This is a genomic window from Pseudochrobactrum sp. Wa41.01b-1 (genome assembly GCF_019464455.1).
In the GTDB taxonomy this organism is placed as follows: Bacteria; Pseudomonadota; Alphaproteobacteria; order Rhizobiales; family Rhizobiaceae; genus Pseudochrobactrum; species Pseudochrobactrum saccharolyticum.
In genome coordinates this window covers 173,015-288,357 of the sequence record NZ_CP080493.1, presented here as the reverse complement: position 1 = coordinate 288,357, position 115,343 = coordinate 173,015, and the positions used below count along the sequence as shown (strand labels likewise).

General features: G+C 52.1%; 97 protein-coding genes (2 of these 97 running past the window's edge). 41 read left to right on the top strand and 56 right to left on the bottom strand.

Annotation, left to right across the window (positions count from 1 at the left end):
• The 8 genes from hfq to dusB all read right to left on the bottom strand — a co-directional run.
• Positions 1–46: the 5' end (the start) of an RNA chaperone Hfq gene (hfq, locus tag K1X45_RS01345; RefSeq protein WP_022712353.1), read on the bottom strand. Its footprint begins 191 nt before the window's first position; the window shows 46 of its 237 coding nt (coding positions 1–46); the start codon lies at positions 44–46; its stop codon lies off the left edge, out of view.
• A 362-nt stretch (positions 47–408) separates the two neighbouring features.
• Entirely contained in the window at positions 409–1,212 is an 804-nt protein-coding gene (locus K1X45_RS01340) for a capsular polysaccharide synthesis protein (protein WP_220159572.1), read from the bottom strand.
• Between the two features lie 29 nt (positions 1,213–1,241).
• Positions 1,242–2,618 carry a Trk system potassium transporter TrkA gene (gene trkA, locus K1X45_RS01335; RefSeq protein ID WP_075655375.1) on the bottom strand — a complete coding sequence of 459 codons (1,377 nt, stop codon included), beginning with the start codon at positions 2,616–2,618 and terminating at the stop codon, positions 1,242–1,244.
• A 2-nt stretch (positions 2,619–2,620) separates the two neighbouring features.
• Positions 2,621–3,982, bottom strand: a complete 1,362-nt coding sequence (locus K1X45_RS01330; RefSeq protein ID WP_220159571.1) for a sigma-54 dependent transcriptional regulator — start codon at positions 3,980–3,982, stop codon at positions 2,621–2,623.
• Between the two features lie 93 nt (positions 3,983–4,075).
• Complete coding sequence (locus tag K1X45_RS01325) at positions 4,076–6,328, bottom strand: PAS domain-containing sensor histidine kinase (RefSeq protein WP_116088042.1); 2,253 nt, start codon at positions 6,326–6,328, stop codon at positions 4,076–4,078.
• 188 nt (positions 6,329–6,516) lie between these two features.
• On the bottom strand, positions 6,517–7,926 hold the full coding sequence (gene ntrC, locus K1X45_RS01320) for a nitrogen regulation protein NR(I) (protein WP_370627130.1): 1,410 nt from the start codon (positions 7,924–7,926) through the stop codon (positions 6,517–6,519).
• A 108-nt stretch (positions 7,927–8,034) separates the two neighbouring features.
• Complete coding sequence (locus K1X45_RS01315) at positions 8,035–9,156, bottom strand: nitrogen regulation protein NR(II) (RefSeq protein ID WP_220159569.1); 1,122 nt, start codon at positions 9,154–9,156, stop codon at positions 8,035–8,037.
• A complete protein-coding gene (gene dusB / locus K1X45_RS01310; RefSeq protein ID WP_220160347.1) occupies positions 9,156–10,175 on the bottom strand; it encodes a tRNA dihydrouridine synthase DusB in 1,020 nt (339 codons plus the stop codon). Before dusB ends, K1X45_RS01315 begins: the two co-directional genes overlap by 1 nt.
• Positions 10,176–10,379: 204 nt before the next feature.
• Here dusB and K1X45_RS01305 point away from each other — a divergent pair, with 204 nt between their 5' ends.
• Complete coding sequence (locus K1X45_RS01305) at positions 10,380–11,582, top strand: bifunctional 2-C-methyl-D-erythritol 4-phosphate cytidylyltransferase/2-C-methyl-D-erythritol 2,4-cyclodiphosphate synthase (protein WP_220160346.1); 1,203 nt, start codon at positions 10,380–10,382, stop codon at positions 11,580–11,582.
• Between the two features lie 14 nt (positions 11,583–11,596).
• Positions 11,597–12,091, top strand: coding sequence for a CinA family protein (locus tag K1X45_RS01300; protein ID WP_220159568.1), 495 nt, complete (start codon positions 11,597–11,599; stop codon positions 12,089–12,091).
• 6 nt (positions 12,092–12,097) lie between these two features.
• Here the strand turns inward: K1X45_RS01300 and K1X45_RS01295 are convergent, their stop codons facing one another.
• The 11 genes from K1X45_RS01295 to K1X45_RS01245 form a co-directional block, all read right to left on the bottom strand.
• Positions 12,098–12,571, bottom strand: coding sequence for a type II toxin-antitoxin system RatA family toxin (locus K1X45_RS01295; RefSeq protein ID WP_116088047.1), 474 nt, complete (start codon positions 12,569–12,571; stop codon positions 12,098–12,100).
• 12 nt (positions 12,572–12,583) lie between these two features.
• Positions 12,584–13,552, bottom strand: a complete 969-nt coding sequence (gene lipA, locus K1X45_RS01290; protein WP_022712365.1) for a lipoyl synthase — start codon at positions 13,550–13,552, stop codon at positions 12,584–12,586.
• Positions 13,553–13,731: 179 nt separating this feature from the next.
• Positions 13,732–13,929 carry a hypothetical protein gene (locus K1X45_RS01285; RefSeq protein ID WP_028233977.1) on the bottom strand — a complete coding sequence of 66 codons (198 nt, stop codon included), beginning with the start codon at positions 13,927–13,929 and terminating at the stop codon, positions 13,732–13,734.
• A gap of 126 nt (positions 13,930–14,055) precedes the next feature.
• A complete protein-coding gene (lpdA, locus tag K1X45_RS01280) occupies positions 14,056–15,519 on the bottom strand; it encodes a dihydrolipoyl dehydrogenase (protein ID WP_116088229.1) in 1,464 nt (487 codons plus the stop codon).
• Between the two features lie 67 nt (positions 15,520–15,586).
• Positions 15,587–16,225, bottom strand: coding sequence for an SGNH/GDSL hydrolase family protein (locus K1X45_RS01275; protein ID WP_220159567.1), 639 nt, complete (start codon positions 16,223–16,225; stop codon positions 15,587–15,589).
• Positions 16,226–16,284: 59 nt separating this feature from the next.
• On the bottom strand, positions 16,285–17,634 hold the full coding sequence (locus K1X45_RS01270) for a pyruvate dehydrogenase complex dihydrolipoamide acetyltransferase (RefSeq protein WP_220159566.1): 1,350 nt from the start codon (positions 17,632–17,634) through the stop codon (positions 16,285–16,287).
• 14 nt (positions 17,635–17,648) lie between these two features.
• Positions 17,649–19,058 carry a pyruvate dehydrogenase complex E1 component subunit beta gene (locus tag K1X45_RS01265; RefSeq protein ID WP_022712370.1) on the bottom strand — a complete coding sequence of 470 codons (1,410 nt, stop codon included), beginning with the start codon at positions 19,056–19,058 and terminating at the stop codon, positions 17,649–17,651.
• A gap of 12 nt (positions 19,059–19,070) precedes the next feature.
• Positions 19,071–20,111 (bottom strand): pyruvate dehydrogenase (acetyl-transferring) E1 component subunit alpha, encoded by a 1,041-nt coding sequence (gene pdhA, locus K1X45_RS01260; RefSeq protein ID WP_022712371.1) that lies wholly within the window; start codon positions 20,109–20,111, stop codon positions 19,071–19,073.
• Positions 20,112–20,242: 131 nt separating this feature from the next.
• Positions 20,243–20,572, bottom strand: a complete 330-nt coding sequence (locus tag K1X45_RS01255; protein WP_022712372.1) for a septum formation initiator family protein — start codon at positions 20,570–20,572, stop codon at positions 20,243–20,245.
• A 215-nt stretch (positions 20,573–20,787) separates the two neighbouring features.
• Positions 20,788–22,065 carry a phosphopyruvate hydratase gene (gene eno / locus K1X45_RS01250; protein WP_122092151.1) on the bottom strand — a complete coding sequence of 426 codons (1,278 nt, stop codon included), beginning with the start codon at positions 22,063–22,065 and terminating at the stop codon, positions 20,788–20,790.
• Between the two features lie 295 nt (positions 22,066–22,360).
• Positions 22,361–24,439 (bottom strand): murein L,D-transpeptidase, encoded by a 2,079-nt coding sequence (locus K1X45_RS01245; RefSeq protein WP_255560472.1) that lies wholly within the window; start codon positions 24,437–24,439, stop codon positions 22,361–22,363.
• Positions 24,440–24,731: 292 nt separating this feature from the next.
• Between K1X45_RS01245 and K1X45_RS01240 the strand changes: the two genes are divergently transcribed.
• A complete protein-coding gene (locus K1X45_RS01240; RefSeq protein ID WP_075655406.1) occupies positions 24,732–26,351 on the top strand; it encodes a fumarate hydratase in 1,620 nt (539 codons plus the stop codon).
• 39 nt (positions 26,352–26,390) lie between these two features.
• On the opposite strand, the gene K1X45_RS01235 is transcribed toward K1X45_RS01240, so the two are convergent.
• Positions 26,391–26,759 (bottom strand): gamma-butyrobetaine hydroxylase-like domain-containing protein, encoded by a 369-nt coding sequence (locus K1X45_RS01235; RefSeq protein ID WP_028233980.1) that lies wholly within the window; start codon positions 26,757–26,759, stop codon positions 26,391–26,393.
• 157 nt (positions 26,760–26,916) lie between these two features.
• Between K1X45_RS01235 and moaA the strand changes: the two genes are divergently transcribed.
• The 8 genes from moaA to K1X45_RS01195 all read left to right on the top strand — a co-directional run bounded on the left by moaA (position 26,917) and on the right by K1X45_RS01195 (position 34,499).
• On the top strand, positions 26,917–27,954 hold the full coding sequence (gene moaA, locus K1X45_RS01230; RefSeq protein ID WP_370627053.1) for a GTP 3',8-cyclase MoaA: 1,038 nt from the start codon (positions 26,917–26,919) through the stop codon (positions 27,952–27,954).
• Positions 27,955–28,213: 259 nt separating this feature from the next.
• Positions 28,214–29,146, top strand: coding sequence for a DMT family transporter (locus K1X45_RS01225; protein WP_033316248.1), 933 nt, complete (start codon positions 28,214–28,216; stop codon positions 29,144–29,146).
• A 32-nt stretch (positions 29,147–29,178) separates the two neighbouring features.
• The gene (gene mobA, locus K1X45_RS01220) at positions 29,179–29,880 is read left to right on the top strand and encodes a molybdenum cofactor guanylyltransferase MobA (RefSeq protein ID WP_220159564.1); all 702 of its coding nucleotides are present in this window, start codon (positions 29,179–29,181) and stop codon (positions 29,878–29,880) included.
• Positions 29,877–30,386, top strand: a complete 510-nt coding sequence (gene mobB / locus K1X45_RS01215) for a molybdopterin-guanine dinucleotide biosynthesis protein B (RefSeq protein ID WP_220159563.1) — start codon at positions 29,877–29,879, stop codon at positions 30,384–30,386. The genes mobA and mobB overlap by 4 nt, the downstream gene beginning before the upstream one ends.
• A 323-nt stretch (positions 30,387–30,709) precedes the next feature.
• The gene (locus tag K1X45_RS01210; RefSeq protein WP_220159562.1) at positions 30,710–31,519 is read left to right on the top strand and encodes an ABC transporter substrate-binding protein; all 810 of its coding nucleotides are present in this window, start codon (positions 30,710–30,712) and stop codon (positions 31,517–31,519) included.
• A 488-nt stretch (positions 31,520–32,007) separates the two neighbouring features.
• Complete coding sequence (locus K1X45_RS01205; protein ID WP_213597667.1) at positions 32,008–32,832, top strand: transporter substrate-binding domain-containing protein; 825 nt, start codon at positions 32,008–32,010, stop codon at positions 32,830–32,832.
• Positions 32,833–32,934: 102 nt separating this feature from the next.
• Complete coding sequence (locus K1X45_RS01200) at positions 32,935–33,669, top strand: ABC transporter permease (protein WP_022712383.1); 735 nt, start codon at positions 32,935–32,937, stop codon at positions 33,667–33,669.
• A 14-nt stretch (positions 33,670–33,683) separates the two neighbouring features.
• Positions 33,684–34,499: an ABC transporter permease gene (locus K1X45_RS01195; RefSeq protein WP_245257358.1), complete on the top strand. Its 816-nt coding sequence runs from the start codon at positions 33,684–33,686 to the stop codon at positions 34,497–34,499.
• Between the two features lie 78 nt (positions 34,500–34,577).
• On the opposite strand, the gene lpxB is transcribed toward K1X45_RS01195, so the two are convergent.
• The 15 genes from lpxB to K1X45_RS01120 all read right to left on the bottom strand — a co-directional run bounded on the left by lpxB (position 34,578) and on the right by K1X45_RS01120 (position 51,587).
• On the bottom strand, positions 34,578–35,753 hold the full coding sequence (lpxB, locus tag K1X45_RS01190; RefSeq protein WP_220159561.1) for a lipid-A-disaccharide synthase: 1,176 nt from the start codon (positions 35,751–35,753) through the stop codon (positions 34,578–34,580).
• Between the two features lie 230 nt (positions 35,754–35,983).
• Positions 35,984–36,862, bottom strand: a complete 879-nt coding sequence (locus K1X45_RS01185) for an LpxI family protein (RefSeq protein WP_220159560.1) — start codon at positions 36,860–36,862, stop codon at positions 35,984–35,986.
• 1 nt (position 36,863) lies between these two features.
• Positions 36,864–37,694, bottom strand: a complete 831-nt coding sequence (gene lpxA / locus K1X45_RS01180; protein ID WP_116088060.1) for an acyl-ACP--UDP-N-acetylglucosamine O-acyltransferase — start codon at positions 37,692–37,694, stop codon at positions 36,864–36,866.
• Positions 37,695–37,790: 96 nt separating this feature from the next.
• Positions 37,791–38,252: a 3-hydroxyacyl-ACP dehydratase FabZ gene (fabZ, locus tag K1X45_RS01175; RefSeq protein ID WP_022712388.1), complete on the bottom strand. Its 462-nt coding sequence runs from the start codon at positions 38,250–38,252 to the stop codon at positions 37,791–37,793.
• Between the two features lies 1 nt (position 38,253).
• Positions 38,254–39,300: a UDP-3-O-(3-hydroxymyristoyl)glucosamine N-acyltransferase gene (lpxD, locus tag K1X45_RS01170; RefSeq protein WP_220160344.1), complete on the bottom strand. Its 1,047-nt coding sequence runs from the start codon at positions 39,298–39,300 to the stop codon at positions 38,254–38,256.
• A 67-nt stretch (positions 39,301–39,367) separates the two neighbouring features.
• Complete coding sequence (gene bamA, locus K1X45_RS01165; protein WP_220159559.1) at positions 39,368–41,710, bottom strand: outer membrane protein assembly factor BamA; 2,343 nt, start codon at positions 41,708–41,710, stop codon at positions 39,368–39,370.
• 260 nt (positions 41,711–41,970) lie between these two features.
• On the bottom strand, positions 41,971–43,110 hold the full coding sequence (gene rseP, locus K1X45_RS01160) for an RIP metalloprotease RseP (protein ID WP_116088062.1): 1,140 nt from the start codon (positions 43,108–43,110) through the stop codon (positions 41,971–41,973).
• 54 nt (positions 43,111–43,164) lie between these two features.
• A complete protein-coding gene (locus K1X45_RS01155; RefSeq protein WP_075655422.1) occupies positions 43,165–43,977 on the bottom strand; it encodes a phosphatidate cytidylyltransferase in 813 nt (270 codons plus the stop codon).
• Between the two features lie 167 nt (positions 43,978–44,144).
• Positions 44,145–44,909 (bottom strand): isoprenyl transferase, encoded by a 765-nt coding sequence (locus tag K1X45_RS01150; RefSeq protein WP_116088063.1) that lies wholly within the window; start codon positions 44,907–44,909, stop codon positions 44,145–44,147.
• 317 nt (positions 44,910–45,226) lie between these two features.
• A complete protein-coding gene (frr, locus tag K1X45_RS01145; protein ID WP_022712394.1) occupies positions 45,227–45,787 on the bottom strand; it encodes a ribosome recycling factor in 561 nt (186 codons plus the stop codon).
• A 199-nt stretch (positions 45,788–45,986) separates the two neighbouring features.
• Positions 45,987–46,709 (bottom strand): UMP kinase, encoded by a 723-nt coding sequence (gene pyrH, locus K1X45_RS01140; protein ID WP_022712395.1) that lies wholly within the window; start codon positions 46,707–46,709, stop codon positions 45,987–45,989.
• 417 nt (positions 46,710–47,126) lie between these two features.
• Positions 47,127–48,050 carry a translation elongation factor Ts gene (gene tsf / locus K1X45_RS01135; RefSeq protein WP_022712396.1) on the bottom strand — a complete coding sequence of 308 codons (924 nt, stop codon included), beginning with the start codon at positions 48,048–48,050 and terminating at the stop codon, positions 47,127–47,129.
• A gap of 356 nt (positions 48,051–48,406) precedes the next feature.
• Positions 48,407–49,174, bottom strand: a complete 768-nt coding sequence (gene rpsB / locus K1X45_RS01130) for a 30S ribosomal protein S2 (protein WP_028233986.1) — start codon at positions 49,172–49,174, stop codon at positions 48,407–48,409.
• 283 nt (positions 49,175–49,457) lie between these two features.
• Complete coding sequence (locus K1X45_RS01125) at positions 49,458–50,558, bottom strand: alkene reductase (protein ID WP_220159558.1); 1,101 nt, start codon at positions 50,556–50,558, stop codon at positions 49,458–49,460.
• A 186-nt stretch (positions 50,559–50,744) separates the two neighbouring features.
• Positions 50,745–51,587: a cell envelope integrity EipB family protein gene (locus K1X45_RS01120; RefSeq protein WP_022712399.1), complete on the bottom strand. Its 843-nt coding sequence runs from the start codon at positions 51,585–51,587 to the stop codon at positions 50,745–50,747.
• 305 nt (positions 51,588–51,892) lie between these two features.
• Here K1X45_RS01120 and K1X45_RS01115 point away from each other — a divergent pair, with 305 nt between their 5' ends.
• From K1X45_RS01115 to K1X45_RS01100, 4 genes are all read left to right on the top strand, one after another.
• Positions 51,893–52,360, top strand: a complete 468-nt coding sequence (locus tag K1X45_RS01115) for a RidA family protein (protein WP_220159557.1) — start codon at positions 51,893–51,895, stop codon at positions 52,358–52,360.
• A 2-nt stretch (positions 52,361–52,362) separates the two neighbouring features.
• Positions 52,363–53,103 carry a glycerophosphodiester phosphodiesterase gene (locus tag K1X45_RS01110; protein ID WP_220159556.1) on the top strand — a complete coding sequence of 247 codons (741 nt, stop codon included), beginning with the start codon at positions 52,363–52,365 and terminating at the stop codon, positions 53,101–53,103.
• Between the two features lie 82 nt (positions 53,104–53,185).
• Complete coding sequence (locus K1X45_RS01105) at positions 53,186–54,409, top strand: GNAT family N-acetyltransferase (protein ID WP_220159555.1); 1,224 nt, start codon at positions 53,186–53,188, stop codon at positions 54,407–54,409.
• Between the two features lie 10 nt (positions 54,410–54,419).
• Positions 54,420–54,842 carry an HIT family protein gene (locus K1X45_RS01100; RefSeq protein WP_220159554.1) on the top strand — a complete coding sequence of 141 codons (423 nt, stop codon included), beginning with the start codon at positions 54,420–54,422 and terminating at the stop codon, positions 54,840–54,842.
• Positions 54,843–54,872: 30 nt separating this feature from the next.
• On the opposite strand, the gene K1X45_RS01095 is transcribed toward K1X45_RS01100, so the two are convergent.
• A complete protein-coding gene (locus K1X45_RS01095; RefSeq protein ID WP_220159553.1) occupies positions 54,873–55,220 on the bottom strand; it encodes an AzlD domain-containing protein in 348 nt (115 codons plus the stop codon).
• Entirely contained in the window at positions 55,217–55,873 is a 657-nt protein-coding gene (locus K1X45_RS01090) for an AzlC family ABC transporter permease (protein WP_255561013.1), read from the bottom strand. The genes K1X45_RS01095 and K1X45_RS01090 overlap by 4 nt, the downstream gene beginning before the upstream one ends.
• Before the next feature lie 576 nt (positions 55,874–56,449).
• Between K1X45_RS01090 and K1X45_RS01085 the strand changes: the two genes are divergently transcribed.
• On the top strand, positions 56,450–57,943 hold the full coding sequence (locus K1X45_RS01085; RefSeq protein ID WP_220159551.1) for an acetyl-CoA hydrolase/transferase family protein: 1,494 nt from the start codon (positions 56,450–56,452) through the stop codon (positions 57,941–57,943).
• Between the two features lie 52 nt (positions 57,944–57,995).
• Here the strand turns inward: K1X45_RS01085 and clpA are convergent, their stop codons facing one another.
• Both clpA and clpS read right to left on the bottom strand, forming a co-directional pair.
• On the bottom strand, positions 57,996–60,455 hold the full coding sequence (clpA, locus tag K1X45_RS01080) for an ATP-dependent Clp protease ATP-binding subunit ClpA (RefSeq protein WP_220159550.1): 2,460 nt from the start codon (positions 60,453–60,455) through the stop codon (positions 57,996–57,998).
• A 6-nt stretch (positions 60,456–60,461) separates the two neighbouring features.
• Positions 60,462–60,812: an ATP-dependent Clp protease adapter ClpS gene (clpS, locus tag K1X45_RS01075; RefSeq protein ID WP_028233987.1), complete on the bottom strand. Its 351-nt coding sequence runs from the start codon at positions 60,810–60,812 to the stop codon at positions 60,462–60,464.
• A 757-nt stretch (positions 60,813–61,569) separates the two neighbouring features.
• On the opposite strand from clpS, the gene K1X45_RS01070 reads away from it, so the two are divergent.
• Both K1X45_RS01070 and K1X45_RS01065 read left to right on the top strand, forming a co-directional pair.
• Positions 61,570–63,159: an SPOR domain-containing protein gene (locus K1X45_RS01070; protein WP_370627052.1), complete on the top strand. Its 1,590-nt coding sequence runs from the start codon at positions 61,570–61,572 to the stop codon at positions 63,157–63,159.
• 119 nt (positions 63,160–63,278) lie between these two features.
• Complete coding sequence (locus K1X45_RS01065) at positions 63,279–63,566, top strand: hypothetical protein (protein WP_220159548.1); 288 nt, start codon at positions 63,279–63,281, stop codon at positions 63,564–63,566.
• Positions 63,567–63,579: 13 nt separating this feature from the next.
• Here the strand turns inward: K1X45_RS01065 and K1X45_RS01060 are convergent, their stop codons facing one another.
• The 3 genes from K1X45_RS01060 to rocF all read right to left on the bottom strand — a co-directional run bounded on the left by K1X45_RS01060 (position 63,580) and on the right by rocF (position 66,219).
• Positions 63,580–64,020 (bottom strand): DUF1489 family protein, encoded by a 441-nt coding sequence (locus K1X45_RS01060; RefSeq protein WP_075655438.1) that lies wholly within the window; start codon positions 64,018–64,020, stop codon positions 63,580–63,582.
• Between the two features lie 104 nt (positions 64,021–64,124).
• Positions 64,125–65,192: an ornithine cyclodeaminase gene (locus K1X45_RS01055; protein ID WP_220159547.1), complete on the bottom strand. Its 1,068-nt coding sequence runs from the start codon at positions 65,190–65,192 to the stop codon at positions 64,125–64,127.
• Between the two features lie 103 nt (positions 65,193–65,295).
• Positions 65,296–66,219, bottom strand: coding sequence for an arginase (gene rocF / locus K1X45_RS01050; RefSeq protein WP_220159546.1), 924 nt, complete (start codon positions 66,217–66,219; stop codon positions 65,296–65,298).
• Positions 66,220–66,391: 172 nt separating this feature from the next.
• Between rocF and K1X45_RS01045 the strand changes: the two genes are divergently transcribed.
• Together K1X45_RS01045 and K1X45_RS01040 are read left to right on the top strand one after the other, a co-directional pair.
• On the top strand, positions 66,392–66,829 hold the full coding sequence (locus tag K1X45_RS01045; protein WP_028233989.1) for an Lrp/AsnC family transcriptional regulator: 438 nt from the start codon (positions 66,392–66,394) through the stop codon (positions 66,827–66,829).
• 154 nt (positions 66,830–66,983) lie between these two features.
• Positions 66,984–69,305 (top strand): TonB-dependent hemoglobin/transferrin/lactoferrin family receptor, encoded by a 2,322-nt coding sequence (locus K1X45_RS01040; RefSeq protein ID WP_220159545.1) that lies wholly within the window; start codon positions 66,984–66,986, stop codon positions 69,303–69,305.
• Positions 69,306–69,388: 83 nt separating this feature from the next.
• Here the strand turns inward: K1X45_RS01040 and kdsA are convergent, their stop codons facing one another.
• The 5 genes from kdsA to tpiA form a co-directional block, all read right to left on the bottom strand.
• Complete coding sequence (gene kdsA / locus K1X45_RS01035; RefSeq protein ID WP_220159544.1) at positions 69,389–70,231, bottom strand: 3-deoxy-8-phosphooctulonate synthase; 843 nt, start codon at positions 70,229–70,231, stop codon at positions 69,389–69,391.
• Between the two features lie 176 nt (positions 70,232–70,407).
• Positions 70,408–72,036, bottom strand: a complete 1,629-nt coding sequence (locus tag K1X45_RS01030) for a CTP synthase (protein WP_220159543.1) — start codon at positions 72,034–72,036, stop codon at positions 70,408–70,410.
• Between the two features lie 359 nt (positions 72,037–72,395).
• The gene (locus tag K1X45_RS01025) at positions 72,396–73,046 is read right to left on the bottom strand and encodes a L,D-transpeptidase (RefSeq protein WP_022712420.1); all 651 of its coding nucleotides are present in this window, start codon (positions 73,044–73,046) and stop codon (positions 72,396–72,398) included.
• Between the two features lie 229 nt (positions 73,047–73,275).
• Positions 73,276–73,659, bottom strand: coding sequence for a preprotein translocase subunit SecG (gene secG, locus K1X45_RS01020; protein ID WP_220159542.1), 384 nt, complete (start codon positions 73,657–73,659; stop codon positions 73,276–73,278).
• Positions 73,660–73,771: 112 nt separating this feature from the next.
• Positions 73,772–74,536 (bottom strand): triose-phosphate isomerase, encoded by a 765-nt coding sequence (tpiA, locus tag K1X45_RS01015; protein WP_220159541.1) that lies wholly within the window; start codon positions 74,534–74,536, stop codon positions 73,772–73,774.
• 292 nt (positions 74,537–74,828) lie between these two features.
• Between tpiA and K1X45_RS01010 the strand changes: the two genes are divergently transcribed.
• The 6 genes from K1X45_RS01010 to lexA all read left to right on the top strand — a co-directional run bounded on the left by K1X45_RS01010 (position 74,829) and on the right by lexA (position 81,251).
• Positions 74,829–76,718, top strand: coding sequence for a SurA N-terminal domain-containing protein (locus tag K1X45_RS01010; RefSeq protein ID WP_220159540.1), 1,890 nt, complete (start codon positions 74,829–74,831; stop codon positions 76,716–76,718).
• 52 nt (positions 76,719–76,770) lie between these two features.
• Entirely contained in the window at positions 76,771–77,793 is a 1,023-nt protein-coding gene (gene trpD / locus K1X45_RS01005; RefSeq protein WP_220159539.1) for an anthranilate phosphoribosyltransferase, read from the top strand.
• Position 77,794: 1 nt separating this feature from the next.
• Positions 77,795–78,592, top strand: a complete 798-nt coding sequence (trpC, locus tag K1X45_RS01000; RefSeq protein WP_220159538.1) for an indole-3-glycerol phosphate synthase TrpC — start codon at positions 77,795–77,797, stop codon at positions 78,590–78,592.
• Positions 78,593–78,595: 3 nt separating this feature from the next.
• Complete coding sequence (moaC, locus tag K1X45_RS00995) at positions 78,596–79,072, top strand: cyclic pyranopterin monophosphate synthase MoaC (RefSeq protein ID WP_220159537.1); 477 nt, start codon at positions 78,596–78,598, stop codon at positions 79,070–79,072.
• Between the two features lie 32 nt (positions 79,073–79,104).
• On the top strand, positions 79,105–80,325 hold the full coding sequence (glp, locus tag K1X45_RS00990; RefSeq protein ID WP_220159536.1) for a gephyrin-like molybdotransferase Glp: 1,221 nt from the start codon (positions 79,105–79,107) through the stop codon (positions 80,323–80,325).
• A 203-nt stretch (positions 80,326–80,528) separates the two neighbouring features.
• Complete coding sequence (gene lexA, locus K1X45_RS00985; RefSeq protein WP_220159535.1) at positions 80,529–81,251, top strand: transcriptional repressor LexA; 723 nt, start codon at positions 80,529–80,531, stop codon at positions 81,249–81,251.
• 222 nt (positions 81,252–81,473) lie between these two features.
• Here the strand turns inward: lexA and K1X45_RS00980 are convergent, their stop codons facing one another.
• Positions 81,474–84,017 carry a ComEC/Rec2 family competence protein gene (locus K1X45_RS00980; RefSeq protein ID WP_220159534.1) on the bottom strand — a complete coding sequence of 848 codons (2,544 nt, stop codon included), beginning with the start codon at positions 84,015–84,017 and terminating at the stop codon, positions 81,474–81,476.
• Positions 84,018–84,274: 257 nt separating this feature from the next.
• Here K1X45_RS00980 and gltX point away from each other — a divergent pair, with 257 nt between their 5' ends.
• The 4 genes from gltX to msrQ all read left to right on the top strand — a co-directional run bounded on the left by gltX (position 84,275) and on the right by msrQ (position 89,235).
• On the top strand, positions 84,275–85,693 hold the full coding sequence (gltX, locus tag K1X45_RS00975; protein ID WP_151159276.1) for a glutamate--tRNA ligase: 1,419 nt from the start codon (positions 84,275–84,277) through the stop codon (positions 85,691–85,693).
• A 381-nt stretch (positions 85,694–86,074) separates the two neighbouring features.
• Positions 86,075–87,367 carry a citrate synthase gene (gltA, locus tag K1X45_RS00970; RefSeq protein WP_220159533.1) on the top strand — a complete coding sequence of 431 codons (1,293 nt, stop codon included), beginning with the start codon at positions 86,075–86,077 and terminating at the stop codon, positions 87,365–87,367.
• Between the two features lie 226 nt (positions 87,368–87,593).
• Complete coding sequence (gene msrP / locus K1X45_RS00965) at positions 87,594–88,547, top strand: protein-methionine-sulfoxide reductase catalytic subunit MsrP (RefSeq protein ID WP_220159532.1); 954 nt, start codon at positions 87,594–87,596, stop codon at positions 88,545–88,547.
• Between the two features lie 13 nt (positions 88,548–88,560).
• Positions 88,561–89,235 carry a protein-methionine-sulfoxide reductase heme-binding subunit MsrQ gene (msrQ, locus tag K1X45_RS00960; RefSeq protein WP_255560471.1) on the top strand — a complete coding sequence of 225 codons (675 nt, stop codon included), beginning with the start codon at positions 88,561–88,563 and terminating at the stop codon, positions 89,233–89,235.
• Between the two features lie 47 nt (positions 89,236–89,282).
• On the opposite strand, the gene K1X45_RS00955 is transcribed toward msrQ, so the two are convergent.
• Positions 89,283–90,707 (bottom strand): MFS transporter, encoded by a 1,425-nt coding sequence (locus K1X45_RS00955; RefSeq protein WP_220159531.1) that lies wholly within the window; start codon positions 90,705–90,707, stop codon positions 89,283–89,285.
• Between the two features lie 157 nt (positions 90,708–90,864).
• Between K1X45_RS00955 and K1X45_RS00950 the strand changes: the two genes are divergently transcribed.
• Positions 90,865–91,542: a metalloregulator ArsR/SmtB family transcription factor gene (locus K1X45_RS00950; RefSeq protein ID WP_255560470.1), complete on the top strand. Its 678-nt coding sequence runs from the start codon at positions 90,865–90,867 to the stop codon at positions 91,540–91,542.
• A gap of 55 nt (positions 91,543–91,597) precedes the next feature.
• Here the strand turns inward: K1X45_RS00950 and K1X45_RS00945 are convergent, their stop codons facing one another.
• Positions 91,598–93,193, bottom strand: coding sequence for an amidohydrolase (locus K1X45_RS00945; RefSeq protein ID WP_075655470.1), 1,596 nt, complete (start codon positions 93,191–93,193; stop codon positions 91,598–91,600).
• Positions 93,194–93,604: 411 nt separating this feature from the next.
• Here K1X45_RS00945 and hutH point away from each other — a divergent pair, with 411 nt between their 5' ends.
• The 5 genes from hutH to K1X45_RS00920 all read left to right on the top strand — a co-directional run bounded on the left by hutH (position 93,605) and on the right by K1X45_RS00920 (position 100,776).
• Positions 93,605–95,287 (top strand): histidine ammonia-lyase, encoded by a 1,683-nt coding sequence (gene hutH / locus K1X45_RS00940; RefSeq protein WP_220159530.1) that lies wholly within the window; start codon positions 93,605–93,607, stop codon positions 95,285–95,287.
• Positions 95,288–95,353: 66 nt separating this feature from the next.
• Positions 95,354–96,715: a dihydroorotase family protein gene (locus K1X45_RS00935; RefSeq protein WP_220159529.1), complete on the top strand. Its 1,362-nt coding sequence runs from the start codon at positions 95,354–95,356 to the stop codon at positions 96,713–96,715.
• Positions 96,715–98,004 (top strand): Zn-dependent hydrolase, encoded by a 1,290-nt coding sequence (locus K1X45_RS00930; RefSeq protein WP_220159528.1) that lies wholly within the window; start codon positions 96,715–96,717, stop codon positions 98,002–98,004. Before K1X45_RS00935 ends, K1X45_RS00930 begins: the two co-directional genes overlap by 1 nt.
• Positions 98,005–98,016: 12 nt before the next feature.
• Entirely contained in the window at positions 98,017–99,105 is a 1,089-nt protein-coding gene (locus tag K1X45_RS00925) for a DUF917 family protein (RefSeq protein WP_220159527.1), read from the top strand.
• 24 nt (positions 99,106–99,129) lie between these two features.
• Complete coding sequence (locus K1X45_RS00920) at positions 99,130–100,776, top strand: urocanate hydratase (RefSeq protein WP_220159526.1); 1,647 nt, start codon at positions 99,130–99,132, stop codon at positions 100,774–100,776.
• Between the two features lie 67 nt (positions 100,777–100,843).
• Here K1X45_RS00920 and K1X45_RS00915 read toward each other — a convergent pair whose 3' ends face one another.
• Positions 100,844–102,655: a LysR family transcriptional regulator gene (locus tag K1X45_RS00915; protein WP_220159525.1), complete on the bottom strand. Its 1,812-nt coding sequence runs from the start codon at positions 102,653–102,655 to the stop codon at positions 100,844–100,846.
• Positions 102,656–102,876: 221 nt separating this feature from the next.
• On the opposite strand from K1X45_RS00915, the gene K1X45_RS00910 reads away from it, so the two are divergent.
• Positions 102,877–104,190: an MFS transporter gene (locus K1X45_RS00910; protein ID WP_220159524.1), complete on the top strand. Its 1,314-nt coding sequence runs from the start codon at positions 102,877–102,879 to the stop codon at positions 104,188–104,190.
• Between the two features lie 311 nt (positions 104,191–104,501).
• On the top strand, positions 104,502–105,434 hold the full coding sequence (locus K1X45_RS00905) for a bile acid:sodium symporter family protein (RefSeq protein ID WP_075655482.1): 933 nt from the start codon (positions 104,502–104,504) through the stop codon (positions 105,432–105,434).
• Positions 105,435–105,493: 59 nt separating this feature from the next.
• Here K1X45_RS00905 and K1X45_RS00900 read toward each other — a convergent pair whose 3' ends face one another.
• A complete protein-coding gene (locus K1X45_RS00900; protein ID WP_220159523.1) occupies positions 105,494–106,969 on the bottom strand; it encodes an MFS transporter in 1,476 nt (491 codons plus the stop codon).
• Positions 106,970–107,095: 126 nt separating this feature from the next.
• Between K1X45_RS00900 and K1X45_RS00895 the strand changes: the two genes are divergently transcribed.
• Complete coding sequence (locus tag K1X45_RS00895; RefSeq protein ID WP_220159522.1) at positions 107,096–107,671, top strand: TetR/AcrR family transcriptional regulator; 576 nt, start codon at positions 107,096–107,098, stop codon at positions 107,669–107,671.
• Between the two features lie 6 nt (positions 107,672–107,677).
• On the opposite strand, the gene K1X45_RS00890 is transcribed toward K1X45_RS00895, so the two are convergent.
• Entirely contained in the window at positions 107,678–108,526 is an 849-nt protein-coding gene (locus K1X45_RS00890) for a hemin ABC transporter substrate-binding protein (RefSeq protein WP_255560469.1), read from the bottom strand.
• Positions 108,527–108,724: 198 nt separating this feature from the next.
• Here K1X45_RS00890 and K1X45_RS00885 point away from each other — a divergent pair, with 198 nt between their 5' ends.
• Positions 108,725–110,842 carry a TonB-dependent hemoglobin/transferrin/lactoferrin family receptor gene (locus tag K1X45_RS00885; RefSeq protein WP_220159520.1) on the top strand — a complete coding sequence of 706 codons (2,118 nt, stop codon included), beginning with the start codon at positions 108,725–108,727 and terminating at the stop codon, positions 110,840–110,842.
• Positions 110,843–110,928: 86 nt separating this feature from the next.
• The gene (locus K1X45_RS00880; protein WP_220159519.1) at positions 110,929–112,014 is read left to right on the top strand and encodes a siderophore-interacting protein; all 1,086 of its coding nucleotides are present in this window, start codon (positions 110,929–110,931) and stop codon (positions 112,012–112,014) included.
• A gap of 3 nt (positions 112,015–112,017) precedes the next feature.
• On the opposite strand, the gene K1X45_RS00875 is transcribed toward K1X45_RS00880, so the two are convergent.
• The 3 genes from K1X45_RS00875 to K1X45_RS00865 all read right to left on the bottom strand — a co-directional run.
• A complete protein-coding gene (locus K1X45_RS00875; RefSeq protein WP_220159518.1) occupies positions 112,018–113,790 on the bottom strand; it encodes an SLC13 family permease in 1,773 nt (590 codons plus the stop codon).
• Positions 113,791–114,015: 225 nt separating this feature from the next.
• Positions 114,016–114,609 carry an ABC-type transport auxiliary lipoprotein family protein gene (locus tag K1X45_RS00870; RefSeq protein ID WP_022710367.1) on the bottom strand — a complete coding sequence of 198 codons (594 nt, stop codon included), beginning with the start codon at positions 114,607–114,609 and terminating at the stop codon, positions 114,016–114,018.
• Positions 114,609–115,343: the 3' portion of an MlaD family protein gene (locus tag K1X45_RS00865; RefSeq protein WP_220159517.1), read on the bottom strand. 261 nt of this gene lie beyond the right edge of the window; the window shows 735 of its 996 coding nt (coding positions 262–996); the start codon falls outside the window, past its right edge — the gene reads right to left on this strand; the stop codon is at positions 114,609–114,611. Before K1X45_RS00865 ends, K1X45_RS00870 begins: the two co-directional genes overlap by 1 nt.

Below are 115,343 nucleotides of genomic sequence, written 5' to 3'. Positions count from 1 at the left end.
CAGAATTCAGAAAGAGATCCTGAAGATTTTGCGATCGTTCAGCCATTTTTTTATTCCTTTATTTCGATCCGCAACCAGCACTGATTTCGGGGAGACATCCACCCTGTTTACAAATATGCCGCCTGAAGCGCATAGCCCGTAAACAGTTCATTTCCGAAGAAACAGCAGAAAAACTTCCCCTGTCATCCGGTTTTATCATCTGCCCCAGATATTGCACCTGTATATTGATACAGAATCAATAGTTGCGGGAATAATCCCACATTCCGCAAAGGGTTAACAGGCCGCTATTTTTTGCGCAACGTCAAAATGTTGTATGCTGCCGGATGATTAGCTGCCGCACAGTCAGAACTATGCCATTCAGGCCAAATATATTTTGTATCTGACCTGTATTCTGACAATTCATGACGCTTAATCAGCCTCCGTCAGCTCACCTGTCTGCTTCAGCATCCATTCATAAAAGCTGCCTTTGCGCGCAACCAGTTCTTCCGGACTTTTGCGATGCACATGAAAACCGATAAATTCAGGATGATTCAGCGGTTCAAGACCATATTTCGGATCAAAAATGTTCAGGCAGTCACGCGCAGTCCAGTAGTAAAAACTTTCTTTGGGCGCCGCATCGTTGAAACAGCCATATTTCTTGGCCAGCCTTGAGATACCGTCATTGCCAAAAATGGTAATACCGATCATTGCAGGGGTCACTTCCTTGCCGATGAGGCGGTACCAGAGCGGGCGCAAAACCCGTCTGCGCAAACCGAGCCATTTCGGCAGCGGATAATCACCGGTCATATAAGCATCAAATTCGGCAATCACCGGATGATCGGGCGGGAAATACAAAGCCGAAACGCCGACGCGCTCCCTGTTTTCACGCGCCAGATAGGGTTTGGATGCATCCGGATGGAACTGCTTATGCAGATAGACATCCGTATCCAGCCACACGCCCTGACGATGCTTCATCAGATTGATACGAAAAATATCGCTAAACTGAACAATCGTCAGATTATCTTTCAGGTTCGGAAAACCGGGATCAAGACGGCGAAATGATTCAATCGGCATGATCGTTGCAGCATCATGCTGCTCCACGCCTTCCGGCAGATTTTCGACGGGCTGATAGCTGAACAGCTTAACCCGTTGTCCGGTTCTGACCATGGAAGTCAGGCACATATGATCCACCGGCCGTAATTGGCTGCCGTACCAGAATGTACAAATATCCATAAAACATACTCAATTTTAAAATGAGGCGCTCAAAAGAAATCGAGACTCACGCGGAACATCTGTTCTACGTGCTTCACCGCATCACTTGTCGCAAACATTACTACGCGGTCATTGCGGCGAATATGCAGATCGCCATGCGGCTTAATAACTTTTCCGTCACGGTAAACCGCCCCCACCCGCAAACCGGCCGGCAGGTCGATATTGCGCAAAGGCGCGCCGACTAATGGTGAAGTTTCAAGGGCTTCCGCCTCAATCAGTTCCGCCCGCCCGTCATAGACACTATGGACCGAGCGGATACGTCCGCGCCGCACCTGCTGCAAAATCTTGGAAATCGTCACATTTTTCGGGCTGACATAAGAATCAATACCAACCGTATGGATGAATTCCTGATAGGCAGAATTATTAATCAGCACCATATTCGACTTACAGCCAAGGCGCTTGGCCATAATGCCGGACAGAATATTCGCCTGATCCTGATTGGTCAGCGCCACCATCAGATCAGCATCCTGCACTTCCGCTTCACGCAGCAATTCCTGATCCAGCGCACTGCCGTTGAGCACAATTGTCTTATCCAGCTCATCAGCCACAAAGGCTGAACGCTCACGATTATGTTCAATGATCTTCAGCCGTGTATGCGGCTGGCGCTCTTCCATCTTTTTCGCAACATAGAGCCCGATATTACCGCCACCGGCAATAATGATCCTTCGCGCCTCAGGCTTATCATGCCCGAACAGGCCGAGCGTACGACGCACCTGCTCTACCGTTGTCACCACATAGGCCAGATCACCTGCAAGCAGATGATCCTCGGAATGCGGCACAAACAGCTTGTCATTGCGCACCACGCCGACCACCGTTGACGGCAGATCAGGGAACAAATCGGTCAGCTGTTTCAGCGGTGTGTTGATGATCGGGCAGTCTTCCATACATTCAATGGCAAAAGCAACCACTTTGTCATCGGCAAAGCGCAACACATCGGAAGCACCCGGCAAAGCGATACGGCGCAGTACCATGTCGCCGACTTCCAGTTCCGGCGAGATCACCACATCGATCGGCATATTATCGCGCGAGAACATCTCCTGATACTGCTTTTGCAGATAGGTCTGTGCGCGGATACGGGCAATTTTGGTCGGCACATTAAACAGCGAATGGGCAACCTGACAGGCCACCATATTGATCTCGTCGTAAAGCGTGACGGCGATAATCATATCCGCTTCATCGGCACCGGCCGCTTCCAGCACATCCGGATGCGAGCCGTGACCGACAAAACCACGCACATCAAGCAGATCACGCACAGCGTGGATCAGCTTTTCCGATGTATCGATCACCGACACATCGTTATGTTCCGCAGCGAGCCGCTCAGCAATACCGAAGCCGACCTGACCGGCACCGCAGATAATGATGCGCATAATTACACTCCGAGCGACTTGAGTTTACGGTGCAGAGCGGAACGCTCCATACCCACAAACTCAGCCGTGCGTGAAATATTACCGCTGAAACGGTTGATCTGTGCGACCAGATATTCCTTTTCAAACATTTCACGCGCTTCGCGCAGCGGCAGTGCCATTATATGCTGGTCGGAATCTGTCGGTGTGCGCGGCAGCGTATCACCGATTTCCGCCGGCAGCAGATCAGCAGTTACCGGCGCATCCACATCATCGCCACGCGCCAAAATCATCAGGCGTTCCACATTGTTACGCAGCTGACGCACATTGCCGGGCCAGCTATGGGATTGCAGAACCGCCATCGCATCATCGCTGATACGGCGCGGTTTGATACCGGCCTGTTCAGCCACCTGATTGATAAAGAAGGACACCAGTGACGGAATATCGTCGCGGCGCTGTGCCAGTGGCGGCACCTGCACCGGAACAACGGCCAGACGATGGAACAGATCTTCGCGGAACAGACCTTCGGCAATCATGCCCTCAAGATTCTGCGCGGTCGAAGAAATGATACGCACATCGACCTTCACACGCTTGGTTCCGCCAACACGTTCAAACTGCTGGTCAACCAGAACACGCAAAATCTTGTTCTGGGTTTCACGCGGCATATCGGCAATTTCGTCGAGATAGAGAATACCGCCATGCGCCTCTTCCAGTGCGCCGACCTTGCGTTCCCCGCCATCCATTTCGGTGCCGAAAAGCTCGATTTCCATACGTTCCGGCGTAATAGCAGCGGCATTTACAGTTACGAAAGGCCCGTTAACACGGCTCGACTGCCCATGAATGGCACGTGCCACCATTTCCTTACCCGAACCCGAAGGGCCGGTAATCATGATACGGCTGTTGGTCGGTGCCACGCGTTCGATGGTCTGGCGCAACTGGTTCATCGCCAGCGAATTACCCAGCAGTTCGAATGTCTCACCGGAGCGTTTGCGTAAGTTAGAAACTTCGCGCTTAAGGTTTGATGTTTCCAGTGCCCGCTCTGCCACGAGGATCAGACGATCTGCCTTGAACGGCTTTTCAATGAAATCATAAGCGCCGCGGCGGATTGCCGAGACAGCAGTTTCAATATTACCGTGACCGGAGATCATCACCACCGGCAGATCCGGATGCAGTTTCTTGATTTCATCCAGCAATGCCAACCCGTCCAGACGGCTGCCCTGCAACCAGATGTCCAGAAAAATCAGCCGCGGCACACGATCATTGATAGCGGCCAATGCGCTGTCCGCATCAAAAGCTGTGCGGGTTTCGTGACCTTCGTCGCTTAAAATACCAGCAACCAGATCACGGATGTCCGTTTCATCATCAACGACGAGAATATCAGAAGCCATTTAATCCACCTGCCTTGTTCCCATTATCCTGCAGATTTACCACAAAGTGATCTATCCGCAGGTATTTATCATTCAGCTGCCTGCATCTGTCTGTCATGCCTGCAACTCCTCATTTGTCTGTGTCCCTGCCATTTCCGGCGGTGTTGCAGGGAAAACCATACGGATCATCGCACCTCTGCCCTGATAGAAATCAGCTGGTGCATCATGCAGTTCCATATGCCCGCCGTGATCCTCAACGATTTTTCTGACAATAGCGAGGCCAAGGCCGGTGCCTTTTTCACGCGTCGTCATATAAGGCTCCAGCAGCCGCTGCCGGTTGTCACCAGGCAGGCCTTTACCGTTATCAATCACTTCAACAACCAGCTGATCCTTGTCCTGATAGGCCTTCAGCAGAATATGTCCGTGATAATTATCTTCATCAGTAACCGCTTCAATAGCCTCGCTGGCATTTTTGATAATGTTACCAAAAGCCTGACCAAGCAGACGACTGTCAAAATGGCCATAGAGCGGCACTTCACTCAATTGCTGCTCAAAACTGATCTCACTGCGGCTGACTTCCACCAAGAATGCGGCTTCTTTCAGCGAATCCCGCAAATCAATGGTTTCCATTTTCGGCTTCGGCATCCGTGCAAAAGACGAGAATTCATCCACCATGCGGCCGATATCACCAACCTGACGGATAATCGTTTCCACACACTGGTCGAAAACCTCACGATCTTCGGTAATGACCTTGCCATAACGGCGGCGGATACGCTCGGCAGAAAGCTGGATCGGTGTCAGCGGGTTCTTAATCTCATGGGCGATACGGCGCGCCACATCAGCCCATGCCGTTGAGCGCTGTGCCTGTACCAGATCAGTAATATCATCGATCGTCACGACATAGGAGCGTTCATCGCCTGTGCCGTCCTCAATCGTGATCTGCACATTGAAAGTACGGGTCAGCCCGCCGCGCATCATCGATACCTGCTCGCGATAAACCGCGCGGCCGGAATCATGAGCGACTTCAAAGACCTGTCCGATTTCCGGAATATGCGTGCTCAGGCTGGTACCGATAACCTCATCGGGCTCAAGGCAGAACATCTGCTCTGCCGAGCGGTTGACGATATTAATCAGCCCCAGCGCATCCACCCCGATCACCGCGGCGGTAACGCCGGACAACACAGCCTCGGAGAAGCGGCGGCGCTCGTCAATCTGGTCTTTGGCGGCCAAAAGATCGGTGCGCTGGCTTTTCAGCTCGGCAACCATGTTATTGAAAGTGCCGGACAATGCGCCGAGATCACCATCGCTGGAGCGCACCGGCACGGAAATATCCAGATTACCGACAGCCACTTCATCAGCAGCACCAATCAGCTGGCGGATCGGCCGTACCAGACGGTCTGCCACAGCAATACCTGTCCAGATAGCCGGCAACAAAACAATCAGCATCAGGCCGAAATAGAGCAGCGCAAAGATCACCTGCGTCGGGATACGGTTCGCCTCCATATCCTGATAGCGCTTGGTGTTCGCCTCCATCAGACGCATGGAATCGAGAATTTGCGCATCAACAGCACGTACGGTGTAGAGATACACATCGGGTATCTCACGCATTTTGATAATCGCGCCAACGAAGTTGCTGGTCGGACCCGGCGGGATAATCACCGGATTACCGTCCCGTGCCGTTTCAACCGCCTCAGAAGGCGGTTGCGGCAGATTTGCGCCGCCCTGCTCACTGCGCAAGGCAACAGAGCCGTCTTCGCGCAATAATTGTGCGCCAAGCAGACCACGACCCAGCGCCTGCAAGGTCATCAGCTGCACAAAACCGTTACGATCGAGACTATAGAGCGTGCGTTGCGCATCCATATCCTGCAGCATGGAATAGGTCGTGCTTTGCAGGTTGCGCGCGGTTTCATTGATATAACCATTGGCAAGGCTGATCGATGAATTGACGATATTGCGCGTATTGGTTTCAAACCAGCGATCCAGCCCGAGATTGAGCGTTACACTGGCAACAATCGCCACCACAATCGCCGGAACCGCTGCAATCAGCGAGAACAGCGCCACAATGCGCACATGTAAACGCGCGGCAGCACGGCCATGACGACGCGCCTGTGTGATGCGGAAAATCTCGCGGATAATCAGTGCCAGCAGGCTGACGACCAGCACCACATTGATAATGATGAGCGTCAGCGTCACATGCAGATCAGGAACAATCGGCGTAACACCGATCATAATCAGAAAGGAGACAAGTGATGCAATAATCGACAGGACAACAATGATCACACCCGGCAGAGCCAGCAAACGTCTTTGTTCACTCACCCGTGCAGGTTTAAATTCGCGCAACCACTCAAGCAGACTCGTCTTATCCATTCCGTTAATCTATTATAAACCGTTGCTGTCATGCAACAGAATGTTGCACATATGCAACGTTATCGCTGCTGAGCTCAGCTAGAGCGGTTTACGTCCAGATTGGATCATATCGCTCGCTCTAGCTTCTTTATCTGGTCGCATTATCACGGGCGTCAAGTTGATCCAACTTGACTGTGAAATGCTCTATATTAGCTGTTCTTGAAGATATTGAGATCATGGTCGCGGATTTTTTTGCGCAGCGTATTGCGATTCAAACCCAGCAATTCTGCGGCCTTGATCTGATTGCCGGATGTGGCTGTCAGGCTTGCAGCCAGCAGCGGATATTCAATCTCGTGCAAAATCCGGTCATAAAGCCCCTGCGGCGGCAGTTCACCATTGAAGGAGGCGAAATACTGGCGCAGATAAATTTCCGTCGCCTCACGTAAGTTAGTGATCTGATCCGCTTTCAGCCCTGTTTCATCAGCCTCTAATGACGGCGGCAGATGCTGCAATTCGTGACGGATAATCTCGGCATTAATCTCATCCTGCGGATAGAGTGCTGCAAGTCTGCGCACCAGATTTTCCAGCTCGCGCACATTGCCCGGCCATGTGTAATGGCGCAGCGCAGCAAAGCCCTCGGCACTGATCTGCTTCGGCGACAGACCTTCCTTTTCCACCAGACGGAAGAAATGCTGCACCAGATCCGGCACATCCTCGCTGCGCTCACGCAGCGGCGGCATACGCAGCGGCACCACATTGAGCCGGTAGTATAAATCCTCGCGGAACTGACCTTTGTGAATTGCTTTGAGCAAATCTTTATTGGTCGCAGCCACAATACGCACATCAGTTTTAATCGGCGTGCGCCCGCCAACGGTCATATATTCGCCCTGCTGGAGTACGCGCAGCAGACGCGTCTGCGCCTCCATCGGCATATCGCCGATTTCATCGAGAAACAGCGTCCCGCCATTGGCCTGCTCAAAACGACCTGAAAAACGCTGCTGTGCGCCCGTAAAGGCACCTTTTTCATGGCCGAATAATTCGGACTCAATCAAATCACGCGGGATGGCTGCCATATTGATCGCCACGAAAGGCCCGTTACGACGGCGACCATATTCATGCAAAGCGCGGGCAACCAGCTCCTTACCTGTGCCGGATTCCCCTGTAATCATCAGCGTCAGATCAGTCTGCATCATGCGTGCCAGCACACGATAGACATCCTGCATCGCCACAGAGCGACCAACGAGCGGCATATTCTCTGCCTGCTCGTCCACATCCTGCTTTGCCTGCACCGGCTTTGGTTCAGACAGCGCACGACGCAGCAGACTTACCATTTCGCTCAGGTCAAAAGGTTTTGGCAGATAATCATAGGCACCGGCTTCCGAGGCGCGGATAGCGGTCATGAAAGTATTCTGCGCACTCATCACCACTACCGGCAGATCAGGGCGCGCTTTGCGGATACGCGGCAGAATTTCGAACACTGAACCATCCGGCATATTCACATCGCTGATAACCAGATCACCTTCGCCGCTCGTAATCAGCGCCCAAAGCGCTCCACGATTACTGGCAAGGCGCACAGCATAACCTGCTCTGCTCAGCGCCTGATTAAGCACTGTGCGCATGGCTGCATCATCTTCCGCAACGATGATTACCGGTTCATTCAATGCCTCACTCCCATGCAGATAAATATTATATTACATAATATTAGATCGATATTTTAATATTTAAATTTAAACAACAGAACTATCCTGTTTCCAGATCGGCAACAGAATACGGAAAATGGTTTTTCCGGAGAAACTTTCGCATTCAATCATACCGCCATGATCGGCAATGATCTTGGCAACCAAAGGCAAGCCCAGACCGGAGCCATTGGTTTTGGTTGTGATAAACGGATCAAACAGGATCGGCAGAATATCCGGCGCAACCCCGCCGCCATTATCAATCACGCAATATTCCAGCGGCAGAGACAGGCGTTCACCCGTTGCCGGCACAATCATATGCATGCCTGCTTTATAAGCAGAGGTCAGCAGGATCTCGCCTTTACGCCCCGAGCGCTCTTCCGGCTCAATCGCTTCGGCAGCATTTTTAATCAGGTTGAGAAATACCTGTATCAGCTGATCGCGATTACCCCAGACTCGCGGCAAAGACGGATCATAATCCTCGCGGATCGTGACATGGGATGCAAAGCCGTGGCTCGCCAGCGTTTTAACATGCCCCAGTACCGTATGCAGATTGACAGCAGAGCGCTCAATCGGACGCTCGTCGGAAAACACATTCATCCGGTCAACAAGTGCAACAATACGGTCAGCTTCATCACGGATCAGCTGCGTCAGTTCGCAGTCGGACTCATTGGCAGCATCGCGTGCCGACATTTCCAGCAATTGCGCCGCACCGCGAATACCTGACAGCGGATTCTTGATCTCATGCGCCAGCATGGCCGCCAGACCGGTAACAGAACGCGCCGCGCCGCGATGGCTCATCTGGCGATTGAGTTTTTCCGCCATGGCTGTTTCTTTAAACAGGATAACCACCTGATCCGGTATTTCACTGACCGGTGTTACCTGCACATCCACCATGCGCTCAGTGCCCATACGCGGCGATGACAGATCAATATGATATTCATTGACCGCTGTACCGCTTTGAATAACCTGCGTAATCAGCCCGATCAGCGGGCTGGCAGGCGGCAGAAAATAATTGAGGCCGTGGCGTTTCAAAATCCCTGCACTGGAGCGAAAGAAAACTTCTGCCTGTGCATTGGCATAAATAATCTGTCCCGCAGCATCTGCCATTATCACCGCTTGCGGCAATGTATTCAGCACATGATCGGACAAAGAGAATGCAGCAGCGTCCATCAGGCAGCATCCTTCAGGGATTTTGCCCTTGTGATTGGTGACAGGCCGGTAAAAATGTCCGTGAGAATGCCTGATACTTCCTGCGCATTACCGGAGGTCATTAGCGCCTTTTTGACAGTATCCGGCACATTTGACGTATGGCGTTCCATATACCAGCCCAGATGTTTGCGGGCATGGCGGACACCGGTTTTCTCACCATAATGTTCCAGCATAGCGTGATAATGGGCGAGAATATAATCGCTCAGATTTTGCGGCGCGGCACCATGTGGCAAACCATTCAGTTCGCTGGCGACCTGCCCCGCCAGCCAAGGCTGACCATAGGCGCCACGGCCGATCATCACCGCATCCGCGCCGGAGCGGCGCATAATTTCCTGCACATCGGCAGCACTGCCAACATCGCCATTGGCAACAAGCGGCACAGAAATTGCCTCACGCACGGCGCGGATTGCGTCCCAATCGGCATGACCGGTATAGAACTGACAGCGCGTGCGGCCATGCACGGTAATCATCTGCACACCGGCATCAACAGCACGCCGAGCCAGTTCCGGCGCATTGATTGAATTGTGATCCCAGCCAAGCCGCATTTTCAGCGTCACAGGCACTTTGATAGCCTGCACTGTGGCTTCAATCAGCGTCAACGCATGGTCGAGATCACGCATCAGCGCCGAACCGGAATAACCGCCTGTCACCTTCTTGGCAGGGCAGCCCATATTGATATCGACAATATCCGCGCCTTCACCTTCAGCGATCTTGGCGGCCTCGCCCATCCAATGCGCTTCACGGCCTGCGAGCTGCACCACATGGGTTTGCAGATCACCGCGTTCCATCCGCTTACGGCTCTCGGAGTGATGATTACACAGCTCCGCACTGGCCACCATTTCGGAAACCACCAGCCCTGCACCGGCCTCCCACGCCCGACGGCGAAACGGCAGATCGGATACGCCGGACATCGGCGCCAGAAATACGCGATTGCGGATTTCTACTGATCCGATCTTTAATGGCAGTGTTGCAGTCGTCATCATCAGCCTAAAAATTGTGCAATCTTAAAAACGCTTAAACTTTAAGCAGATTTATAGGTTTTATCATCTTCATGCAAGAAAAAGCGGATTTTACTAAAGCTCTTTAAACATCATACGATTATCAAAAAAACATCACTGGTATTTAACACCATGAGGCGGTATTCGCTATAAACAGAGGTGTGACAGCTCGGAAAGGCTTTTCTCATTCGCACAGCAGCAGTTATAGTCGCCGCAGGACGCGGAGAACGCGCCGGTCAAAGCACCGAAGGCCCTAAGCAATATCGTCGTATCGGCGGTCAGGCCGTGCTGGCGCATACTTTACGCACTTTTCTGGCCTGCGAGCAGATTTCACCTGTGGTGGTGGTCATCCATTCCGACGATCACGACCTTTATCATGCTGCGCTGCAACGCGCTGATATTGATGCTACGCGTATCCGCCTTGTTACCGGCGGTCCGACACGACAGGAATCCACCCGCCTCGGCCTGCTCGCTTTGTGTGATGATGCACCGGATTATGTGATGATTCATGACGGGGTGCGTCCTTTCATCACGGAAGGTCTGCTCAAGCGCATTATGATTGCCCTGCACCCGCAAACCGGCGTACTGCCTGCGCTTGCGGTATCGGATACGCTGAAACAGGCCGGTGGCGATGCTTTGGTCACCAAAACCGTGCCGCGCGCAGGCCTTTTTGCTGCGCAGACACCGCAGAGTTTTCCCTTCGCCCCAATTCTCGATGCGCATAATGCAGCATTTGCATTGGGACGCACTGATTTCACCGATGATGCCGCCATAGCAGAATGGCAGAGCATTCCTGTTCGTGTTGTCGAAGGCTCAGCCGACAATACTAAAATTACATGGGCAAAGGATATTGAAATGGCAGATCAGCGCTTGCGTCAGGATATGGTTGCGTTTCCGGACATCCGCACGGGCAATGGTTATGACGTGCACAGTTTCGAGGCGGGTGACCATGTGTGGCTTTGTGGCGTGAAAATTCCGCATACACATAAGCTTAATGGTCATTCCGATGCCGATGTGGCGCTGCATGCGCTGACAGATGCCCTGCTCGCCACCCGCGGTGCAGGCGATATCGGTACGCATTTCCCGCCGTCTGATCCGCAGTGGAAAGGCGCTGCCTCACGGCAATTTGTTGAGTTTGCAGTTAAAACCGTACGCGAAGCCGGTGGACGTATCGCTAACGCCGATATTACACTGATTGCCGAAGAACCGAAAATCGGTCCGCATCGGGAGGCAATGACCGCAGAACTCAGCGATATGCTCGGCGTGAGTGCCGACCGTGTCTCGGTCAAAGCCACGACCAATGAGAAAATGGGGTTTGTCGGCCGCAAGGAAGGCATTGCTTCTATCGTAACCGTCAGCGTCATCTATCCGGGTGAAGTGCCCGCATAAAGGAAGATATATTCATGGGTCTCGTAGCAGAAGAACAAGCTCTCGCCGTTCTTGATGCCTGCCGCAAGGCGCAGCTCATGATTACTACTGCCGAATCCTGCACCGGCGGTATGATTGCCGCCGCACTGACCGACATTGCCGGTTCGTCCGATGTCGTTGATTGCGGTTTCGTCACCTATAGCAATGAAGCCAAAGCCTCACTGATCGGCGTCCCACAAAGCCTGCTCCGTGATTTTGGTGCGGTGTCGAAACCTGTCGCCATTGCTATGGCTGAAGGTGCACTGAAACATGCCCCGCAGGCCAGCATCAGCATTGCGGTCACCGGCGTTGCAGGCCCTTCAGGAGGCAGCGCTGAAAAACCTGTCGGACTGGTGCATATTGCTTGTGCAAGACAGGGTTTTGAAACCTTGCATCTGGAATGCCGCTTCGGCGACCAATCGCGCGAAGCCATCCGTTTAGCTACAGTGCAGGCCGCACTGGATTTGGTTCTGCAAAGACTGACTGAGTAATTTTAATTACTTAATCGCATCGCCGGTTTTGATGCCATAAATCTGATCGGCGCGTTTTTCAAAAGCTTCAGCAAATTTGCGGAAAGCCAGATCAAACATTGAGCCCATTACCAGACCAAGCGTGCGGCTCTTAAATTCATAATCAATGAAAAAATCCACATCGCTATGCGTACCGTCACCGACCGGTACAAATGTCCAGCGGTTGTCGAGATAGCGGAACGGGCCGTCAATATATTTGACTTCAATCACCCGTTCATCCGGCTTGAGCAGCACCTGTGTGGTGAATGTCTCACGGATCAGCTTGTAGCCGACAGTCATGTCGGCCACCAGTAATGTCTTGCCATCGCGCTCTTTACGCGAGCGGATGGTCAAGGCTTCACACATCGGGACAAATTGCGGATAAGTTTCAACATCCGCGACGAGAGCAAACATTTGCTCCGCGCGGTGCTGAACCTGACGTGTGGCAGTAAATTGCGGCATGATCTATAAGTTTTAGTTACGGCTGGCGATCAGCGCTTCACGGGCGGCACGCAGCTTGGCAAAATCATCACCCGCATGGTGCGAAGAGCGTGTCAGCGGGCTGGACGCAACCAGCAGGAAGCCTTTGGTTTTACCGATTGTGGCAAAAGACTTGAACTCGTCCGGTGTCACATAACGGATAACCGCATGGTGTTTACGGGTTGGCTGCAGATATTGACCAATGGTCATGAAATCCACATCAGCCGAGCGCAGATCATCCATCAGCTGGAGCACTTCATTACGCTCTTCACCCAGACCAACCATGATACCGGATTTGGTGAAAATGGTCGGATCGAGTTCTTTCACACGCTGCAACAGACGCAGAGAGTGGAAGTAACGGGCACCCGGACGCACCTTCAGATAGTTGGACGGCACTGTTTCCAGATTGTGGTTGAACACATCCGGACGCGCCTTAACAACGATCTCAAGAGCACCTTCCTTACGCAGGAAGTCCGGTGTCAGGATTTCAATCGTGGTCTGCGGGCTGGCAGCACGGATTGCATGAATAACTTCAGCAAAATGCTGTGCGCCGCCATCGGCCAGATCATCGCGGTCAACGGAGGTGATAACCACATGGGTCAGCCCCATCTGCTTCACGGCCTTGGCCACATTTTCCGGCTCATTCGGGTCGAGATTGGTCGGAATACCGGTCGATACGTTACAGAACGCGCAGGCACGGGTGCAGATTTCACCCATGATCATGAATGTCGCGTGTTTCTTATCCCAGCACTCGCCGATATTCGGGCAGCCGGCTTCCTCGCATACTGTGACAAGCTTGTTAGAGCGCACAATATCGCGGGTCTCGCCATAGCCGCGCGAAGTCGGAGCTTTCACGCGAATCCAGTCAGGCTTTTTCAAAAGTGCTGTGTCGGGCCGGTTGGCCTTCTCAGGATGACGAAGGCGTTTTCTGTCGTCGTTAACGGTGTCCAGAAGCGTAACCATATGTCTTTCCCAAAACGGCCGTAACGGCCTTCAGATTTCGTAACACCGGAAATTCCGGCCAGAATATTGCGCCTGCATAGCAGGGAGGGCTGCCAAGGTAAACAAGTATGCTTTAACCCTGCCCGCCTCAAATGTCGTAACAGCTCATATAAGCCGTCAGCTTTTATATACAACCGGTCTCAACGTCGCGCTGCTTCACCGATTGCCTTGAATACCAGTGCCCAGATCAGGCCGAAACAAAATCCGGCCAGTCCCAGCGCCAGTGTTACACTCCACACGCCATACCAGCCCGAGAGTGCATAGCCATTGATTGAAATCACATTGCCGGACAGAAAGCTGAGCGTCGAAACACCGAAACCAAGCCCCAGACCGATCAGTGTTGAATATTTCAGCACTGTCAGCGCGGCTTTGCGATAGGGGGATCCGTCTTTAATCAGCGGCAATTGCGATCCTTCTCAAGAGTGAAACCGGCCTGAATTTTAGTCATCAGGCCGGAATAAATATTAAGCGTTCAGAACTTTGCCATAGGCATCCAGCACGCTTTCCTTCATCATTTCTGACAAGGTAGGATGCGGGAATACGGAATGCATCAGCTCTTCTTCAGTGGTTTCGAGATTCATTGCGATCACGAAGCCCTGAATGAGTTCGGTGACTTCAGCGCCAACCATATGTGCGCCAAGCAGCTGGCCGGTCTTCTTGTCGAAAATGGTCTTAACCAGCCCCTGATCTTCGCCCAGCGCAATCGCCTTACCGTTTGCAGCAAACTGGTAGCGGCCAACGCGGATATCAAAGCCCTGCTCTTTGGCCTTGGCTTCGGTCAGACCAACGGAAGCAACCTGCGGGTTGCAATAGGTGCAGCCCGGAATTTTGCCCTTATCCAGCGCATGAACATTCGGCACACCGGCAATCTTCTCAACGCAGATAACGCCTTCATGCTCGGCTTTGTGTGCCAGCATCGGAGGACCGGCAACATCACCGATGGCATAAATACCTTCGACATTGGTCTTGCCGTAACCGTCAATCACCACGCAACCGCGGTCGGTTTTAACGCCAAGCGCTTCAAGGCCGAGATTCTCGATATTGCCGACCACGCCGACAGCGGAGATCATGCGATCAGCCGTGATTTCCTGCACCTTGCCGTCATTGGTTTCAACGCTGGCGGTGACCGAGTTTGCACCTTTGACCACTTTGGTCACTTTAGCTTCAGTGATGATCTTCATGCCCTGCTTTTCAAGCAGTTTACGGGCAAAGGTCGAGATTTCTGCATCTTCAACCGGCATAATGTTTTTCATGACTTCAACAACAGTCACGTCAACACCCATGGTACGGTAGAAGGAAGCAAACTCGATGCCGATTGCGCCGGAGCCCATAACCAGCAGGCTCTTTGGCAGTTCTTGCGGAACCATTGCTTCGAAATAGGTCCAGATCAGCTTGCCATCCGGCTCAATGCCAGGCAGCGCACGAGGGCGCGCACCGGTTGCCAGAATAATGTTTTTGGCAGTGTAAGTGCCCTCACCCAAAACACCTTTAGGCACCGGATTCTGCGGCAGCATCGGCTGTTTGGTGGTTTTGGAAACCACGATTTCAGCAGGCTTACCGGCAGATGCGCCTTTGGTGACTTTGGCTTCACCCCAGATCACATCGATCTTGTTCTTCTTCATCAGGAAGGCAACGCCGCCATTGAGGCGCGCTGACACACCACGCGAACGGGCAACAACTGCCTTCACATCCGCGCTGATTTTACCTTCGAGCATCAGACCGTAATCCTTGGCATTTTCACCGAAATGCAGAATTTCAGCCGAGCGCAGCAGAGCTTTGGTCGGGATACAACCCCAGTTGAGGCAGATACCGCCAAGGTGCTCACGTTCAACAATCGCGGTTTTAAGTCCGAGCTGAGCGGCACGGATAGCAGTTACATAACCGCCGGGACCGGAACCGACCACGATAACGTCGTAATTGTTGGACACGCTCATTCTCCTTGAATGGTTTCTATGCCGGTTACCGGCGCATCATTCATTTTATCTTTTTAATTTACTACAAACCCAGTATCAGGCGCACCACAGGCTCCAGTGCCTTGCCGATAGCCCGTGTATTTTCCGCATCCAGATGCACACCATCCAGCGGCGTGGTTTTAGCAACGCCGGACGCATCAAAGAAGCTGCATTCCGTTTCATCCGCCAGATCTGACAAGAGCAGCCCCAGCTTGCGCGATTCCGTAATACCACCAGCAAAGAGTGAGGCAAAAAACGGATCAGCACTCTCAGTGATATGCGGCGGAGCTACAATCAGAATATCCGGCACCGCATAGCCTTCGCGATACGGATGATTACGGATGATCTGGATCAGTCTGCGCATACCGCAATGGCTGGAAAAAGCATCACCAACGACCTGCGGTTTCATATCATTGCTACCGAGCAGGATAATCACCAGATCAAGCGGCGCATGGGTGCCCAGCAATGTCGGTAGAATGCGTGAACCGTTGCGGTCTTCCGGCGCGGTATAGTCGTCAAAAGCAGTGGTGCGGCCGTTCAGACCTTCAGCAATCACATGCGCCTGAGCACCAAGGCCTTTCTGCAAAACAGACGGCCAACGATCTTCAAGCGGCAGACGTGCACCATCCGGTGCCTGATAGCCCCATGTCAGTGAATCACCAAAACATAAAACTGACTTCATGTTCGCGCCTTTTGCGGGAAAGCAACGGCGCCCCAGAAATCTGAGGCGCCTGTCTTTTCTTAGACCAGCATGCCCAGCGGGTTTTCAATATAGTTCTTGAAAACCTTCGCCAGTTCCGCAGCCAGCGCACCATCAACGGCGCGGTGATCAGTGGAAAGCGTGACGGACATAACGGTTGCCACGGCCAGTTCGCCATTTTTAACAACTGCGCGCTGTTCACCGGCACCAACTGCAAAGATTGTTGCATGTGGCGGGTTGATGATCGCTGCGAAGTCTTTAACACCGAACATACCGAGATTGGACACCGAAGTGGTGCCGCCCTGATATTCCGAAGGCTTCAGCTTACGGTCGCGGGCGCGCTTGGCCAGATCTTTCATCTCATTGGAGATGGCAGACAAAGCCTTGGTTTCTGCACCGCGAACGATTGGCGTAATCAGGCCACCCGGAATAGAAACGGCAACGCCGACATCCGCATGTTTGTGCTTGACCATGCCTGCATCAGTCCAGGAAACATTGGCTTCCGGAATGTCGCGCAGTGCCAGAGCTGTTGCCTTGATGACCAGATCATTGACCGAAAGCTTGTAAGCAGGCACTTCGCCTTTATCAGATTTGATCATTGGTGCAGCAGCATTGAGCTGTGAACGCAGCGCCAGCAGAGCATCCAGTTCGCAATCAATCGTCAGATAGAAATGCGGAACAGTCAGCTTGGATTCCATCAGGCGGCGAGCAATGGTTTTGCGCATACCGTCATGTGGTACCAGCTCGTATGAACCTTCCTCAAACATTTTGAGGGTAGCTTCATCCGAAGCGCCGGAAACAGCAACCTGAGGTGCAGCAGCAGAAGCAGTCGGCTTGGCAGGAGCTTTAACGCCGGAAGCAATCGCCGCTTCAACATCCTTGCGGATGATGCGGCCATGCGGACCGGTGCCGGAAACGGCAGCCAGTTCCACACCTGCATCCTTGGCAACGCGACGTGCCAGCGGCGAAGCGAACAGACGCTCACCCTTGGCAACAGGAGCCGGAGCAGCAGCAGGCGCAGGTGTCGCTGCCGGAGCAGCAGCAACCGGTACAGGAGCAGTGGCAGCAACCGGTGCAGCGGCTTCAGCTTTTGGCGCTGCAGCCGGTGCATCACCTGAAGCTGCTTTTGCAGCTTCAGCAACATCTTCACCATCTTCCGCCAGAACAGCGATCACGGCATTAACCTTCACGCCTTCAGTTCCGCCAGCAACAACCAGCTTGGCCACGATACCTTCATCAACGGCTTCTACTTCCATAGTTGCCTTGTCGGTTTCGATCTCAGCAATAACATCACCTGCGGAGACTTTATCGCCTTCTTTGACCAGCCATTTTGCCAGATTACCTTCTTCCATTGTCGGAGAAAGAGCCGGCATCGTGATTTTGATAGCCATGTTTAATCTTCCCCTTAACGAGCGTAGGTGACAGCTTTAACAGCCTCAACAACTTCCGCAACCGATGGCAGTGCCAGCTTTTCAAGGTTGGCGGCATATGGCATCGGCACGTCTTTACCGGCAATGGTCATAATCGGTGCATCGAGATAGTCGAAAGCCTGCTGCATCACGCGGGTTGCAATTTCTGTACCCACGGAAGACTGCGGGAAGCCTTCTTCAACAGTAACCAGACGGCCGGTCTTTTTGACCGATTCAATCACAGTCGGCATATCCATCGGACGGATGGTACGCAGATCGATGATTTCAACGTCGATACCCTGCTGAGCCAGCTCTTCAGCGGCCTTGATCGCATAGGTCATGCCGATACCGAAGGACACGATGGTCGCATCTTTACCGACTTTATGAATGCGGGCTTTGCCGATTGGCAGCACGAAATCTTCAATGTCCGGCACATCAAATGTGTGACCATACATAACTTCGTTTTCAAGGAAGATGATCGGGTTCGGATCACGGATCGCAGCCTTGAGCAGGCCTTTAGCATCAGCTGCCGAATAAGGCATGATGACCTTCAGACCCGGAATATGGCTGTACCATGCCGCATAGCACTGGGAGTGCTGTGCACCAACGCGTGCAGCAGCACCCGAAGGACCACGGAACACCATAGGCGCGCCCATCTGACCACCGGACATATACAATGTCTTGGCAGCAGAGTTGATGATCTGGTCAATCGCCTGCATGGCAAAGTTGAAGGTCATGAATTCAACAATCGGACGCAAACCGGTATAGGCAGCACCAACAGCGATACCGGCAAAACCGTGCTCGGTGATTGGTGTATCGACAACGCGCTTGTCACCGAATTCAGCCAGAAGGCCTTTGGTTACCTTATAGGCACCTTCATATTCAGCAACTTCTTCACCCATAACGAAAACGTCCGGGTCGCGACGCATTTCTTCAGCCATTGCGTCACGCAGAGCGTCACGAACAGTGGTCGGCACCATCTTTGTACCAGCCGGAATATCCGGATCATTGGCAACTTCGATTTTAGGTGCAGCAGGAGCGGCAGGCGTTGAAGCACCTGGCTTCTCACCGGCAACAACAGGCGCTTCCGAAGTCACCATGGTCGGCTGCTCAACGGCAGGCGCGGCAGCAGGAGCCGCTGCGCCAATGCTGTCAGCGCTTTCGCCGTCAGCCAGCAACACAGCAATCACTGAGTTTACCTTAACGCCTTCAGTACCCTCAGCAATCAGCAGTTTGCCGATAGTGCCTTCGTCAACAGCTTCCACTTCCATGGTTGCTTTATCGGTTTCAATCTCGGCAATGACATCACCGGAAGCGACTTTGTCGCCTTCCTTTTTCAGCCATTTGGAGAGTTTGCCCTCTTCCATTGTCGGGGAGAGCGCTGGCATAAGAATTTCAACAGGCATAGCGCTCGCTCCTTACAGCAGAATATCAGTGTAGAGTTCAGATGCATCCGGCTCCGGATCATTCTGTGCAAAGTCTGCTGAATCAGCAACAATGTCACGAACTTCCTTATCAATCGCCTTCAGGTCATCTTCCGAGAACCAGCCATTATCCATCATGCGGTATTTAACCTGCTCGATCGGATCATGCTCGGAGCGCATCTTCTGCACTTCATCCTTGCTGCGGTATTTCGCAGGATCGGACATCGAGTGACCACGGTAACGATAGGTCTGCATTTCGAGAATGATCGGACCCTTGCCGGAACGTGCCCATTCCAGTGCTTCTTCACTGGCGGCGTTCACAGCGCGCACATCCATACCGTCAACCTGAATACCAGGAATATTGAAGGACAGACCGCGACGGGAGAAATCGGTTTCAGCCGAAGCGCGGGTTACAGCAGTACCCATCGCATAGCGGTTGTTTTCGATTACAAATACAACAGGCAGCTTCCACAGCGATGCCATGTTGAAGCTTTCGTAAACCTGCCCCTGGTTGGCAGCGCCGTCACCGAAATAGGTGATGGAAACGCTGTCATTACCGCGATAGCGGTTTGCAAAAGCCAGACCGGTACCGAGCGACACCTGCGCACCAACAATACCGTGACCGCCGTAGAAATGTTTCTCTTTCGAGAACATATGCATCGAGCCGCCCTTGCCTTTCGACAAGCCGCCGCGACGACCGGTCAGCTCAGCCATCACGCCGCGCGCGCTCATACCGGCTGCGAGCATGTGACCGTGGTCGCGATAGGCAGTGATAACCTGATCGCCTTCCTGCATGGCTTTCTGCATGCCGACAACAACAGCTTCCTGACCAATGTAAAGGTGACAGAAACCGCCGATGAAACCCATACCATAGAGCTGACCGGCTTTTTCTTCGAAGCGACGGATCAGCAGCATCTCACGGTAAGCGTGAAGATCTTCTTCTTTGGTGAACTGGTTAGGCTGGGGTGCCTTGAGAGTGTTAGACAGAGCTGCCTGCGATTTACCCGCAGCAGTTTTTTGTGCCCTAGGTGCCATATTTTGCTCCCTGTTATGGTGGGCGCAGAATAAACCTCATCAGCCAAACTTACAATATGTCTAAACAGCTAATTTTGCACTATTTAAGTTATTGAAAATAATAAGAAAACATCCAATTAACTGCAATTCAGTTAATTGGTCTTTTTGCCGCGATCGACAATAATTGTAACCTCATCCGCATGAGACAGATTCAATGCGCGGCGCGCCTGCTCATCCAGAATATCCTTGTCAATTGAACCATCACGAAGCTGCAAAACCTGTCGCTCCAGAGACTCTCTCTGCTCGGTCAGATCAGTCAGTTGCTTATTGAGCGAAACGGTTTGCGCCAGCAATTGTTCCTTGGAATAGATACCATAGGCACCATTATAAGCATGAAAACCAAAATAGGACAAAAAAGCCGTAGCCAGAACCGGCACAATCAGGCGGCCTTTAATGCTTTTACGCTTTTGTTTTGTCCACATACTCACACCTCTGGAGCAACACGCATCCGATACGCGGATATCTGCCCGTAAATAAGGGCTGGAATTATCAACACACGATAAATTCCACCCGATATTTATTTAAAGCATATTAGCCTTAACAGAGACTTACAGAACCGGACCACAAGCGACATTAATTACAAAAAAGGCCTGCATTTTCATGCAGGCCTCTTCTTAATTTATTTCAAAGCAGGATCTTACAGGCCTTTAAAAGCTGAACGACCGGCATAACGTGCCTGCGTGCCGAGCTCTTCTTCAATACGGATCAGCTGGTTGTATTTTGCCAACCGGTCTGAACGTGCCAGCGAGCCGGTTTTGATCTGGCCGCAATTGGTGGCAACAGCGAGATCCGCAATGGTGGAATCTTCTGTTTCGCCCGAACGGTGCGACATCACAGCGGTGTAGCCGTTCTTATGAGCGGTTTCCACGGCATCCATGGTTTCAGACAGCGTGCCAATCTGGTTGACTTTAACCAGAATGGAGTTGGCAACACCCATTTTGATACCATCACGCAGACGTGCCGAGTTGGTTACGAACAGATCATCACCAACGAGCTGGGTTTTCTTGCCTGTCAGATCGGTGAGGGTCTTCCAGCCTGCCCAATCATCTTCCGACATACCGTCTTCAATGCTGATGATCGGATAGTCAGCGGCCAGCTTGGCCAGATATTCAGCCTGCTGCTGCGGTGTACGGGTTACGCCCTCGCCTTCATAGACGTAGTTACCGCCTTTGAAGAATTCAGTCGCGGCGCAATCCAGACCGATTGCAATTTCTTCACCTGGTTTGAAACCGGCTTTTGCAATCGATTCCATAACGAAATCCAAAGCTGCTTCCGCACTCAGCAGGTTAGGAGCGAAACCACCCTCGTCACCGACATTGGTGTTGTGACCGGCAGCTTTCAGGCGGGATTTCAGTGTGTGGAACACTTCCGCACCGTAACGCACAGCTTCACGCAAGCTGGATGCACCAACCGGCAGAATCATGAATTCCTGAAAATCAATCGGGTTGTCCGCATGCGCGCCGCCATTGATGATGTTCATCATCGGTACCGGCAGGATATGGGCATTGGCACCGCCAACATAGCGGTAAAGTGGCTGACCGGAAGCCTGTGCAGCAGCCTTGGCAACCGCGAGGGAAACGCCGAGGATAGCATTGGCGCCGAGGCGGCTTTTGTTTGGCGTACCGTCCAGATCAATCATGGTCTGGTCGATTTCGATCTGATATTCCGCTTCATGACCGGCCAGTGCGTCAAAAATCGCACCATTGACGGCTTCAACAGCCTGTTCAACGCCTTTACCTAAGTAACGGGTGCCGCCATCACGCAACTCAACTGCTTCGTGCGCGCCGGTTGATGCACCGCTTGGTACAGCCGCACGGCCAAAAGAACCGTCTTCCAGTGTCACATCAACTTCAACAGTCGGATTGCCGCGGCTGTCGAGAATTTCACGACCGACAATATCGATGATCGCTGTCATTGGGAGTATCCTTCCATAAAGCATGTCCGGCAAAATGACGAAGCGGTTTTGCGTAAAGACAATGCGTAAAACAAACCGGTAGAGCCAACACCGCGCCGCCCTCATCAGCCGAAACGGTATTACAGAAATTTCGCGCTATTGATAACCAATCAGATTGCCGGACGCAAAGGACTTCGGCCAATCAGATGTTAATTTCCGGATTTTCAAACGATATTAAAGTGAAGAGTTTGCGACAGCGGTAAAAATCCCGCCCACAAAACAAAAAAGGAGCAGATGAACTGCTCCCTTTTTACATTTACATTGCCGCAACCCGACTCTGTTCCGTTTTCTGGAAAGCCTTTGCCAGACCTTCATCGCGCGCATAAACATCGTCATAATAACGGATTTTACCACTCGCCTCATCCGGCCATGCGGTGAAATAGGTCAGGTAAATCGGCACACCGGACGGCACTTTTATACCGCGCTCATTCTTGCCGAAATATTTAGTCAGATTTTCCTCACCGGTACTCATGACCGCAGAAGCCATGGCACGCGGATCGGCCAGACGGATACAGCCATGGCTGATCGCCCGCATATCGCGCTTGAACGCTGCTTTTGACGGCGTGTCATGCAGATAGATATCATGGCTGTTCGGGAACAGGATTTTCAACTCGCCCAGTGCATTATTCGGCCCCGGTTTCTGGCGCACACCGACATGCGCCTTGCCTTGCGCAACCGCAGACCAGTTGACCGAGGATGAAGCCACGCGCTTGCCACCGGCAATCACTTCATAATTATTACGATCAAGATAGCCGAAATCAGCCAGAATACGCGGCATCATCTCATTCATTACAATAGAGCGCGGCACCCCCCATGACGGGTTAAATACAACTGTGCTGATTGTGTCATAGAAGAAATGCGTCTGGTTGCGCGGTGAACCGATCACCACATCCATTGCCAGTTGCTCTTTGCCCTGATCGAAATATTGCGCACGATAGGCAGGCTGGTTAACGAAGACATAGCGTTGGCCAAAATCACGCGGCAGCCATCGCAGGCGTTCCATCGCATAGAGAATACGCTCGCGTTTGACCGAAGATGTTTCGCCCTGCAAGCCTGCGATGGTCGCGCGACCAATCACACCATCCGGCACCTTGCCCATCAGTTTCTGATAATCTTTAACCGCAGCCACCAGCTCAGGATCATACAGCGTCCCGTCTTTGTGACGGTCAAACATCTCCTGATAGGAATTCAGATAACCGGCCGGTGCTTTTTGTACGATCAGTGCCAGAATTTTAGGCAGTTCCGCATTGTCCTGACCCGGTTTAATCAGCGTATCCGCTGCAATACGCACAGTGTTTTTTGTTTCCGGCTTCATCGAAGCCAGCTGCGTTTTCAACTTCTGATAATAGCTGTTTTGCGGATTGAAAGCGGCCAATGTTTCCGCAGGTTCAGCATCCGCAGCCAGTGCTTTCAGCACCAGTTCCGGCTTGATGCGATTGCGCGGCAAATCATGGAAACCGCTCAGACGATTGGCAATCACCCGTCCCTCGCCGGCATCCAGCGCATAGCGCAATGCCCGTGCGGTCAGGTTGATTTCAAATGCTGCCATTTCACGAATGCGCTGATCTTTTTGCGCAGCGTCAAACTCCAGATCAGGCACTTTCACTGCATATTCAGCAGGAACCAGCCCTTCTTCTTCGGCCCGTTCGAACAGCGCCAGCACATCTTCAGCGCGGGAAGAAACATTCAGACCGTCAGACCACAGAAGTGCCTGCTCGGTTGCGTAGAAGGACACAATGGCTTCTGCAACAGACTGCTCAGCCTTAACATCCGTGGTTTTCATTACATCCAGAACGGCAGTCACCAGAGCTGTGTCTGTCTGCGTTGCAGTCTTTTTAGCAACCGGATTAATCAAGCCATCGGCACGCTGCGGCAGAGTGCTAATAAAATCCGCGGCTTCAGCATAAAGTTCAGACGGCAGTAAGCCACCTTCATTCTCAGAAATGGCTGCGGTCAATTGCATATCAACCGCGGTGAAATCCACTTTCACCAGCTTTTCTGGCTTGTAATCGTAAATCTGCGGCCCTTTAACCGAAACAGCTTTAACAGGCGCAGTTGCGGTTTTGGCAGGCTGCGCGGCACCGGCAGGTTTGGCAGTGCGCGCTGCGCCTGCGGCTTGCGGAACTTGCTGAACAGGCTGCTGCACCTGCTGGCGCTGCATTTCGCGCGCCTCGCGCTTCTCACGGAATAAATCCATCAGATTGCTGGCCGCATTGGCAGACTGCACCGGAGCCAGCACAGAAATGCCGGTAACAGCGGTGATAGCTGTTGTAAAAAATGCATTACGCATGGAAGAACTTACGATCAGGGGAAAGGATTTCAGCGAAAGTGTCATATCTGTCCGTCAGTTCTCGAGCAAAACAAGCTATGCAGGCAGTCGCCGGTGAAATGATCCGGCACCGCAATGATTCATTCCCAATAGTGTGTGCCATTGTGATTTAGAAACTTTTAACAATAAATATAATTTTAGCGGACAAAGCCCCTTCTCCTGTCAAAACTTAGAAAAAGATCAATCTGCCGCAGTGGCAATAGCGGCCACAAGCGTTAAAAGCCCGTCATCTGATAACTTACGTCTGACCGGCTGCCTGCTGAAACCTCAGCGGCAAAATCGGCGAACAAGGTGATATATGGCTGAGCAAGTAAATACCGGAATGTTTCCGCTTGGTGAGGACACAACCCCCTATCGCAAACTGACATCTGATTATGTCTCGGTCGATACATTTAAAGGTCAGGAAATCCTGACTGTTGAACAGGAAGGCCTGCGTCTGCTGGCTGAAGCTGCTTTTGCCGACATCAACCATCTGCTGCGTCCGGGTCATCTGCAGCAGCTCAGCAATATTATGGAAGATCCGGAAGCAACCGATAATGACCGCTTCGTTGCCTATGATCTTTTGAAGAATGCCAATATTGCCGCTGGCGGCGTGCTGCCGATGTGTCAGGATACCGGCACTGCGATCATTATGGGCAAAAAAGGCCGTCGTGTCTGGACTGAAGGCGGCGATGAAAGCGCGCTGGGTTCCGGTGTGATGGATGCCTATTTCAAAAAGAACCTGCGCTATTCTCAGCTGGCACCGCTGGAAATGTTCAAAGAGCAGAACACCAAGAACAACCTGCCTGCACAGATCGACATTTATCAGGAAGGCGAAGACGCCTATAAATTTCTGTTTGTCGCCAAAGGCGGCGGTTCAGCCAACAAAACTTTCCTGTTTCAGGGCACACCTTCCCTGCTGACTCATGACCGGATGATCGAGTTTCTCAAAGAGAAAATCCTGACACTCGGCACATCGGCCTGCCCGCCATACCATCTGGCGATTGTGATCGGCGGCACATCGGCTGAACAGAATCTCAAGACTGTTAAACTGGCTTCCACCCGCTATCTCGACAGCTTGCCGACCAAAGGCTCCGAAGACGGTCATGCCTTCCGCGATCTGGAAATGGAACAGGAAATCCATAAGCTCACCCAGTCTCTGGGCGTGGGTGCACAGTTTGGCGGCAAATATTTCTGCCATGATGTTCGCGTTATCCGCCTGCCGCGTCACGGCGCGTCGCTGCCGATTGGTCTGGGCGTTTCCTGCTCGGCAGACCGTCAGGCAAAAGGCAAGATCACCAAAGACGGTATCTTCCTTGAACAGCTGGAAACCAATCCGGCGAAATATATGCCTGATATTGATGAAGCCAAGCTCTCTGACAGCGTGGTGAAAATCGACCTCAACCAGCCGATGGAAGAGATTCTCAAGACCCTGTCACAGCATCCGGTTAAAACCCGCCTGTCGCTGACCGGCTCCATCATTGTGGCACGCGATCTGGCACATGCGAAAATCCGCGAGCGTCTTGAAAACGGCGACAGCATGCCGGATTATTTCAAAAATCATCCGATTTATTATGCAGGCCCTGCCAAGACCCCGACCGGTTACGCATCGGGCTCCTTCGGCCCGACAACAGCCGGACGTATGGATTCCTATGTAGATCAGTTCCAGTCTTTCGGCGGCTCCATGGTCATGCTGGCTAAAGGCAACCGTTCCCGTCAGGTACGCGATGCTTGTGGTAAGCATGGCGGTTTCTACCTCGGCTCCATCGGCGGCCCTGCCGCACGTCTGGCTCAGGACTGCATCAAGAAAGTTGAAGTGGTCGAATATCCGGAACTCGGTATGGAAGCCATCTGGCGCATTGAAGTTGAAGATTTCCCTGCCTTCATCGTCATCGACGACAAGGGCAATGACTTCTTCAAAGAACTCAATCTTTCATAAAACCAAAAAGAAAGCCGGAGGAAACTCCGGCTTTCTTTTTTAGTGAAACTTCGGTTCGCGGCTGAGATTTTTCTCTTTCAACTCATCGAGATAGCCTTGCCAGCGGGTTTCATATTCCTCACCAAGCTGATGCAGATAAATCCATGTGAACAGGCCGGTATCATGCATATCATCAAAAGTGATGCGCACCGCATAATTGCCGACCGGATCAATCTTCATAATACCAACATTGATCTTACCCGGTACAGTCACACGCTGCTCGGGCGAATGTCCCTGCACTTCCGCCGAGGGTGACAAAACACGCAGCATCTCCGCCGGAAATGAATAATTATGTCCGTTATTGAATGTCACAGACAGGGTTTTGCGGTCTTGGGAAACCCGCAACTCTTCCGGCCAGATATCGCTCATTGAATGATCCACCATATTCACGTCTGCCTTACGTGGTAATATCAGAAACACTGACGGGCAAGAGCCTGCGTGACATAATGGTACTGGACAGCACCATATGTTGAACTTATCTCTCTTATATAGAAGCGATGACTGAAGAAGCCGATATACAGGTAATATGGACGTAACAGCACTGAATGCCCAAAAAACAACGCCGGTAGCACCTATGATTGACCCGTTCGGACGGGCAATTACCTATTTGCGCGTTTCTGTAACTGACCGCTGTGATTTCCGCTGCACCTATTGCATGGCCGAACATATGACCTTTCTGCCGAAGAAAGATCTGTTGTCGCTGGAAGAACTAGACCGCCTTTGTTCAACTTTTATTGATAAGGGTGTGCGCAAAATCCGCCTCACCGGTGGTGAGCCGCTGGTGCGCAAAAATATCATGCACCTCATCGGCAGTCTGTCGCGCCATATTGAAGCCGGTGCGCTTGATGAGCTGACTTTGACCACCAATGGGTCGCAGCTCTCCCGCTATGCAGAGGAACTGGCAGCCTGCGGCATCAAACGCATCAATGTCTCGCTCGACACGCTGGATGCGGAAAAGTTCAAGACAATCACCCGTTGGGGTGATCTGGCACAGGTTCTGCGCGGGATTGATGCCGCGCAAAAAGCAGGCATACATATCAAGCTCAATGCCGTGGCTCTCAAAGGTTTTAACGACCATGAGGTACCGGACATGCTGCGCTGGGCGCATGGCCGCGGCATGGATATGACACTGATTGAAACCATGCCGATGGGCGAGATTGATCTCGACCGCACTGATCAGTATCTGCCGCTCTCCATGCTGCGTGCTTCACTTGCACGCCAGTTCACCATGACGGATATTCCCTACCAGACCGGCGGGCCTGCCCGTTATGTGCAGATTTCGGAAACCGGCGGTCGCCTCGGCTTTATTACGCCGATGACCCATAATTTCTGCGAAAGCTGCAACCGCGTGCGCATCACCTGCACCGGCACGCTTTATATGTGCCTTGGTCAGGAAGATGCGGCTGATCTGCGTGAACCGTTGCGGGCAAGTGCTGATAATGCGCTGCTGTCGGAAGCAATCGACAATGCAATTTTGCGCAAGCCAAAAGGCCATGACTTCATCATCGACCGGCGGCATAACCGCCCTGCAGTCTCGCGCCATATGAGTGTCACCGGCGGCTAAAGCGTATCAGCATTAAGTGCACTCATTTAACGCCCGCAACCATGCGATGTGCACACGGCATAATCTAGATAATAAACCGGCATTATCTTGATTTTTATATCATTATTTTGCTGTGTATGACGCAAACGGGTGACCATGTCGCATAAATACTTGTTATAAGTCCGGCATAAAAGCATTTCCGGTAAAAGTTCGAGAGCCTTTTGCGCAGGACAATGCTCTAAATGAAAAGCTCTTCAGCTTTTCCTGCAGGAATATGACCGTGGCACTTTCAGCTAATATCCGCTCCAGTCTTTATATGATGCTCGGTATGGGCGTCTTCGCCATCGGCGATGCTCTGACCAAATATTCCACGCAGACGCTCAATCTCGGGCAGTTCATGTTTATGCGCGGATTATTATGCATTCTCCTGCTGGCCTTTATTGCCGCGCGACAGGGCGTGCTCAGCCGCTGGCGCGATGCATTGGACAAAGTCACCATCCTGCGCGGCTTTGGTGAAGTCGGCGCGACGACCTTTTATCTGGTGGGACTTACACATCTGTCCCTCGCATTTGTCTCATCGGTCTATCAGGCAGTGCCGCTGGCGGTAACGCTGGGCGCAGTGCTGTTTCTCGGTGAAAAAGTCGGCTGGCGGCGCTGGTTGTCAATTGGCATCGGCTTTATCGGCGTGCTGATTATCATCCGCCCCGGCGGTGATGCCTCCGGTAATGGTATGAATGCTTATGCTCTGCTGCTGCTTGTTGGTGTCTGCTTTACTGCCATGCGCGACCTCTCGACCCGCCGCATCAATATGCAAATCCCGACCATTCTGATTTCTGCCATGACTTCGATTATGATTACTATTACCGGTTTCATTATCATGCAGACGGATACCGGCTGGGTTCAGCCGACAACGACAGATATTATCCATGTCAGCATTGCTGCTGTGCTGCTCATCATCGGCTATCACTGCATTATCCTTGCTACCCGCGCCGGTGACATGTCCTTTGCATCGCCGTTTCGTTACACCAGTCTGCTTTGGGCAATCGCGCTGAGCTATATTGTATTCAATCAGATACCGGATCAGAATACGCTGATCGGCTCGGCAATCGTGGTCGCCAGCGGTTGCTATATGCTTTATCGTGAAGCAATTACGGGCTACCGGATGCGCAGGGAGTTGCGGCGGCAAAATGCCGGAAGCAGTATTTCTCCCTGAAATCCGGCTTTTCAATCAAAGGTGCGTCAGTCATGTCTGTCCCGATCATATCTACCGGCAAACAAGTGCTGACAGGTAAAAATGTTTTGGGGCTCATTCTGGCAGGCGGCAGCAGCCAGCGTCTCGGCGGCGGCGACAAATCCCTGCGCCCGCTCGGAGATCATACTATTCTTCATCAGGTTTGCGCGCGCCTGAAGCCACAAACCGATCAGATCATTCTCAGCGCCAATAGTGATCCTGCCTTTTTCGCAAGTTTCGGCTATCCGGTTATCAATGACGGGAAATGGCTCAACAGCGGCCCGCTGGCCGGTATTCTCGCCGGTTGTCATTATGCAACCCAGCTTGGTTGCAGCCATGTGATGAGTGTGGCTGCGGATACACCATTTTTCCCACCCGATTTGTTGCACCGCTTTGCGCAGGTTCTGGCTGACGCAACCTCACCTATGGATGACACAATTATATTCGCCCGTTCGGATTTTGGTGCGCATCCGACCTTTGCGCTGTGGCCGGCCAATATTGCTGCCTCATTGGAAAACTGGCTCTCGGAAACCAAAAGACGCAGCATTCGCGTTTTCGCGAATAATCATACTGTTGCCTATGCAGATTTCAGCGAAACTGATAAAATCAGCGGTCTTGATCCGTTTTTTAACATCAACACACAAACGGAACTGGCGCTGGCCAGATCAGCCTGGCAATTGCAGGATATGAGCGGCTGGCAGGAGCGTGAATCATGACACAGAAAATCTTCGGCATCACCGGATGGAAAAACTCCGGCAAAACCACACTTGCGGAATGTGTGGTGCGCGAACTGACCAAACGCGGCTATACAATCTCAACAATCAAACATGCCCATCACAGTTTTGACATTGATACAGTGGGAACGGATTCCTATCGTCACCGTCAAGCCGGAGCGGCTGAGGTTGCCATTGTCTCTTTCAATCGCTGGGCATTGATGCATGAATTGCGCGATGCTCAGGAACCTGCGCTTGAGGAAATTGTCAGCCGTATGGCGCCCTGCGATCTGATACTGGTTGAGGGCTACAAGAACGACAAACATCCAAAAATTGAAGTCCGGCGCAAAGACAGCCCGACTCAAATCCCCCTCAATGCAGAGCAATATTCGATCGTGGCTATCGCCACTGATGAGGGTTTGAGAGATCAGAGCGTACCGGTTCTGGATCTGAATAATATTGCAGCCGTCAGCGATTTTGTTGAAAACTACTGCGGATTGAAAAACTGAAGCCGGAAAACAAGATTTGAGAACGGATGACAACAATGAAATTAAAACATTAATTTATTTAAATAATATATTGATTTAAAATCATAAATTTAAAAAATAAATTCAAACTCACCTATGAACTGCTGAGCAGTAATTTTCACATTTCCTCACATTGTTTTAAAACGCTTTTTTACCCTTGCCTTTCTCGCAAAAATGGTGGGAATATCCAGCGAACAATTATTACGTCAGAATCCGGTAAAAAATAAACCGATTAGAATAAACCGGCTTTGTAGTTCTGACATTATGATTGCAACTTTTGGATGGGTTAAACGGGTGAAAAGTACATGAAAAATTACAAGAAAATTATCGGAACCGCGCTGTCTGCCATAGTCATGACCGGTGCAGTTTCCCTGACTGCCACAGCAGTGCAGGCACAGGAACCTTTGAAGCTGACAATTGCAACCGAAGGTGCCTATCCTCCGTTTAACTTCATCAGCGCTTCCGGCGAGCTGTCCGGTTTTGACGTGGATATCGGCCGCGCGCTCTGCGAAGAAATGAAGGCTGAATGCAAGTTCATCACCATTGAATGGGATGGCGCTATTCCGAGCCTGCAGGCTGGTAAATTTGATGCTTTCATCGCTTCCATGTCCATCACCGATGAGCGTAAGAAGCAGGTTGATTTCAGCAACAAATATTACAACACCCCTCCGGGTCTTGCTGCTCCGAAAGATACCGACATCAAAGGCACAACCAAAGAAGATCTTGCCGGTAAAACCATCGGCGTACAGATCTCCACAACCCATGCCAATTACGCAGAAAAAACCTTCACGGACAGCACCATCAAAGCCTATCCGACTGCGGAAGAATATCGCCTTGATCTGGCCAATGGCCGTCTTGATGCCGCAAGCGATGACAGCGTGACCCTGTCCCAGTGGCTGAAAACCGAAGACGGCGCTTGCTGTAAAATGGTTGGCACATGGGCTCCGGTTCTGGAAATTCACGGCCCGGGCGCTGGCGTAGCCTTCAAAAAAGGCAATCCTGAGCTGATCGCCAAATTCAATGATGCGATTAAAGCTATTCGTGCGAACGGCAAATATAAAGAAATCAACGACAAATACTTTGAATTCGACGCTTATGGCGCGGAAACAGACTAATATCGTCGGGTTTAACAGCTGAAACTCTCTTAAGGCTGCATCCTTGTGATGCAGCTTTTTTATGTTTGCTGCCATTGATCCCGATTTAATGCAAAAACCACATCAACCTATGCATAATCATCTGAAAGCCGTCACCTGCATGTCGTAAATGCGAGTGTTTTGCGTGCGAGTGACTGATAGAGAAGAAAGAAATTTTTGAAATCCACAATATTAAATTATCACCATAATATGTTGATTTTTAATATTTTATATAAAGAATACCGTCTGATTACCTGCAGATAAGAGTGATTTAAACCATGTCCAGCGCTTTATTTTTCCGTGTGCGGGCAAAACATGATTTTTGATACTTGCCTTTAACGCCGGAATGATGGGAATATCGCCGTTAACAAATTTTTCTTCGCAAAGAAAATGCGCTAAAAAAACGCCAGCGAAGAGAAGAAAAAAACAACAATGCTTCTTACAATGGGACTTATGGGGGTATCAGAAGAATGAATAAAGTTACGGGAGCAAGCCGTCGTTTCAGCAAAGCTCTGCGCGGGCTGGCAACTGCCGGTGTGGTGACAATCACTGCCGTTGCAGCACTGACCGCATCCGCGCATGCTCAGGAGCAGCTTACACTGAAAGTCGGTTCGGAAGGCGCCTATCCTCCCTACAATTTCGTCAAGGCTGACGGCACGGTTGCAGGCTTTGAAATCGACATCGCCAACGCACTTTGCGAAGAATTAAAAGCCAAATGCCAAATCATTGTGCAGGACTGGGATGGTATGATCCCCGCCCTTCAGTCCGGCAAGCTTGATGTTGTGATCTCCTCCATGTCGATCACTCCTGCCCGTAAAGAACAGGTCGATTTCAGTAATAAATATTACAATCCTGCTGCGGCAATCGCCGTGCCAAAAGATTCTGATATCAAAGGCACAGCAAAAGAAGACCTCGCAGGCAAAACAGTCGGCGTACAGTCCTCAACTGTTCACGCTGTGTTTTCCGAGCATGAATATACCGACAGCACCATCAACAATTATGGCAGCTCGGATGAAGCGCGTATGGACATGGTTGCCGGTCGTGTTGATGCTGTGAACGACAATATCGTATCGCTGATTGACTGGCTCAAGACACCGGAAGGTGCCTGCTGCAAACTGGTCGGTCCAGTGAAGGCAAATCTTGAAATTCACGGTCCGGGTGTTGGTGTTGCCATCAAAAAAGGTCGTGAAGAACTGGTTGAGAAATTCAACACAGCTATTCTCGCCATCCGTGACAATGGTAAATACAAAGAAATCAACGACAAATATTTTGATTTCGATATTTACGGCGAATAATTCCGAAGAAACCGGTCAGATCCGTTTGGCCGGTATTTTAATAAACTGATCTTGACGGGTGACAAACCGGATTTGCCACCCGTCCTCACAGGGATAGACTAAATGGAAAAATATGCTGTGTTAATTGGCTTTGGTCCGGACGGATGGGGGCTGAGCATAGCATGGGGGCTGTTGACGACCGTTTTGCTGGCGCTTGCCACTTTACCAATCGGTTTGTTACTCGGTTTCCTTGTGGCTTTAGGAAAGCAATCGGCTGAGCCATCGCTGCGCCTTGCTTCCAATATTTATACAACGATATTCCGCGGACTGCCTGAGCTGCTTACATTGTTTTTGGTGTATTTCGGCGGCTCTCTTGCAGTTCAGAAGGTTTTTGCGCTGATCGGCTTTCAGGGTTCGGTAGAGGTCAATGCCTTTGCCGCCGGTATGATCGCTCTGGGCTTTGTTTTCTCTTCCTACTCCAGTGAAGTGTTCCTGTCCGCGTTTCGCGCCATACCGAAAGGCCAGTATGAAGGCGCTTTCGCCATCGGCCTCACCAATTTTCAGACCATGCGCAAGATTATCTTCCCGCAGCTGATTAAGATTGCTCTGCCGGGTCTCGCCAATCTCTGGATGGTTCTGCTCAAAGATACATCGCTGGTATCAGTTATCAGCCTGACAGATATTCTGCGTCAGACTTCGGTTGCTGCGCGCGTCACCAAAGAACCGTTCCTGTTCTACGGCGTGGCCTGCCTGATCTATCTGGCACTTGCAATTATCTCTTCTTACTTTATCGCCCGCATTGAAAAATGGGCTGAAGGCAGCCGCAAACAGCCGGCAGCAAGTGTGGTGCGTCAATGACAACAATAAGCAATATGCAAACTGATCGCGTTTTCCGCCCTGCTGAGCCGCCTCGTCCGTGGACAGGTGCACGTATTACCGGCCATATACTGGTAGCTATCTGGCTTGCACTGTTCGCCGGTCTTGCAATCTATCTGTATAATTCATGGCAGATTGATCTGGTTGAAACCTATGCACCACGTTACTGGAATGGTCTGAAAACAACCCTTATTCTGGTTGCGCTGTCGATTGTGCTTGGTGCTTTGCTGTCACTGCCGGTTGCGCTTGCCCGCATGTCGGACAACCGTATTCTGGGCGGCATCGCCTATGCCTATGTATATTTCTTCCGTGGTACACCGCTGCTGGCGCAGATCTTCCTGATCTATTACGGTCTGGGAACCTTCCGCCCGTTTCTGGAAACTATCGGGCTTTGGGGCTTTTTCCGCGAAGCATGGTATTGCGCGGTTCTGGCATTTACGCTGAATACAGCCGCTTATCAGGCTGAAATTCTGCGTGGTGCAATCCTCAGCGTACCAAAAGGTCAGTGGGAAGGTGCGCATGCGCTCGGCCTGTCTAAGTTCCAGACATTCCGCAAGATCATTCTGCCTCAGGCACTGATTGTTGCTCTGCGTCCTTACGGCAATGAAATCATTCTGATGATTAAAGGCTCTGCCATTGTTGCAATCATCACGGTTTATGACCTGATGGGCGAAACCCGCCGCGCCTATTCCCGTACATTTGATTTCCAGACCTATCTGTGGGCGGCAATCATTTATCTGGCGATTGTGGAAGTGCTGCGCAATATCATTGAATGGATTGAGCGCCGGATCACTGTTCACCTTATCCGCTAAAAGATAAGACATACAGAAAACAAAAAAGCCTGCCTCTGACCTCAGAGGCAGGCTTTTTAATTGGTCGAACAAATCAGATCAGTTGTTGTTTGATAGAAGCTCCAGCAGCACATCAGCCCCCATTTCACCGGCAGGCTTATCTGTATGCATTTTAGTGATAATCCGCTCGAAACCATCAATCTGTGCCTGTCGCACCAGACCGTCTTCAAGCAAACGCTCAATCTGTCGGCACAACATGCCTGCACGGACGAACTCGTTAAAGAACTCAGGAATAACCGGCGTATCATCAATAATATTCGGCAGTGATGCGCTCCAGATGGTTATCAGCCGCGTAATAAATAATCTGCTGAACAGATCGGCCTTGTAGGTAATCACTGCCGGAATTTTGGTCAGCGCCAGTTCAAGCGACACAGTACCAGAAGCAGCCAATGCCGCATCGGCCTTGGCAAAGGCATCCCATTTCGCAGCCTCACCGGTAACAATAACTGGCTTAACCGGCCAGTCTTTCGTCAGGTTCTGCACATAGGCTTCATGGCGTTCCGGTGTGGGCAGAATTGCATGCACAGTTCCGTTGCGTTCATTCAGCAATTGCAGCGTTGTGCCAAATTCTTTGAGCAAAGCCTGTATTTCAGACCGGCGGGAACCTGGTAAAAGCAGAATGGTTTTCTCGGCATCTTCTGCCGGTGCTTTGCGGTTTTTCCGCGCTTTAGCCACATCCAGCAATGGCTGATAGCTGCTCAACCGGTGGCCGACATAGGTCGATTTCGGGCCGGAAAGGCGCTGCATAACCTCAACTTCAAAAGGCAGAACCGTCAACACATGGTCAATATATTTGCGCATTTCCTTGGCGCGCTGCGGACGCCATGCCCAGACCGTCGGGGCAATATATTTGATGATCGGTATCGACGGATCGGCCTGACGCACCTTCTTCGCCACGCGATGGGTGAAATCCGGACTGTCGATAATCAGCAGGCAATCCGGCTTCTCAGCCACAATCGCTTTGGCGGTCTGGCTGATCCGCATAATCAACTTCGGCAACCGCACCAGCACTGCCCCAATACCCATCAGGGCAATCTCATCAGGATCAAACAGGCTCTGCAATCCGCGCTGTTGTAAATGTGTGCCGCCAACGCCCACAAGACTGATCAGGCGATCCGTTTTCGTACGCAGCGCATCCACAAGATCTGCTCCAAGCAGATCTCCGGATTCCTCACCGGCCACAACAGCAATTTTCAACGGGAGTTTTTCACTCATATTCAAACCGGCATCCTTTGGATTAAAGTGGTTCCGGTCAGAGCAAAATCATTGGAACCATATTATCTCTTTAGTTGGTCGCATTGTCACAGCTGTCAAGTTGACTCAACTTGACTGTGAAATGCTCCGGCTCGCACCCGATTGAACCCCCGATTAAACGAAAGTGCTTCGGTTGCAAGAGCTGCAGCATAGTTGCTGAACAGCGGCAGAGCTATACAGGTTTTGAAAAATTATTCGCGCGGACTGTCGAAAGTAACAATAAACAAGCCCTGCGCATCGGCGGATTGAACTGTGTCGTGATAGGACAACATCACAGTACGGCCAGCCTCGATAGCAATGCCTGCAAGCCCTGCAGCTGCAATATTGGTCACCGTATCAATGCCGATCGTCGGCAGATCTGCCCGCTCATCCTGTGCAGGTTTTGCGCATTTAACCAGCACACCACCCTGACGCGGGATGCGGCCTTCCTGACGCAACTGGCGCACACGCTCAATCATATTGTCAGTGCCTTCAGCACCTTCCAGCGCCACAACACGACCGCCCGCAGCAATAGCACCCTGCCCGACATCCAACTTACCCAAGATAAAGGCAGCTTCACGTGCAAGATCAATATTATGCTGTTCTTTTTTATCCGGCTTAACCGCAGTCAGCACGGATGCTGCCGGTGCCAGAATATCGGGCACAATCTGATGCGCGCCGACCATATGGAAGCCGTAGGATTCCAGAAGCCCGATAAAAGCACGAAGCAAAGCATCATCGCCTTTGCCCAATGCTTTAAACACCCGCGGCAGAGCACGGATGGTTGTCATATCCAAACGTATATCGCTAAAATGCGGGCGTTGGCGGACACCGCCCGCCAGAATAACATTCTTCGCACCGGCTTGTTTCAGCGCCTTAATCAGGCGGGTGAATTCCACCACTGAAACAGTTTCATGGTCAAAACGTTTGAGGCTTTCATCCGCCTCGCCCTTCAGACAAATGACAAAGGGCGGATTGCCTTTCTTTTCAAGAGCTTCTGCCACAACTTGCGGCAAAAGCCCGTTACCGGCAATAATAGCGGTTCTGGCTTCAGCATCTACGGCCCGGACAGAAACAGCGCTTTTCGTCATATTATGAATGGTCTTCAATATGACCGTGCTTGCCATGCAGAAGCGGTGTCGTGAACGAGCTGCGCTTGGCATCGGCTGTGATGAAAGCAACCAGATCACCCACTGCCGGTGAATCTGCAAACTCAATGCGCACGTCTTCCACGCGCTCTTTCACCGGCTTTGTACGGTCAAACAGCATACGGACTGCACGGCGCACAGCATGGATTTCTTTACGTTCCAGACCGGAGCGTTTCATGCCGATAATGTTGAGACCACCGAGATGCGCATGAACGCCAATGGCCATGCCGAACGGAATAACATCCTGCACAACAGCCGCCATACCGCCAACAAAGGCATGATGACCGACGCGGACGAACTGGTGCACAGCAGCGCCGCCACCGAGAATTGCATGATCGCCGATTTCGCAATGGCCGCCGATCATCACATTATTCGCAAAAGTTACGTGATTACCGACATCGCAATCATGGGCGACATGGGCATAAGCGAGAAATGTGGAATTATCGCCGACATTGGTATAGCCGCGGCTGGTATCGGAGCCGCGATGCATGGTCACGCCTTCGCGGATCATCGCATTTTTGCCGACCAGCAGTTTGGTGTGGCCACCTTTATGCTTACCGTTTTGCGGCTCGCAACCGAGAATAGCATGCGGGAAAACTTTGGCGTTTTCACCAAGTGTCGTAAACCCCGTGACAACAACATGGCTCATCAGCTCGCTGTTATCACCAATCTCTGCGCCTGCCTGAACATGGCAGAAAGCGCCGACAGAAACACCCTGACCAAGTTTGGCGCCCGGTTCAACGCAGGCTGTCGGGTGAATAGAGGTTTCACGCATTCAAATCACGCTTTTTCTTCAGTTATATCAAAGCCCGAACCGGACTTTGAAAATTAATGTATTTGTTTGCAGGATCGCCTGTAACAGACTGTCTGCTTACGCACCAGTCATTGCAGAGACATCCGCTTCGGCAACTTTAACGCCGTCAACTTCAGCGACACATGCAAATCTTGAAATATTTCCGCGCTGCTTCACTTTTTTGACGCGAAGCAACATGCGATCACCCGGAACAACAGGACGACGGAATTTTGCATTATCAATTGTCAGCAAAAATACGGTTCCTGCATTTTCAAGGCCCATCTTGAGCATTGAAATCGCACCGGCGGTCTGCGCCATTGCTTCAATGATCAATACACCGGGCATAATAGGGGTCGCAGGAAAATGTCCAGTAAAATGTGGTTCATTGAATGTCACATTTTTGATACCGGTCGCGGAATCATCACCGTCAATATCGACAATACGGTCGATAAGAAGAAACGGATAACGATGCGGCAGAACTGCCAGCAACTTCTGAATATCTGCTGAACCAAGGCTGTTCTGCTCAACATTCTCACTCATATCAGGATTTCTCCTTCTTACTTTGACCGATACTGCGCAACGTCGCAATATCGCGGAACCACTGCTTCAGCGGTCTGGCTGGCAGACCACCCCATCTCTCACCATCGGGAATATCATTCATCACACCGCTCGCAGCGGCAATCTGCACGCGCGAACCGATATTGATATGATCTGCAAGGCCGACACGTCCGCCGATCATCGCCATATCACCGATGGTCACACTACCGGAAATACCGGTGTGGGCAGCAATTACGCAATGCCGCCCGATTTTAACATTATGCGCAACCTGCACCAGATTATCGATCTTGGTGCCCTCGCCGATCACGGTATCACTCAGTGAACCACGATCAATCGTGGTATTCGCACCGATTTCCACGCCATCCTGAATGATGACGCGACCAAGCTGCGGCACTTTTTCAAGCCCTGCAGGACCCGGCACATATCCGAAACCATCCTGCCCGATGCGAACACCCGGATGCAGATAAACGCGGTTACCGATCAGCGCATAGGTCAGGGAAACATTCGGCGCAATGATACAATCGCGGCCGATTTTACAGCCTGCGCCAATCACACTATTCGCACAGATTGTTGTACCTGAACCGATAGATACACCGGCACCGACGACTGCGCCTGGTTCAATCGTAACATCGCTTTCAATCTCGGCACTCGGGTGAATCGTGGCATTTTCAGAAATACCAGGAACACCCAGCAATGAGCGCGGATGCACAGCCTGCGCATAAAGCTTACGGCCGACAGCAGCAAAATCCCGCTGCGGCGATTTACTCACCAGAATCGCAACGCCCTCAGGAATCAATGATGCCTGCGCTTCTGCGCATAACACAGCGGCCGCTTTGAGCGAGCTCAGAGCAGCTTCGTTTTTCTTACCTTCAAGGAAAACAAGAGAATCCGGTGTTGCATTATCCAAAGACGCCAAATGCTCAATTTTCCGGTCGGCATATTGCTTTGTCAGCAATTCGGAACCGGTAAATTGAGCAATATCAGCGACGTTGAGTGCACAGGACAGCGTATAAAATACAGGATCTGCCATCAACATACTTTCTCTCCTGAGGCGGATCTTCTTTGCAGAGATTACGCCTCAGGAAAAAGCAAATTTATCAGAACTTGCTCGACATACCAAAATTGAAGTTCTGAACTTTGTCGGAATCTTCTTTCTTAATAGGAATAGCATAGTCAAAGCGCAGCGGACCGAACGGAGAAGCCCACATCAGACTTACACCAGCCGAAGCTCGCAGTGCACTGCCGGTTCCCATTGCACCTTCAGTCTTGTTACCATAGAGCGTTGCAGCATCTGCGAAGAACGCACCACGGATACCAAGGCTTTCCGGAACAACCGGCATCGGGAACTGAACTTCAGCGCTGGCGTTGAAGTAAGTTGTGCCACCGAGCCAGTAACGGTCACCGTTAGCAGCATCCTGATAAGCACCGATACCGTTATATTTGAAGCCGCGGATCATGTCAGTGTTACCTTTGAACATATCAAAGATACGCAGACCGTCATCGGTGAAGGAATGAATGTAACCACCACCGGCAGTCAGCACACCAACAACATCAGCTTCCTGCAACAAGGTCTTGTAATAGCTTGCTTTTGCAGTTGTCTTCATGAATTTGGCATCGCCGCCGAGACCAGCAAATTCCTGACCGAAGCGAACATAGATACCGTCATGCGGGTTGTTCGGGTTATCGATCGTATTATAGGTCAGAGCATAAGAAATCGACGAACGCAGCCATGGGCTCTGTTCAGCGGCTTCAATCAAAGCCGGAGCGTAGATATTCATATCATCGCTCTTGAGCTTATACTTTTCCTGGACCAGGTTATAACCGATGCTCGCACCGAAATTGTCGGTAATCGGCAGACCAAAACGGATTGTACCACCGGTCTGTTCTACGTCATACTGGTCTTTAACGCGGTAGGACTTACGGAAAATATCGAAGCCTGCAGAAACACGCTGACCGAGGAAATAAGGCTCGGTGAACGAGAACGAATAGTTACGCGCATCATCCTGACCGGCACCTGCACCGATACGGATATACTGACCACGACCGAGGAAGTTGCGCTCTGCAACCGAACCTTCAACCGAAGCACCCGGTGTTTCACCACCCGATGTATAACCTGCACCGATGGAGAATTCACCTGTAGGTTTTTCAACAACGTCAACGATCAGCACAACCTGATCCGGCTCAGAACCCTGAGCGGTCGAGATGTTAACTGTCTGGAAGAAGTCCAGAGCTTCGAGACGACGCTTGGCGCGTGTAATCATAACCTGATTGAAAGCATCGCCTTCGCTCATGTCGAATTCACGACGGATAACATAATCACGGGTCTTATCGTTACCGCGGATTTCGATACGCTGCACGTAAGCGCGCGGACCTTCTTCCACGTTATAAACAACCGAGATTGTGCGGTTTTCGAAGTTACGGTCGCCGCGTGGCTCAACCTTAGCGAAAGCATAACCGCTGCCGGCAACGCGTTCAGTTACAGCTTCAACCGACTTCTCAACGTCGTTGGCGCTATAAACTTTACCTGCGCGGGTCTTCAGCATGCCGCCGAGCGCTTCAGTATCAACGCCGGCGATTGAGCTTTCAACCTGAACATCACCGAATGTATAACGCTGACCTTCTTCAACAGTGAAGGTGATCGTATATTCGTTTGTCGCAGGATCCAGAACCGCATTGGACGAAATCACGCGGAAGTCAGCATAACCACGGTTGTAGTAGAAACGACGCAGCGCTTCTTCATCTGCCTGCAGACGATCTTCGCTGTAAATGTCGCCGCGTGTCAGCCATGACAATGGATTGGTACGCTTGGTGGAGATCACGTCACGCAGACGACGACCACCGAAAGCTTCATTACCTACGAAATCAATATTGGCGATTTTTGTACGGCCGCCTTCAGTGATTTCATAAACAACGTTTACACGACCCTGACCGAGATCAACCGTACGGGCGTTCACAACAGCGTCGCTGCGGCCAACATTGCGGTAAGCCTGAATGATGGCCTGACGATCTGATTCCATCTGTGCAGGATCAAAAGGGCTACGCGCCTTCAGCTCTACCGTACGACCGAGATCGGCATCTTTGACCTTCTTGTTACCCTGGAAGAGTACGTTGTTAACAACCGAGAACTCGGAAACCGTGACAACGAGTGCACCGCCCGACTGGCTGATACGAACATCAGAGAACAGGCCCATATTGAAAAGGCTTTTTACAGCCGCATCAATATCAGCATTGGTGAATGACTTGCCAGGCTTAATGCCGATGGCGCCACGAATTGTCGATGCATCAACCCGCTTGTTACCGCGAACGTCAATACGACTAACGACTGCTGCCTGTGCAACACTCACAGTAGCAAATGAGATCGCTGACGTTCCGGCAGCAACCATAGCTACCGACATAGCGACCGCAGAAGCAGCACCAAAGAACTTTGAATTTGCCGTCATAGGTCTATTTAACCTTCGTTTCGTTGCCCCGGGCCGTAATCCGGGAAAATAGCGCATAATGCAAACTGTAATAACCAGTTTTCATATACAAGCAAGCTTCACTATTAAAATCTGTTTACTTCATTCCCGAACGTGGCACAGGTGCCACGCAAATCCAATAGCATGGTAAACAGATTATTGCTTTTCTTGTATAATCCCCTCGTATTTTACACAATTCGTTAATGTTTTAATTCAAAGGCTTGAGCCTTGTCCAGTTCAGATTAGCAGCCAAAGAGATCATTGTAAAAGACGAATCCCATAAAGCCGAGAACGACAAAGAAACCAAGCCGGAAGAATAATTCCTGTACTGCCACCGGAACAGGACGTCCCAAAACAGCCTCTCCCGCATAAATCACCAGATGCCCGCCATCAAGAGGGGGAAGCGGAAATAAATTGAACAATCCAATGCCAACCGACAGCATCGCAATCAGCTGAACCAGCCATTCAAAGCCGTGTTGCGCCGCTTGTCCGGCCATATTAGCAATTTTTACGGGGCCGCCCAGCTGACATTTATCTTCACGCCCCATTACCAGTCTCTTCATAAAAGTACCGGTACGGCTGATGATATGTCCGGTTTCGACCACAGCCTCACCCACCGATTCGAGCGGGGAATATTCAACCTTGCGGTAATTGCCTGTGTCTTTGGTGATCGTAACACCGATCACACCGAGCTTGATTTTGTTACCCAGCGCATCCGTCTGTTCCATAATTTCAGGAACAGCTTTCAGGTTGATTTCCTGCCCGTCGCGCTCAACAGTGAAAGACAGTTCATCACCGCTGCGTCCGTTCACAATACGTTGCACATCGGCAAAAGTATTGATCTGCGTGCCTTCTACATTGATGAAACGGTCACCCGGTTTAAAGCCTGCCACAGCGGCAGGACTGCCTTCATTAACCTCTGCAATGGTCGGATCAGCAACAAGGCGTCCGTAACTGGCAAAGAAGAAGCTCAGAATGGCAATTGTCAGCAGAAAATTGAATGCCGGGCCTGCAAAAACAGTTGCAGCACGCTTCCAGACCGGCTGCGTCGCAAAAGCAACCTTGCGCTCGGCTTCAGTCATGGCGGACAGACCCTCGCCGTCCGGCGCACTGGCGGCATTCATATCACCGGCAAACTTCACATAGCCGCCGAGAGGAATCGCACAGAGCTTCCAGCGTGTGCCGTTACGCGCCGTATAACCGATCAGCTCCGGCCCGAATCCGATAGAAAAGGCCTGAACGCCGATACCGCACAAACGGCCGACGATGAAATGCCCCATCTCATGAACAAAAACAACAACGGCCAGAACGAGAATAAACGGAAGTAATGTGCCAACCAGCAGGCTGTCGCCGCCGAATAAATATGCGAGGGGATCACCCAAAACTCTAACTCCCGTAATTCAAAGTCTCAAAATATGCTTTTACCGCAGCGCTACTTACAAAGGCTGCAGAACAATGCCGATAAACATTGCTGAAGGTGAATCCGGCCCTGTCACCAGAGCACCGATAATATACAGCATGACAGCCGCCACAATCAGGCCATCCACGCGATCCATCACACCGCCATGCCCCGGCAGCAACTTGCCGGAATCCTTGGCTCCGAAGCGGCGCTTGACCCATGATTCTCCAAGATCGCCCATCTGTGAGGCAACCGAGAGCGCAATAGCCAGAATAACCATCGGATATTTCACGCGGTCAAAACTGAAATAGCTGACGGCCGCTGCAGCAATCATTGCTGCCACAACACCGCCAATTGCGCCGGACCATGTTTTATTCGGAGAAAAGCGCGGAGCCAGTTTTGGCCCGCCAAGGCTGCGTCCGGTGAAATACGCAAAAATATCCGTCGCCCAGACCAGTGCGAACAAATAGATGATTGCAATCAGACCGGATGTCGTTTCGCCGCGCAAGACCGCCAGACAAACCATCGGCACACCGGCATAGATCAGCCCTGCCGCAGTCCAGTTAGAGCGCTGGATCAGGAAAACCGCACCGGCTGCAAGAATGGCCAGAATCTGAATTGCCGGAACCTGTATCAGCATAAGACCTGCAGCAACCGAGAGCACCGCCCAGCCTGCCGTCAGGCCGGAGCGTGTCTGCTTCGAGGCGCTCAGCGTTGTCCACTCATAGAAAATCGCGAAGCCAATCACCACAGCCAGTACACGGAAGCTCATGCCGCCCAGCCAGATCAGCAGAATTGTAACGGGCGCAAGCACTGCTGCCGTCATGATACGCAATTGAAGATTGGACACGAAAACCCTCGCCCCTAGAGCATTTTTAGTTTAGATTGAATCATTGCAAATGCTCTATCTGTTTGATTTTACGCGCATCTTGCTCCGAAAACCGCTTCGCACTTTTCGGGATGCGCTCTAAGTCTGTCTATTTATGATCCGGCAAAGCTGAAACGCACAGCACGAACCTAACCCGCATTATGCCGCAAAGGTACCACGTCCGTTTCACCGGACAAATTTTGCATGTCATCAGCTTCCAGCCCGCCAAAACGGCGAACCCGCTTACGATATTCATCAATCGCAGCAAATAAATGCGCAGGCTTGAAATCCGGCCAATATTCCGGAGCGAACAGAAATTCTGAATAAGCAGCCTGCCAGAGCAGGAAATTGGACAGCCGCATTTCACCGCTGGTACGGATAATCAGGTCAGGATCCGGAATATCTGCTGTATCGAGTCTTTCAGAAATCATTTCGGCCGTGATCGCATCCGGCTTCATCTGCCCTGCAGCAACGGCTTCCGCAATCTGACGCATTGCCCGTGTCAGCTCGTCCCGCGCCCCGTAATTAAAGGCAATAACAAGCGTCAGGCCGCTATTGGCTGCGGTCAGTTTTTCGGCCTCATTCAAAAGCACACAAATATCGGAGGCAAGATCATCACGCGCGCCGATAATGCGTACACGGACATTCTGACTGTGAAGCTTATTCAGATCGCGGCGGATGAACAGCTTCAGCAGTCCCATCAGTTCCGTGACTTCGGAATTCGGACGCGACCAGTTCTCGGAAGAAAATGCAAAGAGGGTAAGAAATTCCAGCCCTTTATCCCCTGCAGCACGCACAATGCCGCGCAGAGCATCCACACCCGCTTTATGACCGGCAACACGCGGCAGACCGCGTGCTTTAGCCCAACGACCATTGCCATCCATAATAATGGCGATGTGGCGCGGATCGGACATTCAGGCATATTCCTTTTTTTGACAAAACGGCTGCCGTCAGGCGCCATGCTTATCCGGTTTAAGAACTTAGATAATTATCAGCATCAGACTGCAACCAGCAACAACATGCATAATTATTCTGTACTATAATAGAATCCGCAAAATGTCTTTTGCACGGCCACTCCGGCATTCACTATGCGTATTCGCGGTTATATTCTTTTCACCGGAGATATACGGCAGTCTCAGATATCAGAGTGGTTAATTGATACTGAACCACTCTGATGCCTGTTCTTACAGTTTAGAGCGACCTTTATGCGCCCGATCGGGCGAATGGTGCCTTAGACCTGCATAATTTCCGCTTCTTTCGAAACCAGAAGCTTATCAACTTCCACAATGGTTTCGTCAGTCATTTTCTGCACTTTGTCAGACAAGGTGCGGCTGTCATCCTGACTGATGGTGCCGTCTTTTTCCAGTTTCTTCAACTGATCCATACCATCGCGGCGCACATGACGAACGGCAACTTTAGCACCTTCGGCATATTGGTTCGCAATTTTAACCAGTTCCTTACGGCGCTGTTCGTTCAGTTCCGGCAGCGGCACGCGCAGTGTCATACCGTCAGTGATCGGGTTCAGACCCAGACCGCTGTCGCGGATTGCACGTTCAACCGCACCAACCATGCTCTTGTCCCAAACCGAAACAGACAGCATACGGGCTTCAGGAACAGTAATCTGCGCCACCTGATTGATCGGCATGGTCGAACCATAGGCTTCAATCGTCAGAGGCTCCAGAAGGCTTGCTGAAGCGCGTCCGGTACGCAGACCACCCAAATCATGTTTGAAGGACTGAATCGCACCATCCATACGGCGTTTCAGATCGTTTACATCCAGAGCGTCGCTCATAATATCTCTCCTTGGGCGTACACCAAACATCTTGCGCTTTTACAGCGCATAATACTGCCTGATAGTCGGAAACAGGTTTCAGACCACACAATTCGCTTTTTGTTTAGAACAGCTTGACGCAAATGATAAGCACAAAATCAAAGCTTTGCTGAATTGAATCTGTGTACACACACAGATTCAATTCAGGAACCGGTGCTTATCAGGCGTCTGTCACAACCGTGCTGCGGCCTTTGCCCTGCAAAATCTGCGCAAAGCCGCCTGCTTCATGAATGGAATAAACCACGATCGGAATGCGGTTTTCCTGTGCCAGAGCCACTGCCGTCACATCCATCACAGCCAGACCTTTATCCAGCACTTCCTTGTGGGTCAGACGGTCGAAACGCGTGGCAGACGGATCTTTCTTCGGATCAGCACTGTAAATACCGTCAACCTGCGTGCCCTTAAACAGGGCATCCGCACCGATTTCAGCAGCACGCAAAGCAGCCGCAGAATCGGTTGTGAAGAACGGGTTACCGGTACCACCGGCGAAGATCACAACCTTACCCTGATCCATATAGGCGGTTGCCTGACGCTGCGAGAAGCTCTCGCACAGTTCCGGCATAGCAATCGCCGAAAGCACAACCGCATCAACACCCTGTTTGACCAGAGAGGTGCGCAGAGCCAGCGAGTTAATCACTGTTGCCAGCATGCCCATATGATCGCCGGTTACGCGGTCGCCGCCTTTGGAGGCAACAGCCAGCCCGCGGAAAATATTGCCCCCGCCGATAACCACGCCGACCTCAACGCCGAGCGCACGCGCTTCGGCAATATCACTTGCAATGCGGTCAGCAACGGACACGTCAATGCCAAATCCCTGCTCACCCATCAGCGCCTCACCTGACGCTTTGAGGAGAACCCGTTTATACAGTGTCTTACCAGCCATGGGATCCCTTTTTTGATTTCGGTCCGAACTTCCCCACCGGCAAGCGGACATGGTTTTTAAATAGTCCGGTGTACATGAACTTGCAGATATTCACATTTTTAGCCGGAACACAGAATGATTTTCTGCCGCGAGCAACCGTCGCCAAGCATAATTGCATGACCGGTGCAGATGACAAGAAAAAGCATGAATATGTTTCGCATACATCAAGGGCATCGCATTGTCACGCGATGCCCTTTCATAACTGACAAGTTTTTAGAGCCTGTTGCATTTTATGAAATGCTTAGCGCCCGCTCTGTTTTCTTATTTTACGCATGTTGTAAAAATGCCGGCCTGACAGAGTCAGACCGGCATTTTAAATTCTGTCAATAAACCGCATTCTCTAAGGCGCATCGCAATTCTGGATGCGCCTGTAAAGAATTAGCCTTTGTTTACGGCAGCAACTTCTGCAGCGAAGTCAGTTTCTTCTTTTTCAATGCCATCGCCCAGAGCGAAGCGAACAAAGCCGGTTACCTTAGCAGGCGCGCCGATTGTTTTTTCTGCTTCTTTAAGCGCAGCTTCTACGCTCAGGTCCGGGTTGATAACGAAAGCCTGCGACAGAAGAACAACTTCTTCAAAGAACTTGCGCATACGGCCGTCAACCATCTTGGCGATGATTTCTTCCGACTTGCCGGACTGACGAGCCTGATCTGCAAAGATTGCTTTTTCGCGCTCAACAGCAGCAGCATCAACTTCAGCAGAAGTCAGAGCCAGCGGGTTGGTTGCGGCAACATGCATAGCGATCTGACGACCGATAGCAGCAGCAGCTTCTGCATCACCGGTTGTTTCAATAGCAACCAGAACGCCCAGCTTGCCGAGGCCGTCTGCAACGCCGTTGTGGATGTAAGAAGCAACAACACCGTTTTCCACGCTCAGAGCAGCGGAACGACGGAATGCCATGTTTTCACCGATGGTGCCAACAGCATCTTTAATAGTGTCAGTTACAGTCTTTTCCGAACCCGGATAGGTTGCGTTTGCAACGGCATCAGTTGAACCGTCGGTGCCCAGAGCAACCTTGGTTACGTTCAGAACGATTTCCTGGAAAGCAGCATTACGGGCAACGAAGTCTGTTTCGGAGTTAACCTCAACAACAACAGCTTTTTTGCCTTCGCTGGCAACGCTTACCAGACCTTCAGCAGCTGTACGGCCGGCTTTCTTGTCAGCTTTAGCGATACCCTTCTTGCGCAGCCAGTCCATGGCAGCTTCCATATCGCCATTATTTTCGTTCAGAGCGGTCTTGCAGTCCATCATGCCTGCGCCGCTGAGTTCACGAAGTTCTTTAACCATTGCTGCGGTAATGCTCATTGTCGCCTCTCAGAGAAAGCAGCAGACATCCGGCAAAGCGGCATGCCCGCTATGGATCATTGTTCAGACAGCGGACCTGTCTTTTATCCAATGACCGATTAATCATTACAGCCCGCATTGCAATTCCTGCAAAGCGTCAACTGTATACATACGGGATAGCAGGAGCCGAAAAGGCTCGAATTGGATAAGACACAGATTTCACCGTGCGTGGACGGAATCAGAAACGACTCACCCGTTTCAGATATTTACCGGTTTAAAACTTCAGTTTTTTGAAGCTCTGCAAACACGGCAAATTGTGTCTTTTAAGCAGAATATCTGCCGGATCTGAAAACAGATCCGGCAGACAAGAAAACGAATTAAGCGTTTTCAGCAGCTTCCAGAGCTGGCTCAACAGGAGCTTCAGCCTGCGCACCGATATCGATGCCCAGAGCGCCCTGCTGACGCATAATGCCGTCCAGAGCAGCTTTAGCAATCAGATCGCAATAGAGCGAGATTGCGCGAGCAGCATCATCGTTACCTGGGATCGGGAAATCGATCTGGTCTGGATTACAGTTGCTGTCGATAACAGCAACAACAGGGATACCAAGACGCTTGGCTTCCTGAATTGCAATCGATTCCTTGTTGGTGTCGACGATGAACATCAGGTCAGGAACGCCGCCCATATCCTTGATACCACCGAGAGCGCGGTCCAGCTTTTCGCGTTCGCGTTCCAGAGTCAGGCGTTCCTTTTTGGAATAGCCCTGAGCTTCGCTCGACAGCAGTTCGTCAAGCTTGCGCAGACGCTGGATCGAGTTGGAAATGGTTTTCCAGTTGGTCATCATGCCGCCGAGCCAGCGGGAGTTGACGTAATACTGAGCCGAACGGCCAGCAGCGTCAGCAATGATTTCCGAAGCCTGACGCTTGGTGCCAACGAACAGAACGCGGCCGCCACGAGCAACAGTATCAGAAACAACCTTCAGTGCATTGTGCAGCAGAGGAACGGTCTGAGCCAGGTCAAGAATGTGGATGTTGTTACGTGCACCATAGATGAAAGGTGCCATTTTCGGGTTCCAGCGGTGTGTCTGGTGACCGAAGTGAACACCAGCTTCCAGAAGCTGGCGCATGCTGAAATCAGGCAATGCCATTGTATTTTCCTTTTCCGGTTGAACCTCCACGGGCTGAGGCACAAATGTGCCACCGGAGGCGTTGTGCGGATTTCTCCCGCCCATAACCCAAATCCCGTGTGTGGAATAATGCGGCTGGTAAACGATGAATGAAGAAAATGCAAGCCCTGAACGGGCAAAAACCGCCAGAAGCCGGAGCGCAGCCTTCATTATCAGATATTACACAGCCATAAGACTATAGCACAGGGACATTCCCGCCGGAACTCTTGTTCTGCGGCGGAAACATCCCTGCTTTTATCTGCGTTTAAACAGCTTCATAGGCCGGATAATCGGTATAACCCTTTTGCGCACCGCCATAGAAAGTTGTGTGATCGGCCGGTGCCAGCGGCCAGCCGCGCTGCATACGCTCGGCCAGATCAGGATTTGAGATATATGGCCGGCCGAAAGCCACCAGATCTGTAAGCCCTTCATCGAGAACACGCTCAGCCGTTTCTTGCGTATATCCGCCGGCAAAGATCAGTGTGCCCTGATAAACCTCACGGAACTTCTTCAGGAAATTGCGGCCTTCTTCTTTTGCCAGCATACCACCGGCATTGCCGATATGAATATAAGCCAGTTTGCGGGCGGAGAGTTCAGCAGCCAGTGTCAGCCATGTTTCTTCCTCCCCGTCAAAGGCATGAAGATCAAACAGACGGCTGAAAGGTGTCAGGCGGATACCGACACGGGCAGAGCCGATACGTGCAACGGCCGCATCAACAACCTCCAGCGCAAAGCGGATACGTCCGGCAATTGTCGCGCCGCCATAGCCATCTTCACGCTTATTGAAACCGGCATTGATGAATTGCTCAATCAGATAGCCGTTTGCACCGTGAATTTCGACACCATCAAAACCGGCTTTAACGGCATTCTCTGCAGCATCGGCAAATTCTCCGGTAATACGGGCAATATCGTCAGTATTCAATGCACGCGGTGCGCTGGGTGCAACCAGCCCCGGCGTTCCGCCCTCACCAAGCGCAAAAACATTTGAGTCTTTTGCAATTTCAGCAACCGGCGCAACAGGCGCAATACCGTTCTTTTGTACGGAAACATGGGAAACACGCCCGACATGCCAGATTTGTGAGAAGATTTTACCACTCTGCGCATGAACGGCATCCGTTACTTTTTTCCAGCCCTCAACCTGCTCGGCAGAATATACACCGGGCGTATAGAGATAGCCGCGCCCCTCATCAGAGATCGGCGTCCCTTCACTCACAATCAGGCCTGCTCCGGCACGCTGTGCATAATATAATGCCGTGTCGCTGTTCGGCACGGTGTCAACGGCGCGTGCGCGTGTCATAGGTGCCATCACCACACGGTTTTTAAGCGGCAGGCCATTGAGGTCATAGGAGGAAAAAAGATCGGACATTATAATACCTTTGCTTGTAAAAATTATCCGCACCGCCGCAGCATGCACGGATCAATCTCAGTCACAGAGATATTTATAATCAAGACTACATAATACAAGGCACGGAAATTTAATAAAATGAAAAAAGCGGCAAATCCGTTTCCGGAAATGCCGCCTTGTCATCGAAACCTGTAGAATTATGCCGGATTATTCGCAGGTTGCCGCCGCTGCCGGTTTAAACATTTCCAGATTGACCAAGGTGCCTTTCATGGAGAAGTCACCGTAATCCATGTTCAGATCACGGGTTACGCCGTTGCGGTAGAGTTTGAAATTCACGCGATAGACCGGCAGCCCTTCGTCGCTCTCTTCATCATCAAAATAAGCGACGGTCACAGGCCAGCTCTCTTGTTTGGCCACCTCACCCATGACTTTCGTTTCGGTGTCTTCAGGCAGCACCTGACCTTTCCCGATCACGGCTGTGGTCGCCATAATCTTATTGGCATCATCGGAACCGTCAAAAATTGTCGTCTGATAAAAAGTGTCGCCCTTTTGCGCGCGAACAAGCAGCTCTTCCATATGACGGGTCGGAAACTGCGACAGCGCCAGTTTGAGATCCTGCTTTTCAGGCTTGGTCAGCGCCACATCCATCTGCTTGTCGCCAAGCGCCGCATTCCCGCGCACTTCTTTAATCAGCTCTTTATCGACAAAGGTTTTATTGACGAAACGGAAGCGGCTGCCGTCACCGGCTTCAAAAGTGGTGGTCTGCTGGTCTGTAACCCGCTGATCCTGCCCTTCCATATCGATACGGGTCACAAAGCGGAAATTCGTTGTATAGCCTTCGCAGGCCGAGCCGTTGAACTCATAGACCATACGGCCGGTTACACCGGCAATGCCGGATTTTTCATCGGCGCGTTCCAATGTCAGATCATAAACTGCGCGATGCGGCAGAAGTGTGCTTCCTGCATAAGCTGCTGTGCTCAGCACTGCAGGAACAACAAAACCAGATCCGAACACAAGGGCCTGCAAAATGGGGGCCTGCAAAAAACGCATAAAGATTCTCCGATAAATTTATCGCCATGTTAAAATAACTCATGGCGGAAGCGAGGCAAAAATCACAGCTTTTGCTATGCTCCACTGATTCTGTCAGTTTGAACTTTATTTTTGTATATGCATGACACCTAAAACACACAGATCAGGCATAAACATTCATCCCAACAATTCAGGGCCGACATTCGGAACCGACAATGAAGGGCAAACTGTTAAAGAATCCCTGCGGAATATAAACCGCCCCAAAATGACCTTATTGTTTGCCGTCCACTCTGATGTGACGATAAAATAAAACCGGAAAGAGCGCCATGACCTCGACAATCGAAACCCGCCTCAAAGATCTCGGCATTTCAATTCCAGAATCCGCAGCACCGGCTGCGGCTTACCTGCCTTTTTCCCAGAGCAGCAATCTGCTGTTCACCTCCGGCCAGCTGCCACTGAAAGACGGCAAGCTCGTTTCCACCGGTCTGGTTGGCCGCGACCTGACCATTGAACAGGCGCAGGAAGCAGCAAAATATTGCGCTATCAATGTGCTGTCGCAGGCAAAAGCGGCTCTTGGCGGCGATCTTTCCCGCATCAAGCGCATTGTTAAAATCACTGTATTTGTTGCGTCTGTTGTTGATTTCACCGATCAGCACATTGTTGCCAATGGCGGTTCGCAGCTGTTCATCGATGTTCTCGGCGATGCAGGCAAACATGCCCGCTCCGCAGTTGGCATGGCTGGTCTGCCGCTGAATGCACCGGTTGAAATCGAAGCCGTGATTGAGGTTGCCTGATTATGAGCGCTGCGCCTCGTGATGAACTGAAATGGCTTACCCGCCGGCCGATTGCCCATCGCGGCTTGCACGATATGAATAAAAAGGTCTGGGAGAACACTCTCCCTGCCTTCAGTGCAGCCATTGCAGGCAAATATGCCATTGAATGCGACGTGCATCTGACCAAAGACGGTGAAGTCATCGTGTTTCATGATGATGTGCTGGATCGCCTTGCCGGTCGCGAAGGCCGCATTTGTGATCTGACACTGGCCGAGGCTCAGGCACTGACCATCGGCACCACACAGGATCACGCTCCGTCGCTTCGCCAGATGCTCGATCTGGTCGCCGGACGCGTGCCGCTGGTTATCGAACTCAAAGGCATTGAAGGTCAGGACGAAGGTCTGGTTGCCGCCGTTGCCAAAGAGCTGAAAACCTATCAGGGCGAAGCGGCGATCATGTCCTTCGACCATCACCTCATCCGCCGTTTCCGCAGCGATGCACCGGGTGTTGTTGCCGGTCTGACGGCAGAAGGTACAAGTGCCGCCGATATAGAAAAGCACTTTGCCATGCTCGCGCATGATGTGGATTTTGTTTCTTACAATTTCCACCATCTGCCAAACCCGTTCATCAGCTTCTTCCGCACTGTGCTCAACCGTCCTGTCATCACATGGACAGTGCGTAGCGCGGAGGAAAAGGCTGTGAGCGACATGCATGCACAGCAGATTACATTTGAAGGCTTTGTACCGGATAGCGTTCTTGCTTGATAAAATAATATCTTACCGGCGCATAGTGTGATGCGCCGGTAAAAACCAGACATGACAAAACGGGTGGGAATGGTTGATTGCTATGCGTGAGGAAGCAGAGGAAGAAACCAGCATTATTTTGCGTAATGTCAGCTCCATGCAGGGTTTCAGCCCTGAGGCATGGGCGCAATTTTCTGAAACCAGCAAACATTCCGCAGCCCCGTCCACAGACGGTATTGCTGCGAACAAATCCTATAACCCGTTTCTCTCTTATGCCTATCTTTCCGCGCTGGAAGATTCCGGCTGCGTCGGTGAAAATACCGGCTGGCTGCCCTGCCATATGCGCCTTGAAACACAGCAAGGCCGCCTGCTGGCCGCAGCTCCTGCCTATCTGAAATCCCATAGTCAGGGCGAATATGTTTTTGACCACGGCTGGGCTGAAGCCTTTGAGCGTGCCGGTGGTCAATATTATCCCAAGCTCCAGCTGGGTATTCCGTTCACTCCGGCAACGGGCGCGCGACTGCTGACCGCAGAGAATAATCCGGAACTGCGCCGCTTGCTTGCCAGCGCCGTTGCGCAATTCACCGATCAGAACCAGTTATCATCAGCGCATGTAACCTTTGCTGAAATACCGGACATTCAGGCTCTGACAGAGACTGGCTTCCTGCATCGCAAGGATCAGCAGTTTCACTTCAAAAACAATGGCTTTCAGGAATATAATGATTTTCTGGAAGAACTTGTTTCCCGCAAACGTAAAGCCTTAAAGCGCGAACGCCGCGAAGCTCTGAGCAATGGCATTTCTATTGATTGGCTGACCGGCTCCGATCTGACAGAAGACATCTGGGATCAGTTCTACGCATTCTATATGGATACCGGCAGCCGCAAATGGGGGCGTCCATATCTCAACCGTGAATTCTATTCGCTGATCGGCGAGCGCATGGGTGATGATATTGTGCTGATTATGGCCAAGCGTGACGGGCGCTATATTGCCGGTGCGATCAATTTCATCGGTGGTGACCGGCTGTTCGGCCGTCATTGGGGCTGCATTGAAGATCACCCGTTTCTGCATTTTGAAGTCTGCTATCATCAGGCCATTGATTATGCGATTGCACATAAATTATCGGTGGTGGAAGCTGGTGCACAGGGCGAACACAAGCTGGCACGCGGCTATGAGCCTGTGACAACCCATTCCGCCCATTATATCAGCCATCCCGGCTTTCGTGATGCTGTGGCGCAATATTTGCGCCGCGAGGTCCGCGAAGTCGAAATGAATAACAGCTATTATACGGAACACAGCCCGTTCCGTAAATTTCATCAATCTGAATAGGGAGCCATCCATGACCACGCCTTATGCCAGCGACAATATTTTCGCCAAGATCCTGCGCGGCGAAATTCCGAGCCATAAGATTTATGAAGATGATGATGTCTATGCATTCATGGATGTGATGCCGCAGGGCAAAGGCCACAGCCTTGTTATCCCTAAACAGGGTTCACGCAACCTTCTCGATGCAGACAGTGCCGTGCTGGCCAAGCTGGTTGCTGCCACGCAGAAAATTGCAATTGCAGTGAAGAAGGCTTTTGATGCTGATGGTGTAACCGTCATGCAGTTTAACGAACCGGCGGCAGGCCAGACCGTTTTCCATCTGCATTTCCATGTCATTCCGCGCTTTGAAGGCATTGCCCTGACCGGTCATACCGGCAAGATGGAAGATCAGGCTGTTCTTGCTGAGAATTGTCAGAAAATTATCGCAAGCCTTTAATCTATAAGACTTATATCTCTGCACAGAGCATTATAAAATAAGAAGTCCTGCGAGCAGCAGGGCTTCACCGGTCAGTACACCGACCAGAATACGCTGCCCCGCCAGCAGGAACGCCCCGAATCCAAGAATGGCGGAACCAGCCCGCAGCCACATCGGCGAATTCGCAAGCTCCCCTGTTGGGTAGAGAATAAGCTGGGCAATCACACCTGCCACCAAGGCTGTCGCCACACAGCGCACCAGCACCAGAGCCTGCGAATCCTCGCGCATTTTGCCGCCAACAAGCACGCCGAGAAAGCGCCAGATATCCGTCGCCAGCGCACCGGCGATCAGGATGAATAAATATGGCCACCACCATGTATCAAAGCTTGCGAAATTCATGACAGTTGTTCTTTCCGGCGCAAATTCTGCACATAAAGATGGAAGCCAAAGGCCACTGCTCCACCGGTCAGACCGGTGAGTAGCAGATCATAACCCGGTGCAATTGCATGCATCACCGGAAAAATCAGCAGACCGCTCAGCAAGGCCGCTTTGCCCGCCTGTTCACGCGATGAGCGCCAGAGTGAGGTGAGAAAATACATCGGCGTCAGCATGAAAAGCGCTGCAAACAGCAACGGCGGAAAACTGGCCGAAAGCAAATAAATCAGTGCCACAACAGCCGCATTGGTCAGCACCAGTGTTACGCCGATACCGGCAAAATAGCTGGTGCGCAGATCGCGCGGAATATGGCGCAACTGTTCCATTGCCATGACCCATGCGGTCACCGCCACAAAATGCGAGAGAAACAGCAAGGTGATCTTGCGCGAACGCGGCCCTTTAAGCTCCGGCAACAAGGCCACAACCATCGGCATAAGACGCACGGAAGATAAAGCGACAGCCAATGCGGCGGCGGCCATAGAGCTTCCTGCGGAAATCGCACCGATCAACACCACTTTGGCGGGCAGAGCCCAGATGGTCAGCGTCATAAACACTGCCTGCCCCATGGTAATACCACTCTCAATGGCCAGACCGGAAAAGCCGATAAAGGAGCTGATCAGCAACAGCGCCGGTATGCTGAATATGTTGCGTGCACCACGTCCGAACCATTGCAACCGCTCCGTAAAGGATGAAACGGCATCCGCATTATAGCCGTCTGCATTATGATGTGCTTTTGGCAACTGCGGCGCAGACTGGCTTACAGGCGGCTGATGATCTGGCATGGGAAACTATCTTACATATAAATGTCAGCATATATGACATTATTGTTAGACCCAGCCCATGTGCTTTGCAATGCTGTCAAAAGCAGTCATTCGTAACAGGCATGAAGTTCTTATCGTCAAGCCTGTTATGCATAGTCCGTTCAAGACGCATGAATGTAAAATCGCGACAGAATGACCTTATCAAAGACAAGGCTGGCAAAAGCCTCCGGTAAGAGATAAGCCCTTTTGGCAGAGCAGCTTACGTTTAGGTTAATCTTCAACTTCTGCTCTTACGCCGATACTGCGTATTAGAGCGCCGGGCACCCCATGGGCGCACAAAGGTCGCTCTAACACTTTAAAATGAGAGCATATGTATATGCGACTAACTCTCTGACTCCTCCCTGTCAGAGATCCTTCGAATATAGGTTTCCCATGCTAGAAGATCGTATCCGCAATTCCTCCCTGCAAGATAAAGTTGTGACACCTGCCGAGGCCGCAGCCCTTATCAAAGACGGGATGACAATCGGCATGAGCGGTTTTACCCGCGCCGGCGATGCCAAAGCCGTGCCGGTTGCCATGGCCGCACAGGCTAAAGACACACCATTCAGAATCACCCTGCTCACCGGTGCATCGCTCGGCCATGATGTCGATAAAATCCTCACCGAAGCCGGTGTTCTTGCCCGCCGCATGCCGTTTCAGGTTGACCGCACTTTGCGCGCCGCCATCAACCGCGGCGAAGTGATGTTTATCGACCAGCATCTTTCTGAAACTGTTGAGCAATTGCGCTCCAATCAGATCGGACCGGTTGATTATGCGGTCATTGAAGCCATTGCCATCAATGAAGACGGCGGTGTGATCCCGACAACCTCCATAGGCAATTCAGCCAGTTTCGCCATTCTGGCAAAGAAAGTGATTGTTGAGATCAATCTCAGTCACTCTCTGGCACTGGAGGGGCTGCATGATGTCTATATTCCGACCAAGCGCCCTTCCCGTGATCCGATTCCGGTTGTGTCCTGTGAAAGCCGCATCGGCACGCCTTATATTCCGATCCCGCCTGAAAAAATCGCAGCGATTGTCATCACGGAACAGTCGGACAGTGCTTCACTGATTGAACCGGCGGACAGCGAAACATCGGCCATTGCTGGTCATCTGATTCACTTCTTTGAAAGTGAAGTGGAAAAAGGCCGTCTGGATCTGTCTCTCAACCCGCTGCAGGCCGGCATCGGCACGATTGCCAATGCGGTTCTGACCGGCCTCGTAGACAGTCCTTTCCATCATTTACGCATGTATAGCGAAGTGTTGCAGGACAGCACTTTCGATCTGATGGATGCAGGTAAGCTCAGCTTTGCTTCCGCCTCCTCAATCACACTCAGCCAGGCTTGCGGCGAGCGTGTTTTCGGCAATTTTGACCGCTACAAAGACAAGCTTGTGCTGCGTCCTCAGGAAATCAGCAATCATCCGGAAGTTATCCGCCGCCTCGGTATTATCGGTATCAACACCGCGCTGGAATTCGATATTTACGGCAATGTGAATTCCACCCATGTGGCGGGCACACATATGATGAACGGCATCGGCGGCTCGGGCGACTTTGCGCGTAACGCCTTCCTGTCGGTTTTTGTCACCAAATCGGTTGCCAAGAATGGTGCGATTTCCTCAGTCGTGCCGATGGTGCCACATGTTGACCATACGGAACATGATGTGGATATTCTGGTAACAGAACACGGCCTTGCCGATCTGCGTGGCCTTGCCCCGCGTGAACGCGCATCCGTAATTATCGAGAATTGTGCCCATCCGGATTACCGCCCGCAATTGCGCGACTACTTTGCCCGCGCCTGCGAGCGTGGCGGTCAGACCCCGCATATTCTTGAAGAAGCCATCTCGTGGTATGCGTTGAAAGAGAAAACCGGTACGATGTTGAAAAGCTAAGACACCGGCCATCTAATAAAAAAGCGCCCGTTTGAAACGGGCGCTTTTTATTTTATTCCTTCGTCCTTGGAACCTTCGGCACAGAAGCCGACTTACGCTTCGGTTCCGTTGCCTCCGGAGCAGAGTTGCTATCAGCTGCAACTTTGGCCGTTTTCTTTTCCGGCTTGACCGCGGCTTCCGCAACCTCCTCGTCAGGCTGTTCTTTCTGTGGCTTGACCGGCTTGGCCTTCACCACATCCATCACCAGACCAGTCTTACCATCCGGTTTTTCGCCGGTTGTGACTTTGACCGTGCCGCCATTTTTGAGCTTACCGAACAGCAGCTCATCGGCCAGAGGCTTCTTGATATATTCCTGAATAACACGACCCAGAGGGCGCGCACCCATGCGTTCATCATAGCCTTTATCAGCAAGCCAGTTGATAGCTTTCTTATCCAGTTCAAAGGTCACGCCGCGATCAGCCAACTGAGCTTCCAGCTGCATGATGAATTTCTGCACCACTTTATGGATGACAGGAACAGGCAGCGGACCAAACGGAATAATCGCATCTAAGCGGTTACGGAATTCCGGCGTGAATAGACGGTTGATCGCCTCCATATCGTCACCTTCGCGACGGGTGGAGCCAAAGCCGATTGCTGCTTTCGCCATATCTGCCGCACCGGCATTGGTGGTCATAATCAGAATGACATTGCGGAAATCAATCTGCTTGCCATTATGATCTGTCAGGCGGCCATGATCCATAACCTGCAACAGAATATTGAACAGATCCGGATGGGCTTTTTCGATTTCGTCGAGCAGCAGCACGCAATGCGGATGCTGGTCAACGCCATCGGTCAGCAGACCGCCCTGCTCAAAGCCGACATAACCCGGAGGTGCACCGATCAGACGCGATACGGTATGACGCTCCATATATTCCGACATATCAAAGCGCAGCAGCTGCACGCCCAATGTGCTGGCAAGCTGCTTGGCAACTTCCGTCTTACCTACACCGGTCGGACCGGAGAACAGATAGGAACCGATCGGCTTATCCGGCTCACGCAAGCCTGCACGTGCCAGTTTGATCGCAGAGCTGAGCGATTCAATCGCCAGTTCCTGACCATAAACCACACGCTTGAGATCTTTCTCCAGACTGGCAAGCACCTGCTCGTCATCCTTGGAGACAGTCTTCGGCGGGATACGCGCCATGGTTGCCACGGTCGCTTCAATCTCTTTGATGCCGATAATTTTTTTGCGTTTGGCTTCCGGCAGCAGCATCTGGCTGGCACCGCTTTCATCAATCACGTCAATCGCCTTATCCGGCAATTTACGGTCGGTGATATAACGGGCAGACAGTTCCACCGCGGCGGTGATCGCATCATTGGAGAACTTCACTTTATGGAAGTCTTCAAAATAAGGCTTCAGACCGCGCATGATTTCAATGGCATCCGGAATAGTCGGCTCGGCCACATCAATCTTCTGGAAGCGGCGCACAAGCGCCCTGTCCTTTTCAAAGAACTGGCGGAACTCCTTGTAAGTCGTTGAGCCGATGCAGCGAATCTGACCGGAAGACAAAGCAGGCTTAAGCAGATTGGACGCATCCATCGAGCCGCCGGATGTGGCACCCGCACCGATAACGGTGTGGATTTCATCGATAAACAGCACGGCACCCGGATAATCTTCCAGCTCTTTGACAACCTGTTTCAGACGCTCTTCAAAATCACCGCGATAACGGGTACCGGCCAGAAGACTGCCCATATCGAGCGAGAAGATCGTATCATTGAGCAGAACTTCCGGCACATCGCCGTCAACAATGCGCTTGGCCAGACCTTCGGCAATCGCGGTTTTACCCACGCCCGGATCGCCCACATAAAGCGGGTTATTCTTGGAGCGGCGGCACAGAACCTGAATCGTACGGTTGATTTCGCTTTCGCGGCCAACCAGACGGTCGATTTTACCGGCCTTGGCTTTTTCATTGAGATTGACGCAATAAGCGGTCAGCGCATCAATTTTCTTTTTGCTCTGTTCTTCATTCTCAGGCTGCGCTGAATCTTCAGCACTATGCGCCTTGCCTTCGGTCAGATCATCACTGACACCCGAACGCTTGGAAATACCATGAGAAATATAATTGACCGCATCATAGCGGGTCATTTGCTGTTCCTGCAGGAAATAAGCCGCATGGCTTTCCCGCTCGGCAAAGATTGCGACAAGCACATTGGCGCCTGTCACTTCATCGCGGTTTGACGACTGCACATGGATTACCGAACGCTGAATCACCCGCTGGAAAGCGGCTGTCGGCTTGGAATCCTCATCATAACCGGTCACCAGATTATCCAGCTCGCGGTCGATATAGTCGGTGACAGTCTTTTTAAGCTGCGCAATATCGACATTGCAGGCACGCATAACCGCGCCGGCATCTCTGTCATCAATCAGAGCAAGCAGAAGATGCTCGAGCGTGGCATATTCGTGATGACGTTCATTGGCGATGGTCAGCGCCTGATGAAGTGCTTTTTCAAGGCTTTGGGAGAATGTTGGCATTGTACCTCACTTTTTCTCCATCACGCATTGCAGCGGATGCTGATGTTGACGGGCGAAATCCATCACCTGCGTCACTTTGGTTTCGGCAACTTCATAAGTATAGATACCGCATTCACCGACCCCGTGATTATGGACATGCAACATGATGCGTGTCGCATCTTCACGGTTTTTCTGGAAAAAACGCTCCAGCACATGAATAACGAAGTCCATCGGCGTATAGTCATCATTCAGCAGCAGCACCCTGTACAGGCTTGGCCGTTTTAAGCGGGTTTTCGTCCGCGTAATAACAGCTGTACCATTACCCGGGTCCTTCGGGTCACCATCGTCACTGCCCATCACAGGAGACTTGGCCTGCATAAAAGGAGTAACCTGCAAAAAATGGTCTGCTGCACACATTCCTGATCGTATCCGTCCTGATCGTATCTGTATTTTCTGAAGTCACGCTGTATGGCGGGAAACCACACATCGTAGACTTATTATGTAGGTTGAAACGCGGCAATGTTAAGCCCCGCAGAACACAAAGCCCGACACGTCCTCATTCACGTCCAGAGTATCGCGCCTGCAGGAAAAAACCAGCATGAAACACATCATTTAAGAAAAGATTTCCGCAAACCGCACAGGGGCAAATTAATAAAGCACGCAAAATTGTCCCCGTTTCTGCATTTTAAATACCAGTCTCAATATCGACCTGAAGACTGGCAAGTGATTCAACCAAATCACTCTCATCAGGGCCGGCAAATTGCAGCCCGTAATGCATCAGTCCCTTAGCTCTGATTATTAACAGTTTCAGGACAGAAGATGCGTTACAAACAGGAAAATACGCTTCTGCAGAACAAAATTTTCGTAAGACTCACAATTTCTTGAAACCAGCTTGAGAAGAAACACCTCATAAATTTTTTATTTATTAGCAGGTACTTAACACGATGCAGACAGACCGGATGACCGTCCTGACATGTCCGCTAGCTAAAAAAGCATCATAAAAATCAAAAAAAGATCATGATTTGCCCGTCTATAAACGGATTGGTAAGGCTGTTGGCAATATGATCACGGAAATGTTCGTGGCGTGTCCTTTGCGCCACACCTGAAAATTGGCAGTCCAGGTAGGTAAGTCACCGTGTATCATGCGTTCCGTCACGCCGCATCCGGCATCAAGATTGCGGCCCGCTCATTGTTAGCAGTAACAATGGCCGGCGCCCTCACTCTTACCATCGCGACAGGTTCCGCTCAGGCAGCAAAGAACCCGCGTCATGCCGCGATTGTGATTGATGCCAATACCGGCAAAACCCTGTTTGCAGAAAGCGCAGATGCCAAGCGTTTTCCTGCTTCCCTCACCAAAATGATGACCCTTTATATGGTCTTCGAGGCGATGCAGGCCGGACGCATCAACAAAAACACCAAAATTCCGTTCTCCAAATATGCAGCAACCCGTCCGCCGACAAAAATTGGCGTACCGGCAGGCCAGACAATCAGCGTTGAAGATGCGATTATGGCGCTGATTACCCGCTCAGCCAATGATGCTGCTGCTGCTCTTGGTGAATATCTCGGCGGTTCCGAGCCACGTTTTGCACAGATGATGACAGCCAAGGCACGTCGTCTCGGCATGCGCTCCACCACATTCCGTAATGCTTCCGGTCTGCCAAACCCGAACCAGCAGACCACAGCCCGCGATATGGCGATTCTCGGTATCGCGCTGCGCCAGCATTACCCGCAATATTACGGCTATTTCGGCCGCTCCAGCTTCCAGTTCCGTGGCCGCACGATCAATGGTCACAACCGTCTGCTCGGCCGCGTTGAAGGCGTTGACGGCATTAAAACCGGTTATGTAAACGCATCCGGCTATAATCTTGTCACTTCCGTCAACCGTGACGGCCGTCGTATCGTCGCCGTTGTTATGGGCGGCAGCAGCGGTGCATCCCGTGACGCAGCTATGACCCGCCTTATTCAGGCACATCTGCCAAAAGCAACACCGTCACGTCGTGGCAGTGATGCCTTGCTGATTGCCCGTAATGATGCACCGGCAGGTCCTGCAGTTGCCGCTGAACCATCTCCTCTGCCGCGTGCGGTTCCGCTGCCGGCTGAACGTGCCGACCAGCCGGTTCTGGTTGCTGATGCTTCCGGCTCCGCAGGCAGCGCACAGGATGCAATCAGCGCAGTTATCGCCCGTCAGAAGCCGGTTCCTGCCCAGCAGCCTGAAATGCTGGCTCTGGCAGCGCCGACACCGCGTCCTTCTGCTCCGGTATCTTCCCAGCTTGTGGCTATTCCGACGCCTAAGGCATCGATCCCGAATGTTGATCCGGTTACCACAGCTTCCGCCAATACAGCTGCTTCCCGTATGGGTCTGGCACCAAAGCCTGTTGCTGCTGTGCGCAATGAGCCGATTGCTGTACCGCAGGAAAACACCCGCCAGCAGCAGCCGCAACAGACTGCCGTTGCCATGGCCGCTGCAGCTGATATTTCCGGTGCATGGGCTATTCAGATCGGCTCCCTGCCTAGCGAAAATCAGGCACAGGAAATGCTGAATAAAGCCGCCCAGCAGGCAGGCAGCACCCTGCGTGCAACCTCCCCGATGACTGAGACTTTCAACAAGGGTAACAACACATTCTACCGTGCACGTTTTGTTGGTTTTGACACCAAAACTGCCGCATGGGATGCCTGTGCCGCCCTGAAGAAAAAGAACTTCAGCTGCTATGCAATCGCGCGTTAATGCGCGCGGTTCGCACCATTTAATACCGTAATATCCGAGATTATCCGGCTTTGTGTTTCGCCGGTATAGTTCAGGCAGGCCATCTGCAAACCCAATGAGTATTGTGTAAAGGGTTTACAATGTCGAATATGCTCAATCTGTTTGGTTTCACCAATGTTGATCCGGTGGAATCCGACTCACAAAAGCCAGGCAAAACCACTTTGCTCAGCGTCCACGCCCTGCGTAGTGCTGCTGCCCGTCTTGCCGATTTGCGCGCTGACGGCGCATCCCTGAATACGCGTGAATTTGTGGGACTTCTGGTCTGCAATGCACAGCGCAGCCGTCGTATCAGCCTGCCGGAAGCATCCCTGCGCATTACAACAGGCAATGTAAACGGACGCACAGCAATCCGCCTTAAATTGCGCTGATATTCTTTATTGATTAAATAAGACCGAGCGCCGCGAGTTCGCGGCGCAATTCCACAGGCAAAGCCTGCATACCGCCGCCCGCTCCGGCTCTGTCATCCTGCGGCACTTCTTCATCCGCAATATAACGCCAGCCCTGAAACGCTCTGCGCGGCTGCCAGACAGTCGGGATCACTTTCGGCTCCAGCACCAGATGACAACGGCCGATACCGTCTTCACCGGTAAATGTGCGCACTTCCAGCAAACGCTGACGTGCCTGAATATTGCCTTTGATCACCCAATAGAGTGAACCACCGTCAAGCAGCTCTGCTTGGCGTTTCGGCACCATTCGTGTTGTATGAAATTGCTCCGGCACCACGCCGTTTGCACGGCATTCCTCAAGGCGGAAATCAATCCACGCTGCCAGATCTTCAAGGGAATCACATCCCACACAGAGTTTTACAAGATGCAGTGCCATGAGCGGCAATTACTCCGTTGTTTTAATGATGTCCAGTATTCAGCAATTGCACAAACAAAAACGGGCAGGATTGCTCCTGCCCGTCTTTCAGATATTTTTACGAATTAAGCTGCTTCGCCTGCAAGCTTCTTCTCACAACGCAGCAGCATGCCAAACAGGTCGCGCGGCTCATCCGGATCTGCCAGCAGATCAAGATTTTCATAGAGACCTGTGGATTTCAGCTTGTCGTGAATATAGCGCAGTGCCGAGAAATCTTCGGTCGCAAAACCAACCGAGTCAAACAGGGTGATCTGGTTCTGGTCACGGCGACCCGGAACAATACCGTTCATCACCTGCCACATTTCGATAACCGGATGATCGGCATCAAGCTGCTGGATTTCGCCCTCAATACGGGTCTGCGGCGGATATTCAACGAAGATATCAGAGCGCAGCAGAATGTCTTTGTGCATTTCTGTCTTGCCCGGGCAGTCACCGCCAACGCCGTTGATGTGAATGCCGCTGCCGATCATATTGTCGGTCAGGATCGTGGCATTCTGCTTGTCTGCGGTCACAGTGGTGATGATCTGAGCGCCCTGCGCTGCATCTTCCGCACTGGTGCAGGTGGTGATTTCAAAGCCGAAGCCTGCGAGATTCTGTTTGCACTTCTCGGTTGCAGACGGGTCGATATCATAAAGACGCAGCGACTTAATGCCGAGCAGCGCTTTAAATGCCAGCGCCTGAAACTCAGACTGTGCGCCATTGCCGATGATCGCCATGGTCTGCGCATTTTCCGGTGCCAGATATTTGGCAACAACGGCTGAAGTTGCAGCAGTACGCAGCGCTGTCAGAATGGTCATTTCGGTCAGCAGCATCGGATAGCCGGTATCCACATCGGACAGCATGCCGAATGCAGCAACGGTCTGCAGACCGTCTTTCATGTTCTTCGGGTGGCCATTGACATATTTAAAGCCGTAAAGCGCACCGTCACTGGTTGGCATCAGCTCGATAACGCCGTCATGGGAGTGGGAAGCAACACGCGGGGTCTTGTCAAACTTTTCCCAGCGCAGAAAATCTTCTTCCACATAGGCAGAGAGTTCTTTCAGGAATTCTTCAATACCGACTTTCAGAACCAGCTTCATCATGTGGTCAACACTGACAAATGGTACGAGGTTCAAAGTTGTTCTGTCACGCATCAGGTTTTCTCCCTCCGGTCTTGCCGGAACCTGTTAAACTAAGAAAAGCGCTTCATGCCCATCAGAGACAATTGAAGCGCTTTGGCTGTAAATCTTGTCAGCTTTACACGAAGCTGCGGGTCGGACGATCCATCACGCTGCGGCCCATAAGGCTGGCGATCAGATCGACCATCAGGAAGGCTGTACGACCGCGTTCATCAAGGAACGGATTGAGTTCGACCGCCTCAAAACTTGTCACCAGCTCGCTGTCATGAAGCATTTCCATAATCAGATGGGCTTCACGGAATGTCGCGCCGCCCGGAACCGTGGTGCCAACGGCCGGTGCGATATTCGGATCAAGGAAATCCACATCAAGGCTGACATGCAGCAGGCCATTGGCTTCCTCAACACGCTTCAGGAAGCGGTTGAGCAGTGCAACAACGCCGTGTTCGTCAATCATACGCATGTCATTGACAGTCACTTCCGTCTTACTGATCGCTGTGCGTTCTGCGGGATCAACCGAGCGGATACCGATCATGCAAACATTCGCCGGATCAACCGGAGCCAGCACTTCAGGGAAAGTGCCTTCAAAACCCTTCTGGCCGGTATAATAGGCAACAGGTGTGCCATGCAGATTGCCGCTTGTGGTGGTTTCCAGCGTGTGAAAATCCGTGTGAGCATCAAGCCACAGCACAAAAAGCGGACGTCCCTGCTCTTTGGCGCGACGGCTCAGACCGCAAACAGTTCCGGCAGCCAAAGCATGATCGCCGCCGAGGAAAATCGGGAAACCATCAGCACTGTGCTCATAGGCAGCTTTATCCAGCGCCTCAATCCATGCCACGATTTCCGGCAGATTTTTCAGAACCGGATTGGAATGGGTCAGATTGCGTTTTGCAGCCGGTTCCACATTGCCCAGATCGGTAACATCATGACCCAGCTCTTCAAGTGCTTGAGTCAATCCGGCGGCGCGAAACGCGCTCGGCCCCATTTCGCAACCCATGCGTCCGGTTCCGTCCTGCACAGGTGCACCAATCAGCTTACAATGCATATATGTTCCTCACGACTGTAAATTGTCTGCCGCCATGACTGCAAAACGCAATCAGAGCGGTGATTTTCCGGTATAAAACCACGAAACATTGGCAGAGTGGACAGAGAAGATTGGCAAATCTCCACAGATGCTTTATCAGATTGCGCAGTTAAATGAACAAAATGGTAAGACAGTGGACGAACTCGACCAGAAACTCATCACCCTGCTCCGTCATAATGCGCGCCGCAGCATCTCCGATTTGGCTCTGGATGCCGGTGTTTCACGCGCCACTGCCCGTGCCCGTCTGGAGCGTCTGGAAAAAGACGGCCATATTCTCGGCTATACGGTTATTCTGCGTGCGGACACGGTTGAGCAGGCTGTTCGCGGCATTATGATGATCGAGATTGAAGGCCATGTGACAGAACGCGTAGTGAAAGCGCTGGGCGGCTTCTCCGAAATTTCTGAAATTCACACCACCAATGGTCGCTGGGATCTGATTGCCGAAATCAATGCCGATACGCTGAGCGACCTCGACAGTGTGCTGCGTCGTGTCCGTCTGGTTCCGGGCATTACCAATAGCGAAACCAATCTGTTGCTGGCCACACCGCGAAGTACCAGAGCACGGCTGTAACCACACAGACACAGTATCAATCCGATCTTTGATTAAATATGATTAATTTACTCAATTATTAAATTACATATTTGCAAAATACGATAAATCCTCCTATGGCAGCGCATATCTATTAACAAAGCTTAAACAACCATCCTCCCAAGGAGTTGCGCTGATGTCTGCTTATGCTGCTGGTGGTTCTGCCACCGGTGCACGCAATTTTTCATGCCTGCATAAATTTTCACTTTTCTTTCTCACTACGACAGTTTTAAGCACTGCTGCATTTCTGAACCTTACGCCTGCGGCCCTCGCCCAGACGGTACAGCCAAAAAAACAAACGGAAAAACAGCAGGCCGATAATGCATCCGGCACATTACAGCTGAATACAATTACTGTCGGCACCGGCACAGTCGGCTCCGGCAGCTACGGCACAGATGCCCCGAATATTGTCACCATCGACCGCGAGACAATTGACCGTGTTCAGGCTGCCAGCCTGCCGGAACTGGTAAAACAGACGCCGGGCGTCACCATGCTCGGCGGTGTGCGCATTCAGGGTCAGAGCATTGCCATTCGCGGTTTTGCCCGTCAGACCGATGTGCGTATTGTCATGGACGGCGCGCAGAAGAATTTCGAGCGCTACGATCAGGGAACCGTCTTTATCGAGCCTGAACTGCTCAAAAGCGTTGAGATCGAAAAAGGCGCAACTTCCATCAAATATGGTAATGGCGGTTTCGGCGGCACTATCAAGATGGAAACCAAAGACGCAGCCGATATGTTGCGCGAAGGTGAGAACTGGGGACTCTGGTCAAAGACCGGCTATCAGACAGCCAATAAAGGCTGGGTGCAGAGCGGCGCTGTTTATGGCCGCACAAATTATAGCGGCATCAATTTTGACGGTCTTGCAGCAGCCACATGGCGCAAGACTGAGGACATGCGTATCGGCGGCGGTGAGCGCTATAATTTCTCTGACAGCAAGCTCACATCCTTCTCCGCTAAGGGCAGTGCCAGCGCTGACGGCCATGAGCTGAAAGCAACTGCAAGCTACGGTATGAGCGAGAATTGGGGCCCGCCTGCAGCTATTCGCGGACAGGTTGAACCGATTGGCAGTGATGTTAAAAAATACGGCTATTATGAAGCGATCCGCCGCCGCCTCGCCTGGCGCGACCTGAAAGATTTCAGCTCATCCGTTGAGCATAAATTTTCCGGTGACAGCGATCTGGTCAATACGCGCCTGATGGTGAGTTATGCCTTTACATCGCTTTATGCCGAGCGCCCTGATGGGGTGAGCACATCTGCATCCCTTGGCGGCAAGTGGAACGAATCCAAATATTCCGACCTGCGGATCGAAGCAGAAAACACATCCAATTTCACGCTCGGCGGTTTTAATCACAGCCTGAATTACGGCATTCAGCTACAGCGTCACAACCGTGATATTGTCATGTATGCCGATACTTACAAAAATAATGCCAATTATAATTACGGCTATTTTGCTCCGTATAATATGCCTGAAGGCAAGCAGGAAACGTTCAGTGCTTTTGTGATTGATAAGATTGCCCTGACCGATCAGCTGACCATTATTCCGGGTCTGCGTTATGATTATGTGCGATCAACAGGCAAGCCCAACGCAGCAAAGACCTATAATAATCCTGCTGCCGGTCATGATTACAGCGCAGTCAGCCATGACGGCCTGACACCGGGTCTGAGCATGACCTATGACGCAACCTCAAATCTCCGTCTGTTTGCTGATTGGGCCTATGCAATGCGTATGCCGAATATTGATGAGCTCTACTCCACACAAAGTGCCAGCAGCAGCCTGCCACGCACTAGCCGTGACCTTGAAGTGGAGCGCAACAACAACTTCCAGATTGGCGTTGAAACCATTCACAACCAGCTTTTCACCAGTGATGATCAGCTGAAAGTGCGGGCAACAGCTTATTATAACCATGTTACCAATCCGATTAACCGGCGTTTTGGCACTAAAAACATGCCAGAAAAACGCGGAGATGGTGACACTTACTGGAATATGCCGTCCTACTACTCTGCCGGTATCGAGATTTCAGCCCATTACGACACAACTTATATGTTTGCCGATGCGGCCTTCTCTACAATGCATGGCAGCCGTCATGGTGCGCTGAATAATATCTATGGCTATAACACCTATCTCAAGGATCTGGCACCGGCGACACTGGTGACAACGCTGGGCTGGAAAGTGCCGGATTATGATCTGACGCTGGGCTGGACAGGGACTTTTGTTGCCAGACAGTCCAAGACACCGCATAATCAGAATGGCGGCGAATATGCCCGCCCTGAAAGCGCAGGCTATGGTATCCATGATCTGTTTCTGACATGGGCACCGCAAAGCGGTATGATGAAAGATACCAAGCTGGATATCGGTCTCGACAATATTTTTGACAAGAAATACGAACCTTATCTGAGCGACGGCATTACCGCCATGCCTGGCCGTAATTTCAAAGTCAGCCTTAGCAAGAAGTTCTGAGACACAAAAAAGCCCCGCAAAATGCGGGGCTTTTTATTGGGTAATTATCTCAGAGAGTTTTTGCTAATTGGCAACCGGCAAGATCAAAGGGATTTTGCAAGCTTGTCGAAAGCCATCAGTGTTTCAAGCAGACGCGGCATGTCTTTCAAAGGCACCATATTCGGACCGTCGGAAGGTGCATTGTCCGGATCCTGATGCGTCTCAATAAAGACACCCGCAACGCCAACCGCGACCGATGCACGGGCAAGAGTTTCAACAAATTCACGCTGACCACCACTGGTTTCACCCTGACCGCCCGGTTGCTGAACCGAATGGGTTGCGTCAAAAATCACCGGTGCACCAAGACCCGCCATAATCGGCAAAGAGCGCATATCCGACACGAGTGTATTATAGCCGAAAGATGCACCACGCTCGGTCAGCATCACATTCGGATTGCCGCTCTCCACCACTTTGGCCATGACATTTTTCATGTCCCATGGTGCCAGAAACTGACCTTTTTTGATATTGACCACACGGCCGGTATTGGCGGCAGCAATCAGCAGATCAGTCTGACGGCAGAGGAATGCCGGAATCTGCAGCACATCAACGACTTCACCGACAACAGCGCATTGTTCTTCAGTATGCACGTCGGTCAGCACCGGAAAGCCGAAATCTTTTTTAAGATCAGAGAAAACTTCCAGAGCCTTTTCGAGGCCGATGCCGCGCTGACCTTTCAGCGAAGTACGGTTGGCTTTGTCGAAGCTCGATTTATAAACCAGACCAATGCCGAGCTTATCTGTCATTTCTTTCAAGGCACCAGCCATATCATAGGCGTGCTCGCGGCTTTCCATCTGGCACGGGCCAGCAATGATCGACAATGCGCCCTTGTTGGAAAACACTACATTGCCTGACGGCGCCTTAACCTCAACAACAGGATTGGCAGTCATATCTGTTCCTCAAAATTGAAAAGTACCTGACTTTTCCCAATAAATAACGGCGCAGGTTAATTTGCGCAGAAAACCGCAACGCGGTTTCATAGTCAGCATATGGACATTGCAGACCGCAATATCCAGTCCTTTTGATAAAAGCAAAACGGGCACTGTTAAAGTGCCCGCTTCAGATCTTAAACCAGACGGCTCTGAGTGACCGCTGCCTCGATAAAGGAAGCAAACAGCGGATGCGGCTCAAACGGACGCGATTTCAGCTCCGGATGATACTGCACGCCAATGAACCACGGATGATCAGCATATTCGATGGTTTCCGGCAGAACACCGTCAGGTGACAGGCCGGAGAAGGTCAGACCGGCTTTTTCAAGCTTTTCCATGTAGTCAATATTGACTTCATAGCGGTGACGATGACGCTCATGAATATCTGTCGAGCCATAAATATCCGCAATACGGGTGCCGCTTTTCAGCATGGATTCATAGGAACCCAGACGCATCGTACCGCCGAGATCACCGGACGCAGAACGCTTCTCCAGCATATTGCCTTTGAGCCATTCCGTCATCAGACCGACAACCGGTTCCTTCGCAGGACCGAATTCTGTAGAAGATGCATCTTTGATACCGGCGAGATTACGCGCGGCTTCAATACATGCCATCTGCATACCGAAGCAGATACCGAAATAAGGAACTTTATGCTCACGGGCAAATTTTGCCGCAAGAATCTTGCCTTCCGCACCGCGCTCGCCAAAGCCGCCCGGCACCAGAATGCCGTGAACTTTTTCAAGATAAGGTGCAGCGTCTTCGCTCTCAAACACTTCCGCTTCGATCCAGTCGAGATTGACTTTCACGCGGTTAGCAATGCCGCCATGGGTCAGAGCTTCGATCAGCGATTTATAGGCTTCTTTCAGGCCGGTATATTTACCGACAACTGCAATAGTAACCTCACCTTCCGGATTATGGATACGATTGGCAATTTCTTCCCAACGTTCCATCTGCGGCTTTGGTGCAGGTTCAATGCCGAAAGCAACCAGAACTTCTGAATCCAGTCCTTCATTATGATAAGCCATCGGCACATCATAAATCGACTTAACATCCAGCGCCTGAATAACCGCGCTCGGGCGGACATTACAGAACAGCGAAAGCTTCTTGCGCTCGGATTCCGGAATTTCACGATCCGCACGGATCAGCAGAACATCCGGTGCAATACCGATCGAACGCAGTTCTTTTACGGAATGCTGTGTCGGCTTGGTTTTCAGCTCACCCGCTGCCGGAATATACGGCATCAGTGTCAGGTGAATATAAACGGCTGTGTTGCGCGGCAATTCGTTGCCGAGCTGACGGATGGCTTCCAGAAACGGCATTGCTTCGATATCGCCGACTGTGCCGCCGATTTCGCAAAGCACGAAATCATAATCTTCATTACCTTCCGTAATGAAGTTTTTGATCTCATCCGTTACATGCGGAATAACCTGAACCGTCGCACCGAGATAATCGCCGCGGCGTTCTTTCTCGATGATGTTCTGGTAGATGCGGCCGGTGGTGATATTGTCCTGCTTTGTTGCAGAACGACCGGTGAAACGCTCATAATGACCGAGGTCAAGATCGGTTTCCGCACCGTCATCGGTCACAAATACCTCACCATGCTGGTAAGGAGACATCGTGCCCGGATCAATGTTGAGATAAGGGTCGAGCTTTCTGATCCGCACGCGGTAACCACGTGCCTGAAGAAGAGCCGCCAGTGCTGCTGCAGCTATGCCTTTTCCGAGGGAAGAGACCACGCCGCCTGTGATGAATACATATCGCGCCATGGGCTTATGTCGTTAGACTCTCCTGATTGATTCCGCCACTAAAAAATGACTTTCGTAACGGATTTTTCATTATTCTTAACATTTAACCGCCAAATCCATGAGAGATTTTTTGGTAAAACCCAATTTCACGCAACAACATCACCGTAAGGATTTTTCCCGACAGTGCTGAAATTACAAACTTTGCGTTGATAACGCGCTACGGAAATCTGTTCCGCAGCTCTGAGCAAACAAATAGTGCTTCGACAAACAAATTGCCACTGCTTATTCGCTTGTCCTGAAAAACTTTTTGTAAAACTAAATTTACTTCACAAAAACGCAAAAAGCCGGCCTGAGCCGGCTTTTGTTTTATGTCGGTATAATCAGAGAACGACGACAGTCGCTCCGAGATTTACACGCTCATAGAGTTCCATGACATCTTCATTGGTCATACGGAAGCAGCCATTTGATGCCGAACTGCCGATTGTCCAAGGCTGAACCGTACCGTGAATACGGATATAGGTGTCTTTATTGCCCTGAAACAGGTAGAGCGCGCGTGAACCCAGCGGGTTGCCCAGACCACCATCCATACCGTTTTTGAAACGGCCGTAATGTTCAGGACTGCGCTTGACCATGTCTGCGGTCGGAATCCAGCGCGGCCATTCACGCTTGGCATTGATTGTACCGGTGCCCTTAAATTCCAGACCGACTTTACCGACAGCAATGCCATAACGGCGTGCTGTGGTTGGTGTTTCTACCAGATAAAGGAAATATTTTGCCGGATCGACAACGATTGTCCCTACCGGATAACCCGAGAAGGCAACAGTCTGCGCCTGATATCTCGGATCAATATTATATTTGCCTTTGGCAGCCTTCTGGGTTGTGGCTTTCTTCTTCTCCGGCTTGGCGGCTTTAGCCGTCGTATCCGTTGATGCGGCCGCAGCAGCCGTCTGGGCGGCAGCCTGACCGGTGAGAGCGGAGAAACTTAAGCACAAACCGGCAAAACCGGCGATGAGAACACGGGATGAAATCATGGGGCTTTCTCAAAACACTCTTTTATGTCTCATCAGCACGATGAGCCGAAGATGAGGTGTAAACAGGTTGCTTGCTGATAGGCCAAACTCACCCATCTCTCAACGGGCAATATGTTACCCACAAGCTAATCCCGTCGTCTATGGCAAGCCTGCAACACTTTTATTGCAAAACCCTTAAAATAAAAAAGCCTCCCTAAAGGAGGCTTTTTATCATTCATAAATCCGGCTCTTACTGGGAGCTCGGAACCTGGCTTGCAGGTGCGGCAGGCTGTGCCGGTGTGCTTTCCGGTGTTGTTGTACCACCGCCGAGCTGATCCAGAATACCGTTGCCGCCTGCAGGTGCAGTCTGTGAGTTGCCGGCAGGGATACGGTTGAGAATATCTGTCGGACGCTCGCCGTTCATAGCGATAATGCCCAGAAGCAGCGAAGTTGCAAAGAAACCTGCGCCCAGAATGGCTGTCGTACGGGTCAGAGCATTGGCAGCACCACGAGCCGACATGAAACCTGAACCACCACCGATACCAAGACCACCACCTTCGGAACGCTGAATCAACACAACGCCGACAAGTGCGAGAACGATCAGGAGATGTATAACAATAAGAACGGTTTGCATGGGTTTCCGGACTGCTTTCTTATAGGAGTAGAAACGGCTTTCTACACGGATTTATCCGACAATCCAACCCCCTGCAACCGAATGCTTGCAAGGGATTGATATTTATTCAAATTCAGAGCACGCGATAGGCGTCGCAAATTGCGAGAAAATCGGTAGCTTTCAGGCTGGCACCGCCGACAAGCGCGCCATCCACATCAGCAACACCGAGCAATTCAACAGCATTATTCGGTTTGACCGAACCGCCATAGAGCAGACGCAGATGCGCGCCCTTGGCGCCGAAACGCTCAATGAGCTTCGAGCGGATGAAAGCATGTACCGTGCGCACATCCGAAACAGTAGGTGTCAGGCCGGTACCGATTGCCCATACAGGCTCATAAGCAACAACAGTATTTTCCGGTGTCACACCTTCAGGCAGCGAATCTGCGATCTGCTGACCAACGATTTCGAGTGTCTGATCAGACTGCTTCTGTTCAGCGGTTTCGCCAACACAGACGATCGTAGTCAGGCCGGCTTTCCATGCGGCCTGTACTTTGGCGCAAACGGCTTCACTGGTCTCATGATGATCTGTGCGGCGTTCGGAATGACCGAGGATCACATGGCTTGCGCCTGCTTCTTTCAGCATCAGCGCAGAAATATCGCCGGTATGCGCGCCTGATTCTGCCGCATGGCAATCCTGACCGCCAACGCCGATAGCATCGGTTTCCGGTGTGGCTGCAGCACGCGAAATAAGAGTGGAAGGTACGCAGATCACAACATCGAACTTGCGGCCGAGATCCGTGCTGAGATTGGCAGCGATTGCGCGCAGTTCACCCAGCTGTTCGCCGGTGCCGTTCATCTTCCAGTTACCCGCAACAAGCGGACGTATTTCCGGGGTCATTACACCCTCCTCACCAATGATTTCAGCCGCATTGCATAGCGGCTTCTGACACGGCCTCGCCGGTTTAGACCGGTGCGGCAGAGCCGGTTCGTGCCCAAAACTGAAACCGCTCTAGCAAATTCAGACCTGAAAGCAAATCCCCAAACGCATCGCTCAACATGGCTTTAACGGCAATAATGCCACAATTCTTTTCGTTCTTAGTGCCCTGAAGGCAGGTTTCCGTTTGACTGCATTATCATCGGCGGCTATCCCCTTATTTAACAAAGTGAGTTTACTCCACAAAGGTACTTCTATGCTTGACAGCTTGCGCACTGCATCCAAATCATGGGTCTCGAAATTCTTTCTCGGTCTTCTCGTCCTCTCTTTTGCAGCATGGGGTATCGCAGATGTGTTCCGTGAAGGTTTCAGCGGCAATGCTGTTCTGGAGGCCGGAGGCTCATCCGTATCGCCGACTGAATATCGTCTGGCGTATGACCGTCAGGTGATTGCTGTTTCCAACCAGCTGCGTCAGCAGCTGACCCGCGATCAGGCTAAAGCGCTCGGCATTCCGTCACAGGTAACCGGCCAGCTGGTTGCAGGCGTGCTGCTTGATGAACAGGCACGCCAGATGGGTCTGGGCATGTCGAAAGATCACCTCGCCCGTCTTACCGGTGAAGATCAGGCATTTCTGGACTCCAGCGGCCGCTTCTCCAATAACCAGTTTAACGCAGTGCTGCGTCAGGCCGGTATGAGCGCGCAGGACTATTTCAACAGCCGCACCAAATATGCGCTGCGTCAGCAGATCGTTGAAGCTGTGTCAGACGGCATGAGCGCACCGGACACATTGTTCAAAGCGCTGGCGCTTTATGACGGTGAAAGCCGCACGGTTGATTACATCACGCTGACTCAGGAAAAAGCTGACACAATCGCCACGCCTGACGATGCTGAACTGAAAAAATGGTATGACAGCCATCTCGGCAATTACCGCGCACCGGAATATCGCAAAGTCAGCTATGTGCCGCTTGAAGCGCAGGACATTGTCAACGAAGCTGATGTTATGCCGGAAGAGATTCAGGAATATTACAAAAAGAACATTGCCCGTTTCTCGACTGAAGAAAAGCGTACTCTTGAACAGCTGAATTTCGCCAATGAAGAGGAAGCCAAAGCGGCTTCGGATAAAATCAAATCCGGCACCAGCTTTGCTGATCTTGTTACCCAGAGCGGTAAAAAGCCAGAAGATGTTAAACTCGGCACATTTGTAAAAGGCGATCTGCCGGATGCAGTGATTGCTGAGGCAGCATTCGCACTGCCTGCCAATGGTACAAGCGATGTTGTAAAAGGCGCATTCGGCCCTGTACTGCTGCATGTCAGCGCAATTGAGCCTGCAGCTGTGAAAACAGAAGCAGAAGTTGCACCGGAAATCCGCAAAACTCTGGCTCTGACACAGGCGCTGACCTCGCTGAATGCGGTTCATGACTCGTTTGAAGAAGAACGCGGCAATGGCGCAACGCTGGCGCAGGCTGCTGAAAAGCTGAAGCTCAAAGTTAAAACCGTAGAAGCTGTTGATGTGAACGGTAATGCTCCGGACGGCAAGCCGGTTGCTGATCTGCCGCTGCTGCCTTCCTTCCTGACCTCTGTTTACCAATCGGATCAGGGCATTGATAATGATGCACTGCCAACTCCGACCCGTGGTTATATCTGGTATCAGCTGGATGGCGTGACACCTGCCCGCGACAAAACATTTGATGAAGTCAAAGATCAGGTTGCAGCCGAGTGGAAACAGGATGAAGCAGCAAAGCGCCTGACAGCCAAAGCTGAAGAGCTGCGCAAGCGTCTTGAAGCCGGTGAAACTCTGGATGTTCTTGCTCAGGAAACCGGCGTTGAAAAACAGACCAAGCGCGGCCTGACCCGTACGGCTACAGATTCTGAACTGTCAGAGGCTGCGGTTGCGCAGATCTTCGGCGGCGCGGAAAATCTCACAGGCGTTGCAAGCGGCATCAATAAAGAAACCCAGATCCTGTTCAAAGTGATTGAGACAACCGAGCCTGCCGGTGTCAGCGCGGAAAGCCTGCCACAGGGCACACGCGATGCGATTTCCTCACGCATTGGAGACGACCTGCTGGAACAGCTGGTTGGCCGCCTGCAGAGCGAATATCCGGTTAAAATCAATCAGACCCTGATGGATCAGGCTCTGTCCTTCTAACGTCTTCTCACTTTGAAGGCAGGCGGAGCCTCACTAAAGATTCGAGTACACTATGTCAGATTTCAAAAGCTACATTGCCAAAGCTGTTACAGGCACACCTTTAACTCAGGCGGAGTCCAAAGCAGCGTTTGACATTATGATGTCCGGTTCCGCCACCCCTGCCCAGATCGGCGGTTTTCTGATGGCTCTGCGCATGCGCGGTGAAGCCGTTGCGGAAATTGCGGGCGCTGTGGAATCAATGCGGGCGAAAATGATTCCTGTCGATGCACCTGCCGATGCAATCGACATCGTCGGCACAGGCGGCGATCAGTCCGGTTCCTATAACGTGTCCAGCTGCGCAGCCATTGTGACTGCCGGTGCAGGCGTTACGGTTGCCAAACATGGTAACCGCGCTTTGTCCTCACGCTCCGGTGCGGCAGATACACTGGCAGAGCTCGGCATTAATATTGAAGCCGATCCGGCAACAATCAGCCGCTGCATTCATGATGCAGGTCTCGGCTTTATGTTCGCGCCGATGCATCACTCTTCCATGCGCCATGTCGGCCCTGCCCGTGTAGAGCTTGGCACCCGTACAATTTTCAACCTGCTTGGCCCGCTCGCCAATCCGGCTGGTGTTAAGCATCAGCTCGTCGGCGTTTTCTCCCGCGACTGGGTACTGCCGATCGCTAAAGTGCTGAAAGAACTCGGTTCAGATCATGTCTGGGTTGTTTATGGCGATGGTCTGGATGAAATGACCACCGCAGGCACCACCAATATTGCAGCGCTGCATAATGGTGAAATCACCGAATTTGAAATCACACCGGAAGAAGTCGGCCTGAAGCGCGTTGCTTTTGACGCTCTCAAGGGCGGCGATGCCCAGCATAATGCAGCAGCTCTATTACGTGTACTTGGCGGTGAAGCCAGTGCTTATCGCGATATCGTGCTGCTCAATGCCGGTGCTGCATTAGTGATTGCCGGTAAGGCCAAAGATATCAAAGAAGGTATTGCCCTTGCTGCACAGTCGATTGACAGCGGCGCGGCAAAAGCCAAACTCGATCAGCTGATTGCTGTATCGAACAGCAAGACAAGTGAATAAAATGACCGATATTCTCAAAAAGATCGAAGCCTATAAGCTTGTTGAAATTGCAGAAGCCAAAGCGCGTTTGCCATTGGCAGACGTGAAAAAAGCTGCTGCCGATCAGGCGCCTGCCCGTGGCTTCCTCAAAGCATTGGAAGTCAAGCAGGCTGCCGGTTCTTTCGGTCTGATTGCGGAAATCAAAAAAGCCAGCCCGTCCAAAGGTCTGATCCGTCCGGATTTTGATCCGCCTGCATTGGCAAAAGCCTATGAAGATGGTGGTGCGGCCTGTCTTTCAGTTCTGACAGATACACCGAGTTTTCAGGGTGCACCTGAATTTCTGCAACAGGCACGCGCTGCCTGCTCCCTTCCAGCGCTGCGCAAAGACTTTCTGTTTGATCCTTATCAGGTCTATGAAGCGCGTCATTGGGGTGCGGATTGCATTCTCATCATCATGGCAAGTGTTGATGATGCTATGGCGAAAGAGCTGGAAGACACAGCCTTTTCGCTCGGCATGGATGCATTGATCGAAGTGCATGATGAAGCGGAAATGGAGCGGGCACTCAAATTGTCTTCACGCCTGCTCGGCATCAACAACCGTAACCTGCGTACCTTCGAAGTCGATCTCGCAGTTTCTGAACGTCTGGCAGCCATGGTGCCGGATGATCGCCTGCTGGTTGGTGAAAGCGGTATCTTCACGCATGATGATTGCCTGCGTTTGCAGAAATCCGGCATCTCCACCTTCCTGATCGGGGAAAGCCTGATGCGCCAGCAGGATGTGGCCAGTGCAACCCGCAAACTCCTGACCGGCAAAGAGTAAGCCATGAGCAAGCTGACACATCTCGATGAAAGCGGCGCTGCGAATATGGTCGATGTCGGCGACAAAGCCGAAACTGTGCGCATTGCTACGGCTTCGGGTTGTGTCACGATGCAAAAGCAGACGCTTGAGCTGATCCTTTCCGGTAATGCCGCCAAAGGCGATGTAATCGGTACCGCCCGTCTTGCCGGTATTATGGCCGCCAAGAAAACATCTGATCTGATACCGCTGTGCCATCCGCTGATGCTGAGCAAAGTCTCGGTTGATATCGAGCCGGATGAAGCCTTGCCCGGCTTGCGGGTCAGTGCAACGGTCAAACTGACTGGCAAAACCGGCGTGGAAATGGAAGCGCTCACAGCTGTCTCCGTCGCCTGCCTGACGATTTATGATATGGCCAAAGCCGTTGATAAAGGCATGGTCATCGGCAATATCGCCGTCGACAGTAAAACCGGCGGTAAATCCGGTGACTGGCAGCGCTCTTAGCATATCGCTCTTATTTTTACGGGGTAGGTTTCATGGCATTATTACCGGTTGATGAAGCATTGCGGCTTTTGCTGGCGGATAAAATGCCTTCCGGCCATGAGCAAGTCGCTCTGCATGAAGCCGGTGACCGTGTTCTTGCTACTTCGATCTTTGCCTCATTCAATCAACCGCCCTTTGATGCCTCGGCTATGGACGGCTATGCCATTCGCTTTACCGATGCAGAACAGCTGCCTGTTACACTGAAAGTCATCGGCGAATCTGCTGCAGGTAAAGGCTTTAACGGCACAGTCCGATCCGGTGAGGCTGTGCGTATTTTTACCGGTGCACCAATGCCTGCCGGTGCTGACACGATTGTCATTCAGGAAGACACGCAGCAGGAAGGCAATCTGGTCACATTGTTGCGGGATGTGGACAAAAACCGTCACATCCGTTTCAGCGGGCTGGATTTCAAAGACGGCGAATGCTTGCTGCAAACCGGTCATCTGCTTGATCCGGCATCGCTCTCTTTGGCTGCAGCGTCCGGCCATGCGCAATTGCAGGTCTATAAACGCCCTAAAACAGCTATTCTTGCTACAGGTAATGAGCTTGTGCCTGCGGGCACTGTTCCTGCGGCAGATCAGATCGTCAGCTCCAACAGTTATGGTGTCGCAGAAATTGTACGGCGCAATGGCGGCACGGCAGATGATCTGGGTATTGTGCCGGATGATCTGGCACTTATCGAACAATCCATTCGCAATGTTGCAGCTTCGGATGCCGATATTCTGATTACGCTGGGCGGCGCATCCGTCGGCGATCATGATCTGGTGCATAAAGCACTGACCAATTGCGGCGTTGAACTCGGCTTTTACAAAATCGCCATGCGTCCGGGCAAACCGCTGATGTTCGGCCAACTGGAACGCGAAGGTAAAGCGCCCCTGCTCGTTCTTGGTCTTCCAGGTAATCCGGTTTCCAGTCTCGTTTGTTCCTATGTGTTTCTGGCTCCGCTGGTTGCGCGTCTGGCAGGCAAAGCCGCGACCACCTATATTGCCAGCGCCAGACTGGCACAGGACATGGCTGCTAATGGCAACCGCCGCGATTATGCCCGTGCGGCACTAACCCGCAACAGCGACGGTGAATTACTGGCAACGCCTCTGCCGGTACAGGATTCTTCCATGCTGACCGTCATTACCCGTGCGGATGCTCTGCTGATCCGTGAGCCTTTTGCTGAGGCAGCCAAAGCCGGAGATCGCTGTCAGATCCTGATGATACGCTGAAATCCTTAAACAATCGGATTAATCATTTTTAAAGCCTTGCAGAACAATACTGGAACATATAGTGTTCGTTCTGGGTTTGTTTTAAAAATTGATTCTCGCAACCGCGCCCCGTGCATGCGGTTCTGCGTTTAGTCCGCACGACTTCTGTATCTGCGGCAGCTTCTGTCTGCCCGCAGATATGTTTTAGGCTTTGGGAGCGTATAATGCTGACGCGTAAGCAACATGAATTATTGCTGTTTATCCATGAACGTCTGAAGGAAAGCGGCATCCCCCCTTCGTTTGACGAGATGAAAGAGGCACTTAATCTTGCATCAAAATCCGGTATTCACCGTCTGATTACGGCTCTGGAAGAACGCGGTTTTATCCGCCGTCTGCCAAACAGAGCGCGTGCGCTTGAAGTTGTGCGCCTGCCGGATTCGATTGCACCGGGCCTCAACAGCCAGAAGAAATTCTCACCAAGTGTCATTGAAGGCGATCTCGGCAAAAAGAATGTCACCGAACTGCCTAAAAAAGCAGCGCCTGCGACAGAATCCGAAGCACCTGCCGGTATCAGCGTTCCTGTGATGGGTCGCATTGCAGCCGGTGTACCGATTTCTGCGATCCAATCCCAAACCCATATGATTACCCTGCCGCCGGAAATGCTTGGCAGCGGTGAGCATTATGCGCTGGAAGTCAAAGGCGACTCGATGATCGAAGCCGGTATTCTCGATGGCGATACAGTGATTATCCGTCGTGGTGATACCGCCAATGCCGGTGAAATCGTTGTGGCTCTGGTCGATGATGAAGAAGCAACACTCAAACGCTTCCGCCGCAAAGGCGCATCCGTTGCGCTTGAAGCTGCCAATCCGGCTTATGAAACCCGTATTTTCGGTCCTGACCGCGTACGTGTTCAGGGCAAGCTGGTTGGTCTGGTACGCCGCTACTAATATGCTATCGGCACGAAAACCGGCATTGCTGCCGGTTTTCGACTTCAGGCAGTTCATTGCTCCTGCTGCTCTTTTTTGCATGGGCCATGAAACGTCATTTTATACAGGGCGTTAAACGGCAAGATGATACAGCAAACGCCCTACAAGCCTATGTTTCGCTGCACTATTATGCTGTGACTACGCATTCATAATAGCTACGATCATAAGAAGATGCGGCGGCTCTTATTTCGGATCTTCCAGATTGCGGGCAGCACGGGACCAGAGGCGGTAGCTGTGCCATGGTCGTTGCGGCTCTCCCACTGCAAACACGACCTGAGCCTGTTCCGGCAGATATGCCAAACCAGTTTGATGCACTTGCGCCTTTATAGTCGCGCTTTGCAGCATAGCCGGAAAAAGAGTTTGTGCTGTGTCTGTATCACTGCGACTATCCGGTTTCAGATAAATTTCCGCCACTCCGTGTAGTGCCAGCTGCTGGCGAGTGATGATGACAGGGGCATTTTGCGTTACTGCCGGTGTAATGCGACTGTCATTTCTGTCAGGGCAAGACAGGTTTCCTGCATAAGCGAGAATAATAATATCACCGATAGTACAGGCGACATCTGCCGCAGGCCGGTTTTCGGCATAGACCAACACCTGCCCGTTTTGCAGATCAAAACTGCATAACCCGTCCTCACAGGCAAAACCTTCAGAACTTGCCGCACTGCTACTATCCGGCGTTTTTACCTCATGAATTCTGTAGGCCTTGCGCCAGTTATCGATTGTGAAGGCAGTCGGTCGTGCACGGTTTACATAGAGACTGTTGTTCTGGCGGACTGCAACCAGTCTGGCATCTTCCGAGATAATAATATCCGGCAAAGTGTTCATACTCAGCACAATCCCGCCAATCATCAGGAAGAACAGCGATATCAGTCGCAAATGACTGGTAAAGATCATCGCCGAAAGCATTGCCGCCGTCCAAAGCAACAATACCGGCACGGGCAACAGGCCGGGTATCAGATCAGGGGAAAGTCCGGCAACAAAATGCGCAATCCATTTGACCAGCTCAATGCCTTTGCCCATCACCTGCAATGGCAGCCATTCCAGTCCTAAAGGCATCAGCAGCAGAGATAGCACCGCAAAAGGCATAATCAGTACCGAGATCACCGGCAGTGCCAGTGCATTTCCCAGCATGCCAAGCGGTGCCATATTGTTAAAATGAAAGGCTGCAAAAAGCCCGCTGGCCGTACCGGCCAAAAGCGAAGTCGCCGCAATCCCGCCAAGCCAAAGCCTGAGCTTACCCCCCAATGTCGTCTGCCGCGTCGCCTGTTCATTGCTTTGTCTCTTGCGTAATTTCCACCACGCAAAGCCTGCAATCAGCGCGCCGGTCGCAGAGTAGGACATCTGAAAACTTGGCCCCAGAATTTCATGCGGTGTCACAAGAATACTGAACAACGCCGCAATCGCCAGATTGCGCAAGGTCAGAGCTTTACGATCCAAAATCACCGCACAAAGCATCACGGCCAGCATGATAAAACTACGCTGTGCCGCCACATCTGCACCCGACAAAGCCAGATAAAAACCCGAAGAAAACAGCGAGATCAGTGCGGCGATTTTCTTCACCGGATAATAGAGCGCTAAAGACGGGAATAGTCCGGCAATGCCACGCAGGCTCACCATGACAATTGCTGCTGCCAGTGCCAGATGCAGGCCGGAAATTGAAAGAATATGCGCCAGCCCTGCAATGCGCAGCGCCTCATTGGTTGTCTCGCTGATCCCTGCCCGCTGGCCGGAGATCAGCGCTGCGGCCACCGCTCCCTCTTCACCGGACAGTGCCTGCATAATCCGCCCGCCGATCATCGCCCGCAACTGACCGGTCAGCGCCTCAATTGAAGCAGTCCAGCTCTTTGACACTGCATCACCGGCAAATTCACCATCAACCAGTTTCGGCACACCGAGATAGAAGCCATTACCACCAATGCCGCGAAAATATCCATGAAATGCAAAATCATATTGCTCGGAACGCACCGGCCCGCCATGGGGACGCAATCGCACCGCTCCTTTCAGGACAGAACCTGTTTCAGCCTGCGCAGGTAAATCACGGGCAGAAATCCGCAATCGTTGCGGCGCATAGCGCAGATGCGGTTTTTCCGTTGTCAGCACATCGGCAATAATGCGCCAGCGTCCGGCTTTGCCATTGTCTTCAGCCTCCTGTTCGAGCGAGACAATCCGCGCTGTCAGAGTGGTTGAAACAGAACTGCCAAGCATTTGCGTTGCATAGCGCTGCGTCTCCCATTTCGCAGCCAGCATACCGGTTACAAAGGCTAATATCAGCACAAGACTGACACGCCTTATCAGCGTGTCACGAAGTAAAAACAGCAGCCAGCCAAACAAGCATGTCGGCACAAACAACTCTATCCAGTAAGGTTCAGACTTCAGAGAAAAATAGTGAACCGCCCCTGCACCACTCGCAACGGCCAGCAGCAGGAAAACCGTTCCGCGTTCATATTCAAACAGCAGAGCATCACAAATATTATCCAGAAAACGCTGCCAATATTCGCGCAGATTGAGCCGGATGATCCGTGACCGCTTCCGTCCTTTATAAGCAACACCATCATCGGGTATAAACTCTGCATCCGGCACCGGAGCAAAACCGAGCATGAATTGCTCGGCAGTTAATCCGCTGCTATGTTTCGTCTGGTCAGCCGTACTCCCTGACCCGCCATCATCATGACGGGACTCAGTCTTGCCTGCCTGATGGTCACATTCACCGCCATAACCATTCGCCATGCTGTCTGAATTGCCCCCGCACCTGACAGCTGCACAATTATACGTCCAAAACAGCCTATTTCACGCAGGAATCTTGCATTGAGCGGCGTTAAACACCGGTTCTGCGCTTTGATTTTTGCATCAAGTCTTGCACGTTGTGCTGCCTATGCTACATGAACAGCACAAGAAATCGAGAGGCGGCCAGTTACATTCTTTAGCCGATATATTCGAATATAAGCGTAAGATCCTGTAACTTTGCCGCAGATACGGAGCGACCGATGTCATCACCCGTTATTACCCGCTTTGCGCCTTCCCCGACCGGCTATCTGCATATCGGCGGCGCTCGTACAGCGTTGTTTAACTGGCTTTATTCCAAACATACCGGCGGCAAGATGCTGCTGCGCATTGAGGATACCGACCGCGAGCGTTCCACCGAGGCCGCAACGGCAGCTATTCTTGAAGGTCTGACATGGCTCGGCCTGACATGGGACGGCGATGCCATCTCCCAGTGGGAACGCGCACCGCGCCACCGCGAAGTTGCTGAAGAACTGGTGAAAGCCGGTAAAGCCTATTATTGCTATGCCTCACCGGAAGAACTGGACGCAATGCGTGAACTGGCGCGTGCTGAAGGCCGCCCGCCGCGCTATGATGGCCGCTGGCGTGACCGTGATCCGTCGGAAGCACCGGCAGGTGTGAAGCCGGTTATCCGCATTAAAGCGCCGCGCGAAGGCGAAACCGTTGTGCTGGACGATGTGCAGGGCGAAGTGCGCTTCCCGAACAAGGATCTGGATGATTTCATCATTCTGCGTTCCGATGGAGCGCCAACCTATATGCATGCGGTTGTGGTCGACGATCATGATATGGGCGTTACCCATATTATCCGTGGTGACGACCATCTGACCAATGCTGCCCGTCAGACCGTTATTTATCAGGCAATGGGCTGGGATGTGCCTAAAATGTCCCATATCCCGCTGATCCATGGCGCGGATGGTGCCAAGCTCTCCAAGCGTCACGGTGCGCTCGGCGTTGAGGCCTATCGTGCAATGGGCTATCTGCCTGAAGCACTGTGCAACTATCTGGTTCGCCTCGGCTGGAGCCATGGTGATGATGAAATCATGACCATTGAGCAGATGATTGAATGGTTTGATACCAAAGACATCAACAAAGGCGCATCGCGTTTTGACTTCCAGAAACTGGAAGCCATTAACGGTCATCATATCCGTGCCAGCGATTCAGAAACGCTTACCAAAGCGCTGATCGATGTTCTGCCTTATATTGAAGGCGGCGCAGAATTGCAGGCTCTGCTGACCGATGAGCGCCGTGCGCAGCTTGTTGCAGCAATGCCGGGTCTGAAAGACCGCGCGAAAACGCTGGTGGAACTGGCAGACGGTGCAAAATTCCTGTTCGTCTCCCGCCCGTTGCCACTGGATGAAAAAGCCGCAAGCCTGCTCAATGATGAAGGCCGTGCGATCCTCAAAGATGTATTGCCAAAGCTGGAAGCTGCCGAGTGGAATGCTGATGCGCTGGATGCTGTTGTCCGCGCCCATGCGGAATCAACCGGCCTGAAGCTTGGCAAAATTGCCCAGCCTCTGCGTGCGGCCCTCACCGGCCGCGCCACTTCACCGGGCGTTTTTGACGTTCTGGTGGTTCTGGGTCGCGAAGAAGCGCTCGGACGTATTCAGGATCAGGCCGTATAAAGCCTGTCAGAAGCCGTGTTCTTTCAACAGAATACGGCTTCAAACACGTCCTGAACACAGGAGTGTGATTTTCAAAAACCGGCCTCTGTCGTAAGAATGGCTAATTGACAGAAATTTGTTCAGAAAAACGCAAATTTCCACATTGCAACCTCCAACATTTACGATAGTTTGAGCCATAAATTTTGCAGGCCGTCATTCACAAATATCATGAATTTTGAGTGACAGCGGCTTAAGGATATTTTTCAAACTGGCAGCGCCGGTAAAAATACCCTAACTGTATGTTTCTATGCATAAGACTAAACCGAAACACCCGTTTTCGGCATTATGCTCCAAATTTACTGCTATCCACGAGCAGTGAGCGCGATGATGAAAGGAACCAGTATGTCTAATACGACAGCGACAATCACGCTAAATGGCAATTCGACCGAATTGCCGGTCCGCAAAGGTACAATCGGACCAGATGTCGTCGAAATCGGCCCGCTTTACAAGAATACAAATTCCTTCACATACGATCCTGGTTTCACTTCAACCGCTTCCTGCGAATCCAAAATCACTTATATTGACGGTGACGAAGGCGTTCTCCTGCATCGCGGCTATCCGATCGAACAGCTCGCCGAACAGGGCGATTTCCTTGAAACCTGCTACCTGCTTCTCTACGGCGAACTGCCAACCAAGACCCAGAAAGCAGACTTTGACTACCGCGTGACCCGCCACACTATGGTGCATGAGCAGATGTCGCGCTTCTTTACCGGCTTCCGCCGCGATGCGCATCCGATGGCCATAATGGTTGGCTGCGTTGGCGCCATGTCCGCCTTCTACCACGACTCAACCGACATTACTGATCCGCATCAGCGTATGGTTGCTTCGATCCGCCTTCTGGCGAAAATGCCGACACTGGCTGCAATGGCCTATAAATATCATGTCGGTCAGCCTTTCGTTTATCCGAAGAATGATCTTGATCTGGCTTCCAACTTCCTGCGCATGTGCTTTGCCGTGCCTTGTGAAGAATATAAGGTCAATCCGGTTCTGGCACGCGCCATGGATCGTATCTTCATCCTTCATGCGGACCACGAGCAGAACGCTTCGACTTCGACCGTTCGTCTTGCCGGTTCTTCGGGCGCGAACCCGTTTGCCTGTATCGCTGCCGGTATTGCCTGTCTCTGGGGTCCTGCTCACGGCGGTGCCAACGAAGCTGCATTGAACATGCTGGCTGAAATCGGCTCGGTTGACCGTATTCCTGAATATATCGCCAAGGCAAAAGACAAGAACGATCCGTTCCGTCTGATGGGCTTCGGTCACCGCGTTTACAAAAACTACGATCCGCGCGCCCGCATCATGCAGAAAACCACGCATGAAGTTCTCGGCGAACTCGGCATCAAAGATGATCCGTTGCTCGATGTTGCGATGGAACTGGAAAATATTGCACTGACCGATGAATATTTCATCGAGAAGAAGCTCTATCCGAATATCGATTTCTATTCCGGTATCACGCTGAAGGCTCTCGGCTTCCCGACAGAAATGTTCACTGTTCTGTTCGCCGTTGCCCGTACCATCGGTTGGGTTGCTCAGTGGAAAGAAATGGTCGAAGATCCAGCTCAGAAAATCGGCCGTCCGCGTCAGCTTTACACAGGCTACGCACAGCGCGATTTCGTACCGCTGGCAAAACGCAAATAATCTGTGCCGGATATCTGAGAGCGCTATCTCAGATCAATATTCGGTTCTTACGAATAAAAAAGGCTCCTTCGGGAGCCTTTTTTATTGTTCCACAATATTCAAATCTCACAAAGCGCGTTTTATAAACTAAATTCCACCACAGATTTTCTCTAATATATTACCCGATATTAATTCCGCCCTATTCCCCTATAATTGCACTGACATAAGTCGGCAGGGAGCAAGTGCTATGTCTAAGTCATTTTTTAAATCCGGTATCGCATCCTCTGAAATCACCAGTCAGTCATTTTATTTGCGGCGACGGGAATTTATCAAGACAGGCATTGCTGCCGGCATTGGTTTGTCTCTCGGTGGCCTGCTACCGGATATTGCCTCAGCCAAAGATAGTGCTGACGGCTTTAAAACCGATGAGACGCTGACACCAAAAGACTCAGTGCTGACCTATAATAATTTCTACGAATTCGGCACAGGCAAATCCGATCCGTCCAGCTATTCCGGCAATTTCAAGCCACGCCCGTGGACAATCGAAGTCGGCGGCATGGTAGCAAAGCCTGCGACTTTCGACATTGATGACCTGATTAAAACGATGAGTATTGAAGAGCGCATCTACCGGATGCGCTGCGTTGAAGCATGGTCGATGGTTATTCCCTGGCAGGGCTTTCAGCTGTCAGAATTGCTGAAGCGTGTTGAACCGCTGGGGTCTGCCAAATATGTTGCCTTTGAAACAGCCCTGCGGCCAAAAGAAATGCCGGGTGTCGGCGGTACATTTGCGGTACTTGACTGGCCTTATCGTGAAGGACTGCGCCTTGACGAGGCGATGAACCCGCTCACATTGCTGGCAACCGGCCTCTATGGTGAGAACCTCGCCAATCAAAACGGCGCACCGGTGCGCCTTGTTGTGCCGTGGAAATATGGTTTTAAAGGCATCAAATCCATTGTCAAAATCACGCTGACAGATAAAGAGCCGGTTACTGCATGGAAAATGCAGAACGCTTCGGAATATGGTTTCTATGCCAATGTTAATCCCGCGGTAGATCACCCGCGCTGGAGCCAGAAGACTGAGACACGGATTGGCAGCGGCAGCTTCTTCTCGCCTGACAGACGCGATACGCTGCCATTTAACGGCTATGGCGAGCATGTTGCCCAACTCTATAGCGGCATGGATCTGACCAAGAATTATTAGAGCGGGAACCGGCATGAAACCAGATATCGCTGCGCAAACCATCGCTATGCCCCGCACAACCGGCAAACAGACAGCTGCACGTAAACCGCCGGTCAAAATCCCCAATAATCTCTGGCTGCGCTGGGGTATTTATGTTGTCGGCCTTGCACCGGCAGCATGGGCATTCTGGCTGGCGGCCAATAATCAATTGGGTGCTAATCCGGTCAAATCATTTGAGCATCTTCTTGGTATATGGGCATTGCGCTTTTTAATCCTGACTTTGCTCGTCACACCGCTGCGCGATTTATTCCGGCTGAATTTCCTGCCCTATCGCCGCGCTCTCGGGCTGCTGGCGTTTTATTATGTGGCCATGCATTTCGCGACTTATATCATTCTCGACCGTGGCCTGAACTGGCCGGATATCGTGAAAGATGTAACGCAACGCTGGTTTATTATTTTCGGGTTTATCGGCTTTGTCATGCTGATCCCGCTGGCAATAACTTCAAACCAATGGTCAATCCGCAAGTTGAAGAATAACTGGCAGAACCTGCACCGGCTGATTTATGTCATCGCTCTCGCCGGTAGTTTGCACTTTCTGATGTCGGTTAAAAGCTGGCCGCCTGAGCCGCTGATTTACGGCCTGATTATCATTGCACTGGTTTTGTGGCGCTTTGTACGCCAGCCCTATCTCACCTATAAAAAAAGCTGACCGGACTATAACCGGTCAGCTTTATCTTTTTAACGTAGCGGCTGATTTTACCAGCGTTTCACCATGCGTGAAGCGCATAGGAAAGCCAGCAAAGGTCCCACGCCGAAGCTCAGGAAAAGCCAGAATGCAGCACTGGATGTACCGGCAATACCACCCGGTACAGTCAAACCACCAAGGCTGGTGACCATACCGGCCATTGCCGCACCGAGACCGGCAGAGAACAGCTGCACAGTGGTAATCGCAGTTGATGCCAGATCCTTCTCATCGGCCGGTGCAACTTTCAGCACCCGTGTCAGCAGATGCGGCCATGTCATACCCACGCCACAGCCCACAGCGATGAAACCGGCGCAGAGCGGCAGCAATTCCAGATAGGTACCATTGCTGGAAAATGGCAGCAGAAGCAGCAACAAAATCATACCGGCAAAAGAGGCCAGCGGGCCGATAATAATCACATCACGCACACGACGCGATGAAATCCCCGAGCTCATGATTGAACCAATTGTCCAACCTGCCCCCATCAGCGCAGCCAGATAACCGGCAACCAATGGCGACTGGTTATGCAGCACCTGCAGAAACAGCGGAATGAACACTTCCACGGATGTAACTGTCAGCGCCAGCAAAGACATGGTTACGATCACAGGCCCAAGCGGCTGGCTGAAACTGAAAGAACCACGCGGCAACAGACGATTTTTACTGGTGGCTTCCAGACGGATCATCAGACCGATCAACAGGATCGCCGTGCTGATACCAACCACATTCCAGATCACTTCAGAACTGACACTGCCAAGCGATACCGCAAAAACTGCAAGTGTCAGCAGGCTGAGCTGTACAAAAGGCAGACGATTTGTGTCTTCCTCTTCATGGCGTACATCCGGCAACACAAACAGCGCCATAACCGCGAAAAGCAGCGCCGCAGGGACAACCGACCAGAAGGCAGCACGCCACTCGCCAAGCTCGGCAAAAATACCGCCAACAGCAGGGCCTACCAGTGTGGCAACGCCCCACATACCGGAGATCAGCGCCATAGCGCGCGGCCACAGTGCTTCGGGAAAGACGATACGGATCATGGCATAGGACAAAGCCAGCATGAAACCGCCGCCGAAGCCCTGAATGAAACGACCGATCAGCAGAACCTGCATTGTCGGCGAAACAGCGCAAATCAGGGTGCCGAGAGCGAAAACACTGGCCGAAATGGCATAGGCTTTGCGCGGGCCGGTTTTGCGCAGCAATTTCACAGCCAGCGTTGAGCCGATAATGGATGCAACGACGAAAAGAGTGGTGTTCCACGCATAATAATCCAGCCCGCCAATATCCGAAACAACGGACGGCAGAATGGTTGTAGCAATGTAAACATTAACAGCATGAAGCGCGACGCCACCTGCGAGCGCCATGGAACGAATGGCATTTCTGCCAGTCAACAAATCTCCCCAGCCAACTTTGTGGTAACTGGTGAGTGATGCCGGGTCAGACATTTCAATCTCCGGACAGCTATCAAAAACCATGAGTTCCGGCGGGAATGCGCCTGTGTTTCTCATCAATTTTAACCGGAACATACCGGTCGGGTTGCAAATCCCTGAGGAAGCCGCTAATTAAGCAAGTACGGACTTGGAATATTCAGCAGGAGATCAAATGTCAAGTTCTGACATTATCACTTCAGATGAAATGAATAGCGCTGCACAACAAAGCACCGCTGATCGCCTGCTGTTTATTCTTAAAACCCGTGGCCCGCAAACAATATCGGCACTTGCACGACTCGCAGGCACGGGTGCGGAAAATATACGCCAGCAATTACAAAAATCTGTGACAGAAGGCCTGATTGAGCCCTATGCCACAGAAAAAAAACCAAAAGCCGGACGTCCGGTGCAGTTCTGGCATCTGACAGAGAAAGGCAATAGCCGCTTTCCTGACAGTCATGCGGAGCTGACCGTTAGTTTATTGCGTCATATGAGCAGTCTGGGTGAAGACCTGACTGAGCGCGTGATCAGCCTGCGCGAACAGGAAATACTCAAAAACTACCGCACAGCCATGCGGGAAATGACAGCGCTGGAACAACGCATTGATTGCCTTGCAGAATTGCGCAGTCAGGAAGGCTATATGTCGGAATGGACAAAGCAGCCGGACGGTTCATGGCTGCTGATTGAAAACCACTGCCCTATCTGCGCTGCGGCTACGGCCTGCCGCGGCTTTTGCCGCTCCGAACTCAATATTTTTCAGGCCATTCTCGGTGACAATTGCACGATCGAGCGCTGCGAGCATATTCTGCTAGGCGCACGCCGCTGTACCTATCGTATAACTCAAGCCGGATAAACAAAGGCGATCCGGCTAAATGCCGAACCGCCTTTATCATCCTTATAAACTTCTGCTATTGCGGCGCAGTCAGCTCAGGAAATTTGACGCCGAGCTGATCCAGATAAGTCGGGTATTTCTCTGCATCGTAATAGAGCTTCTGCATTTCAGGACGGAACTGCTGCATAATCTCCGTATTCAGCTGAATTTGCGGCTTGTCATCCGCACCAAGCATCGGCAGATATTTCTGATCCTTCTGCTGCACATTGGTAAAATAATCCTGTGCCGCAGATACCAGTTCCGGCTTAGTCAGAAGATCAACGCCCGTCATGGCAATCACTTTTGATCCGGCGACAACGCCTTTATGAGCGATTGGTGTCGCCATCGACATGGCATTCGACCAGTGATGCCCCGGAAGGTTCGGAATATTCGACGGATAGTTCAGCGTGATTGTCGGCACAATCCATGACACATCACCGATATCATCCGAGCCGCCGCTTTCCGGTTTTTCCGGTGGCGGAGCCAGTTTCTTCAACTCTGTCGCCAGCCCGTCTTCTTTGCCTTTCACAGCCTTCTGCACAGCTTTTGCAAAGCTGTTTTCGTCGTCAGTCCATTTCGGCAGGCCAACCTCGAGAATATTGGCATAGGCTGCCTCCGCCATAGGCTTGTTGAAATGACGCGGTGCTGCTGTGCCGATAATCTGTCGTTCGACTGCCGTGTCAGACATTTTTGCCGCTGCTTCAGACATTGTATTCGCTACAGCGAAATTCTTGGCGATATTCTCAAAATCCGTTTCGCGGATAAAATACCACACGCTGGCAACAGACGGCACCACATTCGGCTGATCGCCACCGTCAGGGATCACATAATGCGAGCGCTGTTCAGGCCGCAAATGCTCCCGCTTCATATTCCAGCCGATATTCATCAGCTCCACGCCGTCAAGCGCGCTGCGTCCGCGCCACGGCGCACCGGCAGAGTGAGCAGACTCACCGGCAAATGTATATTTGACCGAGACCATGCCCGTGCCATTGGCTGCGCCCCATGAGGTTTGCAGATTATTGCCGACATGGGTGAACATCACCACATCCGCATCTTTGAACACGCCGTCACGTACCATATAGGCCTTGCCGCCCAGCAACTCCTCTGCCACCCCCGGCCAGAGCACCAGCGTGCCGGAGAGCTTTTCCTTCTCCATCAGGTCTTTCATCGCCAAGGCTGCAACCACATTCACAGCCTGACCGGAGTTATGCCCTTCCCCGTGACCGGGTGCGCCCTCAATCATTGGCTTGCGATAGGCAACACCGGGCATCTGAGACGTTTTTGGCAGACCATCAATATCACTGCCCAGTGCAATCACAGGCTTACCGGAACCCCAGCGCGCCACCCAACCGGTCGGCAGACCGGCAACACCGCGCTCAATAGTAAAGCCGTTTTTCTCAAGAATATCCGTTATGTATTTTGAGGTTTCAACTTCCTGAAAGGCCAGCTCACCAAAGCTGAAAATTGAATCCGTCATCTCCTGCGCAAGCTTGGCGCGGCTCTCCACACCCGCTGTTACTTGCTGCTTATAGGCTTTGACATCCTGTTCTGATTTTTGTGCTGCGGCCTGACTGAGCAAAGAGGCCGACATCATAAGGCTGAGTGCAATTTTAGACGAGAGAGTACAAGACATGTATAACTCCGTTACTGAATTTGCCTGAGATTCTATGATAGTTACCTGCGGACAATTCATCATAAAAACGCCATACACAACCCTTAAAATAACAATTACAAGCTTTTGATTTTACTGTATTTATTGTCATTTTAACAATTACTGAATATCGAGTTTCATTTCCCAAAACCAGCCTTTCAGTTACACGCAGTCCTTTTCATTACCCCGAGAAATGAAAGCAGCTACTCACCGGACAACAATCCGGACTGTCCGGAAAACTATTCTCCGTTACCGGCAGGATTTAGCTTTTTGTTATTGCGGGTTTCGCAACTTTCGCCGTTTCAGCCTTTCAAGCAATTTCTATACTGACCCATAATTTGCCGCATCCATAAGCACCCTCATCCAGAGGGAAAAGGCAAAGGGGAACCCAGTATGAAAAAGCTCAATCACCTGTCCAAACTCAGCCTTCTGACACTTGCCCTCCTGTCGTCTTCTGCCGCCTATGCTGAAAGTTTGCAGCTTAACGGCACACAGCTCACCACTGCGCAGGTGGCAGAGTTCGCAGCGAACAAAAATGAAAAAGTCGAAATCGCACCGGAAGCGGCACAAAAAGTCAGCCATAGTTTTGAACTGGTGATGGAAGCCGCCTTGCAGGGCACCGCCGTTTACGGGCTGAATGTCGGCGTGGGCTGGAACAAGGACAAACCGGTTTTCAAAGAGGTTAAAGGCCGCCGCACTCTGGATGAAGAATTGCTGGCACTTTCCCGCCGCTTCAACACCAGTTCACTTCATGCCCATGGCGGCGGTATTGGCGAGGCCATGCCTGCGCAGGCAGTACGCGCCGGTATGCTGATCCGCCTCAATGAAATGCTCGGCGGTGAAACCGGCACGCAGCTGAGTGTGGTGGAAGCCTATCGCGACTTCCTCAATCACGACATCATCCCCGTTGTGCCGGAAAAAGGCTCTGTCGGTGAGGCTGATATTACACTCGCTTCCCATATTGGTCTGGCAATGATCGGCGAATGGTTTGTGGATTATCAGGGCAAGCGTATGCCTGCGGCAGAAGCCCTGAAACTGGCAGGATTAAAGCCAATTGAACCGGTCGGCAAAGACTTCCTTTCCATTCTCAGCACCAATGCACTGACTGCCGGTCAGGCAGCGCTGCTGGCAGAAGAAACACGCCAGTATCTGGAAGCCGCCACAGCCGTTTTCGCCCTGTCGCTAGAAGGCTATAACGGTAATGTCGCGCCCTTCTTGTCTGAGACAACCGGATTGCGCCCGTTTCCGGGCATGGTGAAGGCGGCAACAGATATTCGTGCAGCGCTGGATGGCTCCTATCTCTGGCGGCAGTCTGATGGACGCGCTTTGCAGGATCCGCTCTCCTACCGCACGATGGCCTATGCGCTTGGCAATGCATGGGAAGCGCAGACCGCACTCGAAGAAGCTCTGCATATCCATATCAATGCCAGTGATGACAATCCGGCTGCTGTGACTTCCGACAAGCCTGCGGAAAAAGCGGCTGAAAGCCATAACCAGCTGCATAAATATCAGGTCGCAGGCGATGTGCATGGCGCGATTTATCCGACCGCCAATTTCGATATGCTGCCGGTTGCCACCCGTGTAGAAAATCTGAATGTCGCCCTCACCCGTTTGGCACAGAATATTGTGATGCAGACCATCCGCACGGAAAATCCGGATTTCACCAAGCTGCCGCGCTTCCTTGCCGGCCCTGAGAATGAAGGCCATGCTTTCGGTGCCATGCAGAAGCCGCTTGTTGCGCTCTATGCGGAAAATCGTCAGTTGGCCATGCCAGTCTCGCTCGACACTTTCGCCATGGCGGGCAATATTGAAGATACCGGCAATAATGCCCCGCTGGCTGTGAACAATCTTCAGCGTATTCTCGGCAATATGTACAGCCTGTCATCCATTCAGCTGCTGCATTCGGCACAAGCAGTTGATCTGCGTGGCAAAGTTGCGCTCGGCAAAACCTCCGCAAAACTGCTGGAAACCTATCGTGCACAGGTCAAATTCGTCGATCAGGATCGCATTTACACGCCTGATTTTGCCGCCGGTGTGCAGGTGCTCCACGCTTTCACACAGCCAGCCACCAAGTAATTTTAAAATCGCATAACTGCCTGCATTGCAAAGTGATGCAGGCAGCCAGAATGAGGAAATGCCGCAATGCAGGATAAAGTCTTCAAAGGTAAAGTGGTTCTGCCCGATCAGGTCATTGACAATGGCTGGGTGCTGGTCAGCGACGGCCGTGTTGTCCAGACAGGTCAGGGTGCTGCCCCTGCAGGCGAAAGCCACGGCGGAGCGGATTATCTGGTGCTGCCGGGTGCTATTGACGGTCAGGTACATAGCCGCAGCCAGAAAAATCAGGAAGAGTTTATCTGGTCGACCCGCTCGGCCGCTGCAGGTGGTGTGACGACGATTGTCGATATGCCTTATGACGACGGCGACCTGATCGCCACGCCGGAGCGCTTCACCCGCAAGGTGGAAACCGCAGGTCAAGAAGCGCGCGTGGATTTCGCGCTTTATGCCACAGCGCATCCGGCAGACGGCACCAAACATATTGACGGTCTGGTGGAAGCCGGAGCGGCCGGTTTCAAATTCTCGACCTTCGGCACGCATCCGGAGCGCTTTCCGCGCATCACCCCGCAGATGCTTTATGAGTGCTTCTCGGCCATTGCCCGTCATGGTCTGATTGCCGGTATTCATAATGAAAATGATGAAATGGTGCGCTATTACATCGATCAGGTCGAGAAAAGCGGCCGCACCGATTATCTGACCCACAGCATGAGCCGCCCGCCGGTAACCGAAACACTGGCTATGGCAGAAGTCTACGAAATCGGCGCCATGAGCGGTTGTGCCACCCATGTGGTGCATTGTTCTGTTGGCCGTGGTTATGAACTGGCTGCGGGCTATCGCGCACAGGGCTATGCGGCAACGGTTGAAGCCTGCATCCACTATCTGACCCTCTGTGAAGAAGATGATGTCAGCCGCCTGATCGGCCGCGCCAAGATCAACCCGCCAGTACGCAACCGCGCCGAGCGTGAAGCCATCTGGCAGCAACTGGCCGCCGGTAATGTGACCATTGTTTCCACCGATCATGTGAGCTGGTCGCTTGATCGCAAAAACGATGAAAACATGCTGAAAAACGCATCCGGTGTTCCGGGGCTGGAAGCGCTCTATGCCCTGCTGCTCAAAGGTCTGGATGAGCGCGGGCTTTCTCTCAGCCATGCCGCCCGCCTGCTGGCGCATAATCCGGCGAACCTGTTCCGTCTCAGTCAGACCAAGGGTGCGCTCGGTGCCGGTCTTGATGCCGATATCGTGCTGGCACGCCGCGATCCTTACACTTACAAAGCGGCAGAAAGCGGCAATAATATTGTCGGCTGGAGCCCTTATGACGGCATCAAACTGCCATTCCGCATCACCCATACATTTGTGCGCGGTGAATGTGCCATGGCTGAAGGCGTGGTCACAGCGGAACCGGGTTCAGGTCGTTTTGTCCACCCAGCCCTTCGTAAAGGAGCCGCGTAATGGCGGCTTCCAACACGCTCGTCGATGGTGACCGGCTCTGGCAGGACATTATGGCGCTGGCCGATATTACCGAGCCGGGCAAGCCTTACACACGCCGTTCCTTTACGACGCGTTTTCTGGCTGGCCGCGCCTATCTGATCGAGCAGTTCAAAGCCGCTGGTCTTGAGGTGCGCATTGATACCGCAGGCAATCTGATCGGTCGCCGTACCGGTGCCAAGCCGCATGCCAAAACCATTATGATGGGTTCGCACAGCGATACTGTGCCATCCGGCGGACGCTTTGACGGTATTGCCGGTGTGGTGGCGGCACTCGAAGTTGCCCGCGCCCTGCGCGATGCCGGTATTGAATTGCAGCACAATCTGGAAGTGGTGGATTTTCTCGCTGAAGAACCGAGTGAATACGGCCTCTCCTGTGTCGGCAGCCGTGGTATGAGCGGTCAGCTGACCAATGCTATGCTCGACTTTACCGGCCCGCAGGATGAGCGCTTAGGCGATGCGCTGATCCGTGTCGGTGGCAATCCGGCTAAGCTCACCGAGGCTATACGCAAGGATGATATTGCCGCCTATCTGGAGCTGCATATTGAGCAAGGCCCCGTGCTGGAACAGAGCAAAACGGATTTGGGTCTGGTGACCGGTATTGTCGGCATCACCCGTCTGGAAATCGCTTTTCAGGGTGCCGCTGACCATGCGGGCACCACGCCTATGCATATGCGCCGCGATGCGCTTTATGCGGCGGCACAAGCTGTCACTGCAATCCGTGAACAGGCCGAAGCTTTGGCATCTGAGCCGGATGGCTATTTTGTTGCCACTGTCGGCATTCTCACCCTTGAGCCGGGCGGTGCCAATGTGGTGCCGGAACAGGCCAAGGTGATTGTCGACATCCGCACCGGCAAACGCGAGAAAACCCTGCGCTTTCTGGAAGGTATTGATGCGGCAACGCAAGATGCTGCCGAAAAGGCCAGAGTGGAGCGCAGCAGTTTCAAGACCCTTTCCGACACCATGCCGATGGATTGTGACTTAGGCCTGCTGGATGATCTGGCAAAAAGCGCTGATGCGCTCGGCCATAGCCATCTGCAACTCGCCAGCGGTGCGGGACATGATGCGGCCTTTATCGGCCAGCTGGCACCGGCGGCCATGGTCTTTGTGCCATGCCTTGGCGGACGCAGCCACACACCGGAAGAATGGGCAGAAAAACACGACATTGCAGCAGGTGCTGCAGCAATGTTTGCGGCAGTGCGCCGCTTTGACGAGCGCACTCCGGTTACCAATCAAACGCATAACAGCATTTAAGAGGAGGCCATTATGGGGCGTATTTTAACATTGGATGACGTGGAATCCGCAATTGCAGGCGGCTCGGTCTTTGCAGCCGGTGGCGGCGGCTGGGTCGAGCACGGCCGTATGCTGGGCACTACTGCGGTCACCATTGGCCGACCTGAACTGGTGGATATGGAAGAAGTATCCGATGACGCATGGATCGCCACAGCCGCTGCTATCGGCGCACCGGCCAGCACCACCCAGTGGGAAATGCTCGGCATCGACTATGTGAAAGCCGTTGAACTGCTGCAATATGAGCTGGGCGATGAAGTCTATGGCCTGATGATCGGCCAGAATGGCATGTCCAGCACCATGAATGCCTGGCTGCCTTCCGCTGTTCTCGGCACCAAAGTGATTGATGCTGTGGGCGATATCCGTGCGCATCCGACCGGCGACATGGGCTCCATCGGCATGGCCAACAGCCCTGAGCAGATGATCCAGACAGCCGTTGGCGGTCACCGTGATTCCAACTCCTATATCGAACTGGTCACACGCGGCGCGACAGCCAAAATCTCGCCGATCCTGCGCAAAGCCTCTGATATGTCCGGTGGTTTCATCGCCAGCTGCCGCAATCCGCTGCGTGCTTCCTATGTGCGCAAGAATGCAGCGCTCGGCGGTATCTCCCGTGCTCTGACCCTTGGCGAAGCCATCCGCGCAGCCCAGAGCAAAGGCGCAACTGCGGTGATTGATGCAATCTGCAAAACCACCAATGGCAGCATTCTCGCGCAGGGCAAAGTCACCGCCAAGAATGTGCATTACACGCAGGAAGCTTTCGACATCGGCACTATCACCGTGCGTAACGGCAACCGCGATGTGATCCTGCATGTGATGAACGAATATATGGCCGTGGATGATGGTGACGGTCAGCGTCTTGCCACCTTCCCTGATGTGATTACTACGCTCGATACCAATGGCAGCCCTGTCAGTGTCGGCAATGTCCATGAGGGCATGGAAATTCTGGTGTTCCACATCAACAAGACAGAAATCCCGCTCAGCGCCTCGGTCAAAGATCCGAGCGTTTATCCGATCGTCGAAAAAGCACTCGGCATTTCCCTTGCCGATTACGCACTGGCCTGAGCAATCAATACTGAAAGAAATACGATGTCCAAGAAACAATTTAACGTCACATCCGGCACCGAACTGCGCTGTAAGAACTGGCGCGCTGAAGGCCTGCTGCGTTTGATGGAAAACGTGCTGGCCGTGGGTGAAGACCCTGACAATCTGGTGGTCTATGCCGCACTCGGTAAAGCCGCACGCGACTGGCCGTCCCATGACAAGATCGTTGAAAGCCTGCACAAAATTGAAGAAGACGAAACGCTCGTCGTACAATCCGGCAAGCCGATCGGCATTCTGAAAACCCATAAACAGGCACCGGTCGTGATTATGGCCAACTGTAATATGGTTGGTCAGTGGGCGAAGGCTGAAAATTTCTACGAATGGGAAAAGCAAAACCTGATCTGCTGGGGCGGTCTCACTGCCGGTGACTGGCAGTATATCGGCTCGCAGGGGGTTATTCAGGGCACCTATGAAATCTTCATGCGTATTGCCGAGCAGAGCTTCAACAATGATCTGGCCGGACGTCTGATCCTCACCGCCGGTCTAGGCGGCATGGGCGGCGCGCAGCCACTGGCAGGTCGTATGGCCGGTGCGGTTACGCTCTGCGTTGAAATCGATCAGGAACGCATTCAGAAGCGCAAGGATATCGGTTTCCTTGACGTGATTGCCAAAGATCTGGACGATGCGCTGGCGCAGGTCAAAACAGCAATGGCCGAGAAACGCGCTGTTTCCATCGGCGTTCACGGCAATGCCGCGGATCTTTATGAGCAAATTCTGGCACGCAATATCATTCCTGATATCGTGACTGACCAGACTTCCGCCCATGATCTGGTTTACGGTTATGTACCGGCAACCCGTTCACTGGATGAAGCCCGCGCGATGCGTAAGAGCGATCCGCAGACACTGATGAATGAAAGCCGCGCTTCCATCGTTCGTCACGTCACGGCAATGCTTGGCTTCCAGAAAGCAGGTTCGGTCGTCTTTGACAATGGCAACCTGATCCGCACCCATGCCAAAGACGGCGGCGTAGCGGATGCGTTCAATATTCCGGTCTTCACCGAAGCCTTCCTGCGTCCGCTGTTCTGCCGCGCAATTGGCCCGTTCCGCTGGATTGCTCTGTCGAATAATCAGGAAGATATCCGCATTATCGACAATTATATCCTCAAGGCTTTTGCCGGTAATCACATTGTCACCAACTGGATTCATCTCGCCGGTAAGAATGTGCCGTTTGAAGGCCTGCCGGCGCGTATCGCATGGCTTGGTCATGGCGAACGCACCCAGCTGGCACTCGCTGTGAACAGCATGGTACGTGACGGTACATTGTCCGGTCCTGTTGCCTTTACCCGCGATCACCTTGATGCTGGTGCGATGGCGCATCCGAATATCATGACGGAAAATATGCGCGACGGTTCTGACGCAATTGCCGACTGGCCGCTGATCAATGGTCTGGCTATGTGCTCCTCGCAGGCTGATCTGGTCGCGATCCATTCCGGCGGCGGTGGCTATTCCGGCTATATGACCAGCGCCGGTGTGACTGTGGTGGCCGATGGTACCGATGATGCAGATACCCGCATTGAACTGTCGCTGACCAATGACACATCGCTCGGCGTAATGCGTTATGCAGATGCCGGTTATGAAGAAGCGCTGGATGAAGCGGAAAAGAAAAACATCCGCCACTTCAATCTGGCCTAAAAACTAAATGCCCCCGTGAAGAAAACAGGCGGAACTCTGGTTTCGCCTGTTTTCATTTCTAATCGCACTATGGAGTGAGTGCCTCGCGCAATTCGCGCACCAGCTCTCTTTCGGCAACCGTCAGGGTGCGGGCATTGGAATAGATCACAAACAATCTGCGCAGAATATGCGGCTTCAGTTCAAGGCTTACCAGAGTGCCCTGCTCCAGATCGCGGCGCACGGCTGAGACCGGCAGCAAGGTGGCAAGCTTTTCGCGCCGGATCATCGCGATCATCATCGGTAATGAGTTGATTTCAATTACCGGTTCAACGGACAAGTTGTGCTCGCTCAACTGTGCATCCAGCAATTGCCGGATGCCGAAGGTCATGGTCGGCAGAACCAGCGGCACATGACGAAGTGCCTCCAGATCAATCGCTGCATCCTGAGAGAGTTCTGCCGCCAGATCAGGATGACAGATCAGCGATAGCGGTTCCTCAACATTGAGGCTGAAACGCGCCATATGCGGCATATCGGTTTCCAGCACGGCAAGGCTGATCACACCCGCCTGCACCCAATCCTGCAAGACACTGGTCGGCGCTTCCAGAATTTGCAGATCAATCTGCGGATGGTTCTTTCGCCAGCGCAGCACGGCATCGGTCATCCCTGCCAGTAAAGTACTCTCCTGACTGACGGATGGCAGAACACCAATCCGCAACCGCGAACGATTACGCCCCAATGATCCCGCACTATGCACGGCCATGGATTGCAAACGCGCGTCGATCAGATCACTGCCGATACGAAAAACCCGTCCGGCATCTGTCGGCACAAGACCATCGCGACGGCGTTCAAATAATTGTTTGCCGATCACCTGCTCCATCTTGCGCAGCTGGCCGGTAATCGCCGGTTGGGCAACTTTGGCCATACGAGCAGCGGCCGTGAGATTGCGGTTGTTGTCAATGAGCCGGAAATAGCTGAATTGCCGTCTGGTGAGCTGCGGTTGGTATAGCGGCGACGTCTCACCTGATATCAAAGCCGCACGAATACGGCGCACAGTCTCTTCCGCCACCGGATGCGGATCGGCAATATGCACCCGCACCTGGCTGATGAGCGGCGGATCAAGCGGCACCAGTTTAAGACGATGCAAACCCATACGGTTTGCCAGCGTGCTTTGCGGCACCAGAAAGGCCGTATCAGGGTTCTCCCCGCTCAGGCGTGCCAGAGTGCCCGGATGATCCTGCGTGAAACGGATATTTTTGATTGGGTGTTTGATCAAATAGGCAGAGAGATCATGCAGCAGCGGTTCCGGCAGTGCAGGCACAATCACGGGACCAGCCAGCATATCCTGTAAGGCCGGTGCCTCACCAGATTGCACCGGCAGACTGCGCGCCAGCACCCACGGATCATCGTGAATGGCGACACCCTTTTTCTCATAGCTGAAAATAATCCGGCTGCTTTTCGCACTCTCTGTCAGCGGTAAAGCCGGATCACCATCCGCACTGCCCCAATGCGGCTCAATAAACACATCCGGATAGTCTTTCTGCAAACCGGCAAGTGCTGTGCTGATAGCCTTGGAGACATTGCCGAGCGAGAACATCAGCTGGACTTCCACCACCAGATGGCTGAATTCATTCTCATCGGTACATTCCCGCATCGCCGCCTGACGGGTAAAGGCTTCAGCCTGCAACAGCGGAATAGCAGCACGGTAAAGCCAGCGTCCGGCCACAGTCGGGGTAAGTCCCGCAGGCACGCGACGGAACAATTGTGCACCGACTTCCTCCTCCAGATTCTGCAATGCCACGCTGAGTGTTGATAGCGCAATATCCAGCATTTCAGCTGCCTTGCTGAAACTGGTTTGATGGCAGGCCGCCACAAAGTAAGAAAGCTGCCGCAGCTCAATCATAGGCACAGACCTTCATCAGTGATTTTTTCCAAGAATATCAAACAAATATGCCATAAATACAAAAATATTGTTCTGTCGAAATACTATTTCGTTTTTCGCTATGGAGACATTCATTTTTTGTCAAATGCCGACACAAAGTTAAATTGTTACTGTCTCGTATTGCTGGTGGGAGATGAGAGATAAAAGACCACAGCCGGAATGTTTGGGGGAGAGCCAGTCCTATGACGGACGTTACACATAATCCAACTATACCATCGCATACAAAGCATAATTCCAACGCCAAAAAGGCTGTCGCTGCTGCCTCAATCGGCAATGCTCTGGAATGGTATGATTTTACAATCTACGCCTTGTTTGCGGTTTATATCGCCAAGAATTTCTTTCCTGGCGGCAATGACACTGTCGAACTGATCAAGTCCTTTCTGGCCTTCGGCCTCGGCTTTCTGATCCGTCCGCTCGGCGCGGTTGTACTCGGCGTTTACGCTGATAAAGCCGGTCGTAAAGCGGCGCTGTTTCTGACCATCATGATCATGGCAGCCGGAACACTGCTGATTGCTATTGCACCAACCTATGCCGCTATTGGTATCGGCGCACCGATGATTATTCTTGCAGGCCGTGTGCTGCAAGGCTTCTCAGCCGGTGGTGAAGTCGGCAGTGCGGCGGCATTTCTGGTGGAACATGCACCAGAAGGGCAGAAGGGCAAATATGCTGCATGGCTGCAGGCCAGTATGGCATTTTCCAATATTATCGGTGCCTTTGTGGCTCTTGCTGTGACGTCACTTCTCACTGAAGATCAGGTTGGTGACTGGGGCTGGCGTATTCCGTTCATCCTCGGCCTGTTGATTGCACCTGTTGGTCTGTGGATGCGCCGTTCACTGGATGAAACGCCTGTTTTCAAAGCTGAATTTGATAAACAAGGCAAAACTGCAGAACATGCTCCTCTGAAAGAAGTGTTCGTCAATTATGGCGGTGCATTGCTCAAAGGTACAGCCTTCTCCGTATTATGGGCTGCCAGCGTCTATGTCATGATCATCTATATGCCGATCTATGTACAGCGTGCATTCGGTTTCACCGGTTCACAGGCATTCATTGCTGCCCTGATCGGGAATAGTCTTATGGCTGTCGGTTGTATCGTTGCCGGTTCTGTTTCCGACAAGATCGGCCGTCGTCTGACACTGGCGATCACCACAACCGTGCTGCTGATTGCTATTCATCCGCTGCTGTGGTGGCTGCATCACTCACCGACACTCGGCACCCTGATCACTGTTCAGAGCTGCTTCTGTGTGATGGTGGCCGGTGTGGTTGGTGTTGCACCTTCTGCTCTGTCCGAAGTCTTCCCGACCCATATCCGCTCAACCGGTATGTCGCTGGCCTATAACATCTCCACCACGATTTTCGGTGGTTTTGCTCCGGCAGCGCTGACATGGCTCGGCACGACTTCGCTCGGCTACAGCGCCCCTGCATGGTATGTCAGTATCGCAGCTGTCATCGCATTGTTCGCGATTTTCAAAATGGGCGACAATAAAAAGACAGCCTGACGATACAGACTGACAAACAAAACTAACGCACCCGTCATGCACAGCTATGGCGGGTGTTTTTATTTACAGGTGCTCTGAAACTTTAGGCCTATATGCCTGCCGCACAGACTCATTTTATTACCCGTAATGCACTTATTTTATTTCATTAATAACTTGCCATGCCGCCTCATAAAATTTAGAGCGGTTCCAGTTAAAATAAAATCGTTGGAACCGCTCTATCTATTTTTACGCGCATCTTATCCGAAAACCGCTTCGCACTTTTCGGGATGCGCTCAAGAGCGGGGTCAGTTATTAAATAAGGACTATCTGTAATGAAAATGCTGGCAAGCTTTTCGGCTTTCGTAGGCAAGACTTTTGCGGTCTGGGTTCTGCTGTTTGCCGTACTGGGTTTTGTATTCCCTGAGACCTTTAAACAATTCGCTCCTCATATTGTTACCCTGCTCGGTATCATCATGTTCAGCATGGGGCTTACCCTCTCCCTTGATGACTTCCGTGAAGTCGTTCGCCGCCCGGCCGATGTGGGTATCGGCGTTGCCTCGCAGTTTCTGATTATGCCGCTGCTTGCCGTATTGCTGACCAAGATCATTCCGATGTCACCGGAAGTCGCTGCCGGTGTTATTCTCGTCGGCTGCTGCCCGGGCGGTACATCCAGCAATGTGATGACCTATCTCGGCAAAGGCGATGTGGCGCTGTCCGTTGCCTGCACCAGTGTGACCACGCTGGCTGCCCCGCTGGTTACGCCATTCCTCGTCTGGTTCTTCGCCAGCCAGTTCCTGCCGGTTGATGCAATGGCAATGTTCATGAGCATTGTTAAAGTGATCCTCGTGCCGCTGGCACTCGGCGTACTGGCACAGAAACTCGTTCCGGAAATCGTTAAAACGGCTGTGCCTTGCCTTCCACTGGTGAGCGTGACCGGTATCGTGCTGATTGTTGCCGCCGTGGTTGCGATGAACAAAAATGCAATTGCCACCACCGGCCTGCTGATTTTCCTTGTTGTCGTATTGCACAATGGCATCGGCTATATGCTCGGCTTTACCGCTGCCAAACTTACCGGCATGTCTCTTGCCAAGCGTAAAGCCATTGCGGTTGAAGTCGGCATGCAGAACAGCGGTCTGGGCGCGGCACTTGCCGCTGCGCATTTTTCGCCGCTGGCAGCAGTGCCAAGCGCGATCTTCAGCGTATGGCACAATATTTCCGGTGCGCTGCTGGCGAATTATTTCGCACGCATGAAAGATGATAAATAATCATCATCTCTGTTCAAAATAGTAAGACCGGCTCATCCGTCAGAATGAACCGGTCTTTTTTATGCTTTACGGTTCATCCGGTAGATCAGCAATGCCGTTGCAAAAATCAGCAATGAGGCCGTTGCGATCACCCACATAAAGGCCTGATCGAAGGCCATAAAACCAACCTCACGCAGATGCTGTGCCTGTTCCGCAGGCAGGGTTTCTGCCAGCAGCAAAGCTTCATCCAGACTGTCACGGATCGTTTCCGGAAAACCCGATCCTTCCGGCACAATCATGAATGCCGTATAGATCGCGGTCATAAGACTGCCGAAAATCGTAACGCCTGTGGCACCGCCAAGTTCGTAGGACACTTCCTCTACGGAAGCTGCCATACCGGCTTTTTCTTCAGGCGCATTGCCCATGATCGCAGTTGAAGCACCGGTCATTGCCGCACCGACACCAAAACCCATAATCATCAGACCGATCAGCCAGATATGCGGCTGCATCTGGAAGCTCAGCAGATAAAGCGCTGTGCCAAGACCGGTAATCAGCATACCGCCCCAAAGCACCCGTGCCTCACCGATTTTTGGCAGCCCCCAACCAACCAGCGGCCCCGCAACAAAGGCGGCCAGCGGAATTGGCAGAATGAGCAGACCGGCCTGCAGCGGCGAATAACCGGCAACAAGCTGCAAACGCTGGCTAAAAACCAGCTCCACACCGATCAGAGCTGCCGAAGAGACAGAAGCTGCCATCACGCCGGACGAGAATTTGCGGTTACCAAACAGCGAGAAATCAACCAGCATACCATTGGTTGCCCGCTGCCTGCGATAGAACACCACCAGCGCAATCAGACCGACAATCATAGAGACGGCAAAGAGCAACATGGAGCTGTCGCGCTTGGCCAGCTCTTTCAGGGCAAAAGTCACACCGACAAGACCGATCATCACCTGAACGGAACCGACCAGATCCCATTGACGGTTTTTATTACCGGGGCGGGTCTCCAGCACGGTCAAAGCCAGAACCAGCGCAATCAGCACCACCGGCACATTGATAAGGAAGACGGAACCCCACCAGAAATATTCCAACAATATACCACCGACCACAGGACCGAAGGCTGCACCACCGGAGGCGACCGCCGCCCAGACACCGATTGCGAAAGAGCGTTCGTTCTCATCCTCGAAAGTCAGGCGAATGATCGAGAGTGTTGCCGGCATCATCATTGCAGCACCAACGGCAAGCAGCACGCGGGCAGCAATCAGCATTTCCGCATTTGGCGCATAGGCTGCTGCGAGTGACGCAATACCAAAAACCACAAGCCCCGCTGTGAACATACGTTTATGCCCGAGACGGTCGCCAAGACTGCCGACACCCGGCAACAGGCCTGCAACGACCAGCGGGTAAGCATTAATAATCCAGAGTTTCTCTGATGCGCTGGCCGCAAGATCATGGGTAAGCCGCGGCAATGCTGTGTAAAGCACAGTCATATCAATCACGATCAGGAATAATGCACTTGAGACGATGGCCAGTACCAGCCAGCGATTATGCAATGTCATTGATAATATCCACTTCTTCTGTGCTGAAGTTTCAGCACTTTTATAACCTGCCCCGCAGAACGACAAAATGTGTTGTTTTACGGAAAAAGCTTGAAACCTGATGGTCGTTAATTTAAATCCATACGTATGGAAAGTAAAAAACTCAAAAAAATTGGCCGTCCGCGTACCATTGACCGCAATCATTTGCTGGATCTGGCCGAAAAGATCGTTGTGGAGCATGGCGCACCGGCTTTGACCATTGATGCGCTGGCCAAGGCTGCCGGTATCACCAAGGGCGGCGTGCAATATTGTTTCGGCAATAAAGACGGGCTGGTCGATGCCATGCTGACACGCTGGGGTATTGATTTCGACAAACAGGTGACCGCCATGCAGAATGGCAGAACCGATGCCCTCTCCCATATAGCGGCGCATATTCGCGTGACAAGGGACAGTGACCCGCTTGGTGATTCACGTCTTGCAGCCATGCTTGCCAGCCTGGAACCCAGTTCAGAACAGCTGGATAAAACACGGCAATGGTATCGCAAACAACTGGACGGGCTTGATGTCTCCACTCAGCAAGGACGCAATACCCGCCTTGCATTCATCGCCAATGAAGGTGCTTTTCTGCTGCGCAGTTTCCAGCTTTTTGATCTGAATGAAGAAGAATGGCAGCAGATTTTCCACGATATTGAAAAGCTGCTGCCCAAAGATTTTGATGATTAATCAGAATTACTGCCCATAGAGTGCATCAGCAAGGATACGCACAGCTTCTGCCGTACGCGGGCCGAAACCAAGCATATAAGGCCCGTCAAGAACGATCAGCGCTTTGTTTCGGGCTGCGGGTGTATTTTGCAGCGCTTTGTCCGAAAACACATCCTCTGCTTTAGGACCACCTGCCCCGTCGGACAGCATCAGCACCACTTCCGGCTCCGCTTCCAGCAACCATTCTGCTGACACGGCTTTATAGCCCTTATAGACCGAGAGCGGATTAACACCCCCTGCATGACGGATAAAGGCATCTGCCGCCGTGTCGCTGCCCGCACCGCTCAATTTCGCCAGTCCGTGAAAGAACACCACTTTCTTTCCGCGCCCTTCCGATACTTTGCGCACATGCGCCATAGCCGCATCAAAATCTGCAGTGACTGATTTTGTCAGCACTTCCCCCTGCGGCTCCAGTTGCAGGCGTGCGGCAATCAGGCTGATTTTTGTAACCAGTCCCTCACGGCTGTTAACCGCCGGAATATACAGCACAGGCACACCGGACTGGTTGAGCACATCCACCACTTCCGGCGGGCCGATATCTTCCGACGCGATAATCAGATCTGGATGCAGAGCCAGCACACCTTCGGCGGACAGGCTGCGGCGGTAACCGACATTGGTCTTACTGGCTGTATCCGCCGGATATTTGCTGCTGCGATCAAGGGCGATGATTTTTTCATCCGCGCCGAGTGCATAGACGATTTCGGTCACATCAGGCCCGAGCGTGATAATGCGTTGCGCCGTGCCTTGTTGCTGCGCGGCACGGGCAGAACTCACATTCAGCCAGAACACCACAACGATCAGAGCGATTGTGAGCAAAAATATCGCCTTCATTGCGTAATAATCGGGATGATTTTTCGCTTTAGTGAACAATTGTCTGATTTGCATAATTAAAGTTGACTCTATTTATCATGATTTATATAGCCTCTAATTAATATGAGTTAATGAGTCAACTTAATGCATGCCAATAGCCGGAAATCCCTCCCGCTGTGAACCGGCAGCATCATCGGGGGCAATATGAAAATCTCTCAGAAATCCGCGTTTCGTCTGCTGGGTACAACCGTGCTCAGTACAATCGGGCTGTTCGCATTCAGCGCAACACCTCTTCTTGCCCAGACTAAGCCGGTTAAAACCCAGCAACAAACAGACGAGCAAAAAAACACTGACAAAGCGAAGTCACAGGTGCTGGAACTTGATACCATCACCATCTCGCCGCTCAGCAATGATCAGGCGGTGATTGATGCGATTGCTTCCACCAGCCTGATCTCACGTCAGCAGATCGACCGCATACAGCCGGTGACGTCTGCCGATATTTTCCGCTTCACACCGGGTGTTCATGCCTCACTGAACGGTGATGATCCGGCAACCTCGATTAATATTCGCGGTCTTCAGCAATATGGCCGTGTTGCAGTAACGCTGGATGGCGCGAGGCAGGATTACTGGCGTGTCGGCCACGGTTCCGGCTCGTTCTATATTGAACCGGAACTGCTCAAGCAGGTGACCGTTATCCGCGGGCCTGTTTCCAACATCTATGGTTCCGGTGCCATTGGCGGCGTGGTTGCTTTTGAAACCAAGGATGCGCGCGATTTTCTCTATGACGGTGAAACATGGGCTTTGAGCGAAAAGCTGCGCTATGAAAGCAACGGAAAAGGCTTCCTCACCAGCACAACCGGCGCTTACCGTTTTAATGAAAATTTCGATGTGATCGGTAATCTCAATTACCGTGACAGTGATGAATATAAGAATGGTGACGGTGATTATGTACGCTGGACGGGTGAAAAGGCCATCAGCGGAATGGGTAAAGTTACCCTGCGCCCTGCGGAAGGCCATGAGCTGAAATTCGGCATCTCCCGCCAGAAATATGAAGATATCATCACCGGCAGCAGCGGCTCTGCTTCCCCAACCCTTTCGCGCTATAATGCTGATACGATCGTCAGCACCTATACAGGCAGCTATACCTACAGACCGGATGATAATCCGTTCTGGGATCTCTCCGTCAACGCCTATCACAGCGCGACGGATAATGACCAGTTTCAGGTCTGGCAGCTGAAAGACTATGGAAAAACCCGTTATTATGATGTTTCGACATCCGGTTTCCGCGCCCATAACAGCTCGCGTTTTGAAACCGGGAGCCTGAAACACACCGTAACCTACGGCATGGATTACTATAAATTGCGCGGACGCTCCGATACTGACAATTTCGGCAATGGCGAGCAGCAGGCCTATGGCGGCTTTGTGCAATGGCAGGGCGAATATCAGAAATGGCTCGAAGTGATCGGTGCTGTCCGTTATGACGGTTATAAGCTCAATGGCACCAGCAAGGCCTCTCCGGGTAATCCGTCTCAGGATGTCAGCCTCGACGGTAACCGTATCTCGCCGCGCCTGAGTGTTGGTATTACACCGGTTGAGGGCATCCAGTTCTACGGGCTTTATGCGCAGGGTTATCGCGTTCCGCATATGCAGGATGTGTTCCGCCAGAACGGTTCTCACGGTTCCGGCTATGAGCCGAATCTGTTCCTGAAACCGGAAGTCGCCACCACCTATGAGGCGGGCATCAATCTGCGGCAGGATAATCTGATTGAAGCCGGAGATCAGCTGCGCACCAAGCTCAACATCTTCCACACCGACGTGAAAGATTACATCAACACCGTTAAAGTCGACAAGTACACGACCTCAGAGAATGTCGGCACCGCCCGTCTGCGTGGCGTAGAACTGGAAGGCACCTATGACACATGGTGGGGCTATGTGAACCTTGCAGCCTCCTATACCGATGCGGAAATGAAAGACGGTATCTATAAGGGCGAATCCCTGAGCAACACGCCGCTGCATAATTTCAGCGCCGCGCTGGGTCTTAAAGCTCTGGATGACCGTCTGGTTTACGGCATTGAATATCAGAGCCTTGGCAAAGTGACCCGTGCGATCAGCAATGGCGTGACCGTCTATCCGCGCACTGATCTGGTGAATGTGTTTGCCAACTGGCAGGTTACCGACAATGTGAAGCTCGACTTCGGCGTCGATAATATCTTCAACAAAGCCTATACCGACGCGCAAACCGGCTGGGCAACAACCACAGATATAGAACAAGGCAAAGGCCGCACTTTCAAAGTGGCCATTACCGGACGTTTCGGCGGTTAAAACGCCAATCCTCTCCAGTCTGGCAGGCGGCATTTTATGCTGCCTGTCTTTTTTGCGTTCATCCTGTTTCCAAAATCGAGAACACCGTGTCAGAGCATTCATCATCACTGCACAGCTATGCCAATATCCGCCTCGTCAACGGGGCAAGCTACCTGCCGCCGATTATCGACCGCCTCAACTCCTATGAAGCGCATTATGACGCGCATGAAGAACTGCATGCATTTTATTACCCTTTCGGGCAGATCGAGCTGAAATCGCAGCCTGAAGGTTATCAGGTTTCATTACGTGCCGGTGAAACTGTCGGGCTGAGCCGCCTGAAAGATCTGGCTGCCGTTGCCATCAAACTCTATACCAAAGAAGAAGCCCCAGACATTCTATGGGAAGGCGATCATGCCGGTGAGCAGCCACTGCCGCAATTCCGGCTGATGAATGTTGTCTCTGCCCGTTATTTCACACCGCATATGCTACGTATCCGTTTCAGCGGTGAAGACCTCAAGAGATTTTCACTGTTCGGTGCGATGCATGTGCGGCTGTTATTGCCGACCCAAGATGTGCCGCAGCCTGTCTGGCCGATCATGGGGCCGAACGGCCTGCCTTTCTGGCCGGATGAAACAAAGCGGCCGGCAGCGCGTGCTTACACCATCCGCAATCTCAATATTGAAGAAGGCTGGATGGAAATTGACTTCTATATTCATGAAACCGAAGGGCTGGCCAGCCAATGGGCTAAAAATACCCGCACAGGTGATATTGCCGGTCTGATGGGGCCGGTTGGCCGTCCGCTGCGGCAGGCAAAACAATATCTGATCGGTACGGATATGACCGGCCTGCCCGCTGTCGGGCGGATGCTGGAAGAATTCGCACCCGATGTTACCGGCCATGTGCTGATTGCCGTTGATGCGCAATCTGATATTCAGCCGCTCACCCATCCTGAAGGTGTGACTGTCGAATGGATTGTGAATGCCGATCAGGATGCCGCAGCAACAGCACTGACAGACAGGCTCCGCGCCCTGCCTTGGCCGGATGGTAGTGACAGTTTCGGCTGGTTTGCCGGTGAAGCTGATTGTGCCAAAATCATGCGCGATTACTGGCGCAAACAGCTTGGTAAATCCCGTGACCAGACACTGGTCGCCGGTTACTGGCAAAAAGATTCAACCGGTTTCATGGCCGGTTGATATTTACTGCAACGGCCACCAGAACATCAGCACCGGTACGGCCACGCAAATAATGATGAAAGACAAAGGCAGGCCAAGGCGCGGATAATCACTGAAACGATATCCGCCCGGCCCCATCACCAGCGTATTGCACTGGTGCCCGATCGGCGAAAGAAAGTCACAACCGGCACCAATCGCCACAGCCATCAGAAATGCTTCAGGCTTAAAACCGAGGCCTGAGGCAAAACTGGTGGCAATCGGCGCCATTACCAGCACTGTCGCCGCATTATTGAGGAATGGTGTGACTGCCATTGCTGTAATCAAAATCAGCGCCAGCGCACCGGCAGGCGGCATTTGATGTGCGAATATTGTCAGCCATTGCGCAATCACATCCGTTGCACCGGTTGTGCGCAAGGCATCACTGACCGGAATAAGCGCAGCCAGCATCACGAGAATTGGCCCGTCAACGGATGAATAAACCTCACTGACCGGAATAACCCGGAAGACCACCATCGCCACTGCCGCCGCAAAGAAGGCGATTGAAACAGGCACAACGCCCAAAGCAGTTATTCCGATAGCAACCAGCAGGATCGACAGCGGGATCAGCCCGCGCCGGACACTGCCGAGCAGAATGGTACGCCGCGCCAGCGGTAGGCAACCCAGTTCGCGCAGCAATGGCGGCAAAATCCCCTGCCGTCCCTGCAACACCACCACATCGCCCTGATGCAGAATAACCTCGCGCAGACGCTCGCTGATACGCTCTCCCTGACGGCTCACCGCCAGCAGATTAACATCATAATTCTCATAGAGATTAAGTCCGCGTGCCGATGTGCCGATCAGTGCGGAATCCTTGCCGATCACCGCCTCAATAGCCTCAATCTCGGCAGAACCGGAATTCTCGGAAGGTATGCGGTCTTCCGTCAGTTTGAGCTTGCCATTGCTGACAATCGCATCCAGCGCTTTCGGATCACCTTCGAGCAGAATAACATCGCCTTCAGCAATCACTGTATCCGGCAGCGGCGCAACGCGTTTCGTATCGCGCAAAATGGATGTCACCATCGCATTGCCTTCGGCCGGTTTCACCAGATCAGTGATCTTTTTACCGATAACCGTCGCACCTTTCGGCACCCGTGCTTCTGAGACATAATTGCGGATTTCAATAGCCTCATCCACACTGACATTTTCGCGCTTACGCTGCGGAACCAGCCAGTAGAACAGTGCCAGATAAATAATCCCCACCACCGCCAGCGTTGCACCGACCGGCGTGAAATCAAACATGGTGAAACTCTCGCCCACCATTTCAGCGCGTACACGGGACACCACAATATTGGGCGATGTGCCGACCTGTGTCATCAACCCACCAAGCAGCGCGCCAAAGGCCATCGGCATCAGGAAAACCGACGGGGAGACATTGGAGCGGCGCGCAAATTGCAGTGCAACCGGAATCATAATGGCCAGAGCGCCGACATTTTTCACGAAAGCCGAGAGAACTGTCACCACACCGACCAGCAACAGCATTTGTAGCCGCACGGCATTGAGATGCGGCACGAAACGCTGCACCGCCGCCTCCATCAGGCCGGAGCGTGCCACACCGGCACTGACAATCAGCGCACTGCCGACAATGATAACAATATCATCCGCAAAACCGGTGAAAGCTTTGTCATAGGGAACCAGACCGAGACTGACAGAGATCAGCAGGAAGCACAGCGCAACCACATCATAGCGAATCCGATCCCAGATAAAGACAGCCATCATCAAAGCGATAACCATGAGTGCCAATATCTGATGCAAGGTCATACGGCTTGCTCTCCCTGTCTTTTCCGTCCACTCTGTCATGAGCAAAGGGAATCGCATCTGCATATTTCAGCTTTTATACAGCAGACAGAATATTTTTCTTTTATTGATTTGGGGAGAGAAAAAAGGCGGCATAAATGCCGCCTTTTAAAAAAATAAATATCTCAATGTTTTCAGGACACAAGACAGAAATACTTATCTACCGCATGAAGATTTATCTGATTTTTATCAGATAACAGAAACCACCCATGCAACGATCTGTCTGGTCACATCACTGAAACCGGCATCCAATGCGCGGATATAGGCTTTGTTACCAGCGCCGCTGACCGGTGCGGATGATGTGAAGACCCGTGTGGCACGCACTTCACCTGTCTTGTCATTCAGCACACGAACGGCCAGTTCTATCTTGGCTGTCTGCGGTGAGGAGGATGCATTGATACCGAAATCACGCAACTCCGCCTGCACCTGATAATTGATCGCGAGACCGTCACCCGGACGTCCGACACCACCGACAGCATTGCTGTTTTCAAATGCCTGCACCAGACGCGCCTGCACCAGATTGGTCAGACGGTCGCCCCACTGTGCTCCTTTAAGATAGGTGATAGAGCCCGGCGCATCGTGAATAACAATATTCTCACTGTCCAAAGCTTTGAGTGCTGCCGGTGTCGGCACCAATATCTGCACATTCTTACGCTTCTGCGAAACCTGCACCTGCGGCGATGAGCTGAGGCTGAATGTATCGAGCGGTGTTGTCGTACAGCCGGCCAGCAAAACTGCGGCACCGAGAACTGTCAGTTTATAGTTCAGAATATGCTTCAGCATCAGTGACGTTTCCTTCCGTCATATTGCGGCACAGTGCCTGAACCACCAAAAATAATACGCTGAGGATCCCGCTCAAGATCGGTAATCGCCTGTTCAATACGCTGCAACGAACGGCGGCTATCCACAACAACCGACTGCACATCGCTTAAGCCCTTGCCCGAAAAGCGCGCCAGATTATCCGCAACCGGAGCCAGACGCTTATCCAGATTGTCCGAAGTTTTCTGAATGGAGGCGAGTGTCGCCTTCGCCTGCGCCACAACACCTTCACGGTCTTCCGGCGACAACAGCTTGTCCACTTTGGCCATGATGCCGTCCACGCGCTTGGATGCCTCATTCAGACGCTGCATCATTTCACGCGCTTCATGAATCGTCTTCTGAACATCCGCAGCATTATCGCCGATCGCACTGATCACATCGGCATTTTTGGCCAACGCATCGGTAAAGGTCTTGGCATTATTGACTGTATCGGTCAGCGGACCACGGGCATCATTGACAAAGCCCTCCAGCCCGCCAAGCACACGCTCGGTACGGCCGAAAATATCCTTCGCGGTTGCCATAAGATCGGTAAAGATTGACGGATCAGCATTGATACGCGCCACATAGCCGCCCTTCTCCGCCTCTTCCATCAGATTAGGCTCCATCAGGCTGCCGCCCTTAAGCTCAACAAAAGCGATACCTGTCAAACCCTGAGAAGAAAGCTCGGCCTTGGTGGAACGGGTAATCGGCGTGGTGCG

Coding starts and splice junctions, on each gene's coding strand:
- K1X45_RS01340 (WP_220159572.1), bottom strand. CDS start 1,212: ATGGATATTTGTACATTCTGGTACGGCAGCCAATTACGGCCGGTGGAT.
- trkA (WP_075655375.1), bottom strand. CDS start 2,618: ATGCGCATCATTATCTGCGGTGCCGGTCAGGTCGGCTTCGGTATTGCT.
- K1X45_RS01330 (WP_220159571.1), bottom strand. CDS start 3,982: ATGGCTTCTGATATTCTCGTCGTTGATGATGAAACGGACATCCGTGAT.
- K1X45_RS01325 (WP_116088042.1), bottom strand. CDS start 6,328: ATGGATAAGACGAGTCTGCTTGAGTGGTTGCGCGAATTTAAACCTGCA.
- ntrC (WP_370627130.1), bottom strand. CDS start 7,926: ATGCGCACAGTGCTTAATCAGGCGCTGAGCAGAGCAGGTTATGCTGTG.
- K1X45_RS01315 (WP_220159569.1), bottom strand. CDS start 9,156: ATGGACGCTGCTGCATTCTCTTTGTCCGATCATGTGCTGAATACATTG.
- dusB (WP_220160347.1), bottom strand. CDS start 10,175: ATGACGACTGCAACACTGCCATTAAAGATCGGATCAGTAGAAATCCGC.
- K1X45_RS01300 (WP_220159568.1), top strand. CDS start 11,597: ATGGGTCTCGTAGCAGAAGAACAAGCTCTCGCCGTTCTTGATGCCTGC.
- K1X45_RS01295 (WP_116088047.1), bottom strand. CDS start 12,571: ATGCCGCAATTTACTGCCACACGTCAGGTTCAGCACCGCGCGGAGCAA.
- lipA (WP_022712365.1), bottom strand. CDS start 13,552: ATGGTTACGCTTCTGGACACCGTTAACGACGACAGAAAACGCCTTCGT.
- K1X45_RS01275 (WP_220159567.1), bottom strand. CDS start 16,225: ATGAAGTCAGTTTTATGTTTTGGTGATTCACTGACATGGGGCTATCAG.
- K1X45_RS01270 (WP_220159566.1), bottom strand. CDS start 17,634: ATGGCTATCAAAATCACGATGCCGGCTCTTTCTCCGACAATGGAAGAA.
- K1X45_RS01265 (WP_022712370.1), bottom strand. CDS start 19,058: ATGCCTGTTGAAATTCTTATGCCAGCGCTCTCCCCGACAATGGAAGAG.
- pdhA (WP_022712371.1), bottom strand. CDS start 20,111: ATGGCACCTAGGGCACAAAAAACTGCTGCGGGTAAATCGCAGGCAGCT.
- K1X45_RS01255 (WP_022712372.1), bottom strand. CDS start 20,572: ATGTGGACAAAACAAAAGCGTAAAAGCATTAAAGGCCGCCTGATTGTG.
- eno (WP_122092151.1), bottom strand. CDS start 22,065: ATGACAGCGATCATCGATATTGTCGGTCGTGAAATTCTCGACAGCCGC.
- K1X45_RS01245 (WP_255560472.1), bottom strand. CDS start 24,439: ATGACACTTTCGCTGAAATCCTTTCCCCTGATCGTAAGTTCTTCCATG.
- K1X45_RS01240 (WP_075655406.1), top strand. CDS start 24,732: ATGGCTGAGCAAGTAAATACCGGAATGTTTCCGCTTGGTGAGGACACA.
- K1X45_RS01235 (WP_028233980.1), bottom strand. CDS start 26,759: ATGAGCGATATCTGGCCGGAAGAGTTGCGGGTTTCCCAAGACCGCAAA.
- moaA (WP_370627053.1), top strand. CDS start 26,917: ATGGACGTAACAGCACTGAATGCCCAAAAAACAACGCCGGTAGCACCT.
- mobA (WP_220159564.1), top strand. CDS start 29,179: ATGTCTGTCCCGATCATATCTACCGGCAAACAAGTGCTGACAGGTAAA.
- mobB (WP_220159563.1), top strand. CDS start 29,877: ATGACACAGAAAATCTTCGGCATCACCGGATGGAAAAACTCCGGCAAA.
- K1X45_RS01210 (WP_220159562.1), top strand. CDS start 30,710: ATGAAAAATTACAAGAAAATTATCGGAACCGCGCTGTCTGCCATAGTC.
- K1X45_RS01205 (WP_213597667.1), top strand. CDS start 32,008: ATGAATAAAGTTACGGGAGCAAGCCGTCGTTTCAGCAAAGCTCTGCGC.
- K1X45_RS01200 (WP_022712383.1), top strand. CDS start 32,935: ATGGAAAAATATGCTGTGTTAATTGGCTTTGGTCCGGACGGATGGGGG.
- K1X45_RS01195 (WP_245257358.1), top strand. CDS start 33,684: ATGCAAACTGATCGCGTTTTCCGCCCTGCTGAGCCGCCTCGTCCGTGG.
- lpxB (WP_220159561.1), bottom strand. CDS start 35,753: ATGAGTGAAAAACTCCCGTTGAAAATTGCTGTTGTGGCCGGTGAGGAA.
- K1X45_RS01185 (WP_220159560.1), bottom strand. CDS start 36,862: ATGACGAAAAGCGCTGTTTCTGTCCGGGCCGTAGATGCTGAAGCCAGA.
- lpxA (WP_116088060.1), bottom strand. CDS start 37,694: ATGCGTGAAACCTCTATTCACCCGACAGCCTGCGTTGAACCGGGCGCC.
- fabZ (WP_022712388.1), bottom strand. CDS start 38,252: ATGAGTGAGAATGTTGAGCAGAACAGCCTTGGTTCAGCAGATATTCAG.
- lpxD (WP_220160344.1), bottom strand. CDS start 39,300: ATGGCAGATCCTGTATTTTATACGCTGTCCTGTGCACTCAACGTCGCT.
- bamA (WP_220159559.1), bottom strand. CDS start 41,710: ATGACGGCAAATTCAAAGTTCTTTGGTGCTGCTTCTGCGGTCGCTATG.
- K1X45_RS01150 (WP_116088063.1), bottom strand. CDS start 44,909: ATGTCCGATCCGCGCCACATCGCCATTATTATGGATGGCAATGGTCGT.
- frr (WP_022712394.1), bottom strand. CDS start 45,787: ATGAGCGACGCTCTGGATGTAAACGATCTGAAACGCCGTATGGATGGT.
- pyrH (WP_022712395.1), bottom strand. CDS start 46,709: ATGGCTGGTAAGACACTGTATAAACGGGTTCTCCTCAAAGCGTCAGGT.
- tsf (WP_022712396.1), bottom strand. CDS start 48,050: ATGAGCATTACCGCAGCAATGGTTAAAGAACTTCGTGAACTCAGCGGC.
- rpsB (WP_028233986.1), bottom strand. CDS start 49,174: ATGGCATTGCCTGATTTCAGCATGCGCCAGCTTCTGGAAGCTGGTGTT.
- K1X45_RS01125 (WP_220159558.1), bottom strand. CDS start 50,558: ATGTCCGATCTTTTTTCCTCCTATGACCTCAATGGCCTGCCGCTTAAA.
- K1X45_RS01120 (WP_022712399.1), bottom strand. CDS start 51,587: ATGCGTTTTTTGCAGGCCCCCATTTTGCAGGCCCTTGTGTTCGGATCT.
- K1X45_RS01115 (WP_220159557.1), top strand. CDS start 51,893: ATGACCTCGACAATCGAAACCCGCCTCAAAGATCTCGGCATTTCAATT.
- K1X45_RS01110 (WP_220159556.1), top strand. CDS start 52,363: ATGAGCGCTGCGCCTCGTGATGAACTGAAATGGCTTACCCGCCGGCCG.
- K1X45_RS01105 (WP_220159555.1), top strand. CDS start 53,186: ATGCGTGAGGAAGCAGAGGAAGAAACCAGCATTATTTTGCGTAATGTC.
- K1X45_RS01100 (WP_220159554.1), top strand. CDS start 54,420: ATGACCACGCCTTATGCCAGCGACAATATTTTCGCCAAGATCCTGCGC.
- K1X45_RS01095 (WP_220159553.1), bottom strand. CDS start 55,220: ATGAATTTCGCAAGCTTTGATACATGGTGGTGGCCATATTTATTCATC.
- K1X45_RS01085 (WP_220159551.1), top strand. CDS start 56,450: ATGCTAGAAGATCGTATCCGCAATTCCTCCCTGCAAGATAAAGTTGTG.
- clpA (WP_220159550.1), bottom strand. CDS start 60,455: ATGCCAACATTCTCCCAAAGCCTTGAAAAAGCACTTCATCAGGCGCTG.
- clpS (WP_028233987.1), bottom strand. CDS start 60,812: ATGCAGGCCAAGTCTCCTGTGATGGGCAGTGACGATGGTGACCCGAAG.
- K1X45_RS01065 (WP_220159548.1), top strand. CDS start 63,279: ATGTCGAATATGCTCAATCTGTTTGGTTTCACCAATGTTGATCCGGTG.
- K1X45_RS01060 (WP_075655438.1), bottom strand. CDS start 64,020: ATGGCACTGCATCTTGTAAAACTCTGTGTGGGATGTGATTCCCTTGAA.
- K1X45_RS01055 (WP_220159547.1), bottom strand. CDS start 65,192: ATGCGTGACAGAACAACTTTGAACCTCGTACCATTTGTCAGTGTTGAC.
- rocF (WP_220159546.1), bottom strand. CDS start 66,219: ATGCATTGTAAGCTGATTGGTGCACCTGTGCAGGACGGAACCGGACGC.
- K1X45_RS01040 (WP_220159545.1), top strand. CDS start 66,984: ATGTCTGCTTATGCTGCTGGTGGTTCTGCCACCGGTGCACGCAATTTT.
- kdsA (WP_220159544.1), bottom strand. CDS start 70,231: ATGACTGCCAATCCTGTTGTTGAGGTTAAGGCGCCGTCAGGCAATGTA.
- K1X45_RS01030 (WP_220159543.1), bottom strand. CDS start 72,036: ATGGCGCGATATGTATTCATCACAGGCGGCGTGGTCTCTTCCCTCGGA.
- K1X45_RS01025 (WP_022712420.1), bottom strand. CDS start 73,046: ATGATTTCATCCCGTGTTCTCATCGCCGGTTTTGCCGGTTTGTGCTTA.
- secG (WP_220159542.1), bottom strand. CDS start 73,659: ATGCAAACCGTTCTTATTGTTATACATCTCCTGATCGTTCTCGCACTT.
- tpiA (WP_220159541.1), bottom strand. CDS start 74,536: ATGACCCCGGAAATACGTCCGCTTGTTGCGGGTAACTGGAAGATGAAC.
- K1X45_RS01010 (WP_220159540.1), top strand. CDS start 74,829: ATGCTTGACAGCTTGCGCACTGCATCCAAATCATGGGTCTCGAAATTC.
- trpD (WP_220159539.1), top strand. CDS start 76,771: ATGTCAGATTTCAAAAGCTACATTGCCAAAGCTGTTACAGGCACACCT.
- trpC (WP_220159538.1), top strand. CDS start 77,795: ATGACCGATATTCTCAAAAAGATCGAAGCCTATAAGCTTGTTGAAATT.
- moaC (WP_220159537.1), top strand. CDS start 78,596: ATGAGCAAGCTGACACATCTCGATGAAAGCGGCGCTGCGAATATGGTC.
- glp (WP_220159536.1), top strand. CDS start 79,105: ATGGCATTATTACCGGTTGATGAAGCATTGCGGCTTTTGCTGGCGGAT.
- lexA (WP_220159535.1), top strand. CDS start 80,529: ATGCTGACGCGTAAGCAACATGAATTATTGCTGTTTATCCATGAACGT.
- K1X45_RS00980 (WP_220159534.1), bottom strand. CDS start 84,017: ATGGCGAATGGTTATGGCGGTGAATGTGACCATCAGGCAGGCAAGACT.
- gltX (WP_151159276.1), top strand. CDS start 84,275: ATGTCATCACCCGTTATTACCCGCTTTGCGCCTTCCCCGACCGGCTAT.
- gltA (WP_220159533.1), top strand. CDS start 86,075: ATGTCTAATACGACAGCGACAATCACGCTAAATGGCAATTCGACCGAA.
- msrP (WP_220159532.1), top strand. CDS start 87,594: ATGTCTAAGTCATTTTTTAAATCCGGTATCGCATCCTCTGAAATCACC.
- msrQ (WP_255560471.1), top strand. CDS start 88,561: ATGAAACCAGATATCGCTGCGCAAACCATCGCTATGCCCCGCACAACC.
- K1X45_RS00955 (WP_220159531.1), bottom strand. CDS start 90,707: ATGTCTGACCCGGCATCACTCACCAGTTACCACAAAGTTGGCTGGGGA.
- K1X45_RS00950 (WP_255560470.1), top strand. CDS start 90,865: ATGTCAAGTTCTGACATTATCACTTCAGATGAAATGAATAGCGCTGCA.
- K1X45_RS00945 (WP_075655470.1), bottom strand. CDS start 93,193: ATGTCTTGTACTCTCTCGTCTAAAATTGCACTCAGCCTTATGATGTCG.
- hutH (WP_220159530.1), top strand. CDS start 93,605: ATGAAAAAGCTCAATCACCTGTCCAAACTCAGCCTTCTGACACTTGCC.
- K1X45_RS00935 (WP_220159529.1), top strand. CDS start 95,354: ATGCAGGATAAAGTCTTCAAAGGTAAAGTGGTTCTGCCCGATCAGGTC.
- K1X45_RS00930 (WP_220159528.1), top strand. CDS start 96,715: ATGGCGGCTTCCAACACGCTCGTCGATGGTGACCGGCTCTGGCAGGAC.
- K1X45_RS00925 (WP_220159527.1), top strand. CDS start 98,017: ATGGGGCGTATTTTAACATTGGATGACGTGGAATCCGCAATTGCAGGC.
- K1X45_RS00920 (WP_220159526.1), top strand. CDS start 99,130: ATGTCCAAGAAACAATTTAACGTCACATCCGGCACCGAACTGCGCTGT.
- K1X45_RS00915 (WP_220159525.1), bottom strand. CDS start 102,655: ATGATTGAGCTGCGGCAGCTTTCTTACTTTGTGGCGGCCTGCCATCAA.
- K1X45_RS00910 (WP_220159524.1), top strand. CDS start 102,877: ATGACGGACGTTACACATAATCCAACTATACCATCGCATACAAAGCAT.
- K1X45_RS00905 (WP_075655482.1), top strand. CDS start 104,502: ATGAAAATGCTGGCAAGCTTTTCGGCTTTCGTAGGCAAGACTTTTGCG.
- K1X45_RS00900 (WP_220159523.1), bottom strand. CDS start 106,969: ATGACATTGCATAATCGCTGGCTGGTACTGGCCATCGTCTCAAGTGCA.
- K1X45_RS00895 (WP_220159522.1), top strand. CDS start 107,096: ATGGAAAGTAAAAAACTCAAAAAAATTGGCCGTCCGCGTACCATTGAC.
- K1X45_RS00885 (WP_220159520.1), top strand. CDS start 108,725: ATGAAAATCTCTCAGAAATCCGCGTTTCGTCTGCTGGGTACAACCGTG.
- K1X45_RS00875 (WP_220159518.1), bottom strand. CDS start 113,790: ATGACCTTGCATCAGATATTGGCACTCATGGTTATCGCTTTGATGATG.
- K1X45_RS00870 (WP_022710367.1), bottom strand. CDS start 114,609: ATGCTGAAGCATATTCTGAACTATAAACTGACAGTTCTCGGTGCCGCA.